The organism is Mesorhizobium sp. B2-7-2, from assembly GCF_006440775.1.
Taxonomy (GTDB): Bacteria; Pseudomonadota; Alphaproteobacteria; order Rhizobiales; family Rhizobiaceae; genus Mesorhizobium.
This window is the reverse complement of sequence record NZ_VFTZ01000009.1, coordinates 55,984-170,387: the sequence shown is the minus strand read 5'-3', so window position 1 is coordinate 170,387 and position 114,404 is coordinate 55,984. Positions and strand designations below refer to the sequence as shown.

Sequence of the window (114,404 nt, the reverse complement as noted above, 5' to 3'; positions counted from 1 at the left end):
GCCAGGCTCGATCTCGGTGCCACCATGTTTGAATTCGACCAGTCGGGAATAGACGGTGCGCGAAGACGCGTCGAAGTCGTTGCCGCCGGTTGTCGTACCCGGATCGAAATTGGCCGGCGACGCTTCCGAGCAATAAACGAGCGTCTTAGCACTGGCCATGCCGCTGAGGACGCTTGCAGCCAGCAACGCGGCTGCAAAAGTCATTGTCTTTTTCATTGACCACTCCCTGATGTTCTCTCAAGCCCCTCTATCAGGCTCGCGAAGGGCGCATATAAGCACCGTTTCTTCGCCTTTGGAACACCTCGTTTGCGTACCCCATGGGAAGCAGGAAAAGAATCTAGCTTTTGCTCAAATCGCAGAAAAAATGAGTAGTTTTTTCTGCTCACGACATTATTAACGACGGCATTTTTTTATTGATCGCTCACCTGTTAAAATGAGCCGACAGGGCCCGACTGGCGGAGATCTGCCCGCCGCCGGACATGCTGCGGAAGGTGTCCGGATCATCGGATTTCGACGGCAAATCTTTCCCCGCCCTGCCGCTGGGGCAAGGCTTGCACCGTCGCCAATAGAGGCAATACATAGACTGTGGGCGGGATTTCCCGGAAAATCCGCGACGGCGTGGAGGACGCTTCCCTGGAAGCGGACGCCGAGATTGAAGGCGACAGGGAGAGACAGGTGGCAAAAGCAGCCAAGACGACAGCCCCGGTGAACGCAAAGGCCAAGGGCGGCGCCGCAAGCGATGCGCCCAAGACTGCCAAGGCCGCAGCCGCACCGAAGGCGAAGACGACCGCAAAGTCAGCCCCAAAGCCGGCCGCCGCCAAGCCCGCAGCGGCAAAAGCCGGAAAAGCGGCCGCGAAGTCGCCCGCCGCCGCGCCCGCCGCGAAGACGGCGCCAGCAACGGGCAACGCGAAGCCCGTATCGAAGGACCTGCCGAAGGCGATCACCGAGCTCACTGTCGGCCTGCCGGAAAAGCCGTGGCTGAAAAGCTATCCGAAGAACATGCCGGCCGAGATCGGCGCCCTGCCCTACAAGTCCATCGGCGACTTCCTTGTCGGCGCCTGCAAGCAATTCGCCGGGCGTCCGGCTTTCGTATGCATGGGCAAGTCTATCACCTATGCCGAGGTCGAACGGCTGTCGGCCGCGTTCGGCGCCTATCTGCAGGCGAGAGGCCTGGAGAAGGGCGCGCGCGTGGCGCTGATGATGCCGAACGTGCTGCAATATCCGGTGGCGATGATGGGCATACTGCGCGCCGGCTACACGGTGGTGAACGTCAACCCGCTCTACACGCCGCGCGAACTGGAACACCAGCTGAAGGATTCCGGCGCGCAGGCGATCGTCATCCTCGAAAACTTCGCCGGCACGCTGCAGGCGGTGATCGCCAGGACGCCGGTGAAGCACGTCATCGTCGCCGCCATGGGCGACATGCTGGGCGGATTCAAGGGCGCCATCGTCAATCTCGTGGTGCGGCGGGTGAAGAAGATGGTTCCGGCATGGTCGCTGCCCGGCCATGTCAAATTCAACGCCGTGCTCAAGACCGGCGCGAGCATCGCCTTCAAGCCGCCCACGGTCTCCGGCGACGACATCGCCTTCCTGCAATATACCGGCGGCACCACCGGCGTCTCGAAGGGTGCTGTGCTGCTGCATCGCAACGTGCTTTCGAACGTCGCGCAGAATTCGCTGTGGGTGGAGGACGCCTATACGGTCAAGCCGAAGCCGGCGCATCTCAACTTCATCTGCGCGCTGCCGCTCTATCATATCTTCGCGCTGACGGTGAACGCGCTGATGGGCATGCAGCAGGGCGCGCAGAATGTGCTGATCCCCAACCCGCGCGACATTCCGGGCTTCGTCAAGGAACTGGCGAAATACCCGATGCACATCTTTCCCGGCCTCAACACGCTGTTCAACGCGCTGCTCAATAATGAGGAGTTCCGCAAGCTCGACTTCAAGCCGCTGATCCTGACGCTGGGCGGCGGCATGGCGGTGCAGAGGGGCGTCGCCGAACGCTGGAAGGCGCTGACCGGCTGTCCGGTGAGCGAAGGCTACGGGCTCTCCGAAACCTCGCCGGTGGCGACCGCCAACAAGTTCAGCTCGGCCGATTTCACCGGCACGATCGGGCTGCCGCTGCCTTCGACCGAGATCGCCATCCGCGACGACGACGGCAACAACGTGCCGCTCGGCGAAGTGGGCGAGATCTGCATCCGCGGCCCGCAGGTGATGGCCGGCTACTGGAACCGGCCCGACGAGACCGCCAAGGCGATGACCAAGGACGGCTTCTTCAAGTCCGGCGACATGGGCTTCATGGACGAGCGCGGCTACACCAAGATCGTCGACCGCAAGAAGGACATGATCCTGGTCTCCGGCTTCAACGTTTATCCCAACGAACTGGAAGAGGTGGTGGCGCATCACCCCGGCGTGCTCGAAGTGGCGGCCATCGGCGTGCCGGACGAGCATTCCGGCGAGGTGCCTAAATTGTTCGTGGTCAAGAAGGATCCGGCGCTCACCGTCGAGACGTTGATGGCCTATTGCCGCGAGAACCTGACCGGCTACAAGCGGCCGCGACATATCGAATTCCGCACCGAACTGCCGAAGACGCCGGTCGGCAAGATCCTGCGGCGGGCGCTGCGGGACCAGGTTTGAGCGATTGTTCCGCAGGAAAGGCACGGGAGCGAGGCAAGCGGCTCGATCCGGCGGATTTCATCAAGGCGAACATGCGGCTGGCGCCGGTACCGTCAGTGCCGGAGGTCCGGCTCTATCAGGCGCATCCCGGCAGCGGACTGCGGCGGCTGCTCGAACCGGAAGACGAGAGCGACGGAAGCCGGCCTGACCCACAGCCGCCCTACTGGGCCTATGCCTGGGCCGGCGGCACCGTGCTGGCACGCTATATCCTCGACCGTCCGTCGATCGTAGCCGGCAAACGCGTGCTCGACCTCGGCGCCGGCTCGGGGCTGGTCGGCATCGCGGCGACAAAAGCGGGAGCGAGCGCGGTGATCGCAGCGGAGATCGACCGCAACGGCATCGTGGCGCTCCGCCTCAACGCGCAAGCCAATGGCGTCGCCATCGAAATTGTCGGCACGGACATTACCGCGGGCCCGCCGCCGGCGGTCGACCTGGTGCTCGCCGGCGATGTCTTTTACGCGCAGGACGTCGGGCAGCGGATGATGCCGTTCCTCGACCGCTGCCTCGCCTCCGGCATCGATGTACTGGTCGGCGATCCCGGCCGCGCCTGGCTGCCCAGGCCTCGGCTTTGCCTGCTCGGCGAATACCACGTGCCGGATGTCGGCGGAAACGGCGGCAGCGAACCCAGGCCCAGCGCGGTGTTCGCTTTCGTGGCCGAACGCGGTTAGCCCGCCGGCACGTTCACCCGCGCAGTCAGAAAATCCGGCAGGTCGGCGACCGAGTCCAGAACGACGTCTGCCATCGGCGCCAGCGAGTCTCGAGTGCCTGTTCCAGACAAGACGCCCACCGCCAGGCCGCAGCCGCCGGCGCGCGCCATTTCCAGATCGTGGCGGTTGTCACCGACCATGGCGATCTCGCCCGGCTTCAACCCGGTCAGATCGCAGAAAGCGACAACCGTGTCGGGCGCCGGCTTGGAGTTGGCAACGGCGTCGTAGCCGAAGGCGGCATCGAAGAGCTGCGCGATGCCGAGCGTGGCCAGCGTCTTTTCGGCGCCGCTGGTCGAATCGTTGGTGGCGACGCCCATGCGATAGGATCGTTTGTGCAAGGCCCGCAAAGAGTCGACGACGCCCGGCAGCGCGACCGCCATGGCCGAACCTTGCGCCGAAGTGATCTCGTTGAAGCGGGAAACGGCGTGCATCTGGTCCTCCTCGGACAGACGCGGGAACCACAGCTCGACGACGTCCATGTTCGAGCCGGAGGCGAAGATCGAATCCGGCTTGAAGCGCTTTGTGACGAAGTCGAAGCCGGCGGCGGCGAGCAACCGATCGGCTTTCCAGCGATCGCCCTCGGCGGCATCCATCGCCATGAAGTCGGCGACGCCGAGCCAGGTTGCGTTGAAGTCGACAAGCGTGCCGTCCTTGTCGAACAATATTCCCTTGATATCCGCCAATCCGGTTTACTCCGCGCCGCGCAATTGGTGGATATGTCCCACCAGCCCGGCAGTCGAGGCGTCGCGTTTTGCGGCAGTCTCCTTGCCTTCCACGACAGGCAGCAGGCCCGTCGCCAGTTCCTTGCCGAGCTCGACGCCCCATTGGTCGAAGGAATTGATGTTGAACAGCGTGCCTTCGACGAAGACGCGGTGCTCGTAAAGCGCGATGAGCCGGCCGAGCGTGCGCGGGTCGAGCTTTCTGTAGAGAATGGTCAGCGAGGGGCGATCGCCCGAGAAGACGCGGTGCGGCGCGATGCGGTCGACGTCGGCCGGCTTCATGCCCTTGGCCAGCATCTGCGCGCGCGCCTCTTCCAGCGTGCGCCCCTTCATGAAGGCCTCCGACTGCGCCAGGCAGTTGGCGAGCAAGAGATCGTGCTGGTGTTTCAATTCGGGCTCGTGACCGACGGCGGCGGCGAGGAACTCGACGGGAATGAAGTCGGTGCCCTGATGCAGGAGCTGAAAGAAGGCATGCTGGCCGTTGGTGCCGGGCTCGCCCCAGACCAGCGGGCCGGTCGGCGTGGCGACTGCCGTGCCGTCCAGTGTGACGCTCTTGCCGTTCGATTCCATATCGAGCTGCTGCAGATAGGCCGGCAGGCGCGACAGGCGCTGGTCGTAAGGAATCACGGCGCGGGCCGGATATTTGCAGACGACGCGATGCCACCAGCCGATCAGCCCCAACAGCACCGGCAGGTTCTTTTGCATCGGCGCCGAGCGGAAATGCTCGTCCATCTCATGCGCGCCGTCGAGGAAGGCGCGGAAGTTGCGCGGGCCGACGGAAATCATCACCGGCAGGCCGATGGCGCTCCAGACCGAATAGCGGCCGCCGACCCAGTCCCAGAAGCCGAAGACGCGGTCCTGCTCGATACCGAACTTCGCCACCAGATCGAGCGCGGTCGAGACGGCGGCGAAATGCTTGCCGACCGCTTCCTTGCCAAGCGCCTTCTGAACCCAGTCGCGCGCCGTCTGCGCATTGGTCATCGTCTCGACCGTGGTGAAAGTCTTGGAGGCGATGATGAACAAAGTTGTCTCGGCAGACAGGCCCTTCAGCGTGTCATGGATATGAGCGCCGTCGACATTGGAGACGTAATGCGCGCGCGGCCCGTCATGGTAAGGCGCGAGCGCCAGCGTCACCATCGCCGGGCCGAGGTCCGAGCCGCCGATGCCGATATTGACGATGTCGGTGATCTTCTTGCCGGTGGCGCCGGCGGCCTTGCCGGAGCGGACGGCGTCGGCGAAGGCGCCCATGGCGTCGAGCACGGCGATCACATCGGCCTTGGTGTCCTGGCCGTCGACGATCACGCTCTTGCCTGTCAGGTTGCGCAGCGCGGTGTGCAGCACGGCGCGGTTCTCGGTGATGTTGATCTTCTTGCCGTCGAACATGGCGGCGCGGCGCCCCCCGAGATCGGCGGCGGCGGGGAGCTTCTCCAGCATCGTCATCGTGTTTGCGTCGACCGCGCATTTCGACCAGTCGAGCAGAAGATCGCCATCGGTGGCGGAGAATGTCTCGAAGCGCTTGGGATCGGCGGCGAAGGCCTCGCGCATTGTGCCCTTGGCCGCCGCGCGCTGCTCACGCAGAGCGGTGACCTGCTTGTCGAAGGCTGACTGATCCACTGGCGGGCTCCTGGCGGGTTTTTAGACCATTTTAACAGGCCGGATGTTTCCGGCGCGTGTCGGCGCGTCATTCTATCGAGCCGATTTCCATTTCGTTCAAGCGTGGCTTTGCCGCACCGCATTCACGCTTTGATGAGGGTGGTGTTGGATGGTGAGGTGCGGGGATTTCGCCGCAAGATGCCGTGCGGTGTGGGCGACGATGCTGCGCATTGCTTGGGTAATGTGGGGCGCATCGCGGGGGCGACGATGCTGCGCATCGCGCCTGGGCAGTGCCGCGACGATGCTGCGCATCGCGCTTTGATGCTGCGCATCGCGCCTGGGCAGTGCCGCGACGACGCTTCGCGTCGCGCTTTGATGCTGCGCATCGCGCTTGCGCGGCGACGACGCTTCGCGTCGCGCTTGATAGATCACTGGCATAAATCCCAGCGATCAGAAAAATTGATTGGCGCAACCCCTTATGCCACCCATACACTCCACTGGTCCAGCCAAGTGAAAACAGCTGGCCGTCCGAGGAAGATTTCCCATGCCACAGCGCAATGACACGGCCATATGGTCCGGCCTGTTCCGGATTTCGGCTGAATCCGGCCAAACCCTCCAGGCGCAGATCCGCCAGGCGATCGTCGCGGCCATTCTCGACCGACAGATCGCCGCCTCGATGCCGTTGCCGTCGTGCCGAATTCTCGCGGAAAAACTCGGGGTTGCCCGCGGCACGGTAGTGCTCGCCTTCCAGCAGCTGGTCGACCAGGGTTTTCTGGTGGCGCGCGAACGGCGCGGCCATTTCGTCAATCCGGACGTGTTGGCCACCCCCGCCAAGCCGCACCAGAAGGCGCCCGACCAGCAGAACGAGATCGACTGGAAGGCACGCCGGCAGATCGCCGCAAGCGACATGCCGCCGCCGGCCAAGCACGACAACTGGATCAAGTCCTCCTATCCGTTCGTCTACGGCCAGTTCGATCCGGCGCTGTTTCCGACCGCCGAATGGCGCGAGTGCAACCGCATGGCGCTGGCGGTGCTGGAGATCCGCAATTGGGCATCCGACATGGTGGATCGCGACGATCCGCTGCTGATCGAACAGATCCAGGCCAGGCTTCTGCCGCGGCGCGGCATCTTCGCCAATCCGGACGAGATCATCGTGACGCTGGGCGCGCAGAACGCGCTTTATATGCTCGCCACGCTGCTGATGACCAAGGGCTCGAAGGTGGCCATGGAAGACCCGGGCTATCCCGACGCCCGCTCGATCTTCCGGCTGGCCGGCGCCGATATTCAGCCGGTTCCTGTCGACCAGTCGGGCATCGTGACCTCGGCGATCCCCAGCGATTCCGGCTTCGTCTTCGTCACGCCGAGTCACCACTGCCCGACCATGGTGCCCTTGTCGGCCGAACGGCGGCAGGATCTCCTGGCGCGCGCCAACCGCAACAACCAGATCATTATCGAGGACGGCTATGACAGCCAGCTGCTCGACGAGGCGCCGCAGCAGGCGCTGAAGAGCCTCGATCGTTCCGGCCGCGTGATCTATGTCGGCTCGATGTCGAAGACGCTGGCTCCGGGTCTCAGGCTTGGCTACATCGTCGCCTCGGCCGGACTGATCGCCGAGCTTCGCGCGCTGCGCCGCTTCATGCTCAGGCACCCGCCGGCGAATAACCAGCGCGCCGTTGCGCTGTTCCTGTCGCTCGGCCATCACGAGGCGCTGGTGCGCAGGCTTTCCACCGCCTTCGACGAACGGCGCAAGCGCCTGGTCCATGCGATTTCCGCTTTCCTGCCAGAGTGGCGCTCGACCGACTCGGCGGGCGGCACATCGCTGTGGCTGGAAGGGCCGCGCGGTACCGATTCACGCGGCCTGGCCGAAGCCGCCGCGTCGCGCAGCGTCATCATCGAACCCGGCGACCGGTTCTTCGATCGAAGCGAAAAGCCCTCTCGTTTCATGCGCTTGGGCATCTCCTCGATCTCGCTGCAGCATATCGAGCCGGGCATCCGCGAACTTGCCACCGCCGCCGGCCGCAGGCCCGCGGCCGCCTGATCGCCACAGACCTCCCTGAAAAAAGAGCCGGCGCTGCGCCGGCTCTTTTTGTTTGGGCGTATGTTTGCCGCTTTAGCATTCTGGCATATTCGACGGGATTGCTTGGCCCATAGGCTGTGCCAATGCCGGCGGCATAGTCGGAGCCAGAAGGGGACGAGGCAGGCGATGGTGGACCAACCGCCGCGCCCGCCTCGCAGATAAAGACAAAGGTGGAGTGCTTCCATGTCAGTGGCTCTTGAGAAGCAGGAATCGTCGTCGGACCAGCGTTCGCGGCGGTCCGGCGGGCGCGAAGCGCGCCGCGCGATGCGGGCGGCACCCTTGGCCGACGACATCCGTCCGGTGCGGCCGGGGCTTGAAGGCGGCAGCTATGGCCCATTGAGCCAGAACGACCGCGAACGCATCCACGAAGCGGTGCTGACGCTCCTGGAAACGGTCGGCTTCGCCAATGCCATCCCGTCCTGCATCGAGGCGCTGACCCGGGTCGGCGGCATCTATGGCGATGACGGCCGCGTTCGGCTGCCGCGCGCCTTGGTGCTGGACACGATCAAAAAGGCCGCACGCAACTTCACCCTCCATGGCCAGGATCCGAAGCACGACATGCTGATCCAGGGCAAGCGCGTGCATTACGGCACGGCGGGCGCGGCGGTGCATCTGGTCGATGTCGAGAAGCGCGAATATCGCGAATCGCTGCTGCAGGATCTCTACGACGCCGCCCGTCTCGTTGATGGGCTGGACAACATCCACTTCTTCCAGCGCACCATGGTGCCGCGCGACATTCCCGACCCGCTCGATATGGATTTCAACACGCTCTATGCCTGCGTGATGGGGACGTCCAAGCATGTCGGCACCTCGTTCACCGTGCGCGAGAACGTCAAGCCGGCGCTGGAAATGCTTTATGCGATCGCCGGCGGGGAGGAGAATTTCCGGGCGCGCCCCTTCGTGTCGAACTCGAACTGCTTCGTCGTGCCGCCGATGAAGTTCGCCGAGGACGCCTGCGGGGTGCTGGAGGCCTGCGTCGAAGGCGGCATTCCGATCCTGCTTCTGTCGGCCGGCCAGGCCGGCGCCACGGCACCTGCCGCTATTGCCGGCGCCGTCGTGCAAGCGGTGGCGGAAGTGCTGATGGGCCTGGTTTATGTCAATGCCGTCAAGCCTGGACATCCGGCGATCTTCGGCACCTGGCCGTTCGTCTCCGATCTCAGGACCGGCGCCATGTCGGGCGGCTCGGCCGAGCAAGCAGTGCTGACCGCGGCCTGCGCCCAGATGGCGCAATATTACGACCTGCCCGGCGGCTCGGCCGCCGGCATGTCGGACTCGAAGCTGCCCGACATCCAGGCGGGCTACGAGAAGGGCATCACCAATGTCATGGCGGGCTTGTCCGGCCTGAACCTGGTCTATGAATCGGCCGGCATGCATGCCTCGCTGCTCGGCTTCTGCCTCGAAAGCCTGATCATCGACAACGACATGCTCGGACATTGCCTGCGCTGCGTGCGCGGCATCGAGGTGACCGACGACGCGCTGTCGATCGACACCATCGCCGATGTCTGCCTCAAGGGCCCTGGGCACTATCTCGGCAACGATCAGACGCTAAAGCTGATGCAGACGGAATATTTCTATCCCGCCGTCGGCGACCGTTTCTCGCCCAAGGAATGGAACGAAAAGGGCCGGCCCGACATCCTGTCGCGGGCGATCGCGGAGAAGAAGCGCGTGCTTGCAGAGCGCTTCCCGCGCCACGTGTCGCGCCTGCTGGACGACAAATTGCGCGCCCGCTTCGGCGAGATGATCAAGTTGCCGCGCAACAAGATGGGCGGCTAATATTCAGGTGAGGCCGGCCTGCAAACGATGCCTTCCTGCGCTTCCGGCCTTCGCCGGCCGAAGCACTCATGGGCGGCGGCGCGGAAGTTAAGGCTACGGCCGGCGTAGGCCGGTGCTCTTGTACCTTAAGTACGCTCCGCTCCGGTTCTCGGAAGACACCGTTTTCGACTCGGCCTGACCTGAATACCAACGCATACTATCCAGCGGTTCATTCCACACTCAGTCCGTAGCGCGCGACGACCTCGGCGTTGATCAGCTTGGCGTGCAGCGTCATCAGCACGATCTGCGCATCGAAACTGTCGCCGGCCTCCAGCGCTGCCTCGATGCGGCGCTCGACCTGCAATGTCGGCTCACGGCCGTTGGCCTGCTCGAACACATGGCGTCCGGCGACGCAATAGCCGCAGAGCCGCGCCACGGATGCATAGGCGTCCGCCGGCGGCTCATCGGGCCAGCGGTCGTTCATCAGGTTGACGATGGTGAGTTTCACGCCCTCTGGTACCAGCGCCGGATGCAGGTCGGCCGCACGCAACGCGTCGTCGAGCTGGCGCAGATCGCCGGAGCGGCCGAACATGCCGAGAAAGCCGAGGGAAGAGCGCCGTTTCGCCACGATGATCTGTCCCTTCCTGAACTGCCGAGGTCGAGCTTATCTGTGGGTTCCTTGGAGATGAAACAAGGGCAACAGAAAAGGGCGGCCCGCCGTCGGCAAGCCGCCCTTTTGATCGGCCGAATATATAGGCTTAGTGATTGTCGCGCGGCACGCCTCTGGTATGGGCGACGTCCTGGTATTTCACCGCCGGTTTCAGCACCATGCCGGCCGAGAACTGGTCGACCATGCCGCGCTGGATCTCCTGCCATGGCGTCTGGTGCTGGGGATAGTGATAGCCGCCATTGGCCTGCAGCGCGGCGCGCCGCTTGGCGATTTCCTCGTCGCTGACGAGGATATTGGCCGTGCCCTTCCTCAGGTCGATGCGGACGCGGTCGCCGCTCTTGAGCAGCGCCAGCCCGCCGCCGATCGCGGCTTCAGGCGAGGCGTTGAGGATCGACGGGGAACCCGACGTGCCGGACTGCCGGCCGTCACCGATGCAGGCAAGGGCGTGGATGCCCTTCTTGATCAGGTAGGCCGGCGGCTGCATGTTGACCACCTCGGCGCCGCCGGGATAGCCGACCGGACCGGCGCCGCGCATGAACAGGATCGTGTGCTCGTCGATGCCCTGCGCCGGATCGTCGATGCGGGCGTGATAATCCTCCGGCCCGTCGAAGACCATGGCGTTGCCCTCGAAGGCTTCCGGATCGTTCGGGTTGGAGAGATAGCGTTCACGGAATTCGGGCGAGATGCCGCTGGTCTTCATGATGGCGGAATCGAAAAGGTTGCCCTTAAGGTTGATGAAGCCGGCATTGGCCTTGAGCGGCTTGTCGGCGCTGCGGATGACGTCGTGATTCTCGTTGACGGCATCCCGGCAATTGTCGCCCATCGACCTGCCGTTGGCGGTGACGGCATCGGGATGCGGCAGCAGGCCGCCCTTCATCAGTTCGGCGACGACTGCCGGCACGCCGCCGGCATGGTGATAGTCCTCGCCGAGATACTCGCCCGTCGGCTGCAGGTTGACCAGCAGCGGGATATCGAGGCCGATCTGCTGCCAGTCGTCATTGTCGAGCGGCACGCCGAGATGGCGTGCGATGGCGTTGAGGTGGATCGGCGCGTTGGTCGAGCCGCCGATGGCCGAGTTGACGACGATGGCGTTCTCGAACGCCTCGCGGGTCATGATGTCGGACGGCTTCAGATCCTCATGCACCATCTCGACGATGCGCTTGCCCGTCTCATAGGAGATCTGGCCGCGCTCGCGATACGGGGCCGGGATGGCGGCCGAGCCAGGCAATTGCATGCCGAGCGCCTCGGCCAGCGAATTCATCGTGGTCGCCGTGCCCATGGTGTTGCAATAACCGGTCGACGGCGCCGAGGAGGCGACGATGTCCATAAACTCGTCATAGTCGATCTCGCCGGCCGACAGCCGCTGGCGCGATTCCCAGACGATGGTGCCCGAACCGGTGCGCTTGCCCTTGTGCCAGCCATTCAACATCGGGCCGACCGACAGCGCGATCGCCGGAATGTTGACGGTGGCCGCCGCCATCAGCAAGGCGGGCGTCGTCTTGTCGCAGCCGATGGTCAGCACGACGCCGTCGAGCGGATAGCCGTAGAGCACTTCGACCAAGCTGAGATAGGCAAGGTTGCGGTCGAGCGCGGCGGTGGGGCGCTTGCCGGTCTCCTGGATCGGATGGCAGGGGAACTCGAATGGGATGCCGCCCATCGAGACGATGCCCTCGCGCACGCGCTTGGCGAGATCGAGGTGATGCCGGTTGCAGGGCGAAAGATCGGAACCGGTCTGCGCGATGCCGATCAGCGGCTTGCCCGACATCAGCTCGGCGCGGGTCAGGCCGTAATTGAGGTAGCGCTCGAGATAGAGCGCCGTCATGCCCGGATTGTCGGGATTGTCGAACCACTCCTGCGAGCGAAATTTCTTCTTCTTGGTGGGGGCGCCTGCCATGGTGGTCTCCGTATTTGTATGACAAATCGATAGGACAATGCGTCCATGCAGGCAAGAGGCAGCCGCAGCCGGAACCCGGACTTTGGTGCGATAGACTTGTTTCGGGCCGCGCGCTACGACCAACCGGCATCAGCAATGCGGGAGGTCTTGATGGCTTTGGTGATCGAAGGCGAGGAGCGGATCGCCGCACCCATCGCGAAAGTATGGGAAGCCCTTAACGACCCGGAGATCCTGAAGGAGGCGATTCCCGGCTGCCAGAGTCTCGAGAAGAATTCGGACACCGCCATGGCTGCGACCGTGGTGCTCAAGATCGGCCCGATCAAGGCGACCTTCAACGGCGAAGTCACGCTGAAAAACCTCAAGCCACCGCATTCCTACACCATCCAGGGCGAAGGCAAGGGCGGCGTTGCCGGTTTCGCCAAGGGCGGCGCCGACGTGACGCTGACCGCCGACGGGGCGGACTCGACAGTGCTCAAATACGCCGCCAAGGCCGAGGTCGGCGGCAAGATCGCGCAACTCGGCAGCCGGCTGATCGAATCGACATCGAAGAAATTGGCAGGGCAGTTCTTCTCGACGTTCGGCGAGAAGGTCGGCGCCTGACCCTTTCAAAGGAAAGGGGAGTTATTCGAACACGATGCTTGGCACGGCGGCTTCAGCGGCGCCGCGCTCTTCCTGGACCCGTTCCCAGACCTTGCTGGCGATATCGCGGTAGATCTTTGCCTCCGCGCCCTCCGGCTTGGAGGCGACGACCGGGGTGCCGGCATCCGAGCTTTCGCGGATGCCCATTTCCAGCGGCACCTCGCCGAGGAAGGTGACGCCCAGGCGCTCGGCCTCGCGGCGCGCGCCGCCATGGCCGAAAATGTCGTAGCGCTTGCCGGTGTCGGGAGCGAGGAAGTAGCTCATGTTCTCGACGATGCCGAGCAGCGGCACGTCGACCTTCTTGAACATGTTGAGGCCCTTGCGGGCGTCGATCAGCGCCAAGTCCTGCGGCGTCGAGACGATGACCGCGCCGGCGAGCGGCACCTGCTGGGCCATGGTGAGCTGGGCATCGCCGGTGCCGGGCGGCATGTCGACCACCAGCACATCGAGCGGACCCCATTCGACCTCGCGCAGCATTTGCGTCAGCGCCGACATCACCATCGGGCCGCGCCAGATCATCGGCGTCTCCTCATCGACGAGGAAGCCCATCGACATCACCTTGAGACCGTAATTCTGCATCGGCTTCAGCACCTTGCCGTCGACGGTCTGCGGTCGGCCGTGGATGTTGAGCAGCCTCGGCATGGACGGGCCGTAGATGTCGGCGTCGAGCACGCCGACCTTCAGCCCGTTGGCGGCAAGGCCGAGCGCCAGGTTGACCGCGGTGGTCGACTTGCCGACGCCCCCCTTGCCGGAGGCGACGGCGATGATGGCGTCGATGCCGGGCACGCCGCGCCTGCCATGGCTCTGTGATGCGGGCGCGTGCGGCGCGGGGCGCTGCGGCGCCGGCTGCGGAGCGGCGGGCCGCGGGGCAGACGGGCGCGTCGGCACCGGCGCTTCCATGCCGCCGCCTTTCTTCTCCGCCGTCAGCGCGACGACCGCGCTGGCGACGCCGGGGATAGCCTTCACCGCGCGCTCGGCCGCGGCACGCAACGGCTCCAGTTCCTGGGCGCGGGCGGCGGGCACGGTGATCGAGAAGAAGACCTTGGAATCGGCGATGAAAATCTCGGAGACCATGCCGAGATCGACGATGTTGCCGGTGAAGTCCGGTCCGTTCACCGTCTTCAGGCGCTCGATGACGGATTCCTTGGTAACGGTCATGATCTTTCCTCGGCGTTTGGCGTTCCAGATAGTGCAGTTTCCCGGCAGAACCAAGCCGTGGCGCAACGGCTCGCCCGGCGTGCCCCGGAAAGCGACGGATGGTGTCGGATTTGGCCAGGGCCGCGGCGCAGGTTCGGGCCCGGTCATAGCCAAACGGCGCGCCCGCGCTATCTCCATCGCCATCACGACAACCGGAGAAGGAAGACGGTCATGCTTGAAAACAGCAATGTGACAGCCAATCTCGCGGTGAAGGACATCGCCAAGGCAAGGGCGTTCTACGAGGGCACGCTGGGCCTCAGCCAAGTGGACGACATGGATGGCGAACTGATCGTCTACAAAAGCGGCGACACCCTCATCAATGTCTATCACTCGCAATTCGCCGGCACCAACAAGGCGACGGCCGCAACCTGGGCGGTCGGCGACCGGATCGAGCCGATCGTCAAATCGCTGCGGTCGAAGGGCGTCACCTTCGAGCACTATGATATGCCCGGCCTGTCGCTCGAAGGCGACATCCATGTCGGCTCGGGCATGAAGGTGGCCTGGTTCAAGGATCCCGACGGCAACATCCTGAACCTGGTGGGCAAATAGCGCCCACTCTCAGGCGGAGCCGGAACCCGTCATCCGGCCAGCCTTGTGGCGAAAAAAGTCAACTTTTGGCACCAGCGGTCGATGTCCTTGCCCTGGAGAAACTGCTCGAGGGCTTCGGCGCCGCCGACCACGGTGCGCGAATGCCGCTCGAACATATCGAAGAAGCGATCCTCGCGCGGCAACAGCTTGCGAAACCAGCTCAGCATCTCCTTGCTCCGCCCTACCCCACATAGCGCCATGCGCGGCGCGAAAAACAGATAGCCGGTTCAAAATGTGGACGAGACCCGATTGCGCGTGTGTCTTGCGAAGCGAGGCGATTTCCCCGACCTTGGGCCGAACGCTGCGGATCGGATGGCATGATCGACAAGCTGGAATTCTTCATCGCATTGGCCAAGGAGGAGCATTTCGGCCGGGCCGCGGAGGTGTGCGGCGTCACCCAACCGACCTTATCGGCCGGCATCAAGCAACTCGAGGGCCAGTTGGGCGTCATGCTGGTGCTGCGCGGTTCGCGCTTCCAGGGCCTGACACCGGAAGGCAAGCAGGTGCTGGGCTGGGCGCGCCGCATCGTCGGCGACTCACGCACGATGCGCGAGGAGATGCGCGCGGCGCGCCACGGGCTGTCCGGGCGCATCCGCATCGCCGCGATCCCGACGGCGCTCGCCATGGTGGCGCGGCTGACGACGCCATTCCGCGAAAAGCATCCGGGCGTCACCTTCTCGGTGCTGTCGCGCACATCGATCGAAGTCTTGTCGCTGCTCGGCAATTTCGACGTCGATGCCGGCATCACCTATCTCGACAACGAGCCGCTCGGGCGCGTGACCAGCGTGCCGCTCTATGACGAGCGCTATCAGCTGATCACGGCGGTCGGGAACCCCTATTCCGACCGCGACAAAGTGTCGTGGGCCGAGATCAGCCAGCTGCCGCTCTGTCTGCTGACGCCGGACATGCAGAACCGGCGCATCATCGACCAGCACCTGGCGGAAGCCGGCGTGCAGGTGCGGCCGACGCTGGAATCGAATTCGATGATCGTGCTGTTCTCGCATATCCGGACAGGCAAATGGTCGTCGATCATGCCGCTCAACCTTGCGGAAACGTTCGGTTTTTCCGAACCCATCCGCGCCATCCCCATCGTCGAGCCGGATGCCAGCCACACGGTCGGGCTGGTGGCGGCGCCGCGCGAGCCGCACACGCCGCTGGTGCAGGCGCTGCTGGACGAGGCGATGGCGCTGGCGGACGATTTCCGCGCCCACCGCTAGGCTAGACAATGCGAGCTGCCTGATTTCGATAGAGAATTTCTATCAAGCGACGGGAGCGCTTTATTGATTTCGGAGGTTTCCTCTGATTTCGTAAGGACTTAGCGATATTGCGCCCTATGCATGTCGTTGCCCCGAAACCGCTCTAATATTCCGGGTGACATACATTGGCCGCCACGACCAGGGAGGGCGCTGCGTGACCATGCAGGCCGCAAGTACCGAGATCGCGTCGCGCACGGCGGCGATCATTGACGAGATGAAGGGCCTTGAAGGCCCGTTGCTGCCGATCCTGCACAGCATACAGGAAGAGTTCGGCCACGTTCCGAAGGACGCGCTGCCGGTGATCGCCGATGGGCTGAACCTGTCGCGGGCCGAGGTGCACGGCGTGGTCAGCTTCTATCACGATTTCCGCGCCAAGCCTGCCGGCCGGCACGTGCTGAAGCTCTGCCAGGCGGAAGCCTGCCAGTCGATGGGCTCGGAGGCCGTCGCGGCCAAGGTCAAGCAGTTGCTCGGCATCGATTTCCACGAGACCGCCCGCGACGGATCGGTTACACTGGAGCCGGTCTACTGCCTCGGGCTTTGCGCCTGCTCGCCGTCGGCGATGCTCGACGGCGAAGTTATCGGCCGGCTCGATGACGAGAAGATCGAAGAGATCGTCGCGGAGGTACGTTCATGATCCCGCGCATCTATGTCCCGGCAGATTCCGGCGCGCTGGCGCTCGGCGCAGAAAAGGTCGCCAAAGCGATCGAGAAGGAGCTCAAGGAGCGCGGCGTCGAAGCCAAGATCGTGCGCAACGGCTCGCGCGGCGCCTATTTCCTGGAGCCGATGGTCGAGGTGGCCACGGCTGAGGGCCGCGTCGCCTACGGGCCGGTCAAGCCGTCCGACGTCAAGAGCCTGTTCGACAGCGGCTTCCTCAAGGGCGGCCATCACAAGCGCTGGCTGGGCTCGCCCGACAAGATCCCCTTCTTCGCCAAGCAGACGCGGCTGACCTTCGCGCGCTGCGGTATCATCGATCCGCTGTCACTCGACAGCTACAAATCGCATGGCGGCCTGAACGGCCTGCAGAATGCAGTGGCGATGGCGCCCGCGGACATCGTGAAACAGGTGACCGAATCCGGCCTGCGCGGCCGCGGCGGCGCCGGCTTCCCGACCGGCATCAAGTGGAAGACGGTGCTGGATACGGCGGGCGAGCAGAAATACATCGTCTGCAACGCCGACGAAGGCGACAGCGCCACTTTCGCCGACCGCATGATCATGGAAGGCGATCCATTCGTGCTGATCGAAGGCATGGCGATCGCCGGCATCGCCACCGGCGCAACCAAGGGCTTCGTCTATATCCGCTCGGAATATCCGCATGCGGTGGCGACGATGAACAAGGCGGTCGCTATCGCCCGCAAGGCGGGCGTGCTGGGCGTCAATGTGCTGGGCTCGCCCAACGCCTTCGACATGGAAATCCGCGTCGGCGCCGGCGCCTATGTCTGCGGCGAGGAAACCTCGCTGCTCAACAGCCTCGAGGGCAAGCGTGGCGTGGTGCGCGCCAAGCCGCCGCTGCCCGCCATCCAAGGCTTATTCGGCAAGCCGACGGTGATCAACAACGTGATCAGCCTGGCCTCGGTGCCTGTAATCATGGACAAGGGCGCTGCCTACTACAAGGATTTCGGCATGGGCCGCTCGCGCGGCACGATCCCGATCCAGATCGCCGGCAACGTCAAGCATGGCGGCCTGTTCGAGACTGCCTTCGGCCTGACGCTGGGCGAGATCGTCGACGACATCGGCGGCGGCACGTCCACTGGGCGTCCGGTGAAGGCGGTGCAGGTCGGCGGTCCGCTCGGCGCCTATTTCCCGCGCGCTTTGTTCGACACGCCCTTCGACTACGAGGAATTCGCCAAGCGCGACGGGCTGATCGGCCATGCCGGCATCACCGTGTTCGACGACACGGCCGACATGCTGAAGCAGGCGCGCTTCGCCATGGAGTTCTGCGCCATCGAAAGCTGCGGCAAGTGCACGCCCTGCCGCATCGGCTCGACCCGCGGCGTCGAGGTTCTCGACAAGGTTGCCGCCGGTATCGAGGCGGAGAAGAACCTCGCTCTGGTCACCGACCTCTGCAACACGATGAAGTTCGGATCGCTTTGTGCGCTGGGCGGCTTCACGCCCTACCCGGTGATGAGCTCGATCACGCATTTCCCCGAGGATTTCAAGCCCGCGCCGGCGCGCGTGGCTGCTGAATAGGAGCTGGCAGATGAACATCAAGGCCGACTTCCCGACACTCATCCAAGAGATCGACTACGGCACGCCGGAGTCGAACGCGACGAAGCAGGTGACCCTGACCGTCGACGGGCAAAGCATCACCGTGCCGGAAGGCACGTCGATCATGCGCGCGGCGATGGAGGGCGGGGTCGAGATCCCGAAACTCTGCGCCACCGATATGCTGGACTCCTTCGGTTCCTGCCGCGTCTGCCTGGTCGAGATCGAAGGACGCGGCGGCACGCCGGCCTCCTGCACGACGCCGGTCGGCGAAGGCATGGTGGTGCGCACGCAGTCGGACCGGCTCGACGCCATCCGTCGCGGCGTCATGGAACTCTATGTCTCCGACCATCCGACCGGCTGGAACGAGAAGGCCGGAACCGGCGCCAGCGAGTTCGACGCAGTGGCGAAGTCGGTGGGTCTCACCGAGAACCGCTACGGCGTCGAGGGCCGCAACCACGTCAAGCAAGAGAACGGCGTCGCGCCCGGCCACGGCTCATTGGCCGTCGACTACATCGCCCGCGACGAATCCAATCCCTATTTCACCTATGATCCGGCACAGTGCATCGTCTGCTCGCGCTGCGTGCGCGCCTGCGAGGAGGTGCAGGGCACCTTCGCGCTGACCATCGAGGGCCGCGGCTTCGAATCGCGCATGGTCGCCGGCATGCATGAGGACTTCATCGCTTCCGAATGCGTGTCCTGCGGCGCCTGCGTGCAGGCCTGCCCGACCGACGCGCTGCGCGAGAAGACCGTGCTCGAGAAGGGCATGCCGGAGCGCTCGGCCGTCACCACCTGCGCCTATTGCGGCGTCGGCTGCTCGTTCAAGGCCGAGGTCAAGGGTGACGAGGTCATCCGCATGATGCCCTACAAGGACGGCAAGGCGAACCACGGCCATAGCTGCGTCAAGGGCCGTTTCGCCTATGGCTATGCCACGCACAAGGACCGCATCCTGTCGCCGATGGTCCGCGAGAAGATTTCCGATCCGTGGCGCGAAGTGAGCTGGGAAGAGGCGATCGCCCATACGGCGAAGGAATTCCGCCGCATCCAGTATCAGTATGGACGCACGGCGATCGGCGGCATCACGTCCTCGCGCTGCACGAATGAGGAAACCTATCTCGTCCAGAAGCTGGTGCGGCAGGGCTTCCGCAACAACAATGTCGACACCTGCGCGCGCGTCTGCCACTCGCCGACCGGCTACGGGCTCGGCCAGACCTACGGCACCTCGGCCGGCACGCAGGATTTCGATTCGGTCGAGTTCACCGATGTCGCCGTCATCATCGGCGCCAATCCGGCTTCGGCCCATCCGGTGTTCGCCTCGCGGCTGAAGAAGCGGCTGCGCCAGGGCGCCAAGCTGATCGTGCTCGATCCGCGCCGCACCGAGATGGTCAAGTCGGCGCATATCGAAGCCGACTACCACCTGCCCTTGAAGCCCGGCACCAACGTGGCGGTGCTGACGGCGCTGGCGCATGTCATCGTCACCGAAGGCCTGTTCGACGAGGCCTTCATCCGCGAGCGCTGCGACTGGGCCGAGTTCCAGGACTGGGCGTCCTTCGTCGCCCTGCCGGAAAACAGCCCTGAGGTGGTCGGCAAGCTCTCGGGCGTCGATCCGGAACTTATCCGGGGTGCCGCGCGCATGTACGCCAAGGGCGGCAACGGCGCGATCTACTACGGCCTCGGCGTGACGGAGCACAGCCAGGGCTCCACCACGGTGATCGCCATCGCCAACCTCGCCATGGCTACGGGTAATATCGGCCGTCCGGGTGTCGGTGTGAACCCGCTGCGCGGCCAGAACAACGTGCAGGGCTCCTGCGACATGGGCTCGTTCCCGCATGAATTGCCGGGCTACCGCCACATCTCGGGCGAAGCGGTGCGCGACATCTATGAGAGCCTGTGGGGCGTCAAGCTGGACGACGAGCCGGGCCTGCGCATCCCCAACATGCTGGACGCCGCCGTCGACGGTTCGTTCAAGGGCATCTACATCCAGGGCGAGGACATCCTGCAGTCCGATCCGGACACCAAGCATGTCGCCGGCGGCCTCGCCGCGATGGAATGCGTGGTCGTGCACGACCTCTTCCTCAACGAGACGGCGAACTACGCGCATGTCTTCCTGCCGGGCTCGACCTTCCTCGAGAAGGACGGCACCTTCACCAATGCCGAGCGCCGCATCAACATGGTGCGCAAGGTCATTGAGCCGAAGGCGCGCTATGCCGACTGGGAAGCGACGCAGGAGCTTGCCCGCGCCATCGGGCTCGACTGGAACTATACCCATCCCTCGCAGATCATGGACGAGATCGCCCAGACGACGCCGAGCTTCGCCGGTGTTTCCTTCGAGCTGCTCGACCGCGTCGGCTCGGTGCAGTGGCCGTGCAACGAGAAGGCGCCGCTCGGCACGCCGATCATGCATGTCGACGGCTTCGTGCGCGGCAAGGGCAAGTTCATCCGCACCGAATATGTGGCGACGGACGAGCGGACCGGTCCGCGCTATCCGCTGCTGCTGACCACCGGCCGTATCCTGTCGCAATACAATGTCGGCGCGCAGACAAGGCGCACCGAAAACGTCGCATGGCATGCCGAGGACCGGCTGGAGATCCATCCGCACGACGCCGAAGTCCGCGGCGTGCACGAAGGCGACTGGGTGCGACTGGCAAGCCGTTCGGGTGAAACGACGCTGCGCGCGCTGATCACCGACCGCGTCTCGCCCGGTGTCGTCTACACGACCTTCCACCACCCCGACACGCAGGCCAACGTCATCACGACCGACTTCTCGGACTGGGCGACCAATTGTCCGGAATACAAGGTTACCGCCGTGCAGGTGGCGCCGTCCAACGGTCCGACCGACTGGCAGAAGGATTATAACGAGCAGGCCAAGCAGAGCCGGCGCATCGCCCCGCTGGAAGCGGCGGAGTAGGTGTGTCGGGGCAAGAGCTTCAATCTTGACGGCTGATCGACCCCCACTCCGTCGAGCTTCGCTCGACACCTCTCCCCCGATCGACGGGGGAGAGGAAAGGCGCGAGTTGCTGCGAAGGATGGGCAGTACAGGGAGGCGCGCCTCGTGACGAACGAACGTCCCGCCATTTCCCAGATCTCTCGCCTCGCGCATCGCGCCGGCAGCACCGCGGCCGCGAACCGCATGGTGCCGGAAGAGACGCCGGTGGCGTTCTCCTATGCCGGCACCACGCATGCGGTGATGATGGCGAGCCCCGCCGATTTCGAGGATTTCGCGCTCGGCTTCTCGCTGACCGAAGGCATCATTGCCGACCCGGCAGAGATCGAGGCGATCGAGGTCGAGGATCTCGGCGCCGGCATCGACATCCAGATCAAGCTGAAGGACAAGGCCAACACGCGTTTCCAGGCGCGGCGGCGCAGGCTGGCCGGGCCGGTCGGCTGCGGGCTGTGCGGCATCGAATCCATCGAGGAAGCGATGCGCTCGGTCGATGCCGTTGGTGCGTCGCGACTTACGCTTCAATCGGAAGATATAACAAGCGCCGTCCGCCTGCTGTCGAAGCAGCAGCCGCTGCACAAAGAGACCGGCGCGGTGCATGCCGCCGGCTTTTACGTTCCCGGCAAGGGCATCGTCATGGCGCGCGAGGATGTCGGCCGCCACAACGCGCTGGACAAGCTGGCCGGCGCGCTGGCCAAGGCCGGCATCGACGGTGCGAGCGGCGCCGTCGTGGTGACGTCGCGCGTCTCGGTGGAGATGGTGCAGAAGTCGGCCGCCATTGGTGCTTCGATCATCATGGCGGTTTCGGCGCCGACGGCGCTTGCCATCCGCACGGCCGACGCCGCCGGCATGACACTGGTGGCGCTGGTTCGCGGCGACGATTTCGATATTTTCACCCACCCTGAACGGGTGGCTTCCGGAGTTGCCAAGCATGTCGCATGACGAAGACCACATCGCCAGCACCAGGGAAAAGCTGGTGCGCATGGCCAACCAGATCGCCGCCTTCTTCCATTCGAAACCGCGCGAAGAAGGTATTGCCGGAGTTGCCGAGCACATCAACAAGTTCTGGGAGCCGCGGATGCGGCGCCAGTTCTTCGAGATGCTCGACGCCGGCACCGAGAATTTCGACGAGCTCGTGGTCGCTGCCTCGGCCAGGATCAAGCGGCCGATCAGCCCCGCGGAGGCCGACATGAAGCTTGGGCTTACGGCCTTCCCGGCTGATATCGCCGCTTCGCAAAAATAGCGTAGCGACCGGGCGGCCTTATATTTCTTTCTGCTAAAATTTAAGCTGCCGCTATCGGCGCGGCTCTGCTATGTTTAACGATCGGAAATCGTCGGGCCGGGCGGAAGAACTCGTGAGGCCGATCGAGACGCGATATGCCCGCAGCGGGGCCGTGCGGATCGCCTATCAGGTGGTCGGCCAGGGCGCGTTCGATCTTGTGTTCGTGCCGGGCTTCATCTCCAATCTCGATCTGCACTGGGAAGACGAGGGCTACAGCCGCCTGTTGAAACGGCTTTCGGCTTTCTCGCGGCTGATCCTGTTCGACAAGCGCGGCACCGGACTCTCCGACCGTGTCGATACCCTTCATCTGCCGAACTTAGAGACCCGCATGGACGACGTGCGCGCCGTGATGGACGCCGCCGGCAGCGGCCGCGCGGCGATCCTCGGCGCCTCGGAAGGCGCGCCGATGGCGATGCTGTTCGCCGCCACCTATCCGGAGCGGACGCGCGCGCTGGTGCTTTATGGCGGCTATGCGCATTTCCACAAATGGGTGATGCCGCCGGAGCGCCTGGAGGCCTTTATCGAGACGGCGGAGACGGCGTGGGGCACCGGCGCCACCTTGCCCAATTTCGCGCCCGGCCGGGTGGACGATGCGCATTTCGCCCAGTGGTGGGCCCGGTTCGAGCGGCTGTCGGCCAGCCCGACCGCCGCGGCAGCCCTTGCCCGCATGAACGCCGATATCGACGTGCGCGGCATCCTGGCGATGATCAGCGCGCCGACGCTGCTCATCCATCGCCGCAACGACGTCCGTGTCGACCCTGACGCCAGCCGCTTCCTCGCGAAGAAGATCCCGCATGCCCGGCTGGTCGAGATAGCCGGGCGCGATCATCCGATCTGGACCGGCGATGTCGATCGGGTTGCCGACCTGATCGAGGAATGCCTTACCGGCGAGCCGGCGGTGGCCGACACCGAGCGCGTGCTGGCGGCGCTGCTGGTGACGCGCATCTACGACACGGCCAGGCTCGGCGATCGTATGTGGAGCGAGCGCAGCCAGCGCTTCCAGGAAACCTGGCGGCTTCTGGTCGGCCGCCATGGCGGCCGGACGGCCGGCACGCATGGCGAATTGATGATGTCGCGCTTCGATGGGCCGGCGCGCGCCGTGCGCTGCGCCGCGGCATTGCGCGAGGCGGCGCAACAGATCGGCGTGGCGAGCGCGCAAGGCGTGCATGTCGGCGAGACCGAAATGCGCGGCCAGCCGGTCGGGCTGACGGCACGGGTGACAATGCAACTCGCCGCGCATGCCGGGCGCGGCGATATCCTCGCCTCACGGCTGGTCGCCGATCTTGCGACAGGTTCCGGCCTGCACTTCGTCGATGCCGGCCGCGTCAGCCTCGACGAGCTGGACGAGCCCATGCCGGCGGTTCTTGCGACGTCGGAGCAGCATCTGGAGCCGGCCTGCCGTCCCAAGCCCAAGCCGGCCGAGCCGACGGCGCTGACAGCTCGCGAAAGCGAGGTGGTGAGCCTGATCGCCGACGGCAAGAGCAATGCCGCGATCGCCGCCGAACTCAGCCTCAGCGAGCATACGGTCAAGCGCCATGTCGCCAACATACTGCTCAAGCTCGACCTGCCGTCGCGGGCGGCGGCGGCAGCGTTCTCGGCCAGACATGCTGGCCCGGACGGGCCATGAGAGCCATGGCGCTTTCGGGCGAAGCGGTCGAGGCGCCCTAAGAGGTATCAATTCTTCCCATGCGGGCTGGGCGATGTCGCCGAAAACGCCCCGCCAAATGGAGGATGAAATGCTGAAACTCAGTCGCAAGATCGGATTGCTGGCATTTGCCGCGGGCGCATTGCTGGCCATCACCCCCGCGATGGCCGAAGACGCTTCGGCTACCGCCGCCTACAAAGACATCCAGGCCACGCTCGGCACGGTGCCGGACATGTTCAAGATTTTGCCGGACGTCGCGGTCGCCGGCGCCTGGGCCGAGATCAAGGGGGTGCAGCTCAACCCCAAGACCGCGCTCGACGGCAAGACCAAGGAGCTGATGGGCCTCGCGGTCGCCTCGCAGATCCCCTGCCAGTACTGCATCTATTTCCACACGCTGGCGGCCAAGGCGAACGGCGCGAGCGACGAGGAGATCAAGGAGGCCATCGCGATGGCGGCGATCGTCCGCCACTGGTCGACGATGCTCAACGGCAGCCAGGTCGACCTGGCGACCTTCAAGAAGCAGACCGACGACCTGTTCGCGGCAGTCAAAACCAAGTCGCAATGAAAAACCCCTGCCCGGCACCAAGCGCCGGGCGGCACTTTCGCATATCAACCGCCCAGACGATGGGCACATGGAGGACGACATGCTGACCAAGACACAGACAGTGGACGGCGCGGCGATCAAGAAGGCGATCGAAGGCCGTGACGGCAAGCTCCTATCGAGCTTCTACAATGACGACGCGCTGGTGCGGGTGATCGACCGCAACAATCCGCCGAGCAAACCGCGCGAGATCCGCGGCCGGGCGGCGATCAGCACCTTCTGGGACGACATCTGCAGCCGGGCGATGACCCACAAGGTGGATACCACCATTACCGAGGGGGACAACCTCGCCTTTATGCAAGCCTGCGCCTATCCGGACGGCACGAAGGTGTACTGCGCGGCGATGGTGGAGCTGAAGAACGGGCGGATCGCGCGGCAGACCGTCGTTCAGGCCTGGGACGAATAGTTAACAGCGGCTCAACCGCAAATCAGGGAGGAGAACCAAAATGTTCAGTGCCAGATGGCAGATCGACGCCAAGTTCGGTCACAAGCAGACCGCGCTCGAGCTGATGCGCAAATGGGAGCGCGAGATCGGCTCGCAGGTCGGGCTCGCCGACATGAAGTTCCAGCTCATGACCGGTTCCGTGGGCGCGCGCGAAGCGACGATCGAGGCGCACCACCAGGTCGAAAGCCTGGCCCAGTTGGAGGAATTCTTCGCCAAGATCGCCAAGATCGACGCGCATGCCAAATGGGGCAAGGAGCTGGAGCCCTATGTGGTGTCGGGCACCAGCCAATGGACGATCTTCCGGATCGTGGAATAGCTGCATCGTCGAAGAGCCGGGGCTGAGAGGCCGCCGGCGAGCACGAAGGCGCGAGCGGCTGCGACGCGAGCGGCCGCTCGTTATCACCAGATCGACAAGGCCAGGGGCCGAGCACCCCAGCATGGGCAAACCCGGCGGCACTCCTGGCCGCCATATCATGGCTCACCTGGGCCATGCTCCGCTGGTCCTTTCGGGCGAAGCGGCGCGCACCGGATTGGTGCAATGTGCTGTTCCTGCACCATCCAACGCACCCGTCCGTCGAGGCGGCATAACGAAGCAACAAATGCGTCGCGCCGACGCCGCATGGCGATGGGCGCAATCAAGGGAGCAAATCGATGACCGACGAAACCCATGCAAAACTGCGTGAAAGCCTGCGCGGAGACGTGATCGCGCGTGACGATGCCGGGTATGACGAAGCCCGCAAGGTCTATAACGGCATGATCGAAAAGCGCCCGCTGCTGATTGCGCGTTGCGCCGATGTCGCCGACGTGATCACCGCTGTAAAATACGCGCGCGACAACGACCTGCTGATCGCCGTGCGCGGCGGCGGGCACAACGGCGCCGGGTTGGGGATTTGCGACGACGGGCTCGTCATCGACCTGTCGATGATGAAGGGGGTCCATGTCGATGCGAAAACGCGCACCGTGAGGGTCGCACCCGGCTGCACATCGGGCGACGTGGACCATGCCACCCATCCTTTCGGGTTGGCCGTTCCGGCCGGGATCGTCTCGACCACAGGCGTTGCCGGCCTAACGCTCGGCGGCGGGACGGGCTATCTCACACGCAGATACGGCCTCACCATCGACAATCTGATCGAAGCCGATCTGGTGCTGGCCGACGGCAGCGTGGTGACAGCCAGCAAAGCGGAGAACCCCGACCTGTTCTGGGCGCTGCGGGGCGGCGGCGGGAATTTCGGCGTCGTGACAAGCTTCCTGTTCCAGGCCCATCCTGTGAACATGATCTTCGGCGGCCCGGTGTTCTGGGAGGCCAAGGATGCGCTGGCCGTCATGCAGACCTATCGCGACTACCTGCCGGAGGCGCCGGAAGATCTTGGCGCTTTTGTCGGCCTGAAAACCGTTCCCTCGACCGATCCCTTCCCGCGCGAATACTGGGGCAAGCGCGCATGCGCCATCATTTCCTGCTACAACGGCACCGAGGAGGACGGCCGCAAGGCCATGGCGCCACTGCTCGACACTCTGCCCCCACCGATCTTCAACTGGATGGGCGTGATGCCGTTCCCGGCCCTGCAGGCGTTGTTCGACCCGCTGCTTCCGAAAGGCCTGCAATGGTATTGGAAGGGCGATTTCGTCAAGTCGCTTCCCGACGAAGCCATCGCGACCCATATCGCGCAGGCCGCCGAGGCGCCGAGCGAATTGTCGCTCATGCATCTTTACCCGATCGATGGCGCCGTTCGCCGCATCGGCAAGAACGAGACGGCATGGAACGCGCGCGACGCAACCTGGTCAATGGTCATCGCCGGCATCGATCCCGATCCAGGCAAGGCCGCCGACCTCACCAAATGGGCCAAGAATTACTGGGCGAGCATCCATCCCCATAACGGCGAAGGCGGATACGTGAATTTCATGATGGACGACGAAGGAGAAGCACGCGTGCGGGCGAGCTATGGCGCAAACTACGAGCGGCTGAGCCAGGTGAAGCGCATCTATGACCCCCTCAACGTCTTCCGGGTCAACCAGAACATCAAGCCCGCGACATCGGAGATGGGCAGGACGGCTGCTTAGTTTTACGCTGCCTCTGCCGACACAGGGACCGTCGCCGAGGTCGGATTGCCTCCGAATTGCTCTTCGCAATCCGGCCGGCAATCCGGGTGAGGGGTGACTCGGCGCCAAGCTGGAACACCCCTCATCCGCCTCGGCGCTGCGCACCGATCCACTTCTCCCACAGGGAGAGAAGGGAAAGCTGCACTACCCGTGCGCAACCATGACGTGGCGGACGGCGGTGTAATCCTCCAGCGCGTAGAGCGACATGTCCTTGCCGTAGCCGGATTGCTTCAAGCCGCCATGCGGCATCTCGTTGGTCAGCATGAAATGGGTGTTGATCCAGGTGCAGCCATATTGCAGGCGGGCGGCGGTCGCCATGGCGCGCGAGACGTCCTTGGTCCATACCGACGAGGCAAGACCGTAGTCGCTGTCGTTCGCCCAGTTCACGGCCTCATCGACATCCGTGAAGCGGGTGACCGAAACGACCGGACCGAACACCTCGCGGCGCACGATCTCGTCCTCCTGCAGCGCGCCGGCGACGACCGTCGGCTGGTAATAGAAGCCGGAGCCTTCGCCCGGCTTGCCGCCGGTGGTGATCTCGATGTGCTTCAGTTCCGAAGCGCGCTCGACGAAGCTCGACACACGGTCGCGCTGGCGACGCGAGATCAGCGGCCCGATCTCGTTTTCGGTATCGTCCGGCTGGTTGTACTTGATGGTCGAGACGGCCGAGGAGAGCTCGGCGACGAGCTTTTCGTAGATCTTCTTGCCGGCATAGATGCGGCAGGCGGCGGTGCAGTCCTGACCGGCATTGTAATAGCCGAAGGCGCGCAGACCGTTGACCACGGCGCCGAGGTCGGCGTCATCGAAGACGATGACCGGCGCCTTGCCGCCGAGCTCCAGATGCGTGCGCTTGACCGACTTGGCGGCCGCCTGCAGCACCTTTTTGCCGGTTGCGACATCGCCGGTGATGGAGATCATGTTGACCTTGGGGTGGTTGATCAGCGTGTTGCCGACGCTGTCGCCGCGGCCGAGCACCACATTGACGACGCCCTCGGGCAGGATCTCGGAAAGTATCCTCGCCAGTTTCAGCGCCGTCAGCGGCGTCTGTTCCGACGGTTTGAACACGACGGTGTTGCCACCGCCGATCGCCGGCGCCAGCTTCCAGGCCATCATCATCAGCGGATAGTTCCAGGGCGCGATGGAGGCGACGATGCCGATCGGGTCGCGCCGCACCATCGAGGTGTGGCCTGGAATATACTCGCCGGCCACCTGGCCGGGCATCGAGCGCACCGCGCCGGCGAAGAACCGGTAGCAGTCGACGATCGCCGGAATCTCGTCATTGAGCACGGCGTTGATCGGCTTGCCGCAGTTCAGCGCTTCGAGCGCGGCGAACTCCTTCGCTTCGGCCTCGATGCGGTCGGCGATCTTCAAGAGATAACCGGAGCGCTGCGCCGGCGTGGTGCGCGACCAACTGACGAACGCCTGTTCGGCGGCCCTGACGGCGGCTTCGATCTGCATCGGACTAGCCTCCGGCAGATTGAGGATCGTCGCCCCGGTCTTCGGATTGAGGATCGGCTCCTCGGCCTCGGTGCCCTTCTCGAATCTCGAGCCGATCAGCATTTGGGTGTCCATTGGATTTCTCCCTTAACAGGAGCGAATAGGGAGTAGCGAATAGCGAGTAGGGTTGGGCCATCGATTTCCCTATTCGCTATTCGCTACTCCCTATTCGCTGTTTTTCATTTTCCACTGCCCGCAATCTGATCGCCGTCGCGGGTCAGGTAATAGGCAAAGAGGATCGGCAGTAACGTCACCAGTACGACGACCATGGCCACGACATTGGTGACCGGGCGCTGGCGCGGGCGGATCAGCTCCTCCAGCATCCAGATCGGCACGGTCTGCTGCTGGCCGGCGGTGAAGGTGGTGACGATGACCTCGTCGAAGGACAGCGCGAAGGCGAGCATGCCGCCGGCAAGCAGCGCGGTTGCGATGTTCGGCAGCACGACATGCCGAAAAGTCTGGAAACCGTCGGCGCCGAGATCCATCGAAGCCTCGATCATCGAGCCCGAGGTGCGGCGGAAGCGGGCGACGGCGTTGTTGTAGACGACGACCACGCAGAAGGTCGCGTGACCGAGCACGATCGTCCAGAATGAGAACGGGATATCGGCGAGCGCGAAGGCCGAGCGCAGCGCAATGCCGGTGATGATGCCGGGCAGCGCGATCGGCAGGATGACCAGCAGCGAGATAGCCTCGCGGCCGAAGAATCGCGTCTGCGAGACGGCCGCCGCGCAGAGCGTGCCCAGCACCAGCGCGATTGCCGTTGAGATGGCGGCGACCCGGACCGACAGCGACAGCGCCTCCCAGACGTCGGGCCGGTTCCAGGTGACGGCGAACCATTGCGTGGTGAGCCCCGGCGGGGGCCAGACGAAACTCTTCTCTTCCGTCGTGAAGGCATAGACGAAGATCAGCAGGATCGGCAAATGCAGGAAGAGCAGGCCGCAGGCGGCGGCGATCTTCAGGCCGAGCGGAGCGGATTGACCACGGTCAGAGCGCATCGAAAGCCCCCATGCGCTTGGCGCCCCAGAGGTAGAAGCCCATGATGACGATGGGCACCACGGTGAAGGCGGCGGCCAAAGGGATGTTGCCGGCGGTGCCCTGCTGCGAATAGACGGCCTGGCCGATGAACAGCCGCGAGGTGCCGATGATCTGCGGGATGATGTAATCGCCGAGCGTCAGCGAGAAGGTGAAGATCGACCCGGCGACGATGCCGGGCAGCGCCAGCGGGAACAGCACATTGCGGAAGGTCTGGCCGGGTGAGGCGCCGAGATCGGAAGAGGCCTCGACGAGATTGCCGGGCACGCGCTCGAGCGCGGCCTGAACGGGGAGGATCATGAAGGGCAGCCAGACATAGACGAAGACGATGAAGGTGCCGGTGAAGGAGACCGACAGCGAGTTGCCGCCGACGATCGGCAGCGCCAGCCACGCGTCGAGCAGCCACAGAAGGTTCAGCTTGGCGAGCAGCCAGGTGAGGATGCCTTCCTTGGCGAGGATCAGCTTCCAGGCGTAGATCTTGACCAGGTAGCTCGACCACAGCGGCAGCATGACGCCGAGATAGAACAGCGCCTTCCAGCGGCCGCGCGCATAGCGCGCCGCGTAATAGGCGATGGGGAAAGCGATGATCGCCGAGGCAAGCGTGACCAGCGCCGCCATCGTCACCGTGCGCAGGATGATGTCGAGATTGGCGGCCTGCAACAGGTCGCCATAGGTCTTCAGCGTGAACTCGCGGTTGATGAGGCCGGAAAACTCGTCGATCGAGAAGAAGCTCTGCAGGAGCAGCGCGAACAGCGAGCCGATATAGACGATGCCCAGCCAGAGAACCGGCGGGGCGAGCATCAGGAGGAGGAGCAGCTTTGGCCGGCGCCAGAAGAGGTCGGAGAGCGCGCCACGCATGCCGCCGCTGCCGGGCAGGATGGCGGGGGTGGGGTTGGAACTGAGGGCGGCGACGGTCATGGCGCCACCGTGTACGAACCGAGGTCGCGATCCTTCGCCCCCCTCTCTGTCCTGCCGGACATCTCCCCCTCAGGGGGGGAGATCAGCAGTTTCTCGGCCTCGCCCATCCTGCCACGTTGGAGATTGGCGAAACCCGACAGGACAGCCAATCTCCCCCCTTGAGGGGGAGATGTCCGGCAGGACAGAGAGGGGGGCCTCGCGCAAACCTTCATCATGCCGGCTCGTCCATCAGATGCAGGCTGTCGCGGTTGAAGGTCAGCATCACCGCCTCGCCCTCGGCCGGCAGCGCCATTCCCGCCGGCAGCACCGCATGCAGCCTCAGCCCATCGGCATCGAGCGCCAGCCTTGTCGTGGCGCCGAGATAATTGGTCCCGACCAGGCGCGCGGCAACGCCGTTGCCGCTTGCCGCGCTGGAGATGCGGATCGACTCCGGGCGCAGGCTGCCCCAGCGGTGTTGGCCCGCATAGCGCTGGACGAAATCCGGCGGCAGCACATTGGACGAGCCGACGAAATCGGCCACGAAGCGCGTGTTCGGCCGCTGGTAGATATCCTCCGGCGTGCCGACCTGCATGATCTTGCCGTCGTTGAAGACGGCGACGCGATCGGCCATGGACAGCGCCTCGCCCTGGTCGTGGGTGACGAAGACGAAGGTGATGCCGAGCACTTTCTGCAGCGACTTCAACTCCTCCTGCATGTTCTCGCGCAGCTTGAGGTCGAGCGCGCCGAGCGGCTCGTCGAGCAAAAGCACCTTGGGCTGGTTGACCAGCGCGCGGGCGAGCGCCACGCGCTGGCGCTGGCCGCCGGAAAGCTGGCCGGGGCGGCGCGCGCCGTAGCCCGGCAGGCGCACCAGCGAGAGCGCTTCCTCGGCCGCCTTCAGCCGCTCGGCCTTGCCGACGCCCTTGACCATCAGGCCATAAGCGACGTTGTCGAGCACGTTCAAATGCGGAAACAGCGCGTAGTCCTGAAAGACGGTGTTGACGTTGCGGCGATAGGGCGGAACGCCTTCGGCGCGCTCACCGAAGATGGAGATCGAGCCTGCCGTCGGCTGCTCGAAGCCAGCGATGAGACGCAGGCAGGTCGTCTTGCCGGACCCGGACGGCCCGAGCATGGCGAAGAACTCGCCGGCCACGATGTCGAGATCGACAGCGTCGACGGCGCGCACGCTGCCGAAATGGCGCGAGACTTGTTTGAAGGAAACGGCAGAGGTCATGGGCCCAGTCAGTTCAGTTGCCGGTTAAACGAAGGTGAGTTCGCACGACGCCCTACCTCCCCTCGATGGGGAGGTCGCGGCGAAGCCGCGGGTGGGGGTGGTTGGCGCCAACGTCCATGCTGACCCCCACCCCGACGCTACGCGTCGACCCTCCCCACAAGGAGGGTAAGGGAGCTCACCGGCCGCCGATGACGCCGATATAGTCCGACACCCAGCGGTAATAGGGCACGCACTGGTCGTTCTGGCTGGCGCATTTCGACACCGGCGTCTTCCAGAACTTGATCTTGTCGAAATTGTCGTAGCCGTTGGTCTTGCAACCCTCGTCGGTCAAAAGCTCGTTGCCCTTGCAGGCGGCGGGCACGACGGGCAGCGAGCCGAACCAGGCCGAAACGTCGCCCTGGACCTTCGGCGACAAGGAATGCTCGAGCCACATATAGGCGCAGTTCGGGTGGGCGGCGTCGGCTTCCATCATGGTGGTGTCGGCCCAGCCGGTGACGCCCTCTTCCGGCACGGTCGAGGCGACCGGCTTCTTGGCGGCGACCAGCGTGTTGACCTGATAGGGCCAGGAGCCGGAAGCGACCACGCCCTCGTTCTGGAAGTCGTCGACCTGGATCGCGGCATCATGCCAGTAGCGGCCGACCAGCGTGCGCTGCGTGCGCAAGAGCTCGAGCGCCGCCTTGTACTGGTCCTCGTTGAGCTCGTAGGGGTCCTTGATGCCGAGCTCCGGCTTGTGGAACATCAAATAGTTGGCGGCGTCGGCGATATGGATCGGGCCGTCATAGGCCTGGACGCGGCCCTTGTTCGACTTGCCGTCGGGCAGCTTCATCTCCTCGAAGACGACGTTCCAGCTCTTGGGCGCTTCCTTGAAGACTTCGGTGTTGTACATCAGGATGTTCGGACCCCACTGGTAGGGAACGCCGTAATGCACCTTGTCGACGGTGAACCAGGGCGCGTCCTTCAGCCGGTCGTCGACGGTCTTCCAGCTTGGGATGAGATCGGTGTTGATCGGCTGCACACGCTTGCCGGCAACGAGGCGCAGTGAAGCATCGCCCGATGCGGTGACCAGGTCGAAGCCGCCTTCGTTCATCAGCGAGACCATCTCGTCCGAGGTGTTGGCGGTCTTGACGTTGACCTTGCAACCGCTTTCCTTCTCGAAAGCCGTCACCCAGTCATAGCCCTTGTCGGTCTCGCCGCGCTCGATATAGCCCGGCCAGGCAACGATGTTGACCTCGCCCTCGCCCTTGCCGAGTTCCTTGACCTGGGCCATGGCCTGCGCGGAAAAAGTCAGCGCGACAGTCAGCGCCGTGCACGACTTCAGGAATGCATTCATTATCGATCTCCCATTTTGGCGCATGACCCCGAAAACCGGCTCGGTTTTCGGAAAGGATCATGCGCAAACTACAAAGGGTCGGAGCTTCATGCTCCGACGGCAGCGCTCTCGGGGCGCAGCTTTGTTCCCTGAGCGAAAGTGCGGTGAAAAATCCGGTTTCGCAAATTCATTTATCAGAAAGCCGATATCGGTTTTACCGATACTTTTTGACGCAATTCCGGACGGAGGGCTACGGCGAAGTCGCCGAACCCAACCGCTCCACACTTTTCCTGGAATTGCTTGATCACGGCCGCTGGCGCACCATGCGCTGCGACTGCGCGAGGCCGATGAAATCGCGAGCCGCCTGCGGCAGGGCGGAGCCGCGACGCCAGACCGTGCCGACCTGAACCACCGGCAGCGAGCCGGAAACGTCGCGCGATTCGATGCGATCGCCTTCCAGCGACCAGGGCCTGTAGACGAGGTCGGGCAGCAGCGCCACGCCGGCGCCGGTGGCGACCAGACTGCGCACCGCCTCGACCGAGCGGGTGCGGAAGGCGACATGCGGCCTGGCGCCGATCGCCGACAGCAGCTTGCCGGTGTTCTCCTCGATCTCGTCGACGGTAAGCATGATCAGCGGCTCGGAGACGATGTCATTGACCCCGATGATGTCGGCGCTGGCGAGCCTGTGGCTGAGCGGAATCCACAGTCGGTAGGCCGAAACTTCCAGGATTTCCGACTGCAGCGCCGTTCGGTCGCGCAGATTGGACGTCACCATGACGGCGATGTCGAGCTTGCCGCCGACCAGAAGGTGCTCGAGATAATCGCCATTGTCCTCGATTGCCGAGACCTCGACGCCGGGATAGGCGCGCCGGTAGCGGGCGAGCAGGTCGGACAGCACATAGCCGGCGACCAGCGAGGTGACGCCGAGCTGCAGACGGCCGCCGGCGGCGGCCTGCTCGCTGGAGAAAGAGCGGCGCGCGTCGGAAACGTCGGCCAGGATCTTGGTCGCGTGGCGCAGGAACTGGTGGCCCTTATGGGTGATGTTCAAGCCGCGCGGATGGCGCTCGAAGAGCTCGACGCCGAGATCGCTCTCTAGCTCCTTGATCGCCTCGGTGACCGAGGACTGGGAAATCGACAGGTTCTGCGCGGCGCCCGAGACGGTGCCCTGCTCGGCGACGGCGACGAAGAACTGCAATTGGCGGATGGTGAAAGCCATGGCCGGACTAAACACCGGCGCGCGCGGGAAAGGAAGCGGGCGCAGCCGGCTTGTTCACGCCGGCAACTCCTAGCCTCTTGCGACGCGGTGCCAGCGGGCGCGCAGCGCAATGAAGAACGTGACTTCCAGCGCGAGCACGACCGCCATGATGCGAAGCGCCACCGTCGGCAGATCGTGGACGCCGTCGCGCATCGCATAGCCGGCAAGAAGGAAGCCGGCGTTCCACAGCATCGCGCCAAGCAAGGTGGCCAAAGCGAATGACAAGGCCGGCAGGCGCAGCGCGCCGGCGGCGATCGGCAGATAATTGCGCACCGTCGGCACGAACTGCGCCAGCAGCGAGGCTTGCATTTGGTTGCGGCGGTAGGCGCCGGAGAAACGCAGATAGGTTTCGTGGCGAAGGAATATAGCGGCCGAAGCGCCCGACGAGGGCTTCGGCGCGCGCAGGCCCGAGCCGGGCAGCCATCGAACACCAGAACAGGCAAACCGGCCGTCGAAGCCAAGGTCGTCACCGCCAGCAGGACGCCGAGTGCCGCCAAGTCAGACGCCCTGGTCATGCCGAGAAAGAGCAGCAGCACGTGCGACGGCGGCACAGGCAGGATCTTTTCGGTGAGAGCGAGACAGGCGGCGCCCGATCAGGCCAAGTCCGAGTGCCGCCGACAGGAGATCGGTCATGCGAAGCGCCAGTCATAGGTGCCGAGGCTCTTGATCCTGGAGACACGATAGACCGACGCCGGCGGAAAGTTGCGAAAGGTGCCGCCGATACGGACCGCCTCGAGGTCGAGCCTGTCGAGCACCGTCTGGTCGAAAGGACACCGGCGGCCATAAGTGAATTGGTAGAGCGCCGCGCCCGGCCGAAGACTGGCAAAGACGCCTTCCAGGATCGCGGATGACTTGCGCGGCGATATCAGGCGAAACGGCAGTCCGCTGACCGCCGCGCCGACGACCGGGCCATCGAACAGCGGCAGATGGCGCAGGCCGGCCGCATCCATCTCGACGATACGCGCCGCCGGGAAGCGGCGCGCGAGCAGCGAGACAAAATCCGGATCGGACTCGACCAGCGTCAGGTCGTTTTCGCGGATCCCGCGCTGCAGCAGGGCGCGCGTGAAGGGGCCTGTGCCCGGCCCGAGTTCCAGCACCGGACCTGAGTCGGGACCGATCTCGCGCGTCATCAGCGCCGCTAGGCTCGGGCTCGAGGGCGTGACCGAACCCACCCGGAACGGCGCCAGCGTCCAGGCCATCAGGAAGGATAGAGCATCGCTTGCAGGCATGTTGACCTCATTGCTTGCGCGGGCGAATCGGGCTGCCCGGCATTCGACAAGGCGCTGTTTGCGGGTGGCGGATTGCATGGACATTGCGCATCGCGTGGTGGCACGAAAGAAAAGGCTCGCGCATCGGCGAGAACCGGCGCCATGTTTGCGCAATCTTGGCGCGATAATCGGCCGGCGAGGGATTGCAAGGGATGTTGAATGCGTATCCTGCTGGTCGAGGATGAGCCGGAAATGGTTTCGGCATTGCGGGCCGCACTGTGGCGGCACGACATGGTGGTCGACCATGCCGGCTCGCTGCTGGAAGCGGAAGGGTTCGTGGCGGTAGACGGCTATGACGCGATCCTGCTCGACCGGCAGTTGCCGGGCGGCGACGGGCTGACGCTGGTGCCGAAGCTTCGCGCAGCAAGGAACACGACGCCGGTGCTGATGCTGACGGCCAGAGGCGACACCGCCGACAAGGTCGACGGGCTCGACATGGGCGCCGACGACTATCTGGCCAAGCCTTTCGCCTTCGAGGAACTGCTGGCGCGGCTGCGAGCATTGCTGAGACGTCCGGCGGCGATCGAGGCCCAGACCATCCGCTCCGGCCATGTTTCGCTCGACGTCGGCCACCGCGAAGCCTCGATCCGCGGCGAACCGCTCGCCCTGCCGCGCCGCGAACTGCTGGTGCTGGAAGCGCTAATGCGGCGAACGGGGCGCATGGTGCAGCGCGAGGCCCTGATGGAAGCCGTGTTCGGGCTGGACGACGAGATCCAATCCAACGCGCTCGATACCCATGTCTCGCGGCTGCGCCGCAAGCTCAGCGAAGCCGATGGCGGGGTCGTCATCAACGGCATTCGCGGCGTCGGCTACCTGCTGCGCGAGATCACATGAGCTTGCGCCGGCCGCGTTCGCTGAAATGGAGCCTGGTGCTGCGCATTGCCGTCCTGCAATGCGTGATGCTGACGCTGATCATCGCCGGCATTATCGGCGCAATGCTCGCCACCGGGATCATATCGCACGATTACGAGGACGGCACGATGGATGTGCTGGCGGATGCGGTGACGCGCGACGCCGACGGGGCGTTGGCGCTGAAGGAAAATTCCGATCTGACCAGGCTGCGTTCGGATGTCCCGGACCTCTGGTTCATCATCCGCGACCAGCAAGGAAATCGGCTTCAGGAAGGAACCGTGCCGGCGAAATTCCAGCCTTTTGTCGGCCTGCTGGATAATATCAGCGATGCCCGCATCGACCCCGCCGTCGGCGAAGCATCGCCGCCGGGCGGAAAGATCCGGTGGTCGGACACGGCGGCCGGCAAGGTCCAGATCATGAGCGGCACCAAGGGGAAGCTTGCTTTGTTTCGGGTGCTCGGACAGGCGCCAAATCTTTTCCTGTGGGGAATATTGCCGCTGGCCGGGCTGATGGCGCTCGCCACGCTGTTTGCGACACCCTGGGTGGTGCGCGGTGCGCTTTCCGGCCTCGGCAACGCGGCGCGCGCGGCGGAGCAGATCGAGATCGACAAGCGCGGCGCGCAGTTGCCGCTGGATGGGGTGCCGAAGGAGGTCACGCCGCTGGTCGATGCGGTCAATGCCGCCTTGTCGCGGCTCGATGCCGGTTATGCACAGCACAAGCGTTTCCTGACCGATGCCGCGCATGAGCTCAGAACGCCGGTCGCCATTCTCAACACCCGGCTCGCCGCGCTGCCGGCAACACCGGAGCGCGCCAGGCTGTTGCAGGATGCCGCGCGGCTGTCGACGCTGGCCGACCAGTTGCTCGACCTGCAGCGGCTCGATCGCCAGGCCGAGCATTTCGGGCCGGTTGACCTGGTCCTTCTTGCCCGCAACGTCGTGATCGACCTGGCGCCGATGGCTTTTGCCGCCGGCTACGAGATGTCGTTCGAGCCGGCAAAGGAAAAGCTCATCGCGCGCGGAGACCGCACGGCCATCGAACGCGCCGTGACCAATCTCGTCCAGAACGCGATCGACCATGGCGGCAAGGCCGGCCGGATCACCATCAGCGTAAGCCTGCCCGCGATGATCGATGTGCTGGACGAAGGCGACGGCGTGCCGGCATCCGAACGAGAGCGGATCTTCGAGCCCTTCTATCGCCTGCATCCGCAGGACCATGGCGCCGGCCTCGGCCTCAACCTTGTTCGCGACCTGATGCAGCTGCATGGCGGCAAAGTCGAGGTGCTCGACGGCAAGCAGGGCGGCGTCTGTTTTCGGATGATCTTTCCGACCTGACGCACAACCGTGCGTTGGCGGCAGTCCAGCCGAGTTTGACATTGGGGCGATTCGTAACTAGCTAAGTTACATGAAACGCAACAGCCGCCTGTCCTCGACCCTGCATATCCTGGTCCATATGGCCGAGGCCCCCGACCGTGCGCTGACCTCCGAAGAGCTTGCCGGCTTCATCCACACCAATCCGGTGGTGGTGCGACGCACCATCGCCGGGCTGCGCGAGGCCGGCATCGTCACCTCGTCGCGCGGCCATGGCGGCGGCTGGCAGCTCGGCCGCGCGCCGGACAAGATCTCGCTGGCCGAGATCAGCGGCGCGCTCGGCGAGACGCTGTTGCCGTTCAGCACCGAACCGGAAAGTCCCGGATGCCTCGTCGAGCAGGCGGTGATCGCCGTGCTCGACGATTTTCGCCTGGAGGCGGAAAGGCTGCTCACTGAGCGGCTCAGCAATATCACGCTGGCCGACCTGACGGCCGATTTCCGCCGCCGTTATGACCTCATTGGAGTATCCAGCCATGCAGTATGATGTGATCGTCGTCGGCGGCAGCTTTGCCGGCCTGTCCGCCGCCATGTATGCGGCGCGCGGGCGGCGCAAGGTGCTGGTGATCGATGCCGGGCAGCCGCGGAACCGCTTCGCCGAACATTCGCACGGCTTCTTCGGCCAGGACGGACGGGCGCCGGCGGACATTCTCGACGAGGCCAGGCGACAGCTGCTTGCCTATCCTGCCGTCAGCGTGATCGACGGCCGCGCCGAGCGGGCCGCCATTGCCGGCAGCGGCTTCGAGGTCCGGATAGACGATGGCGAGGGTTTCGGCGCGACGCGGCTGGTGCTCGCCACCGGTGTCCGGGACATCCTGCCGGACGTTCCCGGACTGGCCGCGCAGTGGGGCAAGACGGTGCTGCATTGTCCTTATTGCTATGGCTACGAGGTGGCCGGCGGGCCGCTCGGCGTGCTGGCGACCGGACCGATGTCGCTGCACCAGGCCGAGCTGATCTCCGACTGGGGCGACGTCACGCTGTTCGCCGACGGTTTGTTCGAACCGGACGCTGACCAGGCGCGGGCGTTGGAGAAGCGCAACATCCGGTTCGAGCCGGGCAAGGTGAGCGAAGTGCAGAACGACGGGTCCGGCGGCCTGGTCGTCAGGCTCGACGGCAATCGCAGCGCGAGCGTGCGGGCGCTGTTCACCGCGCCGCGCAACGTGATGGCAAGCCCGCTCGCCGAGCAGCTGGGCTGCGCCTTCAACGAAGGCCCGCTCGGCAAGGCGATCGTCGTGGACGACAAGCAGCAGACATCGGTGCCTGGCGTCTTCGCGGCAGGAGACGCCGCGCGCCTGATGCACAACATCGCCTTCGCGGTGTCGGGCGGCGCGATGGCCGGGGTTGCGGCGCACCAGTCGCTGGTGTTCGGCTAGCCTCTTATTCCTTGGGCGCCGTCAGGCCGCGGCGATACTGAGCCGGGCGCCGGCCTGGCTCAGCGCGGCGGCTATATCGCGTGGCGGCGGCTGGTCGGTGGCGAGCTCGGAAAAGCCGTCGAAGCCGCAAACCCGGACAAGTCCCTGGCGGCCGAACTTGGAATGGTCGGTGACGACCAGCGAGCGCTGGCCGCGCGAGAGCACCATGCGGGCGAACTCCGCCTCGTCCAGATCGTAGTCGGTCAGGCCGGCGGCCGCATCGACGGCTCCGATCGAGATCACCGCATGATCGACCGAAAAGCGGCTGACGAACTCGATCGCCGAAATGCCGAAAGCCGCGCCTGAATCGCTGCGCAGCTCGCCGCCCGCCATGTAGACCTTGTTGCCGTTCACAGTCGCCAGCGTGCGGGCAATGTCGGAGGAATTGGTGACCACCGTCAGCCGGCGATGGCCGAGCAGCTCGCGCGCGAGGAAGGACGTGGTCGTGCCGGTATCGAGCATGATCGCCTCGCCATCGCGGATCGTGGCCGCGACCATCCTGGCGATCAGGCGCTTGGCTTCGGCATTCTCGCGCATGCGCCGTTCGAACGGCGCCTCGCCCAGCATCGAGGCAAGACCCACGGCGCCGTGCATCTTCAGCACCGACCCGTCATCGGCGAGCGGCTTGATATCGCGCCGCACTGTTTCCAGCGAAACGCCAAGCCGCTCGGCGAGGCTGGCTATGGTGATCGTGCCCTCCTCGCTGAGGAGCCGCAGGATTTCGCCGTGCCGTTTCGAATGGATCATCGGGTGTGTCCGGGAATTCTGACCGAATTTAAGGCTTTGGCAGCGCTTTGAAAGAAATTGCTTATACTTTCGGGCAAAACACCCAAAAAAGGTCGCAGCTTTTGGATTGACAGCGCTGCCACGCTGGCGTGACATTGACCTTGTGACAGGCTCGGAACTGCCGCGGGAGGGTGATGGCAGAGCCGCAACCTAGTGACCAGATCGCCTGGAACCAGCCAGGCGCGAGCTTTTATCGAATCCGCGGGGGCGGATGCCGGGATATCATGCCTGGCCAAGGGGCTCGTCGGTGCGGTGCGGGATACCGATCCTGGCGTCTCGCACCGACGAGGCTTTTTCATGTTCTCCCAGCCTTGTTTTCCGCGGGACCGGTTGGGGCCGGAGCGAAGCCGTGAGCGCCGAAGACCGCATCCGCGCCTTGCCGTGCTGGAACGGCGGCATCGAGATCGAGCCGCTGCCGGGCGGCCTCAGCAACGCCAATTTTGTCGTGACGGACGCTGCCGGGCGGCATGTCGTGCGCTTCGGCCAGGACTTCCCGTTCCACCATGTCTTTCGCGAGCGTGAGGTGATGACCGCGCGGGCGGCTCATGCGGCGGGCTTCGCGCCGGCCGTGCATTATGCCGAGCCCGGCATCCTGGTGACGGAATTTCTCGGCGCCAAGACCTTCCTGGGAGAGGATGTGCGGGCCAATCTCGGCCGCGTGGCGGCGCTGCTGCGCGGCTTTCACCGCGAGATGCCCAAACATGTCTCCGGCGCCGGCTTCATGTTCTGGGTGTTCCACGTCATCCGCGACTATGCACGCACGCTGGACGAGGGCGGCAGCCGCAAGAAGAGCGAGCTGCCACGTTATCTGGCCCTGGCGGACGAGCTCGAGCGGGCGCAAAAACTGCTGCCGATCGTCTTCGGCCACAACGATCTTTTGCCGGCCAACATCCTCGATGACGGCAAGCGGCTGTGGCTGATCGATTTCGAATATGCCGGCTTCAACACGGCAATGTTCGACCTCGCCGGCGCCGCCTCCAACGCCGGCCTGAGCGATGACGAATCCTTCGCCTTCATGACCGCCTATTTCATGAAGGAACCGGACGGCGAAATCCGCCGCTCGCATGCCGCCATGCAATGCGCCTCGCTGCTGCGCGAAGCGATGTGGAGCATGGTGTCCGAGCTTTATCTCGACGCGCCCGGCATCGACTACGTCGCCTATAGCGAGGAAAACCTCGTCCGGCTCGACGCGGCACTGGACAACTACCGGACGAAATACGGAACCAGATCATGATCTTGCCCAGCCATGCCGAAATCGTCGTCATCGGCGGCGGCATCATCGGCTGTTCCACTGCCTACCACCTGGCGCGCGACCATGGGGCGGACGTGGTGCTGCTCGAGCAGGGCAGGCTGACCTCGGGCTCGACCTGGCACGCCGCCGGCCTGGTCGGGCAGCTGCGCTCCTCGGCCTCGATCACGCGCGTGCTCAAATATTCGGTCGAGCTCTACAAGGGGCTGGAGGCCGAGACGGGCCTGGCGACCGGCTGGAAGATGACCGGCTGCCTGCGGCTGGCGACGAACGCCGACCGCTGGACCGAGTTCAAGCGGCTGGCGACGACGGCCAAAAGCTTCGGCATGGATATGCAGTTGCTGTCGCCGGCGGAAGTGAAGCGCATGTGGCCGCTGATGGAAACAGGCGACCTTGTCGGCGCTTCCTGGCTGCCGAGCGACGGGCAGGCAAGCCCCTCAGACATCGCCCAGTCGCTCGCCAAGGGCGCGCGCATGCATGGCGCGAAACTGTTCGAGGGCGTGCGCGTCACCGGCTTCACGATGAAGGACGGCCGCATCACGGCGGTGAAGACTTCACAAGGCGAGATCGCCTGCGACAAGGTGGTGAACTGCGCTGGACAATGGGCGCGGCAGGTCGGCGCGATGGCCGGCATCAACGTGCCGCTGCAGCCGGTCAAGCACCAGTACATCATCACCGAGAAGATCGCGGGCCTGGCGACCGACGCGCCGACAATCCGCGACCCCGACCGCCGCACCTATTTCAAGGAAGAGGTCGGCGGGCTGGTGATGGGCGGCTATGAGCCCAACCCGCAGGCCTGGGCGACCGGACTTCCCGGCGGCGATGTCCCGAACGACTGGGAGTTCCGTCTCTTCGACGACGACTACGATCATTTCGAGCAGCACATGACCCAGGCGATCGCGCGTGTTCCGGCGCTGCAAACCGCCGGCGTCAAGCAGATGATCAACGGGTCGGAGAGTTTCACGCCGGACGGCAACTTCATCCTCGGCGCAGCGCCCGAATGCGCCAACATGTTCGTCGGCGCCGGCTTCAACGCCTTCGGCATCGCGTCTGGCGGCGGCGCCGGCTGGGTGCTGGCGCAATGGGTGGCCGACGGCGAGGCGCCGCTCGATCTCTGGGTGGTCGACATCCGTCGCTTCTCCGGCCTGCACCGCGATCGCGACTGGGTCCGCGACCGCACGCTGGAAGCCTATGGCAAGCATTACACGATCGGCTTCCCGCACGAGGAATATCTGTCCGGACGGCCGGGCATCGTCTCGCCGCTCTATGAGCGGCTGAAGATGCATCGCGCCGTGTTCGGCTCCAAGCTTGGCTGGGAACGGCCGAACTGGTTCGCGCCGGATGGCGCGATCGCCGAGGACGTCTATTCGATGGGCCGCCAGAACTGGTTCGGCCCGGTCGGCGACGAGCACCTTCACGTGCGCGAGAAGGTCGGCATCTTCGACCAGTCGTCCTTCGCCAAATATGAGCTGACCGGCACTGACGCGCTGAAGGCGCTCGACTGGATCTGCGCCAACGACGTCGACAAGCCGGTCGGACGGTTGACCTACACGCAGCTTCTCAACACGCGCGGCGGCATCGAGGCCGACCTCACCGTGTCGCGGCTCGGCGAGGACCGCTTCTACATCGTCACCGGCACCGGCTTCCGCACGCATGACCTGTCCTGGATCGCCGACCATATCGGCTCCGGCCTCGACGCCAGGCTGACCGACGTCACGGAGGATTTCGGCACGCTGTCGCTGATGGGGCCACGCGCCCGCAACGTGCTGTCGGCGGTGACGGACGCCGATGTCTCGAACGCCGCCTTCCCCTTCGGCCATGCCCGCGAGATCGCAATCGCCGGCCATAGCGTGAAGGCGCTGCGCGTCACTTATGTCGGGGAACTGGGCTGGGAGCTGCATGTGCCGATCGCCGCCACCGGCGAGATTTTCGATGCGCTGATGGCGGCGGGCAAGGCGCATGGCATTCGCCCGGTCGGCTACCGGGCGCTGGAATCGCTGCGACTGGAGAAGGGCTATCGCGCCTGGGGTTCCGACATCACGCCGAACGACACGCCGCTGGAAGCGGGTCTCGGCTGGGCCGTGAAGCTTCGCAAGAATACCGACTTCGTCGGACGCCGGGCGCTGGAGAAGACGGCCGGCAAGCCGCCGACGAAAAGCTTTGCCGGCTTCACGGTGGACGACCCGGGGATCGTGCTGGTCGGACGCGAGACGATCCTGCGCAATGGCGAGCCGGTCGGCTATCTCACCAGCGGCGGCTACGGCTACACGGTGGGAAAGAATATCGGCTACGGCTATGTGCGCAATGCCGACGGCGTCAGCGATGGGTTCCTCGCCTCAGGCGACTATGAGCTTGTCGTGGCGATGGAACGCACGCCGGCAAAAATCCATCTCGAGGCGATGTACGATCCGGCCGGGGCAAGGATAAAGGCCTGAATGGTCAGCTGACGCGCAGCACAAGTCCCCTGCTTGGCACGGTATCGGACTCGCCCGGCATCGAGGCGTAAGGCGCCGTTTCCTCGACGCGCTTCAACCTGCCCTGAGCCTCAAGTCCGGCAATGCGCTCGGCGAAGCCTGATTGCCACAGCGTGTTCTTGACGGTCAGCACGATGATCCCGCCTGGACGGCAGATGCGGATCAACTCGTCCAGTCCCTCGACCCCGACATGGCCCGAGGTGAAGACGCCCGCCGAAACAATGCCGGCATAGACGCCGTCGGCGAAGGGCAAAGCGTCGCCCATCGCCAGGCGATGCAGCGCACTGTAGACGCCCTTGGCGCCGGCCTTGTCCAGCATGCCTTGCGAGATGTCGAGCGCCTCGACCTTCGGATAGCCGGTGATGGCCAGCCATTCGCCGATCAGGCCAGTGCCGGCGCCGGCATCGAGCAAGGGTTCGGCGCCGCGCGGCAGGTGCCTGGCAAGCAGCGCCAGGCAGATCGTCGGGTGGCGATAGCCGGCGGCCGACATGTCGGCATCATAGGTCTCGGACCAGCTGTCATAGATCGCCGCCACTTCCTCAGGCCGCTTCGCGGCGTAGGCCGCGTTTAGCGAGCCGCTGTGCTTGCCGTCCGCCATTTCTGCTCCCGCCGCCGATTCGTACCCGCAATGGTAGCCAAGCGGCAAAAACTGTGGAACCGTTCCGCTATAAAATATCGTGGGATGGTGAAGGGGGTGACGATGGACGAGGCGCGCGCCGCGTTGGCCGCCATTCCGGCGCTGGCAGGCTATGACGGACCGCTGGAGCGTTTGGGCGGCCTGACCAACAAGGTTTACCGGGCCGGCGAAGCGTGTCTGCGCATTCCCGGCAAGGGCACGCAAGAATATATCAACCGCGCCAACGAGGCGGTGGCGGCGCGCGAGGCGGCCAAGGCCGGCGTCAGTCCCGAAGTGCTTTATGCCGATCCGGCGTCCGGCCTGATGGCGACGCGCTTCATCGCCGGCGCCGAGACGATGTCGCCGGAGAAATTCAAGGCGCGGTCGGGCAGCCCCGCGCGAGCGGGCCAAGCCTTCCGCAAGCTGCATTCATCGGGCGCGGTGTTTCCCTTCCGCTTCGAATTGTTCGCGATGATCGACGACTATCTCAAGGTCTTGTCGACGAAGGACGTGGCGCTGCCCGCCGGCTATCACGACGTGGTGCGCGAGGCAGGCGCGGTGCGCGCGGCGCTTGCCGCGCACCCCATCGCGCTCGCCGCCTGCCATTGCGACCCGCTGTGCGAGAATTTCCTCGATACGGGCGAGCGGATGTGGATCGTCGACTGGGAATATTCCGGCATGAACGATCCGCTGTGGGACCTCGGCGACCTCTCGGTCGAGGGCAGGTTCGATGCGGACCAGGACGAGGAACTGATGCGCGCCTATTTCGGCGGCGAGGCGAGGCCGGCGGCGCGCGGACGTATCGTCATCTACAAAGCGATGTGCGACCTGCTCTGGACGCTCTGGGGACTGATCCAGCTCGCCAACGACAATCCGGCCGACGATTTCCGCGCCTATGCCGACGGTCGCTTCGCCCGCTGCAATGCGCTGATGGAGACCGCTGAATTTTCGCGGCACCTCGCCGCCGTGCGCGGGGGTTAGGAAAGCCAAGCCTTAAAGCATTTGTTTTCATGCATGTCGTTTCGCAAAACCGCTGCACACTTTTGCGCGACATGCATTAATTCACGCCCTTCGGCACGTTCTCCGGCGGCACCCCGGTCTCCACCACCTTCTGGCGATGGAAGATGAACATGCCGGCAAGCACGACGATGGCCGCGCCGACGAGGATGCGCGGGCTGGGCACGTCGCCGAAGAAGACCAGTCCGAAGACCACCGCCCACAGGAGCAGGCTGTAGTGCAGCGGCGCCAGCGTCGAGGCCGGCGCCAGCTTCAATGCCCTGGTGATCATCAGATGCGCGGCGCAAGAGACGACGCCGAGCAGAAGCATAGCGCCGAAATCGAGCGCCGAGGGCGTGCGCCAAGCGCCGATGGTGAGCAGGCCGCCGACAATCAGTGTGCCGATCGTCTGCCAGGTGACCAAAGTCGTGTCGCTGGTGCCGCGCAGGAGGCGGCCGAGGATGATGGCGAAGCCGAAGGCGATGCTGCCGACCAGCGCGAAGGCCGACGACAGCGAGAAGGCCGCCGAGGACGGCTTGAGGATGATCAGCACGCCGCAGAAGCCGACCAGGATCGCCAGCCAGCGCCGCCAGCCGACCTTTTCGCCGAGCAGCAAGTGCGACAGCGCCGCGACGTAGATCGGCCCGGCCATGTAGAAGCTCATCACGTCGGCCAGCGGCAGATAGACGACCGCGGCGTAGAAAAGCCCGGTATCGGCGGTGGTGGCCACGACACGCAGGAACTGCAAAACCGGCCGGTCCATGTGAAACAGCCTGGTCGTGCCCTGGTTGGCTATCATCGGGCCGAGCACGAAGAAGGCGCCGATCGAGCGGATCAGCACCACCTGTCCGACTGAGAAGGAAGCGACCAGCCATTTGCCCATCGCGTCGTTCAGCGCGAACATGAAGTCGCCGGCCAGCATCAACAGGATGCCGGCGAGCAACACGTTCCTGATCGTGAAATTGCGGGCGAGGGAGGCCATGCCGCTCCCTAGCCGCAAGCCAGGGGTTTGACGAGGGAAATTCGTAAGACCAGCGCCGGGAATCGAGGTTGACCGAAGCGCAAAGTATCATGAACGGTTCGCGATTGGCATGAACGCTCGTGACTTCGTCATTCTATGGCGAAGCAAGGAGCGAAGCGACGCGGCGCAGACCATAGAATCCATGCCGTTACCTCTAGGCGTCGCAGCGATGCAGAACGACCTTTGTCCTGCGCCGCCTCCGCCCTTCGCGCGAGGCCACGGCATGGATCCTCGGGTCTGCGCGTCCGCTTCGCTCCCGCTCCGCCCGTGGATGACGAAGCTCCGGCGAAAGCGCCGCCAATGCGAGTGGTCAACCCGGGAGGCAGAGAACCTACGCTGTTTTATGCCGCCGGTTCACTTGCGCCGGCCGTCCCGCGATCGACAGCCGTGTCTCCTGGCTAGTGCGTTCGGCCACCACCTTGCCCCTGGCGATGACGCAGAGGCGCTCGGGACGCAGGCGAACGGCCTCGATCGCATTGCCGGCATCGAGCACGACGAGGCTCGCCCGCTTGCCGACCGCCAGGCCCAGATGATCGAGCCCCATGATGGCGGCGTTGACGTTGGTCACCATGTCGAAGCAGCGCGCCATGTCGGCAGGGCTCGACATCTGCGCGACATGCAGGCCCATGAAGGCGACGTCGAGCATGTCGGCGGTGCCCAGCGAATACCAGGGATCGAGCACGCAATCCTGGCCCCAGCCGACGCTGATGCCGAGCGCCTGCATCTCCTTGACCCGGGTCAGGCCGCGCCGCTTCGGGAAGGTGTCGTGGCGCCCCTGCAACATGATGTTGATCAGCGGATTGGGGATTGCCGATACACCGGCCTCGGCGATGAGCGGCAAAAGCTTCGAGACGTAATAATTGTCCATCGAATGCATCGATGTGAGGTGCGACCCGGCCACCCTGCCCTGCAATCCAAGGCGCTGCGTTTCATAGGCCAGTTGCTCGATATGGCGCGACAGCGGATCGTCGGTCTCGTCGCAATGCATGTCGACCATCAGGCCGCGTTTGGCCGCGATCTCGCAAAGCTCCGTCACCGAGCGGGCGCCCTCGGCCATGGTGCGCTCGAAATGCGGGATGCCGCCGACGATGTCGACGCCCATGTCGAGCGCGCGGATGGTGTTTTCACGAGCATTGGGCGAGCGGTAGAGGCCATCCTGCGGAAAGGCGACCAGTTGCAGGTCGATATAGGGCGCGACGGTTTTCTTGACATCGAGCAGGGCTTCCACCGCGAGCAGCCGGTCGTCGCAGACATCGACATGGCTGCGGATGGCGAGCAAGCCCATCGACACGGCCCAGTCGCAATAGGCGAGCGCGCGCTCGCGCACGGCCTCATGCGTCAGCAGCGGCTTCAGCTCGCCCCATAGCGCGATGCCTTCGAGCAGCGTGCCTGACGCATTGATGCGCGGAATGCCGTAGGACAGCGTTGCATCCATATGGAAATGCGGGTCGACGAAGGGCGGCGAGACGAGATTGCCGCTCGCGTCGATTTCGGCCGGCGCCGAACCCTCGAGCTTTGGTTCGATCGCGACGATGGTCTCGCCGGCAATGCCGATATCGGCAATCCTGCCATCCGGCAGCGTGCCGCCGCGCATGATCAAGTCGAAATCCATCTGTCGTCACCCTTTTCCAGGAATCGGCAACATCGTGACCGAAAAGACAGCCTGCCGCAGCCTTTTCTTTCCCTCGATGGCGAAAGGTTCCATCCGGTCTCAACTCGCTCTATAAGCCGCCACGCGCCATTGTGGCGAATCCGAATTTCTCGCAGCCAGCCATAGGATCGGCCGTTGTTTCGCTTCTTCCGCTCGACGGAAAACCAACGCCTCATCGCGAGGCTGGTAAGAGAATCCTTCCATGACCATAAGTTCGGCTATGGCGCGGCCATATTGTCGATGCTGGTGGTCGCCCTCATGACGGGGGCAAGCGCCTGGATCCTGCGCGAAATCACCAACGAGTTCGTGGTCTATAAGCGGATAGACCGCGTCAACCTGATTGCCGGGGGTGTGGCGGCGATCTTTGTTCTCAAGGGCATCGCGACTTTCGTCCAGACCTATTTCATGAGCCGCGTCGGCAATGCCATCATTGCCGACCGGCAGCGCAAGATCTACGACCGTATCCTGGCGCAAGGCATCGAATTCTACCATTCGACCTCGTCTTCCGACCTGATCACCCGCATGACCAACAACGCGCAGGCGGCGCGCAGCGTGCTCGACCTCGTCGTCACGTCCTATGTGCGGGACCTGGTGACGTTGGTTGTGCTGGTGATGGTCATGGTCTGGCAGCAGCCGGCGCTGTCGCTGATCTGCTTCGTCGTCGGACCGGTGGCGATCTATGGCGTCAACCGCATCCTGAGACGCGTCCGCAAGATCGCGGCGATGGAATTCATCTCGCTCGGCCAGATCGTGCATGTGATGCAGGAAACGGCGATCGGCGTGCGGGTCGTCAAATCCTTCAATCTCGAAGCCGCGATGCGCAGGCGCATGCACAAGGCGGTGTCGGACGTCGAAACCCGTGCGAACAACATCGCCACGCTGGAAGCCGCCACCAGCCCGGTGATGGAAACGCTGGCCGGGCTGGCGATTGCCGGCGCCGTGCTGGTCAGCGGCCTGCTGGTGCTGCAGGGCGGCCAGATGCCAGGCAACATCATGGCCTTCATCGCCGCGCTGCTGCTGGCCTATGAGCCGGCAAAGCGCCTGGCCCGCGTCCGCATCTCGCTGGAGACGGGCATTGTCGGCGTGCGCATGATGTTCCAGCTCGCCGACCGGCCGCTGACGCTGGCCGAGAAACCCGGCGCAACGCCGCTGCAACCCGGTCCGGGGGAAATCCGCTTCGACAATGTCGGCTTCGCCTATCCGGAAAGCCCGCCGGTGTTCGAAGGATTCAACCTGACGCTTGACGCCGGCAAGATGACGGCGCTGGTCGGACCGTCGGGCAGCGGCAAGTCGACGATCCTGAACTTGATCATGCGCATGTATGATCCGCAGACCGGCAAGGTGATGTTCGACGGCCAGGACATCTCGTTCGCGACGCTCGATTCGCTCAGGCGCAAGATCGCCTATGTCAGCCAGGACACGTTCCTGTTTGCCGGCACGGTCATGCACAACATCCGCCTCGGCCGCGAGGACGCGACCAACGAAGAGGTGATCGCCGCCGCCAAGGCCGCCAACGCGCACGACTTCATCAGCGCCATGACCAAGGGTTACGACACGGAGGTCGGCGAGAACGGCTCGCTATTGTCCGGGGGCCAGCGCCAGCGCATTTCGATCGCGCGCGCCATGCTGCGCAACGCCGAGATCCTGTTGCTCGACGAGGCGACCAGCGCGCTCGATGCCGAATCGGAAGCGCTGTTCCGCGACGCCCTGCAGCAGCTTACCGTCGGGCGCACGACGATCGTGATCGCGCACCGGCTGTCGACCGTGCACCAGGCCGACACGATCGTGGTGCTGGAAAAGGGCAAGGTGGTGGAAAGCGGCCCGCACAAGACGCTGCTCAAGCAGGGCGGGCTCTACCAGAAGCTTTATGAATATCAGCTGATGCCGTGACGCAGCGCCTCTCCTTCTCCCCTTGCGGGAGAAGGTGTCGCCGAAGGCGACGGATGAGGGGTGTTGGAAGGATCGCGACGCAGCAGAATTAAGCGCGCGGATTCCTTCAATCTTCGACGTCTCACTCCGCTGGAGCACCCCTCATCCGTCTCGGCGCTGCGCGCCGATCCACCTTCTCCCACAAGGGGAGAAGGGGAAGCGCTCCTTACTCCGGCACTTTCCTGACCGCGCCCTTGTCGGCGCTGGTGGCGAAAGCCGCATAGGCACGCAATGCCGTCGTCACCTTGCGCTTGCGCTTCTCGGCCGGTTTCCAGGCGTCGGCGCCCTTCGCCGCCATCGCCCTGCGGCGAGCATCGAGCTCGGCCTCGCTGACGGCGAGATTGATCTTGCGATTGGGGATGTCGATCTCGATCGTGTCGCCTTCCTGGACCAGGCCGATCGCGCCGCCTTCGGCGGCTTCCGGCGAAACATGGCCGATGGACAGGCCCGACGTGCCGCCGGAGAAGCGGCCGTCGGTGATCAGCGCGCAGGCTTTGCCGAGGCCCTTCGACTTCAGGTAGCTGGTCGGGTAGAGCATTTCCTGCATGCCGGGGCCGCCGCGCGGTCCCTCGTAGCGGATGACGACGATGTCACCGGACTTGATCTCATTGCCGAGGATCGCCTTGACGGAGGCATCCTGGCTTTCGAAGACGCGAGCCGGACCGGTGAATTTCAGGATGGATTCATCGACGCCCGCCGTCTTCACGATGCAGCCGTCGAGCGCCAGATTGCCCTTCAGCACGGCAAGACCGCCATCCTTCGAGAAAGGCGTCTTTGCCGAGCGGATGACGCCCGTCTCGCGGTTGGTGTCGAGCTCGTCCCAGCGGCGGTCCTGGCTGAAAGCGACCTGGGTCGGCACGCCGCCGGGAGCGGCGAGGAAGAAGTCGCGGACGTTTTCGGCAGAGGTGCGCGAAATATCCCAGTGGTCGAGGGCCTCGCCGAGGGTCGCCGTATGCACGGTCGGCAGGTCGCGATTGATCAGGCCGGCCTGGTCGAGCTGGCCGAGAATGGCCATGATGCCGCCGGCGCGGTGGACGTCTTCCATGTGGACATCGGACTTGGCCGGCGCCACCTTGCAGAGCACCGGCACCCGGCGCGACAGACGATCGATGTCCTCCATGGTGAAGCCGACCTCGCCCTCATGGGCTGCGGCAAGGATGTGCAGCACCGTGTTGGTCGAGCCGCCCATGGCGATGTCGAGCGCCATCGCGTTCTCGAAGGCGCCCTTGGAGGCGATGCTGCGCGGCAGTGCCGTTTCGTCGTCCTGCTCGTAATAGCGCTGGGCGAGATCGACGACGAGATGGCCGGCCTCGACGAACAGGCGCTTGCGGTCGGCATGGGTGGCCAACGTGGAGCCGTTGCCCGGCAGCGACAGACCCAGCGCCTCGGTCAGGCAGTTCATCGAATTGGCGGTGAACATGCCGGAGCAGGAGCCGCAGGTCGGGCAGGCCGAGCGCTCGATGACCTTAACGTCCTCGTCGGAGATCTTGTCGTCGGCGGCCGCGACCATGGCGTCGACCAGATCGAGCGCCTGCGCCTTGCCGGCCAGCACCACCTTGCCGGCCTCCATCGGGCCGCCCGAGACGAAGACGGTCGGGATATTGAGGCGCAGCGAAGCCATCAGCATGCCGGGGGTGATCTTGTCGCAGTTGGAGATGCAGACCATGGCGTCGGCGCAATGCGCGTTGACCATGTATTCGACGGAATCCGCGATCAGCTCGCGCGACGGCAGCGAATAGAGCATGCCGTCGTGACCCATCGCGATGCCGTCGTCGACCGCGATGGTGTTGAATTCCTTGGCGACGCCCCCGGCCTTCTCGATCTCGCGCGCAACGAGCTGGCCGAGATCCTTCAGATGGACATGGCCCGGCACGAACTGGGTGAAGGAATTCACCACCGCGATGATCGGCTTGCCGAAATCCGAATCCTTCATGCCGGTGGCGCGCCAGAGGCCGCGAGCGCCGGCCATGTTGCGGCCATGGGTGGTGGTGCGGGAACGATAGGCGGGCATTCGATTGTCCTTGCTGGCTGGCCACACCGATGCGCGGCGGGCGGCGCTCGAATTTAGTCGGCAGCGGTTATAGCGATCACGGCCCGGCATGACCACCATTTTGCACTGCGCCAGAAAGCTGGTTGACCATCGACGTCGATTTGTATATAGCCACTTAGGAATATAACTGATTGGCTATCCAACGTGAATCAACTCGACGCTACGTTTGCAGCACTTTCCGACCCGACGCGGCGCGCCATTCTGGCCCGGCTCATCGATGGAGAGGCCTCGGTGATGGAGCTTGCCGAGCCCTTCGCCATGAGCCAGCCGTCGATCTCGAAGCATCTCAAAGTGCTTGAGAGCGCAGGCCTGATCTCGCGCAGCCGTGACGCCCAGCGCAGGCCATGCCGGCTCGAAGTGAAGCCACTGGCCGAAGCCACGGAGTGGTTGGAGCGTTATCGCAAGATTTGGGAAGGTAATTTCCAGCGGCTCGATGCGTTGCTGGGTGCGCTGCAGGCCAGCAAGAGCCCCGGCGAGGCGGAACAATAGCCGAAGCCGCACGTACCCGACCTATGGCACGGCCCAATCAGAAAAATAGCAGTCGTGTCGGACCAGCGCGCGGCCGGACGTCCTTGGGACAAGCGAACACAGAGAGGACATTCCATGAGCACCACGAGATTGCCACGCTCCACCGTCGCGACGCTGACCGTTACAACCCCCAGCGATCGCGAGGTCCGCATAACCCGCGTCTTCGACGCGCCGCGTCCGATGGTGTTCGATTGCTGGACCGTCCCGGAACTGCTCAAGGGCTGGCTGCATGGCCCGGATGGCTGGCGGCTGGAGACTTGCGAGGTCGACCTCAGGGTGGGCGGGTCGGCGCGCTATGTGTGGCGGCATCGCGACGGCCAGCCGATGGGCATGAGCGCCACCTATCGCGAGATCATCCGGCCGAGCCTGATCGTGGCCAGTGAGCTTTTCGACGAGGACTGGACCGGCGGTGAGACGCTTGGAACCGTGGCCTTCACCGAGGCCGAGGGCAAGACGCTGCTGACGCAAACGATCCTCTACGTGTCGCAAGCCGCGCGCGACGGCGCGCTCGGCACCGGCATGACGTCAGGCATGGCCGGCAGTTACGCACAGCTCGATGCCTATCTCGGTTCCCTTCACGACACCGCCGCCAAGGGCGCCGCCTGACCTTTCATATGAAAAGCGCAAAGGAAAAGACGATGCAGAAGATCACCACCTTCCTGTGGTTCGACACCCAGGCCGAACAGGCGATGAACCACTACATCTCCATCTTCGAGAATTCGAAGGTGCTGAGTGTGACGCGCTGGCCCGAGGGGCATCCTCAGCAAGGCCAGGTGCTGGTCGCCTCGTTCGAGCTCGACGGGGTAGTTTTCCAGGCGCTGAACGGCGGGCCGCAGTACAACTTCACCGAAGCGATCTCGCTGTCGATCGACTGCAAGACGCAAGCTGAGGTCGATCATTTCTGGACCAGGCTGACCGAAGGCGGCGGCCAGCCCGGCCCTTGCGGCTGGCTGAAGGACAAGTTCGGTGTTTCCTGGCAGGTGGTGCCGAAGCAGTTGCCGCGGCTGCTTCAGGATCCAGACCGGGCCAAGGCTGGCCGCGTCATGGACGCGATGATGCAGATGGGCAAGATCGAAATCGACAGGCTTGAGGAAGCGGCGAAGGGGTGATCACTTTTTCCTTCTCCCCTTGTGGGAGAAGGTGGATCGGCGCGCAAGCGCCGAGACGGATGAGGGGTGTTCCAGCGGAGTGAGGCGTCTGCGTTCCCTGGAACAACCCTCATCCGACCTCGCTTCGCGAGGCCACCTTCCCCCACAAGGGGGGAAGGGAAAACAGCGCTACGCCGCCTTGTCGCGGACCTGGTAATCCTTGACCGCGGCGAAGCGGATCGCTTTCCAGCGCTCGGCTTCGTAGTTCAGCGAGAAAGCGTGCTGGGCGAGGAAGACCGGATCATTGTCGAGGTCGCGGGCGATGTCGCCGCGATGCGCCTCGATGAAACGCTGGACTTCCGCCTTGTCGTCGGCCGAGATCCAGCGGCAGATCGAGAAACGCGACATCTCGAAATCAACCGGCAGCGTGTATTCGATGTTCAGCCGTTCCTTCAGAACGTCGAGCTGCAGCGCGCCGACGACGCCGACGATGGCCGGCGAGCCGTCCTCGGGCGAGAACAGCTGAACGACGCCTTCCTCGGCCATCTGGTGCAGCGCTTCCTTCAGCTTCTTAGCCTTCATGGCGTCGCCGAGACGCACGCGGCGCAGGATTTCGGGCGCGAAATTCGGCACGCCGCGGAACAGTATCTCCTCGCCTTCGGTCAGCGTGTCGCCGATGCGCAGCGTGCCGTGGTTGGGGATGCCGACGACGTCGCCGGCGAAGGCCTCGTCGGCGGTGACGCGGGTGCGGGCGAAGAAGAACTGCGGCGCCGACAGGCTCATCGGCTTGCCGGTGCGTACCAGCTTGGCCTTCATGCCGCGCTCAAGCTTGCCCGAGCAGACACGCACGAAGGCGATGCGGTCGCGGTGGTTCGGATCCATGTTGGCCTGGATCTTGAAGACGAAGGAGGTCATCTTCGCCTCCGTTGCCTCGACCGTTCGCTCGTCGGCTTCCTGGGCGCGCGGCGGCGGGCCGTAGGCGCCGAGCGCCTCGATCAGGTCGCGCACGCCGTAATTGCGCAACGCCGAGCCGAAATAGACCGGCGTCAGGTGGCCTTCGCGAAAGGCCTCCACGTCGAGCGGACGACAAGCCTCCCGCGCGAGTTCCAGTTCCTCGATGAAGGCCTCGCGTTCGTTTTCGGGCAAAAGGCCGGCGACGCGGTTGGAATCGGGCCCGTTGACCGGCGTGCGCTCCTTTTCCGCGTCGCCCTTGCGCACCGCGTTCAGCGCCAGATGGTAGGTGCCGGAAAAGGTCCTGCCGCGGCCGATCGGCCAGGTGACGGGCGCGGTGTCCAGCGCCAGCTTCTGCTCGATCTCGTCGAGGATCTCGAATGGATCGCGGCTCTCGCGGTCCATCTTGTTGACGAAGGTGATGATCGGAATGTCGCGCAGCCGGCAGACCTCGAACAATTTCAGCGTGCGCGGCTCGATGCCCTTGGCGGCGTCGATGACCATGACCGCCGAATCCACCGCCGACAGCGTGCGATAAGTGTCGTCGGCGAAATCCTCGTGGCCGGGCGTGTCGAGCAGGTTGAAGACATTGTCGTCATATTCGAAGGTCATCACCGAGGTGACGACCGAGATGCCGCGCTCGCGCTCGATCTTCATCCAGTCGGACCGCGTCTGGATGCGGTCCTTCTTGGCCTTGACCTCGCCGGCGAGCTGGATGGCGCCGCCGAACAGCAGCAGCTTTTCGGTGAGCGTGGTCTTGCCGGCGTCGGGGTGCGCGATGATCGCGAAGGTGCGGCGGCGCGCAACCTCTTCGGGTATTGTTTCGGGCATTTCTTTTAAGGCGTTCCGTGTGACAGGCGGCGCTTCTACCAGCGTGGCGCCGGCCTGTCGACATGCGGCGGGCGCCCGCCGCTCCGCGTCAGGCCGGTTCGGCCGCGCTTTCGGCCCGGGCGATCTGCGGCAGCCATCCGGCAATGGCCTTGCCGATCGTGTCGGGATGGTCTTCCTGCAGATAATGGGCGCCCGGCCCCAGATCGATGAAGCGACAGTTCTTCAGCCGCGCCGCGAATTCCTTTGCCGCCTGCGCTGAAATCAGAGCGCCTGGATCGCCGGCGAACAGCAGTTTCGGATAGGAGGAGAGCCGCAGCGCCCGATGGTCGTGCGCGCTGATTGCGGCGACATCGGCCGGCAGGCCTTCGATCGGCAGCTCCCTCGGCAAGCGCAGCGCCGGCTTGCGCGACAGCGGCGTCGGGAACGGCGCGCGGTAAGCGGCCATTTCCTCCTCGCTCATCGGCCGCAGGACCGAGGCGGGCAGGATTTTTTCGACGAAGACATTGTCCTCCAATACCAGCTTCTCGCCGGCGCCCGGCGTGCGCAACGCCTTGAAGAGCTCGCGCGCCTGCGGGCGCTGGTGGAAATCCTCCCAGCGCTCGAAGGGCCGGATGAATTCCATGAAAGCCAGGCCCAGAACCCGCCGCGGCCGTCGCGCCGCGAAATGGAACGCCAGCGCGGTGCCCCAGTCCTGAGCGACGATCACCAAGTCCTGGAGATCGAGTGCGTCGATAAAGGCGTCGAGATAACGAACCTGATCGAAGAAGCGATAGTCGATATCCGGCTTGCCCGATTGGCCATAGCCGATCAGATCGGGCGCGATGCAGCGGCCGAACGGCGCGACATGCGGGATGATGTTGCGCCATATGTAGGAAGACGTCGGGTTGCCGTGCAGGAACAGCACGGTCGGGCCAGCCGATCCGGCCTCCAGATAGGACATGGTAGAATCCAGCACCGCCACCTGTGAACGCCACAAGGTGGCCTGCTGTCCGTCGGTCGTTGTGTTCATCACGCTTTCTCCTTCCCAAATACAGTGCTGAAGATGATGTTCTTGAACCGCTCGAGCGGTTCCGGGCTGCGCTCGACCTTCATGCGCAGCATGGCGCCCTGCCAGGAGGACAGCAGGAAATCGGCAAGGTCCTCGGCATCGAATGTCTTGGATATTTCGCCCGCCGCCTGACCCTCCGCGATGCAGGCCGCGAACGGCCGGCGCCAGCGCTCGAAAATGTCGACCAGCCTGAGCCGCAGCGGTTCGCTGTGAACAGCCGTTTCCAGGCTGAGATTGCCGATCATGCAGCCGCGCGCCCAGTCATGCGCCTCGAGCTTCGAGGTGATGACGTCGAGATAGCGGCGCAGCCTGCCGATGGGCGGCGTACCGTCCCGCGCCAGCGCTTTTTCCACCAAACCGCTGACATAGGCGAAGTAGCGTTCCAGCACCTCGCCGGCGAAGTCTTCCTTCGAGGCGAAATGGTTGGTGAAGGAACCCGGCCTGGCGCCGGCCGCCGCGACGATGTCGCGCACGCCGGCTGCGGTGTAGCCCGCATTCCAGATGGTCTGGAAGCCGGCTTCGAGAAGGTTTTCGCGGAGTGATTGTCTAGCCATGACGATATAATACGTACGTACGTATTGAAGTCAAGCACTCAAGTTTGCATTGGCAAATGCCTGCGCAAATGGCAGTTGAAGGACATCACAGAGAACCGCGATGGAGAGCAGCGTGACGAAAGAAGTCATCGTCATCGGCGCCGGCATCATCGGCGCTTCGATCGCCTGGCATCTGACGAAAGCCGGCGCGCGGGTGGCGGTGGTTTCGGAAAGCCGCGCCGGCGGTGTCGCCACGTCCAATTCCTTCGCCTGGATCAATGCCAGCTGGGGCAATCCGGAAACCTATTTCCGGCTGCGTATCCGCGCCATAGCCGAATGGAAAAGGCTGGCGAAGGACGTGCCCGGCCTGCCGGTCGCCTGGTGCGGCGGCCTGTGCTTCGACCTGCCGCCGGACAGGCTCGAGGCCTATGCGGCCGAACACTCGTCATGGGGCTATGGCATCGAGCGGGTCGGGCGCGAACAGGCGGCGCGCATCGAACCCAATTTGGCGGAGCTTCCCGAATTTGCACTTTATGTCGCGCAGGAAGGCGTGGCCGAGCCTGTGGCGACCACGAAGGCGCTGCTGGCGGATGCCGAACGGCGCGGGGCACGGCTCGTCACGGGAACCGTCGACAGGCTGGCGCTGGTCAACGGCAAGGTCACGGGCGTGGTCGCTTCGGGCGAGATCATCGCCGCCGACGAGGTGGTGATAGCGTCGGGCGCCGGCGCACCGGCGATCGCCGCGACGGCAGGCATCAAGCTGCCGATCGAGACCCCGCCCGGCCTGATCGTGCATTCGCGACCGCACCCAAAGCTGCTCAACGGGCTGGTGCTGGCTGACAGACTGCATATGCGCCAAACCGCCGACGGCCGTATCATCGCCGGCTCAGATTTCGGTGGCGGCGATCCGGGTGAGAATCCGGAGGCCGCCGCACACGCGCTGTTCGCCGCGACGAAAGCGATGCTGCGCGACGCCAACGGGCTGGAAATCGACTTCCACACGATCGGCTACCGTCCAACGCCGGTCGACGGTTTCCCGATCGTCAGCCGCGCGGAAGGCGTCGGCGGCCTTTATGTCGCCGTCACCCATTCCGGCATCACGCTGGCGCCGGCCGTCGGCCTGTTTGCGGCCGGCGAAATCCTCAACGGTGAGCGCCATGCATTGATCGAGCCCTACGCCCTGTCGCGGTTCGATCAGTAACCCGGCGGCCGGCGGAAAGAGGATGGCGAGGCTTGATCGAAATTGCGGTTCAGCCCGCCAGCGCCAGCGGGGCCGCCGCCGGCGCGAACGGACGGATGCCGGTGCCTTCCCTCGTCATGGTGACGAAGCTCGCCGGAGGTATCGCCTGCCACTCGCCGCCGTCGCGGTCGAAGGGTTCCGAGACGATGCAATGGCCGGCGCGCTTCGCGAAGGCGCCGGTATAGAGCGTCGGCGCATGGCCGTCGGTGGCGTAGCGCACGGCATAGAGCGCCTCGCCATCGGAGAAGGCCGCGGTCAGTTTCAACGCAGGTTCGATGCCGGCCCGGCGGGAGGCTTCGATGACGCGACCGGTTGCCCGCGAGACCGCGCCCTGCGGGTCGGTCGCCAGTCCCTGGTCGATCATCAAGAGGAAAAAGAGCTCGGAATCGGTGGTGCCCTCGCGCTGGTCGAAGACCGCGTCGGAGAGCGAGTTCTCCAGCGCGCGGCGGATCTTTTCGAAACCGCCGATCTGGCCGTTATGCATGAACGACCAGCGGCCGGAGACGAAGGGATGGCAGTTCATGCGGCTGGTGGCGCCGCCGGTCGAAGCGCGCACATGGGCGAGGAACAGGCCCGACTTGATCTGCCGGCAGAGGCTCTTCAGATTGGGGTCGGACCAGGCCGGCAGGATATCGCGATAGAGGCCGGGCTCAGGCCGGTCGCCATACCAGGCGAGGCCAAAACCGTCGCCATTTGTCGGCGACTTGGCTTCCTGGGCGCAGTGGCTCTGGGCGATCAGCGAATGGCAGGGCGCGGTGATGATGTCTTCGAGGAAGACCGCTTCACCAAGATAGGCCGCCCACCGGCACATCGCTTTCCACCATCTGTCAGGCGCGGTCCAGGAGAGCCTTGGGCTCCTTCACCGCATGCGAACCTCTGTTGTGCGTGCGCTCATAGAGCTCGCGAACGATTCGGCTCGCCGTAGTTTCGAACAGAAATGGCAAGAAAGCGTGAACGAGCGCGGCGCCCGCGGCCATCGACAGGCGCGAACAGAACCAGGCGGCGAAGGCCATATGGCCGAAATAGGTCTCGCCGACCTTCTCCGGGTGAGAGGTGAAGAGCGCCGCAAGCCGTGTCGTCATGGTGATCCCTCCTGCCGGGATGAGCCCCGATGCTGAGTATCCTGCCACATGGGTTTGGTTCACCGGTCCCAAATTGTCCTTGCTTTCGTCCTATTCATGGGACAACCATCCCAACATGTCTGTGGAAATTGATGAAATCGACCGAAGATTGCTGGCCGAGCTGCAACGCGACGGCACGCTGTCGGTCGATCAACTGTCGGAGCGGGTGGCGCTTTCGCGCAATGCCTGTTGGCGGCGTGTCAAGCGCCTGGAGGAAGATGGCGTCATCACCGGTCGCGTCGCGCTGGTCGACGCCGACAAGCTCGGGCTTGGGCTGTCCGTCTTTATCCTGGTCCGCACCTCCAACCATGACCCGGACTGGTTGCGGAAATTCCGCGCGGCGGTCACCGGCTTTGCCGAGATCACCGGCGTCTACCGCATGTCGGGCGACCTCGACTATGTGCTGAGGGCCCGCGTCGCCGACGTGAAGGCCTATGACCGGCTCTACCAGCGGCTGATCGCCAAGGTGGCGCTGTCGGACGTCTCGGCCTCCTTCGTCATGGAGGAGATCAAGGAGACCACCGTGGTGCCGGTGGAACTGCGCTAGGATTGGCCGAGGCCCCTATCTTCGTCATCCACGGCGGAGCAGCCGCGAAGCGGCGTCGCGAAGACCCGAGGGTCCATTCCGTTACCTTGATCCTAGAGCACAGCGGAGCAGAATTCTGCACCGTTGCGACACGTTGAAGTCGCGGCATGGATCCTCGGGTCTGCGCCGCGTCGCTTCGCTCCTTGCTTCGCCCGTGGATGACGAAGCGATGAGTGTTTTCGCCAATCGCCAAAGTAGACGGCGAGGTCATAGTCACGCCAGAAAGAAAGCCGTTGATAGTATAGTGGGCGAGTTGACCGAATCGCCGCACGCGCCGATAGGATCGATTTCATGCGCACGGCTGTCCATTCTTCCTCCGTCATCGGCCCCACCGTCGGTTTCGTCAGGCTTCCGCATGGCGATGGCCTGCCGCTGCCGGCCTATGAAAGCGCGGGCGCCGCTGGCATGGATTTGCGCGCCGCGGTGCCGGAAGACCGGCCGCTGCTCATCCTGCCGGGAAAGCGGGCCCTGGTGCCGACCGGGCTTGTCCTGGAAATCCCCGAAGGCATGGAGGGCCAGGTGCGGCCACGTTCGGGCCTTGCCTTCAAGCATGGGCTTACCGTCCTCAACACGCCCGGCACCGTCGACAGCGACTATCGCGGCGAGGTGAAGGTGCTGCTGGTCAATCTCGGCGACGAGGATTTCTCGGTGACGCGCGGCATGCGCATTGCCCAGATCGTTTTCGCGGCCGTGACCCAGGTTGCGGTCGAGGAAAGAGGGCTGGCCGGCGGCACGGCGCGCGGCGCAGGCGGCTTCGGGTCGACCGGCACCGCTTGAATGGCAATCCCTAAGCTGGTTATCTTCGACTGCGACGGTGTCTTGGTCGACACCGAGAACCTTGCCAACAGGCGCCTCGCCGAATGGCTGACCATCGCCGGGTTTACGACCACATTCGAATATTGTCGCAAGAACTTCTCCGGCCGCAGCATGGCCTCGGTGCAGAAGGAGATCGAAGAGACGACCGAGGTGCGGCTCGGCGCCGACTTCGTCGAGCGCTGGAATGCCGGCCTGCCGGACCTTTTTTCGCACGGGGTCGAAGCAATCCCCTATGTGCGCGACTTCATCGATAAGGTGCGGGCCGCGGGCATCGCCTATTGCGTCGCTTCCTCGGCGCGGGTCGCGAAGATGCACATCACGCTGGGCCAGACCGGGCTGTTGCCGCTGTTCGAGCATGCGATATTCTCATCCACCATGGTCAGCCGAGGCAAGCCGTTCCCGGATCTCTTTCTGCATGCGGCAACGACGATGGGCTTCGCGCCGGCCGACTGCATCGTGATCGAGGACAGCGTCGCCGGCACCCAAGCCGGCATTGCCGCAGGCATACGGGTGTTCTCCTATTACGCCGATCCGCTCTCCGATCGCGACGGCCTGGCGGCGGCCGGCGGCATATTGTTCGACGACATGCGCGAACTTGCCGGGCTCGTGCCGATCCGCTGATCGCACCCGGCTGCGCACCGCAACGCGCCGTGCTAGCGTGAGCGCATCCGAGAGGCCCCATGATTTTCCACTCTATGCCGTTTGAGGAAGCGGCGCCCAACGCGGTGTCGCACGACATTTCCGTCACCTATCGCTGGAATAAAGCCAGATCGCATTACGCAAGGAATTCCGACGCCTTCGAGAAATTGTCAGCAGAAAACGCCAAACGTTTCTGAGCCGGAAGCATTCGTTTGCCCGGTTCAAGCGGCCGCGATAAATTCCCCGCACCACTCCACTCATGATTGAGGACCTGCCATGGACAAGGGCAAGATATTTCGCGATCTGCACGCCTCAACCTTCGTCATGCCCAATCCCTGGGACATAGGCACGACAAAGCTTCTTTCTTCCTTCGGCTTCAAGGCGCTGGCGACGACCAGCGCCGGCTTCGCCTTCTCGCGCGGCCTGCCGGACGGCGCCGTGACCTTCGACGCCATGATCCATCATTGCCGAGAGGTGACTGCGGCGACAGAGCTGCCGGTTTCGGCCGATCTGGAGCGCGGCAAGGGCGACAGCCCAGAACAGGCGGCCGAAACCATCTTCGCGGCCGAAGCCGCCGGTCTCGCCGGCTGCTCGATCGAGGACCACACCGGCGACCCTGGCAATCCGATCTACGATTTCTCGCTGGCGACCGAGCGCGTCGCTGCCGCTGTCGAGGCAGCCCGGGCGCTCAAGCACGATTTCGTCTTCACCGCGCGGGCCGAGAATTTCCTGTGGGGCAAGACCAATCTCGACGACACGATCAAGCGGCTGCAGGCTTTCGAGAAAGCCGGCGCCGACGTGCTTTATGCGCCGGGCATCGGCGACGTCGAAATGGTGCGCACGATCTGCTCGTCGCTAACCCGGCCGGTCAATGTGATGGCCCGACCCGGCTTCACCATCGCCGACCTTGCTATGGCCGGAGCCAAGCGCATCTCGCTCGGACCGTGGCTGACTAATTTCGCCTATGGCATGCTGGAGACGGCGGCGCGCGAAATCCAGCAGGACGGCACCTTCGGCTTCGCCCGGGCGGCGATGCCGTTCGGTAAGCTGCAGGCGTTGTTCCGTAGTGGGGCGACTGAATAAGGCTAAACCGGCTCCCGCGCCGCAACCGCCTTGTGCAGATGCACCATCATGGCGGCGGCAAAAAGCGGCGTCAGAAGGTTGAGCAGCGGCACGGCAAGGAACATGGCGATGACCAGTCCGGCCAGGAACACCGTGCCGGCATATTTGCGGCGCAACGCCTTGGCCTCGGGCTCGGGACGAAACCGCATGGCGGCGAACTCGAAGAATTCGCGGCCCAGCAGATAGCCGTTGACGATGAAGAAGGCGGCAATGTTGATGCCCGGCACCAGCAACAGCAGCAGCGCGACGATGTTGCCGAGGACGACCACGCCGAAGAATTTGACGGCCAGCGCAAGCGAATGCAGCGCCGGCACGGCGCGGCCGGGCGGATCGTCGGGGTAGTCGGTACGTTCGACCACTTGGGCGACATCGTCGAGGAACAGGCCGGCGACGATCGCCGTCACCGGCGCGATGAGCAAGGCCAAGCCGACAGCCAGAACGATGCCGGCGATGATGCCGCCCAGCCACCCGGCCCAGGACGGCAGGCCCGGAAGCAGCGTTTGCAGCCATGGCCAGGCCAGCCATTCGAGCAGGCTCTCCAAACCGACCCACAGCGCCAGCAGAGCGAGCAGCGTCAGCCCCAGCGTCTTCAGAAAAACGGAACGGAATTCGGGAGAGAACAACCGGCTGGCGGCGGCGCGGGCGGCGTCGAGGATCACAGCGTCTTCAAACCCTTCATCGAGAAAGACGCTTCGCAGATAAGCAGGCTGGATGCCAGGCGCAACTATTGCGCAAGCCTGGCCTGTCTCGCCGGAATGGTCATCGCCGCGACGCCGGCGACGACGAAGGCCATGCCGAGCCAGGCCGTCGGCCCGAGGCTTTCGCCGAGGAAGACGGCGCCGATGCCGACGCCGATCGGCACGCGCAGATAGGCCTGCGAGGTGGTGCCGACCGAGCCCAGCGTGTGGATGAGGCGGAAGAAGATCGAGAATGCGAGCGCGGTGGAGAAGACCGAAAGCCCGAAAAGAGCCAGCATCGATGCCGGCGACGGCGTCAACGTCCAGGGCCGGTCGAAGACGAGGCTCAAGGGAATCAGGATCACGGCGCCGCAGATCATCGAGCCGGCCGCCGGCACCATCGGATCGAGCCCGCGGAAGTTACGGCCAAAGATGGCGGCGCCCGCGTAGCAGACGGTGGCGGCGACCACGGCAAGCTGCGCCCAGAGCTGGCGGCCGATGCCGCCAAGGGCCTCGGTGCCGACGATGAGGCAAATGCCGGCGATGCCGGCGCCGACGCCGACGAGCTTGCGCAGGTTCACCGGCTCGTGACGGGTGATCAGCGCCGTCAGCAGGAAGGTGAAGATCGGCGACGTCGCGTTCAGGATCGTCGCAAGACCGGCGTCGATCGAGCGCTCGGCGGCGGCAATCAGCGTGAAAGGGATGACGCTGTTGAGGCAGGCCTGGAACATGAAGCGGCGCCAATTGACCATATCCCGCGGCATGGCAAGGCCGCGCCAGCGGATGAGGCCAAGCAGAATGGCGCCGGCAATCAGCGTGCGTCCGGCGATGAAGGTCACAGGCGGGATTGTCTCGACGCCGATCTTGATGAATGTGTAGGAGGCGCCCCACAGCACCGCCAAAACGCCAAGCAGCGCCAGCTCGGTGGACATTTCGGTCTTCTCGGACATTTCTGCGCCTTCTGCTGCGGGAACGATCCGCTTTGTTGTTACGCAATTCCGGACCCGCCACGCACTTTTCCTGGAATTGCTTCTAGCCCATGGCGGCGCGGAAATGTTTCGATCGCCGTGAAACCATAGCGGCGAAGGCCGCGGTCGATATGGGCCAGTTCGACACGAACGCTGCCGCAGCCGGTGCTTCGCAAGACAATGGCGATTTTCGGGGTAGGCAAAGCAATGCCAAGTCGCTAGACCCGCGCCCGGCCGGCATGCCAGATAGCCGGCTAGGTCCTTGGCGGAGATTTTGATGCCGGAATATGACGTGCTTTGCATCGGCAATGCCATTGTCGACATCATCGCGCAGTGCGACGAAGCTTTTCTCGAGACCAACGGCATCATCAAGGGCGCGATGAACCTCATCGACGCCAGGCGCGCCGAGTTGCTTTACAGCCGCATGGGGCCGGCGATCGAGGCTTCCGGCGGCAGCGCCGGCAACACCGCGGCCGGCGTCGCCAGCCTCGGCGGACGGGCCGCCTTCTTCGGCAAGGTGTCGAACGACGCGCTGGGCGAAATCTACACCCATGACATCCACGCCCAGGGCGTGGCCTTCGATACCGCACCGCTCAAGGGCGAACCGCCGACGGCGCGCTCGATGATCTTCGTCACGCCCGACGGCGAGCGTTCGATGAACACCTATCTCGGCGCCTGCATCGAGCTTGGCCCCGAGGATGTCGAGGCCGACAAAGCCGCCGGCGCCAAGGTGACTTATTTCGAAGGCTATCTGTGGGATCCGCCGCGCGCCAAGGAGGCCATTCGGCAGACGGCCAAGCTGGCGCATGCGGCGGGCCGCGAAGTGTCGATGACACTATCGGATTCCTTCTGCGTCGACCGCTACCGCGACGAGTTTCTCGACCTGATGCGTTCGGGCACCGTCGACATCGTCTTTGCCAACAGCCACGAGATCAAGTCGCTCTATCAGACCGCCTCCTTCGAGGAAGCGCTCGCCGCCATCCGCAAGGATTGCAGAATAGCCGCCGTCACCCGTTCTGAAAAAGGCTCGGTCATCGTGCGCGGCGACGAGACCGTCGTCATCCAGGCGACGAAGATCAAGGAGCTGGTCGACACGACCGGCGCCGGCGATCTCTACGCTGCCGGCTTCCTTTACGGCTACACGACCGGCCGCAGCCTCAAGGACTGCGGCGATCTCGGCTCGCTGTCGGCTGGGCTGGTGATCCAGCAGATCGGCCCGCGCCCGCGCCAGAACCTACGTCGCGAGGCCGAGCAAGCGGGGCTTCTTTAGAGCTGCCCAATAAGTACCGTTGCGTCACCGCCAACAGGGTCGAAACTGGCTTCTCTGTCGCGCCCCTGTCACAAAGCGCTCCTACACGCAAACTGAGGCGTACTGCGACTGACATTGCGGCACGCTTAACTAGGGGTGTGAAGATGCATGCCAGCAACCTGCCGGGCCGCGGCGTTCGTTGCCGCCGCAGCTTTTGCTTTCCGCAATAAGAATTTCAGCATCCGCCGGCGCCTGGGAGGAGCGCGGGCCACAAGACAGATTCATGACCAGATTCCAGAACTCGTCCGACGGGATTTCACAAGAGGCATTGGCAGGCCTGGTCGCCGAGGCGGTGCAGCAGGCGCTGATGCGGCAGGGCGTCCTGCTTGACACCGAGGCGCTGACTTCAGCCGGCAAGATTGCCGGCCATGTGGCCGCTGCCCTTCCCTTCCTGCCATCTGCGCAGCGCCTTGCAATCGATTCCTTCAAGGGCGATTGGACCGGCCTTGCCTCCGATTTTCTGCGCGCAATTGCGGAAAAGATAGCGAGGGGGGATTCGACCCTCCCCGACCGCAGCTTCGAGACCCCGCCGAAACCGGAAGCAGGAAGGCCGATTGCACCGCAGATCGCCGAGCGCGCCGCGGATCTCCAGTCGATGCTGATCGAGGATTGGGCCGGCGAAGTCGCCGGCTCCACCTATCTCGAGGACAAGCTCCGTATCCCGCGGTCCACGCTGCATCGCTGGCAAAGGCGCGGCGAGGTCGTCGCGCTGCGCAAGGGCGGCCGCAAGCATGTCTTCCCATTGGCCCAGTTCGTCGACGGCAGGCCGGTTCCGGGGATCAGCGGCGTGCTTTCGGCGATCGCCAATCCGAGGCTTGCCTGGTTCTGGCTAACCCGACCCTCGCCCGAGCTCGACGGCCGCATCCCCATCGAGATGTTACGGCAAGACACGGTCGAGGACGTCATCCGCGCCGCCCGCACTCTATCCTGACTCCCGTTTCGCGGAGTCAATTTTTTCTATGTTTACCCGGATTCTCAGAAATTTATCCGGCAAATTATCCGTCATAAAACTGTAATAATTGGCACATTTGGCACATTACACAGGTTATCCTGTGTTCCGATTGTACTTATTGTTCAGAATGTCCCATCTTTGCATTTATGTGACGTGATATTTGCGCAACAAGACTTCCACAAGCGTTCAAAAGGCCGCCTTTCCGACACAATCCCTGTTGTGTGAGGCCAACGATTAGGCCATGTCCAAGGCGAAGAAGCGGCGCCGGTGCGCGTGCTTTTTCAACGATGGGGACGGGGGTGGCAAAGCCGAACGGCACGTCAGGCCTGTCTTGAACCTTTGACTGGAGATTCAAGAAAATGAACATCAAGAGCCTTCTACTCGGCTCCGCTGCGGCTCTGATCGCAGTTTCGGGCGCCCGCGCCGCCGACGCGGTGACCGTTGCCGAGCCGGAACCGGCCGAATACGTGAAGATCTGCGACGTCTACGGCGCCGGCTACTTCTACATCCCCGGCACCGAGACCTGCCTGCGCGTCGGCGGCTACATCCGCTATGACGCCGGCTTCGGCGACATCGGCTCCCTCGACGGCCGCAAGACCAGAGACGTTCAGGACGGCGACCTGCAGAGCACTTGGAAGAAGAACGCCCGTTTTGCGCTGAAGACCTGGACCGGTCAGGAGACCGAGCTCGGCACCTTGAAGACCTATACCGAGACGCGCTTCAACTTCCCGAATGGCGGTCCGTCGAACGTGTCGCTGAACTTCGCATGGATCCAGCTCGGCGGCCTGCGCGTCGGTAAGGACGAATCGGTTTACGACTCGTTCATCGGCTACGCCGGTAACGTCATCCAGGACACGATCATCCCGTACGGCATCAAGGACACCGACCTCGTCAGCTACTACTTCGACGCTGGCAACGGCTTCTCGGGCGTCATCTCGCTTGAAGAAGGTTCTGACGTTACAGGTCTTGTCACCGGCACGGGTACGGGCATTATTTCCGGCACGATCGACAGCTATGTTCCGCATGTCGTCGGCGGCGTGAAGTACAAAGGCGACTGGGGCGCGGTCACCGGCGTCGTCGCCTACGACAGCGCCTATGAGGAAGTGGCCGGCAAGGTTCGCCTGGACGTCAATGTCACCAAGGAACTGACGTTGTTCATCATGGGCGGCTACGGTACCGATGATAACTTCCGCGACACGGGTAACACCATCAACACCCATGGCCGGGGCTTCTACAAGCCGTGGGGCGGCAATTGGGCTGTCTGGGGTGGCGGCACCTACAAGTTCGACGCCAAGACTTCGTTCAACCTCCAGGCTTCGGCTGACGACGACAAGAACTACGCCGTGGCTGCGAACATCGCCTACACCATCGTTCCGGGCTTCACGATCACAGGCGAAGTTGATTGGGACCATTTCGGCAGGTTTGACGATGGGCTCGGTGACACCAATGTCGTCGACTGGACCAAGGCCGACAAGAAGAACAGCGTCGGCGGCATCGTCCGTTTCCAGCGCAATTTCTGATCGATCCTAAAAAGCAAAAAGAAGGCCTGCGGCATCGCCGCGGGCCTTCTGCCTTTTCGGTTCGGCGAAAACCGGTGCGCCCAGCGGCGCGTCAATTCCCCGCCGTATAGGCCGCGATCGCCGCCATGTTGACGATATCTGAGTCCTTGGCGTTGAGCGAGACGATCTGGACCGGCTTGTTGAGGCCGACCAGCAGCGGGCCGATGACGGTCGAGCCGCCAAGTTCCTGCAGCATCTTGGTCGAGATCGAGGCCGAGTGGAAGGCGGGCATCACCAGCACATTGGCCGGGCCGGTCAGGCGAATGAAAGGATACTGCGCCATGGCGCGCGGGTTCAGCGCCACGTCGGCCGCCATCTCGCCGTCATACTCGAAATCGACGCGGCGCTTGTCGAGGATGCGCACCGCCTCCTGCACGCGCTCGGAACGCTCGCCCTGCGGATGGCCGAAGGTCGAGTAGGCGAGCATGGCAAGTCTCGGCTCGTAACCCATGCGGCGGGCGAAGCCGGCCGCCTCCTCGGCGATGTCGGCGATCTGCTCGGCGTTCGGCATGTCGTGCACGGCGGTGTCGGCGACCAGCACCGTCCTGCCCCGAGCGAGCACGATCGAGACGCCGATGACCCGGTGGCCCGGCTTGGCGTCGATGATGCGGCGCACGTCGTCGAGCGCGGTGGAATAGTTGCGCGTCACACCCGTGACGATGCCGTCGGCGTCGCCCAGCGCCACCATGCAGGCGGCGAAATGGTTGCGGTCGTTGTTGATCAGCCGCTGGCAGTCGCGGAACAGGAAACCCTTCCGCTGCATGCGCTCGTAGAGATAGTCGGTGTAGATGCCGTTGCGGCGCGACAGCCTGGCGTTGATGATCTCGAGGCCCGGCTTGTTCAAGTCGATGCCGGCATTTCGGGCATTGTCCTTGATGACGTCGTCGCGGCCGAGCAGGATCGCCGTGCCGAGCCTCTGGTTCACATAGGAGACGGCGGCGCGCATCACCTGCTCCTCCTCGCCCTCAGCGAAGACGATGTGCTTGGGCTGGCGGCGCACGCGGTCGTAGATGCGCTGCAAGGTCGAGGCGATCGGGTCGCGGCGGGCGGACAGTTCCTGCGCATAGCGGTCGAGGTCGAGGATCGGCTTGCGGGCGACACCGGATTCCATTGCCGCCTTGGCCACCGCCAGCGGGATCGCCGAGATCAGGCGCGGATCGAACGGCACCGGGATGATGTAGTTGGGGCCGAATTTCGGCCGGTTGCCCTGATAGGCGGCGGCGACGTCGTCCGGCACGTCCTGACGCGCCAGCTCGGCAAGCGCCCTGGCGGCCGCGATCTTCATCTCGTCATTGATGGTGGTGGCGCGCACATCCAGCGCGCCGCGGAAGATATAGGGGAAGCCCAGAACATTGTTGACCTGGTTGGGGTAGTCGGAGCGGCCGGTGGCCATGATGGCGTCGGTGCGGATCTCGGCCACTTCCTCCGGCGTGATCTCCGGATCGGGATTGGCCATGGCGAAGATGATCGGGTTCTTGGCCATCGACTGCACCATGGCGGTGGTGAGCGCGCCCTTGGCGGACAGGCCGAGGAAGACGTCTGCGCCGTCCAGCGCTTCGGCCAGGCTGCGCGCCTCGGTCTTGACCGCATGCGCCGACTTCCACTGGTTCATGCCTTCGGTACGGCCCTGGAAGACCACGCCCTTGGTGTCGCACAGGATGATGTTTTCCGGCGAAAAACCCATCGCCTTCATCAATTCGATGCAGGCGATGCCGGCGGCGCCAGCGCCGTTGCAGACCATCTTCGTGATCTTCATGTCGCGGCCGGTGATCTCCAACGCGTTGATCAGCCCGGCGGCCGAGATGATGGCCGTGCCATGCTGATCGTCATGGAAGACCGGGATGTCCATCAGCTCGCGCAGCCGCTGCTCGATGATGAAGCACTCCGGCGCCTTGATATCCTCCAGGTTGATGCCGCCGAAGGACGGCCCGAGGAAGCGCACGCAATTGATGAACTCTTCGGCGTCCTCGGTCGCCACTTCGAGGTCGATCGAATCGACATCGGCGAAGCGCTTGAACAGCACCGCCTTGCCTTCCATCACCGGCTTCGAGGCCAGCGCGCCGAGATTGCCGAGACCGAGGATGGCGGTGCCGTTGGAGATGACGGCGACCATGTTGCCGCGCGTCGTATAGTCGAAGGCGCGGCTCGGATCCTCGGCGATGGCGCGCACGGGAACGGCGACGCCCGGCGAATAGGCGAGGCTCAGATCGCGTTGCGTCGCCATCGGCTTGGTGGCGACGATCTCCAGCTTGCCGGGCCGTCCCATGGCGTGGAACTCCAGCGCCTCCTCGGGGCTGACGGAGGGGCCGCTGCTTTCCGTTTTCCTGGCCATGTCGCTGACGTTTCTCCCACCATTTCGCGCTCTTGAGGCGCATTGTTTTGAATTACCCGCTTAAGGGTACACGCCGCCGCTGTAAACCGCCAAGCGATCCAGCGATTTTGTTCTTCCGTTGGCAGAGACAAGCAGTCAGATCTTGCCCGATGAGATCGCGGCAATCTCGCGCAGGTGCTCGCCTACCGGGGCCCACCGCGTCAGCCCGGAGGTGCCGGCGAACGGCCATTCGGAGAAAGGCGGATCGTAGCTTCCCATGCGCTGCTTAAGCGCCGAGAGATAGGCCATCAGTTCCAGCCGTTCCGCCCGCACCCGTTCCAGCGTGCGGCCGCGAATCTCCTCGCGCGGGATAGCGCGGTCGCGAAGTCGCTCGACCGCACGGCGGATTGCGGCCGGCTCCGGCTCGGCGATAAGGCAATAGTCCGGATCGAAATAGACATCGCGGCCGCCGATGCTCGGCGTCGAGACGATCGGCAGACCGGCCAGCAGATACTCCATGCTGGAATACATCGCCCCTTCCACCGCCGACAGGCAGAGCCCGACCGCGGCCCGGTTGTAGACGCGGTTGACCTCGTAAGGCGGCATCCGCCCGGGCAGGCCGTCAACGAGCGGATTGGCGATGCTGTGAAGCGGCGATTGCGCCTGCAGCCGGTGGATGAAGGCGCGGTCGCCGGCCGGCGGCAATTCGCCGATCGAGGACGTCACATGGACCAGTCTTTCGATCTCGAAGGCGAGGTGGTGCCGCTTGGTGTGCGAGATGCGGCCATTGTAGACGGCATCGTACTCGACCGGCACGTCCGGCAGCGGCTGGAAGACGTCTTCCGAGATCATCAGATTGTGGTTGGAGAAGATCGCTGTGCCGCCAACGCCTGCAATCAGACGGCGCTCTTCCTCTGTGTTGCAGAGAAAGATCAGGTCATGGTTGGGGCAGACCGCGGCGAACCACGCGAGATCCTTGCGTATCTGCTCGACGACGCTGGGCCTCTCCAGCGTCCAGTTCGGCATCAGAAGGAAGGTAGCGCGCCGTGGCACCATCCGCCGGCAGAGAGCAGCGAGTGCGTAGAGCGGGCGCCGGCCGCCGACAGGTATGTAGAGGATCAACGGATCGCGACTGAAGATATGGACGGGTATGTCGATGCCGCCATCGAGGCCGGAGAGCGGCCCGCGCGTCGGCAGGATGAAGGGAAACCGTGTCCGCACCCACGCCCTGATTTTGGTTTTGGTACGGTTGGCGCGGTTGGTGGCAAGAAGCCGCACCCGCCCGAGCGGCGAGCCGACAGGGCCGACCATCTCCTCGAACGTCTCGTGTCCGTCCTTCTTCATCGCCCGCTGTCTTCTCATGACACCCGAACGATCCATATGTCGGCCGGCGGCATGAGGCAACACGCCCTGCGCGCCCGTCCTGCTGGTGGCGGCAACGGCCCGCTCGTCCCCCGTTTTTGCAGCCGCCGGCATTAAACCGCCCGCCCACATCTGCTAGCGTGCCGGGATGAATATGCGTACCCCGGAAGAACACAACGCCACGGCGGCACCGGCAGCTTTTGTCACGGGCGGCGTCACGCCGATGATGGAGCAATTCATCGAGATCAAAGCGGCGAACCCGGATTCGCTGCTGTTCTACCGTATGGGCGATTTCTACGAGCTGTTCTTCGACGATGCAGAGAAGGCGAGCCAGGCGCTGGGCATCGTCTTGACCAAGCGCGGCAAGCACCAGGGCAATGACATCCCGATGTGCGGCGTGCCGGTGCATGCGGCGGACGACTATCTGCAGAAGCTGATCGCGCAAGGTTTTCGCGTCGCCGTCTGCGAGCAGATCGAGGACCCGGCCGAAGCCAAGAAACGCGGCTCCAAATCGGTGGTGCGGCGCGACGTGGTGCGGCTGGTCACGCCGGGCACCATCACCGAGGACAAGCTGCTCGCGCCCTCGGAATCGAGCTTCCTGATGGCGCTCGGCCGCGTGAAGGGGGGCGCGACCAGCCAGGCCGGCTTTGCGCTGGCCTGGATCGACATTTCGACCGGCGCCTTCCGCGTCGCCGAGACGAGCGCCGAGCGGCTGCTTGCCGACATCTTCCGCGTCGACCCGCGCGAGCTGATCGTCGCCGAGCCGGTTTTCCATGATCCGGAGCTCAGGCCCGTGTTCGACGTGCTGGGCCGCGTCGCCAATCCGCAGCCGCCGTCGCTGTTCGATTCGGCCTCAGCCACCGGACGCATCGCCCGCTTCTTCGACGTCGCGACGCCGGACAGTTTCGGCACGTTTTCGCGCGCCGAGCTGTCGGCGATCTCGGGCGCCATCGCCTATGTCGAAAAAACGCAGAAAGCGGAGCGGCCGCCGCTGTCGCGCCCCGAGCGCGAGGAGCAGGGCTCGACGCTCTTCATCGATCCGGCGACCCGCGCCAATCTGGAACTTTTGCGCACGCTGTCCGGCAATCGCGACGGCTCGCTGTTCAAGGCGATCGACCGCACCGTGACCGGCGGCGGCGCGCGATTGCTCGCCGACCGTCTGATGGCGCCGCTGACCGACCCGGCGGCGATTGCGGCCCGACTGGATTCGGTGTCGTTCTTCCGCTCCGAGACGCGGCTTTGCCAGGGCCTGCGCGCGAGTCTCAAAAGCGTCGCCGACATGCCGCGCGCGCTGTCCAGGCTGGCGCTCAACCGCGGCGGACCGCGCGATCTGGGCGCGCTGCGCGCCGGCTTCGAGGCGGCCGGCGCGATCGCCGAATTGTTCGCAGCGGCCGTCCTGCCCGCCGAACTCGCCGCGGCACTGGCCGCGATCCACGCCTTGCCGGAGGCGCTTGCCCGCCACCTCAGCGAGGCGCTCGACGACGAGCTGCCGCTGATCAAGCGCGACGGCGGCTTCGTGCGGTCTGGCTACAATGCCGAGCTCGACGAGATGCGGGCATTGCGCGACGAATCGCGCAAAGTGATCGCCGGACTTGAGCGCTCGCTGATCGAGGAAACCGGCATCCGTTCGCTGAAGATCCGGCACAACAATGTGCTCGGCTATTACATCGAGGTGACGGCCAATCACCATTCGATCATGACCGGCAGCGACACCGCCAAGGCGCGCTTCATCCATCGCCAGACCATGGCCAACGCCATGCGCTTCACCACGACCGAACTGGCGGAGCTGGAATCGAAGATCGCCAACGCCGCCGACCGGGCGCTCGGCATCGAGCTTGCCGCCTTCGAACGGCTGACGGCGGAAGTGGTGGGAGAGGCCGAACGGATCCGCGCCGGCGCCGACGCGCTTGCGGCTCTGGATGTTTCATCGGCTCTGGCATTGCTTTCCGAAAGCGAGGGCTGGTGCCGGCCGCTGGTGGATTCGAGCCTCGCCTTCGAAATTGCCGGTGGGCGTCACCCGGTGGTCGAACAGGCGCTCAGACGTTCCGGCGAAGGCCCGTTCGTGGCCAATGATTGCGACCTGTCGCCCCAGGGCGGCGCCAAGGCCGGCGCGATCTGGCTGCTCACCGGCCCGAATATGGGCGGTAAGTCGACGTTCCTCAGGCAGAACGCGCTGATCGCCATACTCGCTCAGACCGGCTCCTTCGTGCCGGCGCAAAGCGCCCATATCGGCGTCGTCGACCGGCTGTTCTCGCGCGTCGGCGCTTCGGACGACCTGGCGCGCGGCCGCTCGACCTTCATGGTCGAAATGGTCGAGACGGCGGCGATCCTCAACCAGGCCGGCGAGCGGGCGCTGGTCATCCTCGACGAGATCGGCCGCGGCACGGCAACTTTCGATGGCCTGTCGATCGCCTGGGCGGCCGTCGAATATCTGCATGAGAAGAACCGCTGCCGGGCGATCTTTGCCACGCATTTCCACGAGATGACGGCGCTGGCCGGCAAGCTCCCCCGGCTTCACAATGTCACCATGCGCGTCAAGGAATGGGAAGGCGACGTCGTCTTCCTGCACGAGGTCGGCAAGGGCGCGGCCGACCGCTCCTACGGCGTGCAGGTGGCGCGGCTCGCCGGCCTGCCGGAAGCGGTCGTCGCCCGCGCCAAGGAAGTGCTGCACCAGCTCGAAGAAGGCGAAGTCTCGGGCAAGACCAATCGGCTCGTCGACGACCTGCCGCTGTTTTCGGTGGCGGTGAAACGCGAAGCCCCGAAACCCGCCAAAAGCGATGCGCTGGGCGAAGCGCTTGGCGCGATCAATCCCGATGAGATGACGCCGCGCGAGGCGCTGGAGGCGCTCTACCGGCTGAAGGGTCTGGCAACGAAGCAGTAGAACCAGGCGTGGCCTTGACTGATTGTACCGGTCGGTACAATGTCGGTTATCGACGATCGGAACCGACAGGAGATTTCATGAGCCGTCCGCCATTGCCGCCCTTCACGGCCGAGACAGCGGCGCAAAAGGCGCGCCTCGCCGAGGATGCCTGGAACAGCCGCGACCCGGAACGCGTTTCGCTCGCCTATACCGAGGACAGCAGCTGGCGCAACCGGGCCGAATTCATCTCGGGTCGCGGCGAGATCGTCGATTTCCTCAAGCGCAAATGGGCGCGCGAGCTGGATTATCGCCTGATCAAGGAGGTCTGGACCTGGAACGACAACCGCATCGCGGTGCGCTTCGCCTATGAATGGCGCGACGATAGCGGCCACTGGTTCCGCTCCTACGGCAACGAGAACTGGGAATTCGACGAGGCCGGGCTGATGCGCCGTCGCGTGGCGAGCATCAACGACCTGCCGATCACGGAGCGCGAGCGGAAATATCACTGGCCGCTCGGCCGCCGGCCGGACGACCATCCCGGCCTTTCGGAACTCGGGCTTTAGAACATGACCTCAAAAAGTGCGTAGCGGTTTTTGGAAAAGATCATGCTCAAACAAGAACACTAAGCATGCGACGCATCGCTCCGGACCGCGACCAGTTGCTGGCGATCGTGGCGGAAGTCTTCCGCGAGAACGGCTATGACGGCGCCAGCCTGGCCCTGATCGGCGAGGCGGCGGGGCTCGGCAAGGGGAGCCTCTACCACTTCTTTCCGGGCGGCAAGGAGGAGATGGCCAGGGCCGTCATTGCCCATATCGACGGCTGGTTCGAGGATAATGTCTTTGCGCCGCTGCGCGACGGCGCCGATCCGTCGGCCGGGATCGAGCAGATGCTCGCGGCGACTGACAGCTACTTCCGCTCCGGGCGCCGGGTCTGTCTCGTCGGCGCCTTCGCGCTGGAGGCATCCCGCGACGTCTTCGCCAGCCAAATCAGGGACTATTTCGGCCGCTGGGTCGCGCACCTCGCCGATGCGCTGGCGCGAGTTGGGCATGGGAAAACCGAAGCAGTCGAGCTGGCCGAGGAAACCGTTGCCGCAATCCAGGGCGCGCTCACCCTTGCCCGTGCCGCTGACGATGCCGGGGTATTCTCCCGTACGCTGCGCCGGCTGCGCATGCGGCTTGGGCTGCCGGTCAAGGCCTAACTCGGGTTCCTACAAAGGTTCGAAGCGGAAGCCCGTCTCGGTTCGGGAAACCCGGCCGATGCCCGGTGAGTCGAGATGCGCCCCTGCAACGCACCAGGCGTTGTCGGCGGCAAGAGCCAATATCTGCAGCCGCGTTGCCCGTGCCTGCTCCTTGTCGGCGTCGAATTCCCATGTGATGTCCGGCCGATCGAACTGAAGCGACGGCACGTGCACAAGGTCGCCCCAGGCCAGCAATGTTTCGCCGCGGCTCGTGGCACGAAAGCAGGTATGGCCGATTTCATGACCCGGGGCGGCGACCGCCTCGATGTTCGCGCTCAAGTGCTGTCCCGGGTCCAGGGGCTGCGCTCGGTCATGGAAGCGGCTCAACCTCGCTTCCGACCGGAACATGTCGAGCTCGGCTCGAGGGACAAGCAAGCGGGAGAGCTGCGGGAAACCGTCCCCGCCATCCGGACGGACGAGCCCTTGGATATGGTCGAGATGGGTGTGGGTGAAGGCGACCGTTCGTATCCGATCGACGGCGATCTTCGCTTCGCTCAGCGCCTGCGGCAGAAAGCCCATCGTCGGGTGCCATGCATTCGAGGATCCGGTATCGATCAGCGTGATGTCTTCGCCGTCGTCGATGGCAAAGGCATTGACCGACAATCGGAGCGCGCCGTCGAAGAGCGGCACCTGCGGCGGCAGATCGTCGCCGAAAGGCTTGTCTCCCGGCTGGCGCAGTCGACGGACCGGCATATCGACGTAACCGTCGCGCAGCGAGGTAACGGTCAAGTCGCCGATTTTATAGGCCGTGTAATGAGGTCCGGCTGAAATTCGTTCCACGCTTGCTCTCTTTCAACCGCGCATTCCGTCGCGAGGTTTTTGGTTAGTTCCCTCGACACAGGGATTTGAAGGGTTGAGGTCTGTCTTGGTGCAAGATTTTCCGTTCATTTCTGTGAAATCAGCGCAAACGCCGGGGATTGGTTGAAGCCGCCGCCACCTCGTCATTCTATGGCGGAGCAAGGAGCGAAGCGACGCGGCGCAGACCATAGAATCCGTGACATCGAGGCGTAGCAAGGGTGCAGAATTCTGCTTCGCCGCATCCCACGGCCCAGGTCACGGAATGGATTCCAGGGTCTCCGCGACGCCGCTTCGCGGCTGCTCCGCCCTGGAATGACGATCGCGATGGGCGTTTCGGCCAATCTCCAGCGCATGCCGCCTGCCATAAAACAGAGCCGGCCGATCAACATCCCTGTGCAGTGCCACTAGATCATTTCCAGGCCGCGCTTGCGCGTCGGCGGCGGGAATGCGCGATCGAGCTCGGCGAAATCCTCCGCAGTCAATTGGATATCGAGCGCGGCGGCGTTCTGGCGGACATGCTCCTGGCGGCCGGCCTTCGGGATGGCGATGACGCCGTCCTGCATCATTATCCAGGCAAGCGCGATCTGCGCGGCCGTTGCGTCGTGGCGGGCAGCGACCGCCTCGAGCCGGGCATTGCGAGCCAGCGCGCCCTGCTCGACCGGCGAATAAGCCATCAGCGGGATGCCGCGCTTCACGCACCACGGCGCAAGGTCGAATTCCGGGCCGCGCCGCGACAGGTTGTAGAGCACCTGATTGGTCTGGACGTTGGCGCCGGACGGCAGCCCGACAAGGTCCTCCATCTCGTCGGTGTCGAAATTGCTGACGCCCCAGTGGCGGATCTTGCCTTGCGACTTCAGCGCCTCGAACGCCTCCACGGTTTCGGACAGCGGCACGCTGCCGGGCCAATGCAGCAGATAGAGATCGATGCGGTCGGTAGCGAGGCGCTTCAGGCTGCTCTCGCAGGCGCGCTTCACGCCGGCGCGCGAGGCGTTGGAGGGCAGCACCTTGGAGACCAGGAAGGTCTCGTCGCGGCGCCCGGCGATGGCTTGCGCCACCACCTCCTCGGCGCCGCCATCGGCATACATTTCCGCCGTGTCGATCAGCTTCATGCCGAGGTCCAGCCCAAGCTTCAGCGCCGCGACATCATCGGCATGGCGCCATCGATCCTCACCCATCTTCCAGGTGCCTTGGCCCAGCACCGGGACGGTTTCGCCCGACGGCAGCTTCAAGGTTCTGATCGACGAGGGCATGGCGTTCTCCGCGTAAGGCTGGATCGCAGCACAGCCACAGCCGGAAATCCAGACCGACGCCGGCTGGCCGCCCGGATTTCCCGCAGTGACTATTTCGCCGGATGCTTGGCGAGCCAGTCCTGCATCTGCTTGATCTCGGCTTCCTGTGCCGTAACGACGCCTTCGGCGAGCTTGCGGATTTCCGGATCCTTGCCATTGGCGATTACCACCTTGGCCATGTCGATGGCGCCCTGATGATGCGGGATCATGCCGCGGACGAAATCGACATCGGCATTGCCGGTGTATTTGATCGTCATGTCCTTGTGCATCTTCTTCATCGCCTTCTCGTAGCCGACGGTGGCCGGGCTCTGGGCGCCCATCGCCATCTTGGACATGTCGTGCTTCATCTCCTCCGACGAGGCCGGCACGCTCTCGAGGAACACGGCGAGCAGCATTCCGGCCGCCATCAAAAGCAGCACGATTTTCTTGGCCAGGGTCATTCAGGTCTCCTTCTGTTGGATTTCGTATCTGGGGGTCTTGCTCAGAGTTTCAACGTTCTCAGCCGCAGCGCGTTGCCGATCACGGAGACCGATGACAGGCTCATCGCCGCCGCCGCCAGCATCGGCGACAAAAGCGTGCCGGTGAGCGGATACAGCACGCCGGCCGCGACCGGCACGCCGAGCACGTTATAGAGGAAGGCAAAGAACAGGTTCTGGCGGATGTTGCGGATCGTCGCCTGGGCGAGCGTGCGTGCCCTGACGATGCCATTCAAGTCGCCCTTGACCAGCGTGATGCCGGCGCTTTCGACCGCGACATCGGCGCCGGTGCCCATGGCGATGCCGACATCGGCGCCGGCCAGCGCCGGCGCGTCGTTGACACCGTCGCCGGCCATGGCGACGCCGGCGCCCTTGGCACGCAGCTCCTCGACCAGCTGGCCCTTCTCATCCGGCAGCAACCCGGCGCGGACCTCGTCGATGCCGAGCCTGCCGGCGATCGCTCGTGCCGTGCGCTCGTTGTCGCCTGTCGCCATGATGATGCGCAGCCCCTTGTCGTGCAGCGCCCTTATCGCCTCGGCTGTCGTCGCCTTTACGGGATCGGCGACGGCGACAATACCGGCGAAACTGCCCTCGACAGCCACGAACATGACCGTCTTGCCTTCGGCCTGCAGCGCCTCGGCATTGGCCGCCGACGTTGCGACACGGAGGTCCGCCATCATGGCCGCATTACCGAGCGCGACCTTCCTGCCCGAAACCGTGCCCGAAACGCCCTTGCCGGTGATGGCTTCGAAATCGACCGCGTCGGCCAGCTTCAGGCCGCGCGCGGCGGCGCCCTCGACGATCGCCTCGGCCAGCGGATGCTCGGAGCCCTTTTCCAGCGCGGCCGCGAGGCCCAGCAGCTCGTTCTCGTCGATGCCCGCGACCGGAACGACGTCGGTAAGCCGCGGCTTGCCCTCGGTCAGCGTGCCGGTCTTATCGACGATCAGCGTGTCGACCGAAGCGAAACGTTCCAATGCCGCCGCTTCCTTGATCAGCACGCCGGCATGCGCGCCGCGCCCGGTGGCGGTCATGATCGACATCGGCGTCGCAAGGCCGAGCGCGCAGGGACAGGCGATGATCAGCACCGACACCGCCGAGACGATGGCGAAGATCAGGCTCGGTTCGGGGCCAAAGATCGACCAGGCGATGAAGGCCAGGACCGCGACCAGAACGACGGCCGGGACAAAATAGAAGGACACGCGGTCGGCGAGACCCTGGATCGGCGCCCGCGAACGCTGCGCCTTGGCGACCAGCTCGACAATGCGCGACAACGTGGTCTCGGCGCCGACCTTCTCGGCGCGCATGACCAGCGAGCCGTTCTTGTTCAGCGTGCCGCCGGTGAGCGTGTCGCCCTCCGTCTTCTCGACCGGCAGCGGTTCGCCGGTGATCATCGATTCATCGATCGCCGAGCGGCCCTCGAGGACGATCCCGTCGACCGGCACGGCATCGCCGGGACGGATGCGCAAGCGGTCGCCGGACTTGACGCTGTCGAGCGGCACGTCCTTCTCGGAGCCGTCGGCGCCGATCAGCCGCGCCGTTTTCGGGGCAAGGTCCAAAAGCGCGCGGATGGCCGATCCGGTGCGCTCGCGGGCCTTGAGTTCCAGCACCTGGCCGAGAAAGACCAGCGCGACGATGACAGCGGCGGCCTCGAAATAGACCGGGACTGCGCCGTCATGACCGCGGAACTGATGCGGGAAGATGTCCGGGAACAGGGCGGCGACCACGCTGTAGAAGTAGGCGGCCCCGACGCCCAGCGAGATCAGAGTCCACATATTGGGGCTGCGGTTAAGGATCGATTCCCAGCCGCGATGGAAGAACGGAAACGCCGCCCACAGCACCACCGGGCTCGCCAGTCCCAGCTCCACCCAGGTCTTGGCGCGGCCGTTGATGAGGGTTTCGAAGCTGAAGCCCAGCATCGGCGCCATGGCAATGATCAGGAGCGGCACGGAGAGCACCGCGCTGACCCAGAACCGGCGCGTGAAATCGATGAGCTCGGGATTCGGGCCTTCCTCGCCTGTCGGCACGCCCATCGGCTCCAGCGCCATGCCGCAGATCGGACAGGAGCCTGGCTTGTCGCGGACGATCTCGGGATGCATCGGGCAGGTGTATTGCGTGCCCTTGGGCATCGGCTGCGGCTCGGGCCGGCCAGCGAGGTATTTTGCCGGCTCCGCCTCGAACTTGGCCTTGCAACCGGCGGAGCAGAAATAGAAGCCCTGCCCTTCATGGCGCAGAAAGTGTCTGGCGCTTGCCCGATCGACATTCATGCCGCAGACGGGGTCGGTGGCGGAAAGATACGTTTCCGGTTCGGCCTGGAATTTCGTGCGGCAGCGCTCGCTGCAGAAATGAAACGTCCGGCCGCCATGCTCGGCCGTCGGCTTGCCGGCCGCCGGATCGACCGTCATGCCGCAGACAGGATCGCGAATCACCGCTTCGGTGTCGGGCGCGACATCCTTCGCAGAGCAGCAGCCGCCGCCATGCGCATGATGGTGGTGGTGGTCGGAATGGGTCATGCCAGGCCTCTGAATTTCAAACTTGAGGCGGAGGTAGTGCTTCCAGTAACTGGAAGGTCAAGGGATGGTTTGAATTTTTCCGGCTTTCGCCATCCGGCTTCGCGTGGCGTCATCGTGCGCTGCCGGAAACGCGCCGCCCGCCCCATACACAGCGCCGCGAAAACGCGCTATAGACGCCGCCGAATGGCAAAGATTTCCCTGAAACTCGACGAAATCATCGATGGCGACGCGCTGCGCCGCGACTTGACCGCGTTGACGGCGGCGAGCGCCGGCGACGGTTCAGGACCGGCTGTCCGCACGGCCGTCCTCCAGCTGCTCAAGGCCAGGATGGCCGAAGGGCGAAAGATCGCCGAGACCATGCTCAAGCAGGACGGCGGCGGCAATGCCTGCGCCGAGCGGCTGTCGCATCTGATGGATGATCTGATCCGGGCGCTCTATGATTTCGCCGCCACCCATGTCTACCGGGTCAAGAACCGGTCCGCGGCCGAGCGCATGGCGGTCGTTGCCGTCGGCGGCTACGGCCGCGGCACGCTGGCGCCGGGCTCCGACATCGACCTGCTTTTCCTGCTGCCCTACAAGCAGACCCCATGGGGCGAGCAGATCGTCGAATACATGCTCTACATGCTGTGGGACATGGGGCTGAAGGTCGGCCACGCCACCCGCAACATCGACGAGTGCCTCAGGCTGTCGCGCGGCGACATCACCATCCGCACGTCGATCCTCGAGGCACGCTTCCTGTGGGGCGAACAGAAGCTCTACGAAGAACTGCTCACCCGCTTCGACCATGAAGTGGTGCGCACCACCGGGCCAGAATATGTGCAGGCCAAGCTTGCCGAGCGCGACGAGCGCCACGCCAAGGCCGGCGAAAGCCGCTATCTGGTCGAGCCCAATGTCAAGGACGGCAAGGGCGGCCTGCGCGACCTGCAAACGCTGTTTTGGATCGGCAAATATTTCTATCGCGTGCGCACCGGCGAGGAACTGGTCGAGAAGGGCGTCTTCACCGAGGCCGAATATCGCGAATTCCAGAAGGCCGAGGATTTTCTCTGGGCGGTGCGCTGCCACATGCATTTCCTTACCGGCAAGGCGGAAGAGCGGCTGCATTTCGACATCCAGCGCGAGATCGCAGAGCGTCTGGGCTATACGACGCATCCCGGCCTGTCGGCGGTCGAGCGCTTCATGAAGCACTATTTCCTCGTCGCCAAGGATGTCGGCGACCTCACCCGCATCTTCTGCGCGGCGCTCGAGGAAGAGCAGGCCAAGCACGTGCCGGGCTTCAACCGCATCTTCCTCACCTTCTCGCGGCGCAAGCGCAAGCTTGCCGGCACCTCCGACTTCATCGTCGACAATCACCGCATCAACATCGCCGACGACAGCGTGTTCGAGCGCGATCCGGTCAATCTGCTCAGGCTGTTCTGGTTCGCCGACAAGCACGGGCTGGAGTTCCACCCCGACGCGCTGAAGCTGCTCACCCGCTCGCTCGGGCTCGTCAACAAGTCGCTCCGCCGCGACGAGGAAGCCAACCGGCTGTTCCTCGACATCCTGACATCGGACCGCAATGCCGAGCTCAATCTCAGGCGCATGAACGAGGCGGGGCTGCTCGGCAGGCTGATCCCGGACTTCGGCAAGATCGTCGCCATGATGCAGTTCTCGATGTACCACCACTATACGGTGGACGAGCATTTGATCCGCTGCATCGGCGTGCTGGCCGAGATCGAGCGCGGCGACGGCGCGAAGGTGCATCCGCTGTCGCACACGCTGATGCCTAGCCTGAGAAAGAGCCGGGAGGCGCTCTATGTCGCGGTGCTGCTGCACGACATCGCCAAGGGCCGGCCGGAAGACCATTCGGAAGCCGGCGCCAGGATAGCGCGGCGCATCTGCCCGCATATGGGGCTGTCGGCCGCCGACACCGAGACGGTCGCCTGGCTGGTCGAGAACCACCTCGTGATGTCGATGACGGCGCAGACGCGCGACCTCAACGACCGCAAGACGATCGAGGATTTTGCTTCGATCGTGCAATCGGCCGAGCGGCTGAAGCTGCTTTTGATCCTCACCGTCTGCGACATCAGGGGCGTCGGGCCGGGCGTGTGGAACGGCTGGAAGGGGCAGTTGCTGCGCACGCTCTATTACGAGACCGAACTGCTCCTCACGGGCGGCTTTTCGGAAGTCTCGCGCGCCGAGCGCACGGCCGCGGCGCGCGAGCGGCTGGCCGAGGCGCTGTCCGCCTGGCCGGCGAAGGAGCGCAAGCGCTATGTCGCGCAGCACTACGAGAATTACCTTCTGGCGGTTGACCTTGCCGACCAGCTTCGCCATGCCGAATTCATCCGCGAGGCGGATGCGGCCGGCAAGAAGCTCGCCACCATGGTCAAGACGCATGAGTTCGAGGCGGTGACGGAGATCACCGTGCTGGCGCCGGACCATCCGCGCCTGCTTTCGATCATTGCGGGAGCTTGCGCCGCGGCGGGCGGCAACATCGTCGACGCGCAGATCTTCACCACCTCGGACGGCCGCGCGCTGGACTCCATCCTGATCTCCAGGGAGTTCGACCGCGACGAGGACGAGCGCCGCCGCGCCGAGCGCGTCGGCCGGCTGATCGAGGACGTGCTTTCGGGCAAGAGCTGGCTGCCCGAGATGATCGAGAAGCGCACCAAGCCGAAGCGCGGCGCCAAGGCGTTCCGGATTCCGCCGCGCGCCGAGATCCGCAACACGCTGTCGAACCGTTTTTCGGTGATCGAGGTCGAGGGGCTGGACCGGCCGGGCCTGCTGTCCGAGATCACCGGGACGCTCTCCGACCTTTCGCTCGACATCGCCTCGGCGCATATCACGACGTTCGGCGAGAAGGTCATCGACACGTTCTACGTCACCGACCTGACCGGACAGAAGATCGACAGCCCGACGCGCACCGCCACCATCCACAAGCGGCTGATCGATACGCTTGAAGGCAATTCGTCCGAACGCAACGGCAAGGCCAAGGCGGCCGCCGAGTGACATCCATTTGACGCAATTTTTCTGGCAGTCGTTCCCAGCATGAGCCTAGTCAAGAAATTCGCCACCGTCGCCTCCGGCACGCTGATGAGCCGTGCGCTGGGCTTCGGCCGCGAGATGCTGATGGCGGCAGCACTCGGCACCGGACCGGTCGCCGACGCCTTCAACGCCGCCTTCCAGTTTCCCAACACCTTCCGCAGGCTGTTCGCCGAGGGCGCCTTCAACGCCGCTTTCGTGCCGCTGTTCGCCAAGGAGATCGAGCAGCATGGCACCGACGGCGCCAAGCGCTTCTCGGAGGAAGTGTTCGGCGTGCTGTTCTCAGCGCTTCTGGCGCTGACCATCGCGATGGAACTGGCGATGCCGCTGATCGTGCGCTACCTGGTGGCGCCGGGCTTTGCCGACATTCCAGGCAAGTTCGAGACGACCGTCCGGCTTGCGACGATCATGTTCCCGTATCTCATCTGCATGTCGCTCGGCGCCATGATGGCCGGCATGCTGAACTCGCTGCGCCGCTATTTCGCGGCGGCGATCGCGCCCGCCTTCCTCAACATCATCCTGATCGGCGTGCTCGCCTATGCCTGGTATCACGGGCTGGACGCGCATGATGTCGGTTTCGGCCTGTCCTGGGGCGTGCTGGCGGCAGGCATCGTGCAACTCGCCATCGTCTGGATCGCGGTGCGCAATGCCGGCATCTCGATCGGCTTTCGCCGGCCGAAGATGACGCCCAACGTCAAGCGGCTGCTGATCCTGGCGCTGCCGGCGGCGATCACCGGCGGCATCACGCAGATCAACCAGCTGATCGGCACGGCGATCGCGTCGGCGCAGAACAGCGCCGTATCGTCGCTCGCCTATGCCGACCGCATCTACCAGCTGCCGCTCGGCGTCGTCGGTGTGGCCGTCGCCATCGTGCTGTTGCCGGAACTGTCGCGGGCGCTGAAATCGGGCAATTTGGTCGAGGCAGCCAATTTGCAGAACCGCTCGGTCGAGTTCACCTTGTTCATGACGCTGCCCGCGGCCGCGGCACTCTGGGTGATGTCCGAGCCAATCGTGCGGCTGGTCTATGAGCGCGGCGCCTTCGCCGCCAACCACTCGACGCCGATCGTCGCCTCGATTCTGGCGATCTTCGGCCTCGGCCTGCCCGCCTTCGTTTTGATCAAGGCGTTCACGCCCGGCTATTTCGCCCGCGAGGACACGCGCACGCCGATGATTTTTGCCGCCATCTCGGTCGGCGTGAATGTCGCGACGGCGCTGAGCCTGTTCCCGTCGATGGGCGCGCCGGGCATCGCGGTCGCCTCGGCCGTCGCCGGCTGGGTCAACGCGCTGATGCTGCTCGCCATGCTGATCAGGCGCGGGCATTGGGGCCGCGACGTGCCGCTCTTGCGACGCATTCCCCGTCTGGTGCTCTGCGCCGTGATCATGGCCGTGGCGCTTTACTTCGCGGAGCGCCATTTTGCCGCGCAGATTGCGCCTGGCTCGCCGCTCGTGGTCAAGGCGACGACGGTGCTTGGGCTGGTCGCCGGAGGCGCGGCGCTCTACTTCATCGCCGCCTTTGTCACGGGCGGCGCCGATTTCGGCATGATCCGGCGGAACGTGAAACGTCGTTCACCCAAGGCGCTACCGCCCGTCAGGGAACAGTCTCCAGATCCGTGAGTCGGAATTCGTTGGCGGTAGAAAGTATCGGAACGGCGTAATATCGGGCGCAAGCGTAGTGGAAGCAGTCCGCCATGTTTAGGCGGACAGCATTGTTGCGAAACCGCGCAGCGGCCTCGACGGACAGGGATGTTGCCTCGGATGCAGGCGGAAGCTCGCGCAAGGCAATTGCCCGCTCTTCCAGAAAGCGGTCTACAATCTCCGCGCTTCTGGCGACCGGAATCGCCAGCTTTTCTGGTCGCGCGAGCGCCATCGCCGCCTCCCAAACGGCTATCGCCGACGTGAACGGTGCCGATGCCTTCATGACGGCCTGCGCGCATCGCTCGGCTTCCGTCTCGTTGCTCAGGATCGCGACGATGGCGGCGGCGTCGACAAACATCAGTCGTCGCCGGAAAGTTCATCATAAACGGACTGCGGCAGCGGTTTGCGCGCTTGTTCGCTAAGCTTGATTCCAAACTCGGCTCGCAGTCGTGCCGCCGTTTCCAGCGGCGTCTCGCGATTGCGCCGCCGCTCCAGGGCTTCGCGCATGGCGATCACGATTGCCTCGGTGATGCCGACCCCTTCAGCTTTGGCGAAAGCGCGCGTCAGCCTGTCGGCTTCCTTGTTGTTGATATTGATAGTCACCGCTACATTCCTTTATGTAGTTAGAAATATGTAGCCTATGTACGACAATGTCAACGTACCGATGCCCCCATGCCAGCTCGTCCGCGCCTCTTGATCCCGCAACCGGCTTCGTCCATAAGCGCGCCGTCGCAAGACTTTCCCCGCGCGCGGTATCCAGCCGCATGTTGGCTCCAAAAAGTCTGCAACTTTTTGGAAGCACGCTTAACGGCCCTCCACAAGCCATGAGGAATTAATGTCCGCCTTCAAGCCACTCGTCTTTTCGGGCGTCCAGCCGACCGGCAACCTGCATCTCGGCAACTATCTCGGCGCCATCAAGAAATTCGTCGCCCTCCAGGATCAGTCCGACTGCATCTATTGCGTCGTCGATCTGCATTCGCTGACGGCGCAGCTCGTGTATCAGGATCTGGGCGACCAGACGCGCTCGATCACTGCGGCGTTCCTGGCCTCCGGCATCGACCCCAAGAAGCACATCGTCTTCAACCAGTCGCGGGTCATGCAGCACGCCGAGCTCGCCTGGATCCTCAACTGTGTGGCGCGCATCGGCTGGATGTACCGGATGACGCAGTTCAAGGACAAGGCCGGCAAGGACCGCGAGAACGCCTCGCTCGGCCTGCTCGCCTATCCGAGCCTGATGGCCGCCGACATCCTGCTCTACCGCGCAACCCATGTGCCGGTGGGCGAGGACCAGAAGCAGCATCTGGAGCTGACCCGCGACATCGCCCAGAAATTCAACAACGACTTCTCCGAGAAGATCGCCGCCCTTGGCGTCGGCGTCGAAATGCAGGTCGGCGAAGAGACGGTGAACGGCTATTTCCCGATTACCGAACCGGTGATCGGCGGCCCGGCGGCGCGCATCATGAGCCTGCGCGACGGCTCGAAGAAGATGTCGAAGTCGGATCCGTCGGATCTCTCGCGCATCAACCTGACCGACGATGCCGACACGATCTCGAAGAAGATCCGCAAGGCCAAGACCGATCCGGAGGCCTTGCCGAGCGAGATCGACGGGCTGGAAAGCCGGCCCGAAGCGGAAAATCTCGTCGGCATCTATGCCGGCCTCGCGGAAATCTCGAAGGAAGAGGTGCTGAAGGAGTATGGCGGGCAACAGTTTTCCGTGTTCAAGCCGGCGCTTGCCGATCTTGCCGTGGAGAAGCTGGCGCCGATCGCTTCCGAGATGCGCCGCATCGAGGGCGACGGCGCCTATGTCGACGCCGTGCTCAAGGATGGCGGCGACCGGGCCCGCGCAATCGCCGAGGGCACGATGAAGACGGTGCGCGACATTATCGGCCTTCTGCAGGACTGACCCAGCGACCTCCTCGGACCATTGCCGCGCAGGCCGGCGGCTTGCCGCCGGTTCGCGGCAGTGGCAGATTGCGACCGAAACCATACCGAGCAGATAGACATGGTCTCCAAACGCCTCAGCCGCGAAGCCGGCCATCGCCGCAAGTTCCTGGCGATCATCGACGACACGCCCGAATGCGAGCGCGCCGTCGCCTATGCCTCGAAACGGGCGCAAAGCACCGGCGGCGTGCTGGTGCTGCTCTACGTCATCGAGCCGGACGACTTCCAGCACTGGCTGGGCGTGGAAAAGATCATGCGCGAGGAAGCCACGGCGACGGCGCGCGCGGCGCTCGACGGCTACGCCAACAAAGTGCGCCAGCATGCGGGGATCGAACCGGAGCTGGTGGTGCGCGAAGGCAAGCCGCCGGAAGAAATCCACAAGCTGATCGAGGAAGACCAGGACATCGCCATCCTGGTGCTGGCCGCCGGCGCCGGCAAGGAAGGCCCAGGGCCGCTGGTCAGCGCGGTCGCCGGCCGGGGAGCCGCCTTCCCGATCCCCGTCACGGTGGTGCCGCAGAACCTGTCCGACGAAGAGATCGACAGCCTGGCCTGACTTGGAGGCCTTCCGGCCGGAGCCGGGCTTGCCTGAATTCGCGGCGACCCAAGCCAATCCAAGAACAATGCTACCCTTGGCCGGCATTTGCGGCGCGCCATTTGGAATCGTCATATGCGACATTCCAATGGAGAGCCTGTGGACAAGCCAACGCAGAAGGCAGCCCGAAGCGGAAGATCGAGGGCGAAGAGCAAGGATGGCGGGGCGCAGCCGCGCTCGGCGCCGGCACGAGCCCAGGAGAAAGCCCGGCAGGCGCCTCATGCGCAACAGGAGCGCAAGCAGCGCGTGCTGGCCAAGGGCCATCCGGCGATGGTCGACAGCATCGCCGGCGCGATTACCGTCAAGAACCTCGACATCTATTACGTCATCGCCTCCGACGCGCAGATCCCCGTGAAGGACGGGCACGGTTTCGGACTCTATTTTCACGACTGCCGGTTCGTCGGGGGCTATCAGATGACCTTGGCCGGTCTGGCGCCGGTCGTCTTGGCCTCGACCGCGCAGAAGGGTTACGCGGCGCTTTTTGAACTGACCAACCCAGACCTTCATTCCAAGCGGGGCCGGTTGATCCCCAAGGACGAACTCGGCATTCGCTGGGAACGCATCCTGGACGCCGAACAGACATGCGTCAGAGAAGTCCTGACCATCCAGAACCTGGGACACGAGGCGCACGACTTTCCGCTGACCTTGCAATTCGGCGCCGGCTTCGAGGACATCTTCAACGTGCGTGGGCTGGTGCAGCAAAATCTCGGCAGGGCCGAGCGGCCCGCGTGGCGGGACGGCAGGCTGCATTTCGTCTATCACGGCGCCGACCGGCTCCGCAGGATGGCGACGATTGCGTTCTCGCCCCGACCCGATGCTTCATACAAGACGACGGCCGAATTCCAGATCGACGTGCCGGCGGGAGCCACGCGAACGATCGCGCTCACGATCGAGTTGAAGGAACAGCCGGAGGACGCCGCGGCGGACCGACTGAACCAGCGCCCGGCGGCCACGCTCGACGGCCTTGCCGGCAAACTCCGGAAAAGCTCTGAAGAATGGCTGGAGCGGCATACGAAGCTCGACAGCGACAGCTTTCTGCTCAACAGCATCATGGACAGATCGCTGCGCGATGTGGCGATGCTGCGCTCGGAGTTGGGAAGCCGTGAATATTTTGCCGCCGGCGTGCCCTGGTTCGCTGCCCTGTTCGGCCGCGACAGCCTGATCGTCGCATTGGAGATGCTCGCCTTTCAGCCTGAGATCGCCGCCCAGACGCTGCGCCTCCTGGCCAGCTATCAGGGAAGCCGGACGGATCGGTGGCGGGAGGAACAGCCCGGCAAGATCCTGCACGAGCTGCGGGTCGGCGAGCTCGCGCGCGCCGGCGATGTCCCTCATGCCAGGTTCTACTGCACGGTGGACGCCACCCCGCTTTTCCTGCTGCTTCTCGGCCGCCACGCCGCCTGGACCGGCGATCTCGACCTGTTCCGCGAATTGCAGGTGCCGGTGGAAAAGGCATTGGACTGGATCGCCAAGGCCGGAGACGATCACGGCAAGGGGTATCTGAAGTATCGGAGCATGTCCGCCGAGGGCCTCGTCAACCAGGGATGGAAGGATTCGGGCGATGCCATCGTCAGGGCCGATGGCGATCTCGCCAAGCCGCCGATCGCGCTCGTCGAGGCGCAGGGCTATGTCTTTGCAGCCAAACAGGCCATCGCCGATCTCTATGAGCGCGATGGCGAACCCGGTCGCGCCAAACAGCTTCGCCAGGAGGCCGACAGGCTTCGAAGACGCTTCAATCACGATTTCTGGTGTGAGGAAAAGAGCATCTTCGCGCTCGCGCTCGAAGCGAGAGGCCGGCAAGCCGCCGTCGTTTCATCGAACCCCGGCCACGCGCTGTGGTGCGGTATCGCGGACCGCGACAAGGCTCGCCGGTCGATCGCGCGGCTGATGCGGGACGACGTGTTCAATGGCTGGGGAGTGCGTACGCTTGCCGCCTCGGAGCGGCGCTACAATCCCGTCGGTTATCATCTGGGAACGGTCTGGCCACATGACAATGCGCTCGTGGCCGCCGGTTGCAGGCAATATGGCGAGGACGACGCGGCGCTGCGGATTTTTACGGGCATCGCCGAGGCGGCGATGCATTTTCGCCATCACAGGCTGCCTGAAGCGATGGCAGGCTTTCCACGCGCGGATTTCCAGGTGCCGGTACACTATCCGGTGGCTTGTCACCCTCAGGCCTGGGCGGCCGGCGCCGTGCCCTTCATGCTGACGGTGTGCCTCGGCCTGGAACCCGACGCCTTCGCGAACAAGCTGCGGATCGTGCGGCCGCGACTGCCCGGTTTCGTGAACCATGTCGAGCTTCGCGGACTGCGCGTCGGCAAGGGCACCGCCGATCTCGAATTCAGGCGAACGAATACCGGCGCCGAGGTCGATATATTGCAGACGAGTGGACAACTGACCGTCGAAGTTGGAGGATGACGGCTGCCGCGGTTCGGATACCCGCCATGGCAAAACATTCCGCCAGCCAGCCGTTCGAGCGACGCGTTTCGCTTGAATGTCCAGCCGATAGAGCCTATTTAGAATTATTCCAAACTATCGGCCCGGGAAGGGCCTGGAGATACCCATGTTCATCCAGACCGAATCGACGCCGAACCCGGCGACGCTGAAATTCCTGCCGGGCAAGGAAGTGCTGCGCGAAGGCACAGCCGATTTCCGCAACGCCGAAGCCGCGGCGGAGGCGTCGCCGCTGGCTGGCCGCCTGTTCGAGATCCCGGGCGTCACCGGCGTCTTCTTCGGCTACGATTTCATTACCGTGACCAAGGACGGTCCGGACTGGCAGCACCTGAAGCCGGCGATCCTCGGCGCCATCATGGAGCATTTCATGTCCGGTGCGCCGGTCATGGCCGCGACCGCTCCGGCGAGCCAGGCCGGCGAGACCGGCGAGTTCTATGACAAGGCCGACGAAGAGCTGGTGCTGACCATCAAGGAACTGCTCGACACGCGCGTGCGCCCGGCCGTCGCCCAGGACGGCGGCGACATCACCTTCCGCGGCTTCGAGAATGGCACCGTGTTCCTGCACATGAAGGGCGCCTGCGCCGGCTGCCCGTCATCGACGGCAACGCTGAAGCACGGCATCCAGAACCTGCTTCGCCACTTTGTTCCGGAAGTACAGCAGGTCGAGCAGGTCGCCTGAGAACCCACTTCGCCGGCCGCGTCGTGCGGCGAAGCGAATTCCGATCCAAGACGCAAAAACAAAAAACCGGGCCCCAACAGCCCGGTTTTCTGTTTTTGGACGTCTTGTTGTTGCCTAGACGGTCCGCTTGCGAAAGCTTTTGGCCTCGGCCTTCGTGATCACATCACGATGACCTTGGCGCCGACCGACGTGCGGTCGTAGAGGTCGATAATGTCCTGGTTCATCAGCCGGATGCAGCCCGACGACATCGCCTTGCCGATCGAGAACCATTCCGGGCTGCCATGCAGGCGGTAGCCCATGTCGCCGCCCTTGTTGAAGAGATACATGGCGCGCGCGCCGAGCGGGTTCTTCAGGCCCGGCTCCATGCCGCTGGCGAATTTGGCGAGTTCGGGCTGGCGCTTGATCATCTGCGAGGGCGGCGTCCAGGTCGGCCATTCGCGCTTCAGCGCGATATGGGCTGTGCCGTGCCACTCAAAACCCTCCCGGCCGACGCCGATGCCGTAGCGCATCGCCATGCCGTCGCCCTCGATGAAATAGAGGAACTTGTTCTGCGTATCGACGATGATCGTGCCCGGCCTTTCCGACGAGTCGTACCGCACTTCCTGGCGGTGGTACCTGGCGGGGACCTTCTCGATCGGGATGCGCGGCAGTTGATAGCCGGCATCGGTCATCGCGCCATAGTTGTTGGTGAACATTTGCCCACCGATGGTGCTGCACCCGCTGATCGCGGTCGACAGCGCAAGAGCGGCGAGGATTGCAAATGACTTCAAGCGCATGAAAAGGTCCGACGCCCCGCCTCTATACCAGCGGCACGAGTCGGCCGCTTTGTTGCCACCATTCATGCTGGCATTTCTTTTGCTTGCCAAGCGCGCACTGCTTATATGCAGGACCTTACGCGCCGGTAAGTGCCCGACTGCGGCATTTTCGCAACAGGCCTTACAGGATTGTGAAGCAAAATCAATGGGGCGACTCGGAGAGCCGCCTGCGATGCGAGGAGAGCGCCATGAATGTCGGTGATGCCGCCGAGCGTTCCGGCTTGCCGGCCAAGACCATCCGCTACTATGAGGAGATCGGACTGATCCGCCCGGCGCGGGCCGAGAATGGCTATCGCGATTATTCCGGCGACGATATCCACCGGCTCGCCTTCCTGCGCCGTGCGCGCAATCTCGGCTTCTCAATCGACGATTGCAGGCAGCTTATGGCGCTCTATCAGGATCGCGACCGCGCCAGCCACGATGTGCGCGAGATCGCCGCCGCCCATGTCAGGGCGATCGAGGAAAAGGTACGCGAATTGCAGTCGATGCGCTCGACGCTTCAGAAGCTGATCCACGCCTGTCACGGCGACGACCGCCCGGACTGCCCAATCCTGGACGACATGGCGGGCGCGGCGGACCAGGTATCCGCCTGACAGAAACTACCCGCCGCGATATTGCGTGGGCGAAGCGCCGAAGCGGGCCCGGAACCGCCGGTTGAAGTAGGACACGTCGTTGAACCCCGCGGCGAGCGCGATGTCGCTTACCTTGGTCGCGTCGTTGCGGATGTCCGACAGCATGGCACATGCCTTGCGCAGCCGAAGCTCCAGCACGCGCTCGGCAAAGGTGCTGCCACTCTCGAGCAGAAGCGTGTTGAGATATCGACGCGAAAGCCCGACGGCGCGAGCGACCATCTCCGTCGATAGGCCGGGGTCGGCGAAGCGTGCCTCGATCACTGCCACCGCCTCGCGCAGCCGCGCCGCGCGCAGCCCGCGGCCGGTCGCGATTTCCGCGGCATCGCCCTTGGCCCCCAGCGCCAGCACGATCAGGTCGGCCAGCGCCGCCCCGGCCTGCCGCGACAGCGCCGGCTCCGCGTCAACCTCGTCGGATTGAAGCAGGAAATCGATCGTGCGTTCCAGATGCCGCACGGCGGGGTTTGCCGGGTCGAGCCGCGTTACCGGGCGGTCGTCGGCACGCGGCACCTGTCTCAGCAACGAGGCGCGGGGGATGGAGGCCAAGATCCAGGAAGTGACGCCGTTCGTGAAACTTTGGCAGGGTTGGGCGACGTTGTAGGCGATGCCGTTGCCCCGCTGCAGCGACAGGTCGCAATCGGCAACCGACCATATCTGCGGCTTGGGGCTGCGGTAAAATCCCACGAAGATATCGTCGCGGTCGTTGGCGACATGCCGGCGGGTGCGCACATAGTACTCGGTCGTGGTCTCGAACAGGCCGACGCGAAGCTCGCCGAGGAAGCGCATCTTGGTCGCCGTCGCGAACCGCTTGTCCTCGGCATGCCTGATCTCGGCATCGCCAAGCTGCTCCATCCACATGTCGCGCCAGAGGCGAAAGCGATCCTTGTCGCTCAGATGCGCTGGCAAGCTGTCCGACGAAAAATCAATCTTCTGCATTTGACGGAAATCTGTTTGCCCCGCCTTCAGCCTAGCACGGCCGCCACAGACTCGGATCGGCAAAAAAAGAGGCAATCAGGCCGCCCAGTCCAATTCCAGAGCCACCCGGTCCAAGCCGCGATCATTTGGGTCGGCGCTCGTTGCAGCGGCGCCACATTGCGAATCGATTTTCAAACCCAGCCCGCCCATCCAATGCCGGAGCCCGTCGGTCCAAGACGGTAGCCGCGAAATCAGCCATGGCTGCACGGGCCAGGATCAAACTTCGAGGACTTTTGCATGAGACTTTTGTGCGCGGCTGGAATCGTCATCGTGAGCATGTTGCCGCCGGCGGCAATGGCGGCCGACATGAACGCCGCGGCGCAAGAACCGGCCCGGGACTGGAGCGGGTTCTATCTTTCAGCAGGCGGCGGGTTCGGATGGTGGAGCGCTGATCAGTACACGGATTTCGGGGGCTTTCCCGCGCCCGGACCATCCGAGGGCACCTCGGGCAACGGCGGCTTCGGCACGGTAGGTGGCGGCTTCGACTGGCAATTTGCTCCCAGTTGGGTGGCCGGCGTCTTCGCCGACGTTCAGTTCGGCGACATCAGGGGCACGATAAGGGCGCCCTTCGAGCAATATTACGGCACCACGAGCAACAGGCTGAACTATGCTGCCGGTCTTCGTCTCGGCGTGCTCGCAACGCCAAACGCGCTGATCTATGTCGATGGCGGTTACAGCCATGCCGAGTTCACCGGTTCAGGCCTGAACCCGCTTCCGCTGCCGCCCGCCATCAATGTCGCCGGACAACACTACGACGGCTGGTTCGTAGGCGCCGGCATCGAAAACTCGCTCGACTTCACCGGTATCTCCTCCCCCGGTTGGTCCATGAAAACCGAATACCGTTTCGCCAACTACAGCCGTAAAAACGCGCAGATGTATGTCGTTCCCACCGGCGTTCCGGACAACGCGATCGCGTTCAAGCCAACGGTGCAGACGCTTTCGTTCTCGCTCGTCTACCGATTCAACGAGGCGGGAAGCACCGGCTTCTGAGAAACTGCCTCAGCGCTTCCAGAAATCGCGGTGCGGAGCGAGCATCTCGTCCGCGATTTCGGGAAAGGGGCCGAACACCTCGATCCGCTTCTGGCCGGAGGCGAAGACGGTGCGCGAGGCGAGGTTCATCGTCGGATTCTCCGCATGATCGCCGGTGAGCGCCAGGAGGCTGGTTTCCTCGACCCCGTAGACCAGGCGTCCGATATTCGCCCAATACATCGTGCCAGCGCACATCGCGCATGGTTCGAAGGTCGAGACCAGCGTGCATTGCCACAGGAACTCCGGCTCATAGGCCGCCGCGGCGCGGCGGGCCAACTCGGTCTCGGCATGGCGCACCGTGTCGAGATTGCCCTGTCGCATCAAAATGCGATCGTCCGGCGCGACCAGCACGCAGCCGAACGGATGATGCCCATGCGCCGCCGCCTCGCGCGCGACGGCATCGGCGGACCGGAGGTGGGCGAGCATGTGGTCGCGGGTCATGGGGAAATTCCTTTCACGGCGAGATTGCTGCCAAGGGATTCGATCAGCAAGAACTAAGTCTTCTCTGGACCACGGCTCAAACACCCGCTTGGCTTTACGCTCCATGCATTTCTGGTTTGGTGCTATTTTGATGATCGCCTACAATGAGATTGCCGGCCATGGCCATCCAGGATGACATCGAACGGGTCGAGCAGCACATCCGCGAGATCGAACAGCGGATCGAGCGCCAGCGCGCGGTCATCACCCAGGCCGAAGAAAACGGCCTGCCGACCGACGGCCCGAGCAATTTTCTGTGGTTCCTGAAAGAGACATTGAGCCTGAGCCGCGACCACCTGGCCAGGCTTCTGGCGGATGAATTTCGAGCGGGGGACTCGCAGTAGGGGTGCAGCATTCATCCGGTAGTTGAGTCGACGGACAATCGCAGATCAGAAATTCCGCGGAACCACGGGGAAACTGAAAAACAATCAGACAAAGCCTTTGAGTCTGCCGTAGACAAGATCGCCCAAGCTCACCAGCGAACAGGTAAAGAAACTGGCGCGTCAGAAGCATAACAAAACCGACCGTTAGGCGCTTTCCTGTTTTTTCCGATGAAATAGGTGGTTAGCCACGATTATCAAAAAGCCAAATACGCTTGCGGTCGTGGTCGTGACAACCGCGACGAACTCAGTTGTTCCGAGATGGAATGGCCTGACTAGGTAGATCGGCCTCCAATCGTTTGGAGCGAGAGGAAATTCTATGACCCAACCGGTCTCAAACCCTTGAGCAAGAATGATATAGATCAGGAAGGCTGACCACGCGATGGCCAGCCTTCTTGCGATCTTGTCTATTCGGGTTTTGGCGGCTTCGCCGTCGAATGGCTTAGAACCGCTGTAGGCGCCGAAGTCCTGGAAATCCCGAACCTCCTCTTCGAAAGTCGGAGTAGGATCAAGCTGCCGCAATGGGGACTGGTTGGTATCCACGCGCCCTCGCCAACTGTGAAAAGTACTGCCAATCCTCTTGGGGGGAGATCACTTGGTTTTCCGGAACCTGGAATCGGTTCCTCTCAGCAATGTTGCGCCACGGGGTTCCGGGACGATGAGTTTCATCCGAAAGTGTCGGGCCGCTCTTCCAGCCGTACTCACTCATAATCCAATCAAGTAGATGCTGGACTTCTTGAGCGTCAGCGGCATTGTCAGGAATTCGACGCGGCTGCCCTCCGAATGGCGTAGCGGGCTCCGGATACATAATGTTGTTCCGGCCATACTTAGAGAAGCTATGGTAGATGGGCTTGAACACAGGCCCATAGCGCCAGACTTGAGGAGCTTCAGAAATAAGGGGCCGACCAACAAGTGCCAGCCACCAGCCATTGGCAAAATAAAGCAGCTTCTGAAGCTTCATGGGATCGATGTTCCCATTGGCCCCGTGCCGCGCGATCAATTCGTTTGCTACTTCGATAGCAGGATAGGACATCTGCCCAGCCTCCAACTCACGCTCGAATCACTTCGAGTGCCCCTAGCGAGTTGCTGGGGACGTTACACTTGCAAATGTAAACTCGCAATTGCCTAGGAACAAATTCATATCGCCATTGATCTTGGCGATTTCAAGAGTGCTGGCCTGTTTGTCAAATAGACAATCGCCCCTCTAAAACGGGTTCAAACCGTGAACAAAATCTGGCATGGTGCCTCCCATGCCACTCGTTTCCCCGATTCCCCTTAACCCGTTGATCGACGGCCGCCAGTCGGAGCGCGCCATGCTGGTGCGGCGCGGCGTGCAGCGGCTGCTCACCGAAATGGGCGCGCATGTGCTGCCGGAGCTGTCTTTGGCCACCGGGCGGCGCGCCGATCTCGTGGCGCTGACCAGGCAGGGCGATATCTGGATCATCGAGATCAAATCTTCGATCGAGGATTTCAGGGTCGACCGCAAATGGCCGGACTACCGGCTGCATTCCGACCGCTTCTTCTTCGCCACCCATCCCGGCGTTCCACAGGACATCTTTCCCGAGGAATGCGGCTTCATCCTCTCCGACGGCTATGGCGCGGAGATCCTGCGCGATGCACCCGAGCACCGCATGGCGGCAGCGACGCGCAAGGCGCTGATGCTGCGGATTGCCCGTGCGGGCGCCGCGCGGCTGCTGGCGGCCGAGCTTGCCGGCGTGGCGGTGCCGGCGCTGGATGGCGAGAGCGAGTAGCGCCGGGCTGCGTGAGAAGACGGGCGTCGCGGCCCGACCTAGTCCACCTCTTCGTCCACCCCACTCGCCGCCGGCGCCATGAGCAGGATGGCGGCGCCCAAGAGGGCGGCAATCAGCGAGCCGGCGAGGATGCCGACCTTCACCGCGTCCTGCAGCGCCGGGTCGCCGGCGAAGGCGAGCAGGCCGATGAACAGGCTCATGGTGAAGCCGATGCCGCAAAGCAGCGAAATGCCCAGCATGTGCAGCCAGCCGGCATTGGCCGGCAGGTCGGCGAGGCCAAACCGGATGGCCAGGGCCGAGGAGCCGAAGACGCCGACCAGCTTGCCGAGCACCAGACCGGCGGCGACGCCAAGCGTCAGCGGCTCAACCAGTGCTGCAAGGCTCAGGCCGCCGAGCGAGACGCCGGCATTGGCGAAGCCGAAGATCGGGATGACGAGGAAAGGCACCAGCCTATGCAAGCCGTGTTCCAGCCGGTGCAGCGGCGAATGCTCGATATCGCGGCTGATGCCGGGAGACCGCTCCAGCGGGATGGTGAGCGCCAGCGCCACGCCGGCGAGCGTCGCATGCACGCCCGACTTGAGCACCAGCACCCATAGCAATGCGCCAAGCAAGAGATACGGCCAGAGCTTCATGGCCTGCATTCGGTTGAGCACGACGAGCAGCGCGATGACGACGAAGGCGGCGGCCAGATAAGCGAGCGACAGGCCGCTGGTGTAGAACAGCGCGATGATGATGACGGCGCCGAGATCGTCGATGATGGCCAGAGCGGTGAGGAAGACCTTCAGCGAGGCCGGCACGCGGCTGCCCAGCAGCGAGAGCACACCGAGCGCGAAGGCGATGTCGGTGGCGGTGGGGATCGCCCAGCCGGAGAGCGCTGCCGCATTGTCACGATTGATCAAGACATAGACCAGCGCCGGCGCCACCATGCCGCCGGCGGCGGCGATGCCGGGCAGCACGCGGCGCGGCCAGGTCGAAAGCTGTCCGTCCAGCATCTCGCGCTTGATCTCGAGCCCAACCAGCAGGAAGAACACCGCCATCAGCCCGTCATTGATCCAATGCGATACGCTGAGCGGCCCGAGATAGGCGTGCAGGACGGCGAAATAAGTTTCGGCCAAAGGCGAGTTGGCGACGATCAGCGCAAGTGCTGCGGCCACCATCAGGATGATGCCGCCGGCGGCCTCGCCGTCGAGGAATTCACGCAGGATCGATTTCGGCCGCTTATCTTGCATGGTCGCTCCGTCCCGTCACCCCGACCTGACGGCCGGAAACCTATAACCTAATGATGCGCAGCCCGGCTGGCGAAGCAAGCGTTCGAGTTCACATTGACAGATCGCCTGCTTCGGAAGTTGGCCGAAACGCCCGTCGCTTCGTCATCCACGGGCGAAGCAAGGAGCGAAGCGACGCGGCGCAGACCCGAGGATTGACGACGCTCGTTTAACGCGGCGCGCGCTTTGCCAGAATCCGCTGCAGGGTCCGGCGGTGCATGTTGAGGCGGCGCGCCGTTTCGGAGACGTTGCGGTCGCACATTTCGTAGACGCGCTGGATGTGCTCCCAGCGCACGCGATCGGCCGACATCGGGTTTTCCGGAGGCGCGGCGCGCTCGCCGGAGGTGCGGGTAAGCGCGGCGAAGACGTCGTCGGCGTCGGCGGGCTTGGACAGGTAGTCGATGGCGCCGAGCTTCACCGCGGTCACCGCCGTGGCAATGTTGCCGTAGCCGGTCAGGATGATGGCGCGGGCGTCGTTGCGCTTTTCGCGGATGACTGCCACGACATCGAGGCCGTTGCCGTCGCCGAGGCGCATGTCGACCACGGCATAAGCCGGCGGATGAGCGCGCGCCTTGGCGACCGCCTCTTCGACGCTCTCCGCCGTCTCGACCACAAAACCCCGGGTCTCCATGGCCCGGGCAAGCCGGGTGAGGAACGGCTTGTCGTCCTCGACGATGAGCAAGGAGGTGTCCTCGCCCTCGACCATTGCGCCCGTCGTTTCGTCTCCGTTCATCTTATCGGCATCCTACCGATCCAAAGCGCGCCGCGCCGAGACCCATTCTGGCGAAGGCCCTTCAAATCCTTGTTTCCGGGCATGTCGACTTCCTGAAATCGCTGCACAGTTTTGGGCGACATGCCTCACTTTTACGCAGATACAGTCCTGCAAGAGCAATGTCCAATTTTTAGAGCCGGCAACAGAGCTGCCATGCGGTAAATGCAAGGTTTACGCTATCCAACCAAGGTTCAGGCATTGTCGAACATTGTGGCCGAGGCCTGGTCCTGGTTGAGGAAGACGCCGCGCGGCCAGGCGATCTGCACCACCGCGCCTTCGCCGAGCCCGCTCGAATTGCGGAAATCGATGGTGGCGCCCGACCGTTCCAGCAAGGTCTTGGCGATAAACAGCCCCAACCCCAGGCCGCCGCCGGCCTCGGTGCCCTGGCGCGTCGACACATAGGGCTCGCCGATGCGGTCGATGATCTCGGCCGGAAAGCCCGGCCCGTCATCGGTGATCGAGAAGATGACCTTCTCATTGTCCCAGCTCCAGCTGACGGTGACCGACTTGCGGGCGAAATCGACGGCATTCTCGACCAGGTTGCCGAGCCCATAGATGACGCCGGGGCTGCGCTGGCCGACCGGCTCGGGGCCGATGCGCTCGCCGGGCCGCAGCCGGATCGAGATGCCGAAGTCGCGATGCGGCGCCGTCACCTCCTCGACCAGCGAGGTTAGCGGCATGCGCGACAGGTGCGCTTCGCCTTCCGAGGAAAGGCTGGTCAGCCGCTTCAGGATTTCGCGGCAGCGCTCGCTCTGCGAGCGCAGGAGCTTCACGTCCTCGCCGTATTTCGGGTCCTTGCCGAGCGCCTTTTCCATCTCCTTGGCGACGACGGTGATGGTGGCCAAGGGCGTGCCGAGCTCGTGCGCGGCCGCAGCCGCCAGCCCGTCCAGCGCCGACAGATGCTGCTCGCGCTGCAGCACGAGCTCGGTGGCGGCCAGCGCGTTGGCGAGCAGGCGCGCTTCCGCCGCCACGCGGAAGGCATAGATGGCGGTGAAGGCGATCGAGGCGAAGACGGCCATCCACATGCCGGCGACATAGATGAACGGCATCGGCAGAGGCGCGTGCTCGTACCAGGGCAGCGGCAGGTGGAAAAACACCAGCAGCGTGGCGGCAATTATAATCAGCGCGCCCAGCACCGCGGTCATGCGCAGCGGCAGCGAAGCGGCCGAGATGACGACCGGCACGGAAAGCAGCACGCAAAACGGATTGGTGAGGCCGCCGGTCATGTAGAGCAGGCCGGTGAGCTGGACGCCGTCGAAGGTGAGGATCGCGAAGGCCGAAAGCGGGGTCAGGCGATGCGCCGCCGGATAGCGGAAGGTGAGCCACAGGTTCATCCAGGCCGAGCAGGCAATCAGCGCAAAGCACATCGACACCGGCAGCGGGAATTTCAGGCCATAGGCGACGACAAGCACGGTCAGGCTCTGGCCGACGATGGCCAGCCAGCGCAGACGGATCAGCGTGTTGAGCCGCAACCGCTGGCTTTGCTGGGTATCGGGCGCGCGCAGAATGTTGATCATCGACTTACGATTATAGCCGCGAGAGGGTAAGCGCTAGTAGCCCCATAAGAGCGACTTGGCCGGTTGGCAGCCGGTATTTCATCGTTTTCTCGGCCCATTGGCTGAGGCTTCGCGACTTCGTCATCTACGGGCGGAGCAACGCGAAGCGGAGCGCAGATCCGAGGATCCGTTCCGTTACCTCGATCGTAGAGCGCAGCGGAGCGGAATTCTGAACCGTGGCAACGCGTCGACGTCCCGGAATGGATCCTCGGGTCTGCGCGCGTCGCTCCGCTCCTTGCTCCGCCCGTGGATGACGACGTGATGAGCGTCTGCGCCAATCGCAAAGGTATGCGGTTCACTGCCGTGAGCCTGCCACTACGTCCCGCGCGGCTTGGCGCGGCTGGTGGCGGCGGCCAGCAGCGGGTTTTCCGGCCAGACATGTTTTGGATAGCGACCGCGCATGTCGGCGCGCACATCCGCCCAGGAGCCGCGCCAGAAGCCGGGGAGATCGCGCGTCGTCTGGATCGGGCGGTGCGCCGGCGAGAGCAATTCAAGCGTCAGCGGAACGGTTCCGTTTGCGATCGCCGGATGACGGTCGAGGCCGAACAGTTCCTGCACGCGGATCGAAAGCACCGGCCATTCGCCGTCATAGCGGATCGGCACGTGACTGCCCGACGGCGCGTCGAAATGGGTCGGCGCCAATGCGTCGACCTTGCGCTGCAGGTCGTGCGGGACAAGCGCCATCAGTGCCGACGACAAAATCGCCGGCTTGACGGCGCCGAAATAGGCATCGCCGGAGAGAAACGGCAGGAGCCAATCGTCGAGGCCCTCGACAAGCGCTTCATCGGAAACGTCGGGCCAGGGCGCCCCCAAGCCGCGATGCAGCCAGCCGAGCCGCTGGCGGAGAGCCTCCGCTTCCTTGCCCCAGTCGAGCAGCGACAGGCCGTGCTCGCACAAGGCATCGATAATAGCGCGGTCGGCATCGGCGCCGGACGGCGCGGGCAGCATGCGCTCGGAAAGCGTGATGGCGCCGAGACGCGCGGTCTCGCGCACGCGCACGGCGCGGCGCTCGCGGTCGAAACTCGTCTCACGCTTTGTCTCGATGCGGTCGGCAAGGGCGGTGCGGATATCGACTTCGCCGACCGGCGCGGCGGCGGTGATGCGGGCGTTCTGCGCCTTGCCCTGCAGGTCGGCGACCACAAGCCAGGTTTCATTGGCGAGCGCATCCGCGGCATCGATCATGGCGCCCGAACCATTGGCGAGCACGAAGCGGCCGCGCTCGCCGCGCGCCCTTGCCACGCGATCCGGCCAGGCATGGATGAGGAGCGAGCCAGCGCCGGCCGGCGCGTCGCTTCTGTCTCCGCCGGCCTGCCCGGCCAGACGCTCCGCCAATTGCCGCGCGGCATTGGCGCGAGGGGATTTCTCGCCGCGAAACCGGATCAGACGCCGCTCCAGATCGGCGCTGTCGCCGCCCAGCCCACGCTCCGTCAAAAGCACGGCAAGCGTCGTTGCTTCGAGCGGGTGGCCGCTCTTCGCCGCTTCGGCCACCATATGCGCCAGGCGCACCGGCAGCGCCAGCTTGCGCATGGCGGCGCCCGCCTCGGTCAGCCTGCCGGCATCGTCAATGGCATGCAGCGCCTTGAGCAGCTCCCTCGCCTCGTTGAGCGCCGGGGCCGGCGGCGGATCGAGAAAGGAGAGGCTCGACGGATCGGCGACACCGAAGGCGGCGCAGTCGAGCAGCAATCCAGACAGATCGGCCTCAAGGATTTCCGGCGGCGTGAAGGCGGGAAGCGACGCGGTCTGCTCGGCCCGCCACAGGCGAACCGCCACGCCGGCTTGAGTGCGGCCGGCGCGGCCGGCGCGCTGGTCGGCCGAAGCCTTGCTGACACGCACCGTCTCAAGCCTGGTCAGGCCGCTCGCCGGCTCATAGCGCGGCAGCCGCGACAGGCCGGAATCGATGACGACGCGCACGCCGTCGATGGTGATCGAGGTCTCGGCGATTGAGGTCGCCAGCACCACCTTGCGGCGGCCGGCCGGCGCCGGCCTGATCGCCGCGTCCTGCGCCCTGTTGTCGAGCTGACCATAGAGCGGAACGATGTCGGTGTCGGCCGCGACGTTGCCCGCGAGCCGCTCGGCGGTGCGCTCGATCTCGCGCTGTCCGGGCAGGAAGGCAAGCACGCTGCCCGGCTCGCCGGCCAAAGCCGCGCGCACGGCTTTGGCCATGGCGTCCTCAATCGCGACTCCGGCTGGCCGTTCTTCGTAGCGGATCTCGACCGGATAAGCGCGACCCTCGCTTTCGATCACCGGCGCCTCCGACAAAAGCTTCGCCACGCGCGCGCCGTCGAGCGTCGCCGACATGACCAGCAGACGCAGGTCCGGCCGCAACGCGCCCTGCACGTCGAGCGCCAGCGCCAGGCCGACATCGCCGTCGAGCGAGCGTTCATGGAATTCGTCGAAGATCACCGCCGAGACGCCGGGCAGCTCCGGATCGTCGAGAATCATGCGCGAGAGCACGCCTTCGGTGACGACCAGGATCTTGGTACGCGCCGAGGTGCGGTTCTCCATGCGCATGGCGTAGCCCACCGTGCCGCCGGGCTCCTCGCCCAGCAATTCGGCCATGCGGCGCGCGGCGGCGCGGGCGGCGAGCCGCCGCGGCTCGAGGAGCACGATCCGGCCCTCGCCGAGCCAAGGCGCGTCGAGCAGCGCCAGCGGCACCAGCGTTGTCTTGCCGGCGCCGGGCGGCGCCACCAGCACGGCGCTGCTGCACCGCGCGAGCGCTTCGCCGAGCGCCGGCAGCACGGCTGTGACCGGAAGGTCCGGCAAGGGTTTCGTCGTCATTTTGCCCGCATATCAGCGGTCGCGGTCGCCGTGCAACGTGTCGGGCCCATGCAGGTCAAAGCCGCGCACGCGTAAACGGGTTCCAGCGCACTGTGCCAAGCCGCACTTCCTCGCGCACCATGGTGAGGAGGCCCGAGGCGCCGACGACGGCAAGGCCGACCAGCGTCATCGCGTCGGGATATTCCCTGAAGAACATCGCGCCGAGAATAACCGCCCAGACGATCTGCGAATAATGCGTCGGGGCGATGCGATTGGCCGGGGCGTATTTGGCCGCCAGGAGATGCAGCAACTGGCCGCCGGCGGTGAACAGGCCGCCCAGGACCAGCCAGCCCAATTGCCACAGATTGGGGAGCGCAAATGACGTCGCGACCGCGCCGACCCCGTTGAAGAGCAGGCCATAGCCGATCAGCGAGCCCAGCATGGTCGTGCGCTTTTCCTGCTGGGCAAGCGAGCGCATCAGGATGACGATGGTCGCCGCGACGAAGGCATTGGCGAAGGCGGCGAGATGGCCAAGATGCAATTCGCGGAAGCCCGGCCTCACCACCAGCATGACACCGGCGAAGCCCGAGACCACGGCAAGCCACCGCCAGGGGCCGACCTCCTCCTTCAGGATGACGGTCGAAAGCACGGTGACGAGCAACGGGGCCAGGAAGAGCAGCGCATAAACCTCCGCCAGCGGAATGCTGGTGAAGGCATAGACGCTGAGCACGCCCGAGGCGATGCCGGCCCAGGCGCGTGCCTGCACGGCCCAGGGCCGCCCGGTGCGCCAGAAATCGCGCCAGCGCTCCTCCTTCGGCCGGGTGAAGAAGAGGAAACAGCCGGCAAACAAGGTCATGAAGAAGCCGATCTCGAAGACGGTGAACTGCCCGCCCAGACCCTTGATGACGGCGTCGCTGAACGAATAGTTTGCGTAAGCGAGAAGAGCGAGCAGGATTCCGTTCGGCACGATTCCATTCCGGGAGAAAGACGTGAAGATACTGGCGCTGGGGGCACATCCCGACGATATCGAGATATTCATGTTCGGTACGCTGGCCGCCTATGCCGCGCAAGGCGCAGAACTGACTTTCGCCATAGCCACCGATGGTGCCAGAGGCGGCATGGGCGACCCCAAGGCGCTTGCCCGCTTGCGGCACAAGGAAGCGGCCAAGGCGGCGGGCCTGCTCGGCGTCGAGCCGCGCTTCCTCGACTTTCCCGACGGGGAGCTCGTCGCCGATGCCGCGTTCATTGCGGCGCTGAAGGCACTGATCGGCGAGGCGAAGCCCGACCTCGCCATCACCCATGCGCCCTATGATTATCACGGCGACCACCGCGCCCTGTCCGACGGCGTGCGGCTCGCCGCATCCTTCGCGGCGCCGGTGCTGCATGCCGATACGCTCGGCGGCACCGGCTTTTCGCCGACGCATTATGTCGAAATCTCGCATCATTGGGACATCAAGGCGAAAGCAATCCTCGCGCACCAGTCGCAGGGTCCGGAGCACTATGTGCACAGGGCGCGCCTTCAGAACGAGTTTCGCGCCGGACAGTGCAACGGCGCACCCGGCGCGCTGGCCGAGGCCTTTCGCTTCGAGCCGACCTTCCCCTTCGCCGACATACGCGCGCTCCTGCCGCCGGCGCCGCCGATCCGGCCGGTGACGACAAGTCCGGGCCCCGCCAACGCGGCCAGCTGACGTCGGCAGCACGCAGGTCCGGCGATCATTTTCCAACGATTTCAATGACGCGTTTCGCCATGCTGCGGCGCAGCAACGAATTCGCTTGCGTTGTTTAGTAAAAAGCGCATCACTAAACAAATTACTAAACATCGGACGGCGCGTTCGCCCGCCGTGTTTGGGCCCTCGGAGGAGCGAGGGTCGAGGGCTCTTGAAACCGTCATCCGGACGCGTTTCGCAAATGGGAGGTAAGGCATGAAATCGACCTTGAAACTGGCGTTGGGACTGGCCTCGGCGATCTTTGCGTCGACAGCCGTCTCGAACGTCGCGCATGCGGAAGACCTGACGCTGTGCTGGGCGGCCTGGGATCCGGCCAACGCGCTCGTGGAACTGTCCAAGGACTTCACCAAGGAAACCGGCATCGGCATGAAATTCGAGTTCGTGCCGTGGACCAATTACGCCGACCGCTTCCTCAACGAGCTCAACTCGCATGGCAAGCTCTGCGACCTGATAATCGGCGACAGCCAGTGGATCGGCGGCGCCGCCGAGAACGGCCATTACGTGAAGCTGAACGACTTCTTCGACAAGGAGAAGATCAGCATGGACGACTTCGTGCCGGCGACCGTGGTCGGCTATTCGGAATGGCCGAAGAACACGCCGAACTACTGGGCCCTGCCGGCCATGGGCGACGTCGTCGGCTGGACCTATCGCAAGGACTGGTTCTCGCGGCCCGAGCTGCAGAAGGAATTCAAGGAGAAGTATGGCTGGGACCTCGCCCCGCCGACCACCTTCGACCAGCTGAAGCAGATCGCCGAATTCTTCCAGAAGCGGCAGATCGACGGCAAGACCGTCTACGGCGCCTCCATCTATACCGAGCGCGGCTCGGAAGGCATCACCATGGGTGCCATGGACGTGCTCTACAGCTACGGCTTCCAATATGAGAACCCGAAGAAGCCCTACGAGATGGAAGGCTTCGTCAATTCCGAGAAATCGGTGAAGGGGCTGGAATTCTACAAGTCGCTCTATGACTGCTGCACGCCGCCCGGCGCCTCAAACAGCTACATGGGCGAAGGTGTCGACGCCTTCAAATCCGGCCAGGTGGCGATGCACATGAACTTCGCCTTCACTTGGCCCGGTCTGCAGAAGGACGAGAATGTCGGCGGCGACAAGATCGGTTACTTCGTCAATCCGAAGGGTCCCGACGGCGACCAGTTCGCGCAGCTCGGCGGCCAGGGCATTTCGGTGGTTTCCTATTCCGACAAGCAGGAATCGGCGCTGAAATACATCAAGTGGTTCGCCAACAAAGACGTGCAGGCCAAGTGGTGGTCGCTCGGCGGCTATTCCTGCCTGAACTCCGTCGTCAAGGATCCGAAATTCCCGTCCAGCCAGCCCTATGCGCAGGCCTTCCTCGACTCGATGGCAATCGTGAAGGATTTCTGGGCGGAACCCAGCTACGCGCCGCTGCTGCAGGCCTCGCAGAAGCGCTTCCATGACTATGTCGTGGCCGGCCAGGGCTCGCCCAAGGACGCGCTCAACGGGCTGGTCAAGGACTGGACGCAGGTCTTCCAGGACGACGGCAAGATGTAGGCTCCTCCCGAGCCCAACCGCAGCGTCCCGTGCCGCCCTTGGCACGGGACGCAGTTCAGATAAATTCCACAGTCGAGACTTACCCGTGACCGAAGCAGGACTTACCATGCTCGATCGGACTGCGGACAACGTTGCCCGGGCAACACCGGAACCGTTGGCCAAGAAGATCCGGGGCATCAGCGACAAGGGCCTCGCCTGGCTGTTCATCTCGCCGACGATCCTTTTGCTGTTGGCCATCAACATCTTCCCGCTGTTCTGGGCGATCTATCTCTCCTTCACCAATTTCCGCGCCAACCGGCCGAACGAGGCGGTGAAGAACCTTGGGCTCGCCAATTACCAGCGCATCCTCGGCGACCAGGACATCTGGATCGCCATGCAGACGACGGCGCATTTCGTGTTCTGGACGATCCTCTTGCAGACCGTCATCGGCTTCACGCTGGCTTGGCTGATCGACCGCAAGTTTCGCGGCCACGCCTTCTGGACCACCATCATCCTGGTACCGATGATGTTGTCGCCGGCGGTGGTCGGCAATTTCTGGCGCTTCCTCTACGAGCCGCAGATCGGGCTGTTTTCCTATGTCGTCTCATTCGTCACCGGCATTCCGCCGACGAATGTGCAGATGCTGTCCAATGTCGAGCTGGCGCCGTGGGCGATCATCATCGTCGACACCTGGATGTGGACGCCTTACGTGATGCTGATCTGCCTCGCCGGCCTGCGTTCCATTCCCGAATACATCTATGAGGCGGCCGAGGTCGACCGCGCCTCCAACTGGCGGCAGTTTTGGTCGATCACGCTGCCGATGGCGCTGCCCTTCATCATGCTGGCGGTGTTGTTTCGCGGCATCGAGAATTTCAAGATGTTCGACATGGTCAACCTGCTCACCGGCGGCGGACCCGGCTCGACCACGGAAGTCGCCTCGATCACGCTGAAGCGGCAGGCTTTCGAAAGCTGGCGCACCGGCTATTCCTCGGCCTTCGCCATCATCCTGTTCGTTGCGGTGTTCGGGCTGGCCAACATCTACGTCAAGGCGCTCAACAAGGTGAAGCAGAGATGAGCCTGACCACTGCCCATTCCGTCGTTGCGCCCTCGTCGAACGCGAAGCTGATCGCCGGCACGATCATCATAGCCTATGCGCTGATCTCGATCGTGCCGCTGCTGTGGATCTTCGCCACCAGCTTCAAGACGCCGCCGGATTCGATCGCCTATCCGCCCAAGATCGTCTTCCAGCCGAGCATCGAGGGCTATTGCAACCTGTTCACTACCCGCACAAGGCAGACGCCGGACTATATCAAGTCGCTCGGACCGGCGACCGGCTTCTGCGACGAGACCGTGCGCAAGCGCAACATGGTGATCGCCGGGCCGTCGAACTTCCTGCCGCGCTTCGTCAATTCGCTGATCATCGCCTTCGGCTCGACCTTCTGCGCCGTGTTCCTCGGCACGCTCTCGGCCTATGGTTTCTCGCGCTTCAAGGTGCCTCTGGCCGACGACCTTCTGTTCTTCATCCTGTCGACGCGTTTCATGCCGCCGATCGCGGTGGCGATCCCGATCTATCTTATGTATCGCGAGCTCGGCCTGTCCGACACCGCGCTCGGCATGATCCTGCTCTATACCGCGGTCAACGTCTCTTTGGCCGTGTGGCTGCTCAAGGGCTTCATCGACGAGATCCCGCGCGAATATGAAGAGGCCGCGATGATCGACGGCTATACGCGGCTGCAGGCCTTCTGGCGCACTGTGCTGCCGCAGGCGACCACCGGCATCGCCGCGACCGCCATCTTCTGCCTGATCTTTGCCTGGAACGAATATGCGTTCGCAGCGCTGCTTACTTCCGGCACCGCGCAGACCGCTCCGCCCTTCATCCCGACCATCATCGGCGAAGGCGGCCAGGACTGGCCGGCAGTGGCGGCGGGCACGACCATCTTCCTGGTGCCGATCCTCGTCTTCACCATCCTGCTGCGCAAGCAGTTGCTGCGCGGCATCACCTTCGGCGCGGTGCGCAAATGACTAGTGTGGGAATAAGTCGACCCCCACTCCGTCGAGCTTCGCTCGACACCTCTCCCCCGATCGACGGGGGAGAGGAAGGGCGCGAACTTCATTCAGCCAGACTCCCTTCCTCTCCCTCCGGAGGGGGGAGAGGTGGCGCTGCGAAGCAGCGACGGAGTGGGGGAACCACCTGGCAACCATTTCTCCCCTTGAACGGGAAGGAAGGGAGGAACGCATGAACCGCTCTGTTGCCACCAAGCGCTCCTCATGGCCCGTCTGGGCAAGGCGCGGCCTGATGGAAAACATCGCGACCGCGATCATCGCGATCGGCTTCCTGATGCTGTTCCAGCCCTTCGCGCTGTCGCTCTATACCTATTCCTTCGTCACCATGCTTGCCGGCACGGTGATGTTCATCATCGTCTCGAAATTCCCGGAATAACGATGGCCGAGATCCGTGTTCAGAATCTGAGGAAGGCCTTCGGCGCATTCGTCGCCGTCCAGGATTCCAATTTCGTCGTCGAGGACGGCGAGTTCTTCGTCATGCTCGGACCGTCAGGCTGCGGCAAGACGACGACGCTGCGCATGATCGCCGGGCTTGAACTGCCCACCGGCGGCAAGATCCTGCTTGGCGGCGAGGACGTCACCATGCGCCGGGCGCGCGAGCGCGACATCGCCTTCGTCTTCCAGCTCTTCGCGCTCTACCCGCATATGAATGTGCGCCGGAACATCGGCTTTCCGCTTTTGGCGCAGGGCATGCCGTCGGCCGAGATCCGCGGCCGCGTCGAGGAGACGGCGAAGCTCTTGCGCATCGACCATCTGCTCGACAAGTCCGTCTCCGGCCTTGCCGGCGGCGACCGGCAGCGCGTCGCGCTCGGCCGCGCCATTGTGCGGCGGCCGAAATGTTTCCTCATGGACGAGCCGCTTGGGACCCTCGACACCGAATTCCGCGATTTGATGGTGCATGAGCTGCGCGAGCTGCACAACCGCATCCACGCAACGACCGTCTATGTCACGCACGACCAGATGGAAGCGATGTCGATGGCCGACAAAATTGCGGTGATGAATCACGGCGTCATCGAGCAGTTCGGCACGCCGCGCGAAATCTACGACCGGCCCGCAACCATGTTCGTCGCCGATTTCATCGGCTCGCCGCCAATGAATTTCCTGCGCTTCGGCGGCGGGCTTGCCAGGGGCGCGAAGGAGATCGTCGTGCAGGGCGCAAAGGTGGCGGTGCCGGAAGTCCGCGAGGACGTCGCGCCCGCCGACATGGCGCTTGGCATCCGGCCCGAGCATATCCGCTTTGACGACGGCTCGAAGCTGCGCGGCGCGATCTACGGAACCGAGTATCTCGGCACCACGCAGATCGTTGCGGTCGAGACGGCCGACGGCATCATCAAGGCGCGCGTGCCGGCCGGCATCCATCTCAGCCCCGGCGAACAGGTCGGCCTGGCGCTGAACGGCGCCCGGCTGTCGCTGTTCGAGAAGGGTTCCGGCCGCGCGGTCCGGACCGCCATGCATGATCAGGCAGCGGAGGCGCGCCATGGCTGACGTTCATATCCAGGGCGTGACCAAGAGTTTTGGCGACACCGTCGCGATCGATGATCTCGACCTCGCGATCAAGGACGGCGAATTCGTCGTGCTGCTCGGGCCGACCGGCGCCGGCAAGACGACGACGCTGAGGCTGATCGCCGGACTGGAACGGCCGGACAGCGGCACGATTCACATCGGCGGCCACGACGCGACGGCGCTGTCGCCGGCCGAACGCGACACCGCCTTCGTCTTCCAGCAATATTCGCTCTATCCGCATCTTTCGGTGTTCGACAATCTCGCCTTCCCGCTGCGCTCGCCGGCGCGGCGGTTTCCCGAAGAGGCTGTGCGCCGCCGTGTCGAGGAGGTCGCGCGCATGGTGCGCATCGACCACAAGCTCGACAACCGCTCGACGAAACTGTCCGGCGGCGAGATGCAGCGCGTCGCCATCGGCCGCGCCCTGGTGAGGAAGCCCGCGATCTACCTGATGGACGAGCCGCTGTCCTCGCTCGACGCCAAGCTGCGCGCCGATCTCAGGCTCGAGCTCAAGCGCATCCAGTCCGAGCTCGGCGCCACCATGCTCTATGTCACGCACGACCAGATCGAGGCGATGACCATGGCCGACCGCATCGGCATCCTCGCCGATGGCATGCTGGCGCAGATCGGCACGCCGCGCGCGATCTATTCTGAGCCGGCAAATCTTCATGTCGCGGCGCGCCTCGGCCAGCCGGCTATCAACCTTCTGCCGGCCGGACTGCTGCCCGACGGCGGCGCCCCGACCGGAACGACGACGATCGGCGCGCGGACCGAGCATCTCGCGATCGAGAAGGCAGCGAACGGCCATGCCGACGGCGTCGTCGACTGGGTCGAGCATCTCGGCGACCAGAACCACCTGCATGTGACGGTGGGGTCGAAGAAGCTGGTGACGCTCACCGATCCGGACACGCCTTTAGCCAAAGGGGATAAGGTGACGATCCGCTACATGGCGCCGCTCTATTTCGGCTCGGACGGGCAAAGATTGATGTAGTCGGCTCGCACGACAAATTTGCAAACTGATTGACGACCGCAGATACGGACTGGACGAAATCCATGAAGCACTTTTTCAACCGCAAGGACACGATCGTCACCGAGGGGCTCGACGGCTTTCTCGCCACGGTGGGGTCGGGCGCGCTCGCCCGCCTCGACGGCTATCCAGAGATCAAGGTCGGGCTGCGCGCCGACTGGGACAAGACGAAGGTGGCGATCGTTTCCGGCGGCGGCGCGGGGCATGAACCGTCGCATACCGGCTTCGTCGGCGCCGGCATGCTGACGGCGGCCGTCTCCGGCGAGATCTTCGCTTCGCCGAGCGTCGAGGCGGTGCTGGCGGCGATCCGCGCGACGACCGGCCCCGCCGGCTGCCTGCTGATCGTCAAGAACTACACCGGCGACCGGCTCAATTTCGGCCTCGCCGCGGAAAAGGCGCGCGCGGAAGGTCTTGCGGTCGAGATGGTGATCGTCGGCGACGACATCGCGCTGCCCGACATTGCGCAGCCGCGTGGCGTTGCCGGCACGCTGTTCGTGCACAAGATCGCCGGACACCTTTCCGAAAGCGGCCATGACCTTGCATCGGTCGCTGCCGCGGCGCGGGCGGCGGCCAAGGACGTCTTTTCGCTCGGCATATCGCTTTCCTCCTGCTCGATCCCCGGACAGGCGCATGAGGAGCGCTTCGGCGCGGATGATGGCGAGCTCGGCCTCGGCATCCATGGCGAGCCGGGCGTCGAGCGCATCGCGCTGCAGAGCGCCGGCGCATTCGTCGCTGTCATGGCCGAACGCCTCGCGGCGCGGCTCGATCCCGGCAGCCGCTACGCCTTGCTGATCAACAATCTCGGCTCGGTGCCGCCGCTCGAGATGTCCTTGATCGCAAATGCGGTGCTCGCCTCGCCACTGGCCAAGGCCGTGACGCTGACCGTCGGCCCCGGACATTTAATGACGGCGCTCAACATGAACGGCTTCTCGCTGTCGCTGCTCAAGCTCGACGCGGAGCGCGAGGCGGCGCTGCTGGCGCCCGTCGGCCCGCATGCCTGGCTGCCGGCGAAGCCGGTTCGTCCGCCAGTCGTTATCGCGATGGCCAGGCCTGGCATGGGCACAGCCAGCAAGCCTGCCAGCCGCGATGCGGCCGCCGAGCGGCTGATCAAAGCCGTCTGCCAAAAGCTGATCGCGCTCGAAGAGCCGCTCAATGCGCTCGATGCCAAGGCCGGCGACGGCGACACCGGCTCGACGGTGGCGACGGGGGCGCGCAGCATTTTCGAGCGCATCGAGACGCTGCCGCTCGCCGACAAGGCCGCGACATTTGCCGCAATCGGCGATACGCTGGGCACGTCGATGGGCGGCTCCAGCGGCGTGCTGTTGTCGATCTTCTTCACCGCCGCGTCGCAATCGCTGGGCACCGGCGCGTCGCTCGGCAAAGCGTTGCTTGCCGGGCTCGACCGGATGACCTTCTACGGCGGCGCCAGGATCGGCGACCGCACGATGGTCGATGCACTGGAGCCAGCGCTGAAAGCCCTGGACGCAAGCGGGCCGGAAGCAGCGGCAGAAGCAGCGCGGCAAGGCGCCGAGGCGACCGCCGCGATGCAGAAAGCAAAGGCCGGGCGTTCCGCCTATATCGGCAGACAGCTTGACGTCGCGGATCCCGGCGCCTTCGCGGTCGCCGAAGTTTTCGCCGCCGTGGCGGCTCTGTTCGCCCCGGCATGAAGGACAGGAAATGGCCGCAGCCGATTTCTCCCGATTGATCGCGGCGGCGGCCGATACGATCGCGGCGCATGCCGAGGAGTTGACCGCGCTCGACCAGGCGATCGGCGACGGCGATCATGGGCTGAACATGAAGCGCGGCTTCGAGGCCGTGCGCGCCGAGGCCGACGCCTTTTCAGCAAAACCGCTGCCCGAGGCGCTGAAGGCCGTCGGCACCAAGCTGGTAATGACCGTCGGCGGCGCGTCCGGGCCTCTCTTCGGCACGCTGTTCATGGCGCTCGGCAAGGAATTGCCGGCAGCACCGGATCGAAGCGGCTTGGTCGCGGCACTGGGCAAGGCGATCGAGGCGGTCGCGGCGCGCGGCAAATCGCAGCCGGGACAAAAAACCATGCTCGATGTGCTGGCGCCGGTGTATGAGGCATTGGCGCAAGGCAAGTCGGCAAGCGAAATCGCCGACGCAGCCGACAAGGCCGCGGAGGCCACTGTGCCGATGAAGGCCCTGCGCGGGCGCGCCTCCTTCCTGGGAGAGCGCTCGATCGGGCATATGGACGCCGGAGCGCGCTCGACCGCGCTGCTGGTGCGCGCAGTCGCCGAAACTGTCGAGGGCATTTGATGAGCAATGTCGGTATCGTCATCGTGTCGCATTCGCCCCTGGTCGCCGAGGGCACGGCCGACATGGTGCGCCAGATGGTGGGCGACGAAGTGCCGCTTGCATGGTGCGGCGGAAACGGCCATGGCGGCCTCGGCACCAGCGTCGAGGCGATCATGAACGCGATCGACAAGGCCTGGTCGGACGCGGGCGTCGCCATACTGGTCGATCTCGGTGGCGCCGAGACCAACTCGGAGATGGCGGTCGAGATGATCGGCGAGCCGCGCTCCCACAGAATAGTCGTCTGCAACGCGCCGATCGTCGAGGGCGCGGTGATGGCGGCGACCGAATCCTCCGGCGGCGCCTCGCTCAAGGAAGTGGTGGCGACGGCGCATGAATTGTCGCCGTCGTGAACGAACGGGAACCGACTGAATGTCCGCATCCGCCGAAGCAACGGTCCTGATCACCCACGCGGTGGGGCTGCATGCGCGCCCTTCGGTGAAGTTCACCAAACTCGCCAAGTCGTTCGCGGCCGAGGTGGAAGTGGCGGTGGCGGCCAACGGTCCCTGGTTCGACGCCAAGAGCATCGTCAAGGTGATGGCGGCCAAGGCGCCGAAAGGGACCATGCTGCATATCCGCGCCAAGGGCGATGGCTCGACCCAGGCGGTGAAGGCGCTGGTCGATCTGGTGCAGCGTGACTTCGACGAGGACGCGGATCATGCCCGGTCCGCTTGAGACCGATCTGAATGTCGCCAGGCCCGCAAGGAATGCGAGCCATGCGGATTGAGGGTATCCCCGCCTCTCCCGGCTACGCCGAAGGCCCGCTGTTCGACCTCGACCAGCCTCCGGCCAGCTACAAGGCCAAGGCGAGCTCCGACGAAGAACAAGCCGCATTGGTGAGCGCAATCGGCAAGGCCGTCGGCC

At 64.5% G+C, this 114,404-nt stretch carries 106 protein-coding genes and 1 pseudogene (2 of these 107 only partly in view); 61 read left to right on the top strand and 46 right to left on the bottom strand.

The window, feature by feature from the left end:
• Nucleotides 1-216 carry the 5' end (the start) of an ABC transporter substrate-binding protein gene (locus tag FJ425_RS14875; RefSeq protein ID WP_140629213.1) on the bottom strand. Its footprint begins 1,383 nt before the window's first position, so 216 of the gene's 1,599 nt are visible here — the first part of the coding sequence; its start codon is at nt 214-216; its stop codon lies off the left edge, out of view.
• Between the two features lie 459 nt (nt 217-675).
• On the opposite strand from FJ425_RS14875, the gene FJ425_RS14870 reads away from it, so the two are divergent.
• Both FJ425_RS14870 and FJ425_RS14865 read left to right on the top strand, forming a co-directional pair.
• Nucleotides 676-2,637, top strand: a complete 1,962-nt coding sequence (locus tag FJ425_RS14870; protein ID WP_140724455.1) for a long-chain fatty acid--CoA ligase — start codon at nt 676-678, stop codon at nt 2,635-2,637.
• Nucleotides 2,634-3,344 (top strand): methyltransferase, encoded by a 711-nt coding sequence (locus FJ425_RS14865; RefSeq protein ID WP_246677942.1) that lies wholly within the window; start codon nt 2,634-2,636, stop codon nt 3,342-3,344. The genes FJ425_RS14870 and FJ425_RS14865 overlap by 4 nt, the downstream gene beginning before the upstream one ends.
• Here the strand turns inward: FJ425_RS14865 and FJ425_RS14860 are convergent.
• The 3 genes from FJ425_RS14860 to FJ425_RS14850 form a co-directional block, all read right to left on the bottom strand.
• Complete coding sequence (locus FJ425_RS14860) at nt 3,341-4,066, bottom strand: HAD family hydrolase (protein WP_140724452.1); 726 nt, start codon at nt 4,064-4,066, stop codon at nt 3,341-3,343. The two genes, FJ425_RS14865 and FJ425_RS14860, sit on opposite strands and share 4 nt — an antisense overlap.
• 6 nt (nt 4,067-4,072) lie before the next feature.
• Entirely contained in the window at nt 4,073-5,716 is a 1,644-nt protein-coding gene (pgi, locus tag FJ425_RS14855; RefSeq protein WP_140724449.1) for a glucose-6-phosphate isomerase, read from the bottom strand.
• Between the two features lie 96 nt (nt 5,717-5,812).
• Complete coding sequence (locus FJ425_RS14850; protein WP_140724446.1) at nt 5,813-6,127, bottom strand: hypothetical protein; 315 nt, start codon at nt 6,125-6,127, stop codon at nt 5,813-5,815.
• A gap of 112 nt (nt 6,128-6,239) precedes the next feature.
• On the opposite strand from FJ425_RS14850, the gene FJ425_RS14845 reads away from it, so the two are divergent.
• Both FJ425_RS14845 and FJ425_RS14840 read left to right on the top strand, forming a co-directional pair.
• Nucleotides 6,240-7,733 (top strand): PLP-dependent aminotransferase family protein, encoded by a 1,494-nt coding sequence (locus FJ425_RS14845; protein ID WP_140724443.1) that lies wholly within the window; start codon nt 6,240-6,242, stop codon nt 7,731-7,733.
• Nucleotides 7,734-7,955: 222 nt separating this feature from the next.
• Entirely contained in the window at nt 7,956-9,545 is a 1,590-nt protein-coding gene (locus tag FJ425_RS14840) for a trimethylamine methyltransferase family protein (protein ID WP_140724440.1), read from the top strand.
• 208 nt (nt 9,546-9,753) lie between these two features.
• Here the strand turns inward: FJ425_RS14840 and FJ425_RS14835 are convergent, their stop codons facing one another.
• Both FJ425_RS14835 and FJ425_RS14830 read right to left on the bottom strand, forming a co-directional pair.
• On the bottom strand, nt 9,754-10,152 hold the full coding sequence (locus FJ425_RS14835; RefSeq protein ID WP_140724437.1) for a hypothetical protein: 399 nt from the start codon (nt 10,150-10,152) through the stop codon (nt 9,754-9,756).
• 130 nt (nt 10,153-10,282) lie between these two features.
• On the bottom strand, nt 10,283-12,088 hold the full coding sequence (locus FJ425_RS14830) for an IlvD/Edd family dehydratase (protein ID WP_140724434.1): 1,806 nt from the start codon (nt 12,086-12,088) through the stop codon (nt 10,283-10,285).
• A 150-nt stretch (nt 12,089-12,238) separates the two neighbouring features.
• On the opposite strand from FJ425_RS14830, the gene FJ425_RS14825 reads away from it, so the two are divergent.
• Nucleotides 12,239-12,688 carry a carbon monoxide dehydrogenase subunit G gene (locus FJ425_RS14825; RefSeq protein WP_140724431.1) on the top strand — a complete coding sequence of 150 codons (450 nt, stop codon included), beginning with the start codon at nt 12,239-12,241 and terminating at the stop codon, nt 12,686-12,688.
• 21 nt (nt 12,689-12,709) lie between these two features.
• On the opposite strand, the gene FJ425_RS14820 is transcribed toward FJ425_RS14825, so the two are convergent.
• Complete coding sequence (locus tag FJ425_RS14820; protein ID WP_140629195.1) at nt 12,710-13,885, bottom strand: Mrp/NBP35 family ATP-binding protein; 1,176 nt, start codon at nt 13,883-13,885, stop codon at nt 12,710-12,712.
• A 210-nt stretch (nt 13,886-14,095) separates the two neighbouring features.
• Between FJ425_RS14820 and FJ425_RS14815 the strand changes: the two genes are divergently transcribed.
• The gene (locus FJ425_RS14815; RefSeq protein WP_140629193.1) at nt 14,096-14,473 is read left to right on the top strand and encodes a VOC family protein; all 378 of its coding nucleotides are present in this window, start codon (nt 14,096-14,098) and stop codon (nt 14,471-14,473) included.
• Nucleotides 14,474-14,532: 59 nt separating this feature from the next.
• On the opposite strand, the pseudogene FJ425_RS14810 reads toward FJ425_RS14815, so the two are convergent.
• Nucleotides 14,533-14,679 (bottom strand): annotated as a pseudogene (locus FJ425_RS14810) (nuclease PIN); the annotation flags it as partial.
• Between the two features lie 150 nt (nt 14,680-14,829).
• Between FJ425_RS14810 and FJ425_RS14805 the strand changes: the two are divergent.
• The 11 genes from FJ425_RS14805 to FJ425_RS14750 all read left to right on the top strand — a co-directional run bounded on the left by FJ425_RS14805 (nt 14,830) and on the right by FJ425_RS14750 (nt 26,942).
• Complete coding sequence (locus FJ425_RS14805) at nt 14,830-15,729, top strand: LysR family transcriptional regulator (protein ID WP_140543095.1); 900 nt, start codon at nt 14,830-14,832, stop codon at nt 15,727-15,729.
• Between the two features lie 193 nt (nt 15,730-15,922).
• Entirely contained in the window at nt 15,923-16,402 is a 480-nt protein-coding gene (locus tag FJ425_RS14800) for a formate dehydrogenase subunit gamma (RefSeq protein WP_140543094.1), read from the top strand.
• Nucleotides 16,399-17,955: an NADH-quinone oxidoreductase subunit NuoF gene (locus FJ425_RS14795; protein ID WP_140724428.1), complete on the top strand. Its 1,557-nt coding sequence runs from the start codon at nt 16,399-16,401 to the stop codon at nt 17,953-17,955. The genes FJ425_RS14800 and FJ425_RS14795 overlap by 4 nt, the downstream gene beginning before the upstream one ends.
• 10 nt (nt 17,956-17,965) lie before the next feature.
• Nucleotides 17,966-20,878 carry a formate dehydrogenase subunit alpha gene (gene fdhF, locus FJ425_RS14790; RefSeq protein ID WP_140724425.1) on the top strand — a complete coding sequence of 971 codons (2,913 nt, stop codon included), beginning with the start codon at nt 17,966-17,968 and terminating at the stop codon, nt 20,876-20,878.
• A 144-nt stretch (nt 20,879-21,022) separates the two neighbouring features.
• Nucleotides 21,023-21,853, top strand: a complete 831-nt coding sequence (gene fdhD, locus FJ425_RS14780; protein WP_140629185.1) for a formate dehydrogenase accessory sulfurtransferase FdhD — start codon at nt 21,023-21,025, stop codon at nt 21,851-21,853.
• A complete protein-coding gene (locus FJ425_RS14775) occupies nt 21,843-22,154 on the top strand; it encodes a formate dehydrogenase subunit delta (protein WP_140629183.1) in 312 nt (103 codons plus the stop codon). The genes fdhD and FJ425_RS14775 overlap by 11 nt, the downstream gene beginning before the upstream one ends.
• Before the next feature lie 112 nt (nt 22,155-22,266).
• Nucleotides 22,267-23,820 carry an alpha/beta fold hydrolase gene (locus FJ425_RS14770; RefSeq protein WP_140724422.1) on the top strand — a complete coding sequence of 518 codons (1,554 nt, stop codon included), beginning with the start codon at nt 22,267-22,269 and terminating at the stop codon, nt 23,818-23,820.
• 109 nt (nt 23,821-23,929) lie between these two features.
• Nucleotides 23,930-24,403, top strand: coding sequence for a carboxymuconolactone decarboxylase family protein (locus tag FJ425_RS14765; protein WP_140724419.1), 474 nt, complete (start codon nt 23,930-23,932; stop codon nt 24,401-24,403).
• A 79-nt stretch (nt 24,404-24,482) separates the two neighbouring features.
• Nucleotides 24,483-24,845, top strand: a complete 363-nt coding sequence (locus FJ425_RS14760; protein WP_140543087.1) for a nuclear transport factor 2 family protein — start codon at nt 24,483-24,485, stop codon at nt 24,843-24,845.
• A gap of 40 nt (nt 24,846-24,885) precedes the next feature.
• The gene (locus FJ425_RS14755; protein ID WP_140724416.1) at nt 24,886-25,200 is read left to right on the top strand and encodes a hypothetical protein; all 315 of its coding nucleotides are present in this window, start codon (nt 24,886-24,888) and stop codon (nt 25,198-25,200) included.
• Nucleotides 25,201-25,535: 335 nt separating this feature from the next.
• Nucleotides 25,536-26,942: an FAD-binding oxidoreductase gene (locus FJ425_RS14750; protein ID WP_140724414.1), complete on the top strand. Its 1,407-nt coding sequence runs from the start codon at nt 25,536-25,538 to the stop codon at nt 26,940-26,942.
• Nucleotides 26,943-27,125: 183 nt separating this feature from the next.
• On the opposite strand, the gene FJ425_RS14745 is transcribed toward FJ425_RS14750, so the two are convergent.
• The 8 genes from FJ425_RS14745 to FJ425_RS14705 all read right to left on the bottom strand — a co-directional run bounded on the left by FJ425_RS14745 (nt 27,126) and on the right by FJ425_RS14705 (nt 35,431).
• Nucleotides 27,126-28,553, bottom strand: coding sequence for a gamma-aminobutyraldehyde dehydrogenase (locus FJ425_RS14745; RefSeq protein WP_140724411.1), 1,428 nt, complete (start codon nt 28,551-28,553; stop codon nt 27,126-27,128).
• Nucleotides 28,554-28,657: 104 nt separating this feature from the next.
• On the bottom strand, nt 28,658-29,473 hold the full coding sequence (locus tag FJ425_RS14740; RefSeq protein WP_140629170.1) for an ABC transporter permease: 816 nt from the start codon (nt 29,471-29,473) through the stop codon (nt 28,658-28,660).
• Nucleotides 29,463-30,368 (bottom strand): ABC transporter permease, encoded by a 906-nt coding sequence (locus FJ425_RS14735; RefSeq protein WP_181175926.1) that lies wholly within the window; start codon nt 30,366-30,368, stop codon nt 29,463-29,465. The genes FJ425_RS14740 and FJ425_RS14735 overlap by 11 nt, the downstream gene beginning before the upstream one ends.
• 271 nt (nt 30,369-30,639) lie before the next feature.
• Complete coding sequence (locus FJ425_RS14725) at nt 30,640-31,638, bottom strand: ABC transporter ATP-binding protein (protein WP_140724405.1); 999 nt, start codon at nt 31,636-31,638, stop codon at nt 30,640-30,642.
• A gap of 175 nt (nt 31,639-31,813) precedes the next feature.
• Nucleotides 31,814-32,968 (bottom strand): ABC transporter substrate-binding protein, encoded by a 1,155-nt coding sequence (locus FJ425_RS14720; RefSeq protein ID WP_140724402.1) that lies wholly within the window; start codon nt 32,966-32,968, stop codon nt 31,814-31,816.
• A gap of 283 nt (nt 32,969-33,251) precedes the next feature.
• Nucleotides 33,252-34,163 carry a LysR substrate-binding domain-containing protein gene (locus tag FJ425_RS14715; RefSeq protein ID WP_140629159.1) on the bottom strand — a complete coding sequence of 304 codons (912 nt, stop codon included), beginning with the start codon at nt 34,161-34,163 and terminating at the stop codon, nt 33,252-33,254.
• 69 nt (nt 34,164-34,232) lie between these two features.
• Nucleotides 34,233-34,568 (bottom strand): VTT domain-containing protein, encoded by a 336-nt coding sequence (locus tag FJ425_RS32010; RefSeq protein ID WP_281407506.1) that lies wholly within the window; start codon nt 34,566-34,568, stop codon nt 34,233-34,235.
• Between the two features lie 263 nt (nt 34,569-34,831).
• Nucleotides 34,832-35,431: a methyltransferase domain-containing protein gene (locus FJ425_RS14705; protein ID WP_140724399.1), complete on the bottom strand. Its 600-nt coding sequence runs from the start codon at nt 35,429-35,431 to the stop codon at nt 34,832-34,834.
• Between the two features lie 198 nt (nt 35,432-35,629).
• Between FJ425_RS14705 and FJ425_RS14700 the strand changes: the two genes are divergently transcribed.
• From FJ425_RS14700 to FJ425_RS14685, 4 genes are all read left to right on the top strand, one after another.
• A complete protein-coding gene (locus FJ425_RS14700) occupies nt 35,630-36,304 on the top strand; it encodes a response regulator transcription factor (protein ID WP_140724396.1) in 675 nt (224 codons plus the stop codon).
• Nucleotides 36,301-37,653, top strand: coding sequence for a HAMP domain-containing sensor histidine kinase (locus FJ425_RS14695; RefSeq protein WP_140724393.1), 1,353 nt, complete (start codon nt 36,301-36,303; stop codon nt 37,651-37,653). The genes FJ425_RS14700 and FJ425_RS14695 overlap by 4 nt, the downstream gene beginning before the upstream one ends.
• A gap of 70 nt (nt 37,654-37,723) precedes the next feature.
• Nucleotides 37,724-38,173 (top strand): Rrf2 family transcriptional regulator, encoded by a 450-nt coding sequence (locus FJ425_RS14690; RefSeq protein WP_140629150.1) that lies wholly within the window; start codon nt 37,724-37,726, stop codon nt 38,171-38,173.
• Nucleotides 38,163-39,059: an NAD(P)/FAD-dependent oxidoreductase gene (locus FJ425_RS14685; RefSeq protein ID WP_140629148.1), complete on the top strand. Its 897-nt coding sequence runs from the start codon at nt 38,163-38,165 to the stop codon at nt 39,057-39,059. The genes FJ425_RS14690 and FJ425_RS14685 overlap by 11 nt, the downstream gene beginning before the upstream one ends.
• A gap of 21 nt (nt 39,060-39,080) precedes the next feature.
• Here FJ425_RS14685 and FJ425_RS14680 read toward each other — a convergent pair whose 3' ends face one another.
• Complete coding sequence (locus tag FJ425_RS14680) at nt 39,081-39,845, bottom strand: DeoR/GlpR family DNA-binding transcription regulator (RefSeq protein WP_140629145.1); 765 nt, start codon at nt 39,843-39,845, stop codon at nt 39,081-39,083.
• A gap of 388 nt (nt 39,846-40,233) precedes the next feature.
• Here FJ425_RS14680 and FJ425_RS14675 point away from each other — a divergent pair, with 388 nt between their 5' ends.
• Together FJ425_RS14675 and FJ425_RS14670 are read left to right on the top strand one after the other, a co-directional pair.
• Nucleotides 40,234-41,118, top strand: a complete 885-nt coding sequence (locus FJ425_RS14675; protein ID WP_140629142.1) for a phosphotransferase family protein — start codon at nt 40,234-40,236, stop codon at nt 41,116-41,118.
• Nucleotides 41,115-43,568 (top strand): FAD-dependent oxidoreductase, encoded by a 2,454-nt coding sequence (locus FJ425_RS14670; RefSeq protein ID WP_140629140.1) that lies wholly within the window; start codon nt 41,115-41,117, stop codon nt 43,566-43,568. The genes FJ425_RS14675 and FJ425_RS14670 overlap by 4 nt, the downstream gene beginning before the upstream one ends.
• Nucleotides 43,569-43,572: 4 nt before the next feature.
• Here FJ425_RS14670 and FJ425_RS14665 read toward each other — a convergent pair whose 3' ends face one another.
• Nucleotides 43,573-44,205, bottom strand: a complete 633-nt coding sequence (locus FJ425_RS14665) for a class I SAM-dependent methyltransferase (protein WP_140629137.1) — start codon at nt 44,203-44,205, stop codon at nt 43,573-43,575.
• Between the two features lie 96 nt (nt 44,206-44,301).
• Between FJ425_RS14665 and FJ425_RS14660 the strand changes: the two genes are divergently transcribed.
• Nucleotides 44,302-45,204 carry a phosphotransferase family protein gene (locus tag FJ425_RS14660; protein WP_140629135.1) on the top strand — a complete coding sequence of 301 codons (903 nt, stop codon included), beginning with the start codon at nt 44,302-44,304 and terminating at the stop codon, nt 45,202-45,204.
• Nucleotides 45,205-45,280: 76 nt separating this feature from the next.
• Here FJ425_RS14660 and FJ425_RS14655 read toward each other — a convergent pair whose 3' ends face one another.
• Nucleotides 45,281-46,201 (bottom strand): DMT family transporter, encoded by a 921-nt coding sequence (locus tag FJ425_RS14655; RefSeq protein ID WP_140629131.1) that lies wholly within the window; start codon nt 46,199-46,201, stop codon nt 45,281-45,283.
• Nucleotides 46,202-46,571: 370 nt separating this feature from the next.
• Nucleotides 46,572-47,852 carry an amidohydrolase family protein gene (locus tag FJ425_RS14650; protein WP_140629129.1) on the bottom strand — a complete coding sequence of 427 codons (1,281 nt, stop codon included), beginning with the start codon at nt 47,850-47,852 and terminating at the stop codon, nt 46,572-46,574.
• A gap of 174 nt (nt 47,853-48,026) precedes the next feature.
• On the opposite strand from FJ425_RS14650, the gene FJ425_RS14645 reads away from it, so the two are divergent.
• Nucleotides 48,027-49,781: an ABC transporter ATP-binding protein gene (locus tag FJ425_RS14645; RefSeq protein WP_140629125.1), complete on the top strand. Its 1,755-nt coding sequence runs from the start codon at nt 48,027-48,029 to the stop codon at nt 49,779-49,781.
• Nucleotides 49,782-49,986: 205 nt separating this feature from the next.
• Here the strand turns inward: FJ425_RS14645 and ilvD are convergent, their stop codons facing one another.
• The gene (gene ilvD / locus FJ425_RS14640; RefSeq protein WP_140629123.1) at nt 49,987-51,831 is read right to left on the bottom strand and encodes a dihydroxy-acid dehydratase; all 1,845 of its coding nucleotides are present in this window, start codon (nt 51,829-51,831) and stop codon (nt 49,987-49,989) included.
• A 183-nt stretch (nt 51,832-52,014) separates the two neighbouring features.
• Here ilvD and FJ425_RS14635 point away from each other — a divergent pair, with 183 nt between their 5' ends.
• The 3 genes from FJ425_RS14635 (at nt 52,015) to FJ425_RS14625 (ending at nt 53,507) form a co-directional block, all read left to right on the top strand.
• On the top strand, nt 52,015-52,359 hold the full coding sequence (locus tag FJ425_RS14635) for a metalloregulator ArsR/SmtB family transcription factor (RefSeq protein ID WP_181164857.1): 345 nt from the start codon (nt 52,015-52,017) through the stop codon (nt 52,357-52,359).
• 114 nt (nt 52,360-52,473) lie between these two features.
• The gene (locus FJ425_RS14630) at nt 52,474-53,004 is read left to right on the top strand and encodes an SRPBCC family protein (protein WP_140724390.1); all 531 of its coding nucleotides are present in this window, start codon (nt 52,474-52,476) and stop codon (nt 53,002-53,004) included.
• A 32-nt stretch (nt 53,005-53,036) separates the two neighbouring features.
• Nucleotides 53,037-53,507: a VOC family protein gene (locus FJ425_RS14625; protein ID WP_140629117.1), complete on the top strand. Its 471-nt coding sequence runs from the start codon at nt 53,037-53,039 to the stop codon at nt 53,505-53,507.
• A gap of 168 nt (nt 53,508-53,675) precedes the next feature.
• Here the strand turns inward: FJ425_RS14625 and FJ425_RS14620 are convergent, their stop codons facing one another.
• The 3 genes from FJ425_RS14620 to FJ425_RS14610 form a co-directional block, all read right to left on the bottom strand.
• The gene (locus FJ425_RS14620) at nt 53,676-55,268 is read right to left on the bottom strand and encodes a peptide chain release factor 3 (RefSeq protein WP_140629115.1); all 1,593 of its coding nucleotides are present in this window, start codon (nt 55,266-55,268) and stop codon (nt 53,676-53,678) included.
• Nucleotides 55,269-55,356: 88 nt separating this feature from the next.
• The gene (locus FJ425_RS14615; RefSeq protein ID WP_140724387.1) at nt 55,357-56,277 is read right to left on the bottom strand and encodes a haloalkane dehalogenase; all 921 of its coding nucleotides are present in this window, start codon (nt 56,275-56,277) and stop codon (nt 55,357-55,359) included.
• The gene (locus FJ425_RS14610; RefSeq protein ID WP_140629109.1) at nt 56,277-56,870 is read right to left on the bottom strand and encodes a TetR/AcrR family transcriptional regulator; all 594 of its coding nucleotides are present in this window, start codon (nt 56,868-56,870) and stop codon (nt 56,277-56,279) included. The genes FJ425_RS14615 and FJ425_RS14610 overlap by 1 nt, the downstream gene beginning before the upstream one ends.
• Nucleotides 56,871-56,970: 100 nt before the next feature.
• Between FJ425_RS14610 and FJ425_RS14605 the strand changes: the two genes are divergently transcribed.
• Nucleotides 56,971-58,050: an FAD-binding oxidoreductase gene (locus tag FJ425_RS14605; protein WP_140629106.1), complete on the top strand. Its 1,080-nt coding sequence runs from the start codon at nt 56,971-56,973 to the stop codon at nt 58,048-58,050.
• A 49-nt stretch (nt 58,051-58,099) separates the two neighbouring features.
• On the opposite strand, the gene FJ425_RS14600 is transcribed toward FJ425_RS14605, so the two are convergent.
• Nucleotides 58,100-58,900: a class II glutamine amidotransferase gene (locus FJ425_RS14600; RefSeq protein ID WP_140629104.1), complete on the bottom strand. Its 801-nt coding sequence runs from the start codon at nt 58,898-58,900 to the stop codon at nt 58,100-58,102.
• Nucleotides 58,901-58,916: 16 nt separating this feature from the next.
• Entirely contained in the window at nt 58,917-59,171 is a 255-nt protein-coding gene (locus FJ425_RS14595; protein WP_140629101.1) for a DUF6356 family protein, read from the bottom strand.
• A gap of 115 nt (nt 59,172-59,286) precedes the next feature.
• Between FJ425_RS14595 and FJ425_RS14590 the strand changes: the two genes are divergently transcribed.
• The 4 genes from FJ425_RS14590 (at nt 59,287) to FJ425_RS14570 (ending at nt 62,334) form a co-directional block, all read left to right on the top strand.
• On the top strand, nt 59,287-59,757 hold the full coding sequence (locus tag FJ425_RS14590) for an Lrp/AsnC family transcriptional regulator (RefSeq protein WP_140629098.1): 471 nt from the start codon (nt 59,287-59,289) through the stop codon (nt 59,755-59,757).
• A gap of 330 nt (nt 59,758-60,087) precedes the next feature.
• Nucleotides 60,088-60,573 (top strand): dUTP diphosphatase, encoded by a 486-nt coding sequence (gene dut, locus FJ425_RS14580; protein ID WP_140629095.1) that lies wholly within the window; start codon nt 60,088-60,090, stop codon nt 60,571-60,573.
• A complete protein-coding gene (locus FJ425_RS14575) occupies nt 60,574-61,233 on the top strand; it encodes an HAD family phosphatase (protein WP_140724382.1) in 660 nt (219 codons plus the stop codon).
• A 294-nt stretch (nt 61,234-61,527) separates the two neighbouring features.
• Nucleotides 61,528-62,334 (top strand): oxaloacetate decarboxylase, encoded by an 807-nt coding sequence (locus FJ425_RS14570; RefSeq protein WP_140724379.1) that lies wholly within the window; start codon nt 61,528-61,530, stop codon nt 62,332-62,334.
• A 2-nt stretch (nt 62,335-62,336) separates the two neighbouring features.
• On the opposite strand, the gene FJ425_RS14565 is transcribed toward FJ425_RS14570, so the two are convergent.
• Nucleotides 62,337-63,032: a sulfate transporter family protein gene (locus FJ425_RS14565; protein ID WP_140629070.1), complete on the bottom strand. Its 696-nt coding sequence runs from the start codon at nt 63,030-63,032 to the stop codon at nt 62,337-62,339.
• A 65-nt stretch (nt 63,033-63,097) separates the two neighbouring features.
• On the bottom strand, nt 63,098-64,000 hold the full coding sequence (locus FJ425_RS14560; protein ID WP_140629067.1) for an EamA family transporter: 903 nt from the start codon (nt 63,998-64,000) through the stop codon (nt 63,098-63,100).
• 295 nt (nt 64,001-64,295) lie between these two features.
• Here FJ425_RS14560 and FJ425_RS14555 point away from each other — a divergent pair, with 295 nt between their 5' ends.
• The 3 genes from FJ425_RS14555 to FJ425_RS14545 all read left to right on the top strand — a co-directional run bounded on the left by FJ425_RS14555 (nt 64,296) and on the right by FJ425_RS14545 (nt 67,799).
• Nucleotides 64,296-65,288 carry an adenosine kinase gene (locus FJ425_RS14555; protein WP_140629064.1) on the top strand — a complete coding sequence of 331 codons (993 nt, stop codon included), beginning with the start codon at nt 64,296-64,298 and terminating at the stop codon, nt 65,286-65,288.
• A gap of 262 nt (nt 65,289-65,550) precedes the next feature.
• On the top strand, nt 65,551-66,258 hold the full coding sequence (locus tag FJ425_RS14550; protein WP_140629061.1) for an antitoxin Xre/MbcA/ParS toxin-binding domain-containing protein: 708 nt from the start codon (nt 65,551-65,553) through the stop codon (nt 66,256-66,258).
• A 380-nt stretch (nt 66,259-66,638) separates the two neighbouring features.
• The gene (locus tag FJ425_RS14545) at nt 66,639-67,799 is read left to right on the top strand and encodes a porin (protein ID WP_140629057.1); all 1,161 of its coding nucleotides are present in this window, start codon (nt 66,639-66,641) and stop codon (nt 67,797-67,799) included.
• A 91-nt stretch (nt 67,800-67,890) separates the two neighbouring features.
• On the opposite strand, the gene FJ425_RS14540 is transcribed toward FJ425_RS14545, so the two are convergent.
• Together FJ425_RS14540 and FJ425_RS14535 are read right to left on the bottom strand one after the other, a co-directional pair.
• On the bottom strand, nt 67,891-70,170 hold the full coding sequence (locus tag FJ425_RS14540; RefSeq protein ID WP_140724376.1) for an NADP-dependent malic enzyme: 2,280 nt from the start codon (nt 70,168-70,170) through the stop codon (nt 67,891-67,893).
• Nucleotides 70,171-70,305: 135 nt separating this feature from the next.
• Entirely contained in the window at nt 70,306-71,493 is a 1,188-nt protein-coding gene (locus tag FJ425_RS14535) for a glycosyltransferase (RefSeq protein WP_140629051.1), read from the bottom strand.
• A 166-nt stretch (nt 71,494-71,659) separates the two neighbouring features.
• Between FJ425_RS14535 and mutS the strand changes: the two genes are divergently transcribed.
• From mutS to FJ425_RS14520, 3 genes are all read left to right on the top strand, one after another.
• Nucleotides 71,660-74,392, top strand: coding sequence for a DNA mismatch repair protein MutS (mutS, locus tag FJ425_RS14530; RefSeq protein WP_140629048.1), 2,733 nt, complete (start codon nt 71,660-71,662; stop codon nt 74,390-74,392).
• 77 nt (nt 74,393-74,469) lie between these two features.
• Nucleotides 74,470-74,934: a nuclear transport factor 2 family protein gene (locus tag FJ425_RS14525; RefSeq protein ID WP_140545414.1), complete on the top strand. Its 465-nt coding sequence runs from the start codon at nt 74,470-74,472 to the stop codon at nt 74,932-74,934.
• Nucleotides 74,935-74,999: 65 nt separating this feature from the next.
• Nucleotides 75,000-75,569 carry a TetR/AcrR family transcriptional regulator gene (locus tag FJ425_RS14520; protein WP_140629045.1) on the top strand — a complete coding sequence of 190 codons (570 nt, stop codon included), beginning with the start codon at nt 75,000-75,002 and terminating at the stop codon, nt 75,567-75,569.
• 9 nt (nt 75,570-75,578) lie between these two features.
• Here the strand turns inward: FJ425_RS14520 and FJ425_RS14515 are convergent, their stop codons facing one another.
• The 4 genes from FJ425_RS14515 to FJ425_RS14500 form a co-directional block, all read right to left on the bottom strand.
• Nucleotides 75,579-76,238, bottom strand: a complete 660-nt coding sequence (locus FJ425_RS14515; protein ID WP_246677940.1) for an MBL fold metallo-hydrolase — start codon at nt 76,236-76,238, stop codon at nt 75,579-75,581.
• Nucleotides 76,239-76,810: 572 nt separating this feature from the next.
• Complete coding sequence (locus tag FJ425_RS14510; protein ID WP_140629039.1) at nt 76,811-77,656, bottom strand: aldo/keto reductase; 846 nt, start codon at nt 77,654-77,656, stop codon at nt 76,811-76,813.
• An 89-nt stretch (nt 77,657-77,745) separates the two neighbouring features.
• Entirely contained in the window at nt 77,746-78,135 is a 390-nt protein-coding gene (locus FJ425_RS14505; RefSeq protein ID WP_140629036.1) for a DUF305 domain-containing protein, read from the bottom strand.
• Nucleotides 78,136-78,176: 41 nt separating this feature from the next.
• Nucleotides 78,177-80,681 (bottom strand): heavy metal translocating P-type ATPase, encoded by a 2,505-nt coding sequence (locus FJ425_RS14500; protein ID WP_140724370.1) that lies wholly within the window; start codon nt 80,679-80,681, stop codon nt 78,177-78,179.
• 183 nt (nt 80,682-80,864) lie between these two features.
• Here FJ425_RS14500 and FJ425_RS14495 point away from each other — a divergent pair, with 183 nt between their 5' ends.
• Both FJ425_RS14495 and murJ read left to right on the top strand, forming a co-directional pair.
• Complete coding sequence (locus FJ425_RS14495) at nt 80,865-83,666, top strand: [protein-PII] uridylyltransferase (RefSeq protein WP_140629030.1); 2,802 nt, start codon at nt 80,865-80,867, stop codon at nt 83,664-83,666.
• Nucleotides 83,667-83,705: 39 nt separating this feature from the next.
• Entirely contained in the window at nt 83,706-85,313 is a 1,608-nt protein-coding gene (gene murJ, locus FJ425_RS14490) for a murein biosynthesis integral membrane protein MurJ (protein WP_140629027.1), read from the top strand.
• Here murJ and FJ425_RS14485 read toward each other — a convergent pair.
• The gene (locus FJ425_RS14485) at nt 85,288-85,692 is read right to left on the bottom strand and encodes a type II toxin-antitoxin system VapC family toxin (RefSeq protein WP_140546776.1); all 405 of its coding nucleotides are present in this window, start codon (nt 85,690-85,692) and stop codon (nt 85,288-85,290) included. The genes murJ and FJ425_RS14485 overlap by 26 nt on opposite strands.
• A complete protein-coding gene (locus tag FJ425_RS14480) occupies nt 85,692-85,937 on the bottom strand; it encodes a type II toxin-antitoxin system VapB family antitoxin (protein WP_095766111.1) in 246 nt (81 codons plus the stop codon). Before FJ425_RS14480 ends, FJ425_RS14485 begins: the two co-directional genes overlap by 1 nt.
• Nucleotides 85,938-86,169: 232 nt before the next feature.
• On the opposite strand from FJ425_RS14480, the gene trpS reads away from it, so the two are divergent.
• The 4 genes from trpS (at nt 86,170) to FJ425_RS14460 (ending at nt 90,997) form a co-directional block, all read left to right on the top strand.
• Entirely contained in the window at nt 86,170-87,237 is a 1,068-nt protein-coding gene (gene trpS, locus FJ425_RS14475) for a tryptophan--tRNA ligase (protein WP_140629024.1), read from the top strand.
• A gap of 99 nt (nt 87,238-87,336) precedes the next feature.
• On the top strand, nt 87,337-87,828 hold the full coding sequence (locus FJ425_RS14470; RefSeq protein WP_140629021.1) for a universal stress protein: 492 nt from the start codon (nt 87,337-87,339) through the stop codon (nt 87,826-87,828).
• 138 nt (nt 87,829-87,966) lie between these two features.
• Nucleotides 87,967-90,282 (top strand): amylo-alpha-1,6-glucosidase, encoded by a 2,316-nt coding sequence (locus FJ425_RS14465; protein WP_181164856.1) that lies wholly within the window; start codon nt 87,967-87,969, stop codon nt 90,280-90,282.
• 145 nt (nt 90,283-90,427) lie between these two features.
• Nucleotides 90,428-90,997 (top strand): NifU family protein, encoded by a 570-nt coding sequence (locus FJ425_RS14460; protein WP_140546707.1) that lies wholly within the window; start codon nt 90,428-90,430, stop codon nt 90,995-90,997.
• 158 nt (nt 90,998-91,155) lie between these two features.
• Here the strand turns inward: FJ425_RS14460 and FJ425_RS14455 are convergent, their stop codons facing one another.
• Nucleotides 91,156-91,773, bottom strand: a complete 618-nt coding sequence (locus tag FJ425_RS14455; protein WP_140546708.1) for a L,D-transpeptidase — start codon at nt 91,771-91,773, stop codon at nt 91,156-91,158.
• A 227-nt stretch (nt 91,774-92,000) separates the two neighbouring features.
• Between FJ425_RS14455 and cueR the strand changes: the two genes are divergently transcribed.
• A complete protein-coding gene (gene cueR, locus FJ425_RS14450; protein WP_140546709.1) occupies nt 92,001-92,405 on the top strand; it encodes a Cu(I)-responsive transcriptional regulator in 405 nt (134 codons plus the stop codon).
• A gap of 6 nt (nt 92,406-92,411) precedes the next feature.
• Here the strand turns inward: cueR and FJ425_RS14445 are convergent, their stop codons facing one another.
• Entirely contained in the window at nt 92,412-93,377 is a 966-nt protein-coding gene (locus FJ425_RS14445; protein ID WP_140629014.1) for a helix-turn-helix domain-containing protein, read from the bottom strand.
• 315 nt (nt 93,378-93,692) lie between these two features.
• Here FJ425_RS14445 and FJ425_RS14440 point away from each other — a divergent pair, with 315 nt between their 5' ends.
• A complete protein-coding gene (locus FJ425_RS14440; RefSeq protein WP_246673251.1) occupies nt 93,693-94,406 on the top strand; it encodes an outer membrane beta-barrel protein in 714 nt (237 codons plus the stop codon).
• Between the two features lie 9 nt (nt 94,407-94,415).
• Here FJ425_RS14440 and FJ425_RS14435 read toward each other — a convergent pair whose 3' ends face one another.
• Entirely contained in the window at nt 94,416-94,886 is a 471-nt protein-coding gene (locus FJ425_RS14435) for a nucleoside deaminase (RefSeq protein WP_140629008.1), read from the bottom strand.
• A gap of 158 nt (nt 94,887-95,044) precedes the next feature.
• On the opposite strand from FJ425_RS14435, the gene FJ425_RS14430 reads away from it, so the two are divergent.
• Entirely contained in the window at nt 95,045-95,266 is a 222-nt protein-coding gene (locus FJ425_RS14430) for a hypothetical protein (RefSeq protein WP_140629005.1), read from the top strand.
• Nucleotides 95,267-95,449: 183 nt separating this feature from the next.
• On the opposite strand, the gene FJ425_RS14425 is transcribed toward FJ425_RS14430, so the two are convergent.
• Together FJ425_RS14425 and FJ425_RS14420 are read right to left on the bottom strand one after the other, a co-directional pair.
• Entirely contained in the window at nt 95,450-95,845 is a 396-nt protein-coding gene (locus FJ425_RS14425) for a hypothetical protein (RefSeq protein ID WP_140724367.1), read from the bottom strand.
• On the bottom strand, nt 95,811-96,335 hold the full coding sequence (locus tag FJ425_RS14420) for a type II toxin-antitoxin system antitoxin SocA domain-containing protein (protein WP_140724364.1): 525 nt from the start codon (nt 96,333-96,335) through the stop codon (nt 95,811-95,813). The genes FJ425_RS14425 and FJ425_RS14420 overlap by 35 nt, the downstream gene beginning before the upstream one ends.
• A 217-nt stretch (nt 96,336-96,552) precedes the next feature.
• Here FJ425_RS14420 and FJ425_RS14415 point away from each other — a divergent pair, with 217 nt between their 5' ends.
• On the top strand, nt 96,553-97,053 hold the full coding sequence (locus tag FJ425_RS14415) for an MmcB family DNA repair protein (RefSeq protein WP_181164855.1): 501 nt from the start codon (nt 96,553-96,555) through the stop codon (nt 97,051-97,053).
• Nucleotides 97,054-97,091: 38 nt separating this feature from the next.
• Here the strand turns inward: FJ425_RS14415 and nhaA are convergent, their stop codons facing one another.
• From nhaA to FJ425_RS14390, 5 genes are all read right to left on the bottom strand, one after another.
• On the bottom strand, nt 97,092-98,282 hold the full coding sequence (nhaA, locus tag FJ425_RS14410; RefSeq protein WP_140628990.1) for a Na+/H+ antiporter NhaA: 1,191 nt from the start codon (nt 98,280-98,282) through the stop codon (nt 97,092-97,094).
• 205 nt (nt 98,283-98,487) lie between these two features.
• A complete protein-coding gene (locus tag FJ425_RS14405; protein ID WP_140546716.1) occupies nt 98,488-99,051 on the bottom strand; it encodes an ActR/PrrA/RegA family redox response regulator transcription factor in 564 nt (187 codons plus the stop codon).
• A 230-nt stretch (nt 99,052-99,281) separates the two neighbouring features.
• Nucleotides 99,282-100,607 carry an ActS/PrrB/RegB family redox-sensitive histidine kinase gene (locus tag FJ425_RS14400; protein ID WP_140628987.1) on the bottom strand — a complete coding sequence of 442 codons (1,326 nt, stop codon included), beginning with the start codon at nt 100,605-100,607 and terminating at the stop codon, nt 99,282-99,284.
• 354 nt (nt 100,608-100,961) lie between these two features.
• Complete coding sequence (gene hrpB, locus FJ425_RS14395) at nt 100,962-103,424, bottom strand: ATP-dependent helicase HrpB (RefSeq protein ID WP_140628982.1); 2,463 nt, start codon at nt 103,422-103,424, stop codon at nt 100,962-100,964.
• Between the two features lie 55 nt (nt 103,425-103,479).
• A complete protein-coding gene (locus FJ425_RS14390; RefSeq protein WP_140628977.1) occupies nt 103,480-104,370 on the bottom strand; it encodes a DMT family transporter in 891 nt (296 codons plus the stop codon).
• A 22-nt stretch (nt 104,371-104,392) separates the two neighbouring features.
• On the opposite strand from FJ425_RS14390, the gene FJ425_RS14385 reads away from it, so the two are divergent.
• The 12 genes from FJ425_RS14385 to ptsP all read left to right on the top strand — a co-directional run.
• The gene (locus FJ425_RS14385; protein ID WP_140724361.1) at nt 104,393-105,091 is read left to right on the top strand and encodes a PIG-L deacetylase family protein; all 699 of its coding nucleotides are present in this window, start codon (nt 104,393-104,395) and stop codon (nt 105,089-105,091) included.
• Between the two features lie 234 nt (nt 105,092-105,325).
• The gene (locus FJ425_RS14380) at nt 105,326-106,657 is read left to right on the top strand and encodes an ABC transporter substrate-binding protein (RefSeq protein WP_140628969.1); all 1,332 of its coding nucleotides are present in this window, start codon (nt 105,326-105,328) and stop codon (nt 106,655-106,657) included.
• 106 nt (nt 106,658-106,763) lie between these two features.
• Complete coding sequence (locus FJ425_RS14375; RefSeq protein WP_140544131.1) at nt 106,764-107,711, top strand: sugar ABC transporter permease; 948 nt, start codon at nt 106,764-106,766, stop codon at nt 107,709-107,711.
• Nucleotides 107,708-108,658 carry a carbohydrate ABC transporter permease gene (locus FJ425_RS14370; protein ID WP_140544069.1) on the top strand — a complete coding sequence of 317 codons (951 nt, stop codon included), beginning with the start codon at nt 107,708-107,710 and terminating at the stop codon, nt 108,656-108,658. The genes FJ425_RS14375 and FJ425_RS14370 overlap by 4 nt, the downstream gene beginning before the upstream one ends.
• 214 nt (nt 108,659-108,872) lie before the next feature.
• Entirely contained in the window at nt 108,873-109,076 is a 204-nt protein-coding gene (locus FJ425_RS14365; RefSeq protein ID WP_140628966.1) for a hypothetical protein, read from the top strand.
• Between the two features lie 2 nt (nt 109,077-109,078).
• Nucleotides 109,079-110,185: an ABC transporter ATP-binding protein gene (locus FJ425_RS14360; protein ID WP_140628963.1), complete on the top strand. Its 1,107-nt coding sequence runs from the start codon at nt 109,079-109,081 to the stop codon at nt 110,183-110,185.
• Entirely contained in the window at nt 110,178-111,191 is a 1,014-nt protein-coding gene (locus FJ425_RS14355; protein ID WP_140724358.1) for an ABC transporter ATP-binding protein, read from the top strand. The genes FJ425_RS14360 and FJ425_RS14355 overlap by 8 nt, the downstream gene beginning before the upstream one ends.
• Nucleotides 111,192-111,253: 62 nt before the next feature.
• A complete protein-coding gene (locus FJ425_RS14350) occupies nt 111,254-112,894 on the top strand; it encodes a dihydroxyacetone kinase subunit DhaK (protein ID WP_140724355.1) in 1,641 nt (546 codons plus the stop codon).
• Between the two features lie 10 nt (nt 112,895-112,904).
• On the top strand, nt 112,905-113,504 hold the full coding sequence (gene dhaL / locus FJ425_RS14345) for a dihydroxyacetone kinase subunit DhaL (protein WP_140724352.1): 600 nt from the start codon (nt 112,905-112,907) through the stop codon (nt 113,502-113,504).
• Entirely contained in the window at nt 113,504-113,893 is a 390-nt protein-coding gene (gene dhaM, locus FJ425_RS14340) for a dihydroxyacetone kinase phosphoryl donor subunit DhaM (RefSeq protein ID WP_140628950.1), read from the top strand. The genes dhaL and dhaM overlap by 1 nt, the downstream gene beginning before the upstream one ends.
• A 19-nt stretch (nt 113,894-113,912) precedes the next feature.
• Complete coding sequence (locus FJ425_RS14335; protein ID WP_140724349.1) at nt 113,913-114,215, top strand: HPr family phosphocarrier protein; 303 nt, start codon at nt 113,913-113,915, stop codon at nt 114,213-114,215.
• 41 nt (nt 114,216-114,256) lie between these two features.
• Nucleotides 114,257-114,404, top strand: partial view of a phosphoenolpyruvate--protein phosphotransferase gene (gene ptsP, locus FJ425_RS14330; protein WP_181175922.1) — the beginning only. Its footprint extends 1,427 nt past the window's final position; 148 of the gene's 1,575 nt are visible here — the first part of the coding sequence; it begins with the start codon at nt 114,257-114,259; its stop codon lies off the right edge, out of view.

Coding starts and splice junctions, on each gene's coding strand:
- FJ425_RS14665 (WP_140629137.1), bottom strand. CDS start 44,205: ATGGCGGACGGCAAGCACAGCGGCTCGCTAAACGCGGCCTACGCCGCG.
- FJ425_RS14380 (WP_140628969.1), top strand. CDS start 105,326: ATGAAATCGACCTTGAAACTGGCGTTGGGACTGGCCTCGGCGATCTTT.
- FJ425_RS14630 (WP_140724390.1), top strand. CDS start 52,474: ATGAGCACCACGAGATTGCCACGCTCCACCGTCGCGACGCTGACCGTT.
- FJ425_RS14670 (WP_140629140.1), top strand. CDS start 41,115: ATGATCTTGCCCAGCCATGCCGAAATCGTCGTCATCGGCGGCGGCATC.
- ilvD (WP_140629123.1), bottom strand. CDS start 51,831: ATGCCCGCCTATCGTTCCCGCACCACCACCCATGGCCGCAACATGGCC.
- FJ425_RS14485 (WP_140546776.1), bottom strand. CDS start 85,692: ATGTTTGTCGACGCCGCCGCCATCGTCGCGATCCTGAGCAACGAGACG.
- FJ425_RS14820 (WP_140629195.1), bottom strand. CDS start 13,885: ATGACCGTTACCAAGGAATCCGTCATCGAGCGCCTGAAGACGGTGAAC.
- FJ425_RS14725 (WP_140724405.1), bottom strand. CDS start 31,638: ATGACCTCTGCCGTTTCCTTCAAACAAGTCTCGCGCCATTTCGGCAGC.
- FJ425_RS14755 (WP_140724416.1), top strand. CDS start 24,886: ATGTTCAGTGCCAGATGGCAGATCGACGCCAAGTTCGGTCACAAGCAG.
- FJ425_RS14625 (WP_140629117.1), top strand. CDS start 53,037: ATGCAGAAGATCACCACCTTCCTGTGGTTCGACACCCAGGCCGAACAG.
- FJ425_RS14830 (WP_140724434.1), bottom strand. CDS start 12,088: ATGGCAGGCGCCCCCACCAAGAAGAAGAAATTTCGCTCGCAGGAGTGG.
- FJ425_RS14650 (WP_140629129.1), bottom strand. CDS start 47,852: ATGGATTTCGACTTGATCATGCGCGGCGGCACGCTGCCGGATGGCAGG.
- FJ425_RS14825 (WP_140724431.1), top strand. CDS start 12,239: ATGGCTTTGGTGATCGAAGGCGAGGAGCGGATCGCCGCACCCATCGCG.
- FJ425_RS14470 (WP_140629021.1), top strand. CDS start 87,337: ATGGTCTCCAAACGCCTCAGCCGCGAAGCCGGCCATCGCCGCAAGTTC.
- FJ425_RS14590 (WP_140629098.1), top strand. CDS start 59,287: ATGTCTGTGGAAATTGATGAAATCGACCGAAGATTGCTGGCCGAGCTG.
- FJ425_RS14495 (WP_140629030.1), top strand. CDS start 80,865: ATGGCAAAGATTTCCCTGAAACTCGACGAAATCATCGATGGCGACGCG.
- FJ425_RS14695 (WP_140724393.1), top strand. CDS start 36,301: ATGAGCTTGCGCCGGCCGCGTTCGCTGAAATGGAGCCTGGTGCTGCGC.
- FJ425_RS14540 (WP_140724376.1), bottom strand. CDS start 70,170: ATGGCCAGGAAAACGGAAAGCAGCGGCCCCTCCGTCAGCCCCGAGGAG.
- FJ425_RS14765 (WP_140724419.1), top strand. CDS start 23,930: ATGCTGAAACTCAGTCGCAAGATCGGATTGCTGGCATTTGCCGCGGGC.
- FJ425_RS14535 (WP_140629051.1), bottom strand. CDS start 71,493: ATGAAGAAGGACGGACACGAGACGTTCGAGGAGATGGTCGGCCCTGTC.
- FJ425_RS14560 (WP_140629067.1), bottom strand. CDS start 64,000: ATGTCCGAGAAGACCGAAATGTCCACCGAGCTGGCGCTGCTTGGCGTT.
- FJ425_RS14775 (WP_140629183.1), top strand. CDS start 21,843: ATGTCGCATGACGAAGACCACATCGCCAGCACCAGGGAAAAGCTGGTG.
- FJ425_RS14620 (WP_140629115.1), bottom strand. CDS start 55,268: ATGCCCGAAACAATACCCGAAGAGGTTGCGCGCCGCCGCACCTTCGCG.
- dhaM (WP_140628950.1), top strand. CDS start 113,504: ATGAGCAATGTCGGTATCGTCATCGTGTCGCATTCGCCCCTGGTCGCC.
- FJ425_RS14595 (WP_140629101.1), bottom strand. CDS start 59,171: ATGACGACACGGCTTGCGGCGCTCTTCACCTCTCACCCGGAGAAGGTC.
- FJ425_RS14745 (WP_140724411.1), bottom strand. CDS start 28,553: ATGGACACCCAAATGCTGATCGGCTCGAGATTCGAGAAGGGCACCGAG.
- FJ425_RS14570 (WP_140724379.1), top strand. CDS start 61,528: ATGGACAAGGGCAAGATATTTCGCGATCTGCACGCCTCAACCTTCGTC.
- FJ425_RS14350 (WP_140724355.1), top strand. CDS start 111,254: ATGAAGCACTTTTTCAACCGCAAGGACACGATCGTCACCGAGGGGCTC.
- nhaA (WP_140628990.1), bottom strand. CDS start 98,282: ATGCAAGATAAGCGGCCGAAATCGATCCTGCGTGAATTCCTCGACGGC.
- FJ425_RS14555 (WP_140629064.1), top strand. CDS start 64,296: ATGCCGGAATATGACGTGCTTTGCATCGGCAATGCCATTGTCGACATC.
- FJ425_RS14440 (WP_246673251.1), top strand. CDS start 93,693: ATGTTGCCGCCGGCGGCAATGGCGGCCGACATGAACGCCGCGGCGCAA.
- FJ425_RS14805 (WP_140543095.1), top strand. CDS start 14,830: ATGATCGACAAGCTGGAATTCTTCATCGCATTGGCCAAGGAGGAGCAT.
- FJ425_RS14700 (WP_140724396.1), top strand. CDS start 35,630: ATGCGTATCCTGCTGGTCGAGGATGAGCCGGAAATGGTTTCGGCATTG.
- fdhF (WP_140724425.1), top strand. CDS start 17,966: ATGAACATCAAGGCCGACTTCCCGACACTCATCCAAGAGATCGACTAC.
- FJ425_RS14815 (WP_140629193.1), top strand. CDS start 14,096: ATGCTTGAAAACAGCAATGTGACAGCCAATCTCGCGGTGAAGGACATC.
- FJ425_RS14420 (WP_140724364.1), bottom strand. CDS start 96,335: ATGTCCTATCCTGCTATCGAAGTAGCAAACGAATTGATCGCGCGGCAC.
- FJ425_RS14615 (WP_140724387.1), bottom strand. CDS start 56,277: ATGAACACAACGACCGACGGACAGCAGGCCACCTTGTGGCGTTCACAG.
- dhaL (WP_140724352.1), top strand. CDS start 112,905: ATGGCCGCAGCCGATTTCTCCCGATTGATCGCGGCGGCGGCCGATACG.
- FJ425_RS14760 (WP_140543087.1), top strand. CDS start 24,483: ATGCTGACCAAGACACAGACAGTGGACGGCGCGGCGATCAAGAAGGCG.
- FJ425_RS14610 (WP_140629109.1), bottom strand. CDS start 56,870: ATGGCTAGACAATCACTCCGCGAAAACCTTCTCGAAGCCGGCTTCCAG.
- FJ425_RS14355 (WP_140724358.1), top strand. CDS start 110,178: ATGGCTGACGTTCATATCCAGGGCGTGACCAAGAGTTTTGGCGACACC.
- FJ425_RS14510 (WP_140629039.1), bottom strand. CDS start 77,656: ATGCCCTCGTCGATCAGAACCTTGAAGCTGCCGTCGGGCGAAACCGTC.
- FJ425_RS14360 (WP_140628963.1), top strand. CDS start 109,079: ATGGCCGAGATCCGTGTTCAGAATCTGAGGAAGGCCTTCGGCGCATTC.
- FJ425_RS14685 (WP_140629148.1), top strand. CDS start 38,163: ATGCAGTATGATGTGATCGTCGTCGGCGGCAGCTTTGCCGGCCTGTCC.
- FJ425_RS14415 (WP_181164855.1), top strand. CDS start 96,553: ATGCCACTCGTTTCCCCGATTCCCCTTAACCCGTTGATCGACGGCCGC.
- mutS (WP_140629048.1), top strand. CDS start 71,660: ATGAATATGCGTACCCCGGAAGAACACAACGCCACGGCGGCACCGGCA.
- hrpB (WP_140628982.1), bottom strand. CDS start 103,424: ATGACGACGAAACCCTTGCCGGACCTTCCGGTCACAGCCGTGCTGCCG.
- FJ425_RS14435 (WP_140629008.1), bottom strand. CDS start 94,886: ATGACCCGCGACCACATGCTCGCCCACCTCCGGTCCGCCGATGCCGTC.
- FJ425_RS14705 (WP_140724399.1), bottom strand. CDS start 35,431: ATGCCTGCAAGCGATGCTCTATCCTTCCTGATGGCCTGGACGCTGGCG.
- FJ425_RS14545 (WP_140629057.1), top strand. CDS start 66,639: ATGAACATCAAGAGCCTTCTACTCGGCTCCGCTGCGGCTCTGATCGCA.
- FJ425_RS14505 (WP_140629036.1), bottom strand. CDS start 78,135: ATGACCCTGGCCAAGAAAATCGTGCTGCTTTTGATGGCGGCCGGAATG.
- FJ425_RS14740 (WP_140629170.1), bottom strand. CDS start 29,473: ATGCGCTCTGACCGTGGTCAATCCGCTCCGCTCGGCCTGAAGATCGCC.
- FJ425_RS14750 (WP_140724414.1), top strand. CDS start 25,536: ATGACCGACGAAACCCATGCAAAACTGCGTGAAAGCCTGCGCGGAGAC.
- FJ425_RS14680 (WP_140629145.1), bottom strand. CDS start 39,845: ATGATCCATTCGAAACGGCACGGCGAAATCCTGCGGCTCCTCAGCGAG.
- FJ425_RS14715 (WP_140629159.1), bottom strand. CDS start 34,163: ATGGCTTTCACCATCCGCCAATTGCAGTTCTTCGTCGCCGTCGCCGAG.
- FJ425_RS14445 (WP_140629014.1), bottom strand. CDS start 93,377: ATGCAGAAGATTGATTTTTCGTCGGACAGCTTGCCAGCGCATCTGAGC.
- cueR (WP_140546709.1), top strand. CDS start 92,001: ATGAATGTCGGTGATGCCGCCGAGCGTTCCGGCTTGCCGGCCAAGACC.
- FJ425_RS14605 (WP_140629106.1), top strand. CDS start 56,971: ATGGAGAGCAGCGTGACGAAAGAAGTCATCGTCATCGGCGCCGGCATC.
- FJ425_RS14840 (WP_140724440.1), top strand. CDS start 7,956: ATGTCAGTGGCTCTTGAGAAGCAGGAATCGTCGTCGGACCAGCGTTCG.
- FJ425_RS14500 (WP_140724370.1), bottom strand. CDS start 80,681: ATGACCCATTCCGACCACCACCACCATCATGCGCATGGCGGCGGCTGC.
- FJ425_RS14405 (WP_140546716.1), bottom strand. CDS start 99,051: ATGAACGGAGACGAAACGACGGGCGCAATGGTCGAGGGCGAGGACACC.
- FJ425_RS14370 (WP_140544069.1), top strand. CDS start 107,708: ATGAGCCTGACCACTGCCCATTCCGTCGTTGCGCCCTCGTCGAACGCG.
- FJ425_RS14795 (WP_140724428.1), top strand. CDS start 16,399: ATGATCCCGCGCATCTATGTCCCGGCAGATTCCGGCGCGCTGGCGCTC.
- FJ425_RS14365 (WP_140628966.1), top strand. CDS start 108,873: ATGAACCGCTCTGTTGCCACCAAGCGCTCCTCATGGCCCGTCTGGGCA.
- FJ425_RS14335 (WP_140724349.1), top strand. CDS start 113,913: ATGTCCGCATCCGCCGAAGCAACGGTCCTGATCACCCACGCGGTGGGG.
- FJ425_RS14520 (WP_140629045.1), top strand. CDS start 75,000: ATGCGACGCATCGCTCCGGACCGCGACCAGTTGCTGGCGATCGTGGCG.
- FJ425_RS14600 (WP_140629104.1), bottom strand. CDS start 58,900: ATGTGCCGGTGGGCGGCCTATCTTGGTGAAGCGGTCTTCCTCGAAGAC.
- FJ425_RS14550 (WP_140629061.1), top strand. CDS start 65,551: ATGACCAGATTCCAGAACTCGTCCGACGGGATTTCACAAGAGGCATTG.
- FJ425_RS14845 (WP_140724443.1), top strand. CDS start 6,240: ATGCCACAGCGCAATGACACGGCCATATGGTCCGGCCTGTTCCGGATT.
- FJ425_RS14430 (WP_140629005.1), top strand. CDS start 95,045: ATGGCCATCCAGGATGACATCGAACGGGTCGAGCAGCACATCCGCGAG.
- trpS (WP_140629024.1), top strand. CDS start 86,170: ATGTCCGCCTTCAAGCCACTCGTCTTTTCGGGCGTCCAGCCGACCGGC.
- FJ425_RS14400 (WP_140628987.1), bottom strand. CDS start 100,607: ATGATCAACATTCTGCGCGCGCCCGATACCCAGCAAAGCCAGCGGTTG.
- FJ425_RS14575 (WP_140724382.1), top strand. CDS start 60,574: ATGGCAATCCCTAAGCTGGTTATCTTCGACTGCGACGGTGTCTTGGTC.
- FJ425_RS14525 (WP_140545414.1), top strand. CDS start 74,470: ATGAGCCGTCCGCCATTGCCGCCCTTCACGGCCGAGACAGCGGCGCAA.
- FJ425_RS14455 (WP_140546708.1), bottom strand. CDS start 91,773: ATGCGCTTGAAGTCATTTGCAATCCTCGCCGCTCTTGCGCTGTCGACC.
- FJ425_RS14460 (WP_140546707.1), top strand. CDS start 90,428: ATGTTCATCCAGACCGAATCGACGCCGAACCCGGCGACGCTGAAATTC.
- FJ425_RS14735 (WP_181175926.1), bottom strand. CDS start 30,368: ATGCGTGGCGCGCTCTCCGACCTCTTCTGGCGCCGGCCAAAGCTGCTC.
- murJ (WP_140629027.1), top strand. CDS start 83,706: ATGAGCCTAGTCAAGAAATTCGCCACCGTCGCCTCCGGCACGCTGATG.
- FJ425_RS14720 (WP_140724402.1), bottom strand. CDS start 32,968: ATGAATGCATTCCTGAAGTCGTGCACGGCGCTGACTGTCGCGCTGACT.
- FJ425_RS14655 (WP_140629131.1), bottom strand. CDS start 46,201: ATGGCCTCCCTCGCCCGCAATTTCACGATCAGGAACGTGTTGCTCGCC.
- dut (WP_140629095.1), top strand. CDS start 60,088: ATGCGCACGGCTGTCCATTCTTCCTCCGTCATCGGCCCCACCGTCGGT.
- FJ425_RS14375 (WP_140544131.1), top strand. CDS start 106,764: ATGCTCGATCGGACTGCGGACAACGTTGCCCGGGCAACACCGGAACCG.
- FJ425_RS14690 (WP_140629150.1), top strand. CDS start 37,724: ATGAAACGCAACAGCCGCCTGTCCTCGACCCTGCATATCCTGGTCCAT.